The organism is Azospirillum sp. UENF 312511 (assembly GCF_058780635.1).
Genome location: NZ_JBSNCG010000002.1, coordinates 283,735 through 396,738, shown reverse-complemented (window position 1 = coordinate 396,738; position 113,004 = coordinate 283,735). Strand labels below are relative to the sequence as shown.

Below are 113,004 nucleotides of genomic sequence, written 5' to 3'. Positions count from 1 at the left end.
GTGTGCATGGCGGCACCCTCCCTTCACGATGGCAATGCGGCGTGACGGCATGGTCCTGCGATCGGCCGACCATGGCGCACCGGCGTTTGCGGGTTGGTGGGGAGCCCTTGCGGGTTCCCGCCGGGGCGCCCACCGAATATAGGTGTGCCGCCCTTTTGTCCAGCCCGGCGGGCCGGCTCGGGACCTCCAGCCCTGCGCGCAATTGCTTGCGTAGGCTTCACAATTCGTGCACCCATAATGCGCGCGGGGCTTTTCACCTCGCGCAGCCCGAGAAGAACCGACACCACCGGCCAGCGGATGTGACGATGGAGTACGCCTACACCGACATCGACGGTCAGGAGGGGATCATGCTGTCGGGGCGTTTCACCTACGACGACAGCCGCAAGTTCCACGACCTGCTGGCGGACTGGGACATCGGCGCGCGGCCCGACGTGCGGCTGGACCTGCGCTATCTGACCTTCCTCGACTCCGCGGCGATCGGCATGCTGTTCGTCCTCGCCAACCGCTGCCGCGACGCCAAGGGGGTGGTGACGGTGCACAACGCGCAGCCTTACATCGTGCAGACCATGCGGCGCGTCGCACTCGACCAGTATGTGGAGTTCCGCTGAGGGGGAATTGCCTGGAAAGGGCGGTCCCGATCGGGTGGCCCGAAAACGAAAAAGCCCGCTGTGGTCCGATGGACCGGCGGGCTTTTCGTTTGTTTGCCAAATCCCCCGTTTCGGGGGGATGGTGCGGTCGAGAAGACTCGAACTTCCACGGCATCTCTGCCACAGCGACCTCAACGCTGCGCGTCTACCAATTCCGCCACGACCGCACAAGGCTGGTAGAACCGACGTCGGGATCACTCCCGTCATCGGGTGGAGCGGGGGAATAGCAGATCCCCGATGACCGATCAAGCGGCGTCTCGCGTTTTTGCCAAAGAAAGTTCATAACGTCGGCATGACCGACCTCACCGCCCCCGTTCCGCCGTTCGCCGATGCCCGTGACGATGCCGTTCCCGCCGCCCCGGCGCGGGCGGTGGAGTGGCGCATCAGCGACACGCCCGTCCCCTACCCCGACGCGCTGGCCGAGATGGAGGCGCGCGTCGAAGCCATCCGCGCCGGCACCGCGCCGGAGCTGGTCTGGCTGCTGGAGCACCCGCCCCTCTACACCGCCGGAACCAGCGCGCGGGAGGAGGACCTGCTGGAGCCGGGCCGCTTTCCCGTCTATCAGGCCGGGCGCGGCGGGCAGTTCACCTACCACGGGCCGGGGCAGCGCGTGGCCTATGTGATGCTCGACCTGAAGACGCGCGGCGCCGACATCCGCGCCTTCGTCCAGGATCTGGAGGAGTGGCTGATCCGCACGCTGGCCGCCTTCAACATCCGTGGCGAACGGCGGGAGGGTCGTGTCGGCATCTGGGTGGACAAGGGGCCTTACGGCGGCGCCCCCGGCCAGGAGGACAAGATCGCCGCCATCGGCGTGCGGGTGCGCCGCTGGGTCAGCTTCCACGGTGTCGCCCTGAACGTCGAGCCGGACCTGTCGCACTTTGCCGGCATCGTCCCCTGCGGCATCAGCGAGCATGGCGTGACCTCCATCGTGGCGCTCGGCCATCTCGTCGCCATGGAGGATGTGGACGCCGCCCTGATCGCCAGCTTCGCGGAGGTCTTCGGCGGCGCGGCCGCAGAGGAGTGACCTCTACCGCTTCGGCGGCGCCCCGCCGGCCTGCGCGTCGTTGAGGACGCGCAGATCCTCGTTGGTGATCGACACGATGGTGCAGCCGGTGCTGTCGCCGTTGCGGAACAGATAGATCAGCTTGCGGTTTGCCTGCTTCTTCGGGTCGTGCAGGTTCAGGCCGTGGCCGAAGGCGACGCCCAGGACCTCGCCTTTGAAAATGGCGCGGTAGCGCATGGGCATTTGCTCCCGGAACTGACGGGAGGCGCAGGACTTGCTCAGTTCCTTCTCGAAGGTCCCGGCGTGCCGCCAGTCCTGGGTGGAACGGATCGTGACCCATTGCGGCGGCAACGGGAACTGGACCACCGGCGGCGACAGCGGCAGGTTATAGCCGCCGGGCGGCACCGGCGGCATGTGCCCCGGCTCCGTCCGGTCGAGCGGCCCCTTGGCCCAGGCGGCTCCGGTTGCCAGCACGCTGAGGAGCAGGAGGCTCAGAGTGGCGCGGTGCAGAAGCGCAGATTTTGGCCTTTTGCCGCTCATGCCGATCCGATTGCCCCCTCCCTAACCCTCCCCCGCTTCGCAGGGGAGGGGACTGCCGCCGCTCCGCGAATATCTCCCTCCCCTGCGAAGCGGGGGAGGGCCGGGGTGGGGGCAAGGCGATCCGCTCCCCCATCCACACCCGACAGCCTAGCCCCGCATGGCTAACAGAACGCTAACCATCCCCAGCCGTCACTGCGTCGGACGTTGCTCGAACACGCCCGGACCGGGATCGCGGGCCGGCTCGACGGCGATGTCGCTGACGATGGCGGCGGAGGGGCCGCGGCGGCAGGCCTCCAGCATCCGGTCGACGGCGCCCGCCGGGCCGGCGAACAGCGCCTCCACCGTGCCGTCGCCGCGGTTGCGCACCCAGCCGGCCAACCCCAGCCGATTGGCCGTGTCCACGGTCCAGCCGCGGTACCACACACCCTGCACCTTGCCATGAACGCGGGCCAGCACGGCCTTGCGGGTTTCCTCGTCCGCCATCCCCATCCCCGGTGTCGTTTCCCTACGGTCGGGACAATAGGACAGGAGCCGGTTCCGGAAAACCCGGCGGTGCCCCAGCGCCCTCCCCTCCTCCAATGAACAATGCCGCCAACCATTCGTCGGCGTATCATCCGTGCATGGCGGGGCGCGGGATCTCCTGTGACCGCCGGGCCGCGACAGCGAAGGCCGCGACCGGGCACGGGCGGGCTCGCACCCCCTGAACGAACGGTTCGGGAGGAACGGACATGACCATCCGAAACCCTGCGGAATGGGGAGCGGCCCATTTCAAGTCCTGGTCCCACGGCTTGGCCGAAGCGGGCCACGCCATCGCCCCGCCGGCGCGGGAACGGGCGGCGCTGGAGCCCACGGTGCGGCGCATCCGCGGCGACGACCTGCGCGACGCCCTGCGGAAGGGGCTCCATGATTTCATGGCCTGCCGGACCGACGTCCTCTTCATCGCCCTGATCTACCCGCTGGTCGGGCTGCTGCTGGCCGAACTTCTGCTCCACGGAAACGCGCTGCACCTGCTGTTCCCGCTGGCCTCCGGCTTCGTGCTGATCGGCCCCTTCGCCGCGGTCGGCCTCTACGAGATGAGCCGCCGGCGCGAGCGGGGCGACCCCGTGTCCTGGGCGGACGCCTTCGGCGTGGCACGCTCCCCGGCCTTCGGGGCGATCCTGGCGATGGGAGCGATCCTGACGGCGGTGTTCCTGCTGTGGCTGGTGGCGGCGCAGCTCATCTACATGGCGACCCTCGCCCCGCTGGCGCCGGAAGGCTGGAATGCCTTCGTCCAAGCGCTGTTCACCACCCGCGCCGGCTGGGCGATGATCGTGCTGGGAATGGGTGTCGGCTTCCTGTTCGCCGTTCTGGTGCTGGCGATCAGCGTGGTCAGCTTCCCGCTCCTCATGGACCGCCGGGTTGGCGTGGCGACGGCCATCCGCACCTCCGTCCGCGCCACGCTGAGGAATCCCGAGCCCATGGCGCTCTGGGGTTTGATCGTGGCCGGTGGCCTGCTTCTCGGCTCGCTGCCCGCCTTCGTCGGGCTGGTGATCGTCATGCCGGTGCTCGGCCACGCCACTTGGCACCTCTACCGGCGCCTGATTCCGGAATGAAGCGGTTGGGCTAACCGCAGGCCGGCACCTGCAGGGCAGGAAGCCCGTTCCACAGGATGGCGACCAGCGAGCCCGCGGCGGCGAGCCCGGTGAACAGGCGGATGAAGCGGCGCGGGTCCTCGCTGGCCCGCCGGCCCGGCGCGGCGCCCCACAGCGCCGCCGCCAGCACGCCCGCGGCCAGCAGCAGCGCGACCACCGTGGCGCCGAGGATCAGCACCACCGCGACGGGGTGGCCGTACCACTCCACCCCGTCCCACTCGCGCGCGCAGATCAGCCCGTTGATGCCGTAGACCGCCGCGAAATGGGCCGCCCAGATCAGGAAGGCCGACATCATCCCGGTGAAGGTCGCGGTGAACGCCGTCCTTTCCATGGTCCACCTCACACGGCCAGACGCGGAAACAGATGCACCAGCAGGAGGGACACGATCCCCTGCCCGCAGGTGTAGAGCCACACCAGCATCACATTGTCGAAGGTGACCCGGCGCCGCGCATGCAGCCGCCCGGCGAAGGAGCGCGCCAGCGTGAAGCCGGTCATCAGAACCAGGATCACGACGTGGAAGACCTGCCAGGAGGCCAGCATGTAGACGATGGCGCCATAGGCGCTCTCCGACGCCACGAGCCCGCTGCCGATGCGGTTGTAGGGCTCGGCCACCCCGGCGGCCAGCATCAGCAGGAGACCAACAAGCAGGGCGCCCCGCATCGTCCAGGAGCGGTTGTGGGCCACGGCGCGGCTCGCCAGCAGCATCGCGCCCGCCGCCACGATCCAGAGCGCCGCCTCGCCAAACAGCCACCCCAGCCCCGGCAGGGCGTCGGTGCCCACCGGCCAGACGTCTGGGCTGACCGTCCACAGGAAGACGTAGGTGAAGCACAGGCAGGCGAAGGCCGTCCCGTCGACCAGCAGCAGGACCGCCGTCCCCCACCAGGAATGGTTCTCCGATCCCTGAAGATAGACCGGCACGCGCCAGCCGCCGCCAACGTCCTGCGGCGGATGGTCGGCCCCCTTGTCCAGGCCCCACACCCACCAGAAGACCGAGGCGATGGCCAGCACCCCCGGCACCAGCGACACCCAGTAGAGTTGCACCGCCAGACAGATGAAATGGGCGGCGGTGAACAGCCCGGCCAGGAAGTGGCTCCAGTGCGGGCCGGGCATCGGCATGAGATATTGGGGCCGGGCCTCGATCGGGCTGGTCACGATGGTCTCGCGCCGGCGGGTCGGCGCGCCGGGCAGGTAGTGGGCGCCCTCCTGCACCTCGCGCGACAGGTTCGGGTTGTCCCACAGCGGGTAGAGCGAGCGGACATGCGGGATGCTGCGCGTCGCGTAGTCGTCGTTCGGAATCCACTCCAGCGTCCCTGCCTTCCACGGATTCTCTGGCGCCGGGCGGCCCCGGCCGAAGGCGTCGCGCGCCATGTCGATCAGCACCAGCAGGACGCCGAAGGCCATCACGAAGGCCCCGACGGTGGAGATCATGTTCAGGACGTTCCAGCCCAGATCCCCCGGGTAGGTGTAGACGCGGCGCGGCATGCCCATCAGGCCGCTGATATGCATGGGGAAGAAGGCGACGTTGAAGCCGATGAACATCATCCAGAAGGCCCAGCGCCCCAGCCGCTCCGACAGCATGGTGCCCTTCATCGTCGGCCACCAGTGATACAGCCCGGCGAAGACCGGGAAGACCATGCCGCCGATCAGCACGTAATGCAGGTGGGCCACCACGAAGTAGCTGTCATGGGCCTGCCAGTCGAAGGGGATGACCGCCACCATCACGCCGGTCAGGCCGCCGGCCACGAAGATGAACAGGAAGCCCAGCAGGAACCACGTCGCCACCGTCCATTGCAGCCGCCCCTTGCCCAGCGTGGCGATCCAGGCGAAGACCTGGATGCCGGCGGGCACCGACACGGCCATGCTGGCGGCGGAGAAGAAGCTGAGGCTCAGCGGCGGGATGCCGGTGGCGAACATGTGATGCACCCACAGGCCGAAGCTGAAGAAGCCCGTGCCGACCAGCGCCACCACCACCCAGTCATGGCCGACCAGCGGCCGCTGCGCCAGCGCCGGCACCATCATCGACACCAGCCCCGCCGCCGGCAGGAAGATGATGTAGACCTCCGGATGGCCGAAGAACCAGAACAGGTGCTGCCAGAGCAGCGGGTCGCCCCCCCGCTCCGCGATGAAGAAGGGCCAGTCGAAGGCGCGCTCGATCTCCAGAAGCGCGGTCGCGATGATCACCGCCGGGAAGGCGAAGACGATCATCCCGGCCATGACCAGCATCGACCAGCAATAGACCGGGATCTTGTCCAGCGTCATGCCGGGCGGACGGGTGCGCAGGATGCCGACGATGATCTCGATGGCCCCGGCGATGGCCGAAATCTCGATGAAGCCGATCCCGAGCAGCCAGAAGTCGGCGTTGATGCCCGGCGAGAACTTCATGCTGGTCAGCGGCGGGTACATGAACCAGCCGCCGTCCGGCGCCACCTCGAAGATCAGCGAGCAGAAGAAGGCCAGCCCGCCGAACAGATAGGCCCAGAAGGCGAAGGCCGACAGCCGCGGAAAGGGCAGGTCGCGCGCCGCCAGCATGGAGGGCAGCAGGAAGACGCCGATGGCCTCGACGATGGGCACGGCGAACAGGAACATCATGCCCGTGCCGTGCACGGTGAAGAACTGGTTGTAGAGGCTGTGCCCCAGCACGTCGTTCTCCGGCACGGCGAGCTGTGTCCGCATGACCAGCGCCAGCGTGCCCGAGATGACGAAGAACAGCAGCGCCGTGGCGATGTACATCACCCCGATGATGTTGTTGTTCACCTCCTTCAGCAGGCCGAGGCCAGAGGTCGGCTTCCAGGCGCGTTTCAGCGCCTCCAGTTCCTCCTTCGGGCGCGGCAGGCGGTTGGGCAGGGCGGCATCGTCGAGCGGCGGGGTCATTTCAGGCTCTCCAGCCAGACGGCGATGGCGTGCAGATCGTCGCCGCCCAGGATCGGGAAGGACGGCATGCGGTTTTCCGGCTTGATGTGCTGCGCCCCGGCGATCCAGCCGGCCAGGGCCTCCGGCGTGTTGGGCAGCGTCCCGGCGGCCAGCGCGCCGCGCCCGCCGACATGGGTCAGGTCCGGCCCGGCCGCCCCGTTGGCCGGCGTGCCGCGCACCGTGTGGCAGGACCCGCAGCCGGCGCGCAGGAAGGCGTCGCGTCCGGCGGCCTGCTGCGGCCCGTCGGGTTCGGCGGCGGGGCGGCGCTCGGCGGCCAGCCATTCCTCGAAGCGCTCGGGCGGCTCCACCACCACGTCGAAGGCCATCAGCGCGTGCTGGGCGCCGCAGTACTCGGCGCACTGGCCGCGGTAGGTGCCGGGCCGCTCCCCGACCAGGATCAGCCGGTTCTCGTGGCCGGGGATCATGTCCATCTTGCCGCCCAGGCTGGGCACCCAGAAGCTGTGGATGACGTCCGCCGCGGTCACCACCACCTCCACCGGGCGCCCGGCCGGGATGACGAGGCGGTTGGCGCTGCGCAGGACCTCACCGCCCTCCCCGGCCCCTTCTAAACTCACGTCGGGGTAGCGGACCTCCCACCACCACATGTAGCCGGTGACCTCGACGCGCAGCGGCTCCACCCCACCGGTGTCCGACAGTTGCCGGGCCACGGCGAACTCGTAGACCTGAAGCGCGGTCAGCGTGACGATGGGAAAGACGAGGCCGCCGCCGATGATCCAGGCGCGGCTTCCGGGAAAGCGCTCCGGCCGGGCGATGACGGCGTACCCCGCCAGCGCCATGACGAAAAGGAAGATGACCCCGCCCCCGGCGACCAGAATCAGCGTCAGGTCGAGGATCGCCTCGGCGTTGCGCCCGGCGGGGTGGAGCGCGGATTGCGGACCCCGCTCGCAAGCCGCCAAGAGCCCCATTCCGCCAGCCAGGGCCGCCCCCTGCCACTTCCGTCTGCGTCCCTCGCTGCGGCCAGACCTGCGGTCCATGCACCCCCCTCGCGGCGTTGGCCCGCGGCGGCGGGCGGCGTCGTTGCACGGCTAAACTCACGGCAAGGCCGCAGGTTCCGCCGGAACTTCGGTCGGCGGGGGAGCATTCATTCGGGGACGAACACTCACAACCGGCGGAGCGTCCCATCCATGCGCAGAGTTCTGACGATCATCGGGCTGGTTCTGGGCGCCCAAGCGGTGGGGGGCTTCCTGTTCGCCTGGTCGGGGCTCTACAGCATCGCCGCCAGCAAGGAGCACTGGCCGCCGGTCCACTGGTTCTTCAGCATGGCGATGCGCAGCTCCATCGAGACGCACGCCGCCTTCGTCGGCGATCCGCCCAACCTCGACGACCTGGCGCTGATCCGGCGCGGCGCCGGCCATTACGAGGACGGCTGCGCCCCATGCCACGGCGCGCCCGACGTCGGACGCAATCCGATCTCACGCCATATGCTGCCCACCCCGCCCTTCCTGCCGGGCCATGCCGGGGACTGGACGGACAAGCAGCTCTACTGGATCACCTACAACGGCATCAAATACGCCGGCATGCCCGCCTGGCCGGCGCAGGCGCGCGACGACGAGCCGTGGGCGGTGGCCGCCTTCCTGCGCCGGCTCGACGGCATGAGCGCCGAGGAATACCGCCGTCTGGCCTTCGGGGAGACGCAACCGGACGGCGACCGCTCGGCGCTGAGCGATCTGGCGATGCTGGACGGCTCCGCCCGCGAGGTGCTGGACAATTGCGCCCGCTGCCACGGCTATGACGGCGCCGGGGGCGGCCCCGGGGACAGCGCCGCCGCCTTCCCCCGCCTGTCCGGCCAGAACGCCGAGTATCTCTTCCACGCACTGAAGGCCTACGCCGAGGGCGGGCGGCACAGCGGCATCATGCAGCCGGTGGCCGCCGGGCTGGACGATTCGATCCTGCGAACCCTGGCCGACCATTATGCGGGGCAGACGGCGCCCTACCCGCCCCCGCCCGCCGACGCCGATCCGGCCCTGCTGGAACTGGGCGCCCGGCTGGCCGAGTCCGGCGACCGGGGCACCGGCGTGCCGGCCTGCTCCGGCTGCCACGGCGAGGATCGCGACCCGCGCTACCCCCGCCTCGACGGGCAGCACGCGAGCTACATCGCCGACCAGCTCCGCCTCTGGCAGAGGGACGCCCACGGCGACACGCCGCTGTCCAGGATCATGGGCGCCGCGGTGCGCAACCTGACGGAAGAGCAGATCCGCGCCCTGTCGCTGCACTACGCGCAGAGCCGACCGCGGGAGACGGCGAGCGAGAGCGGCCGGCGCTGAGGCCCGGCCGTCATGGCAACCATCATGGCAACCATCATGGCAACCATCATGGCAGCGGCGACTAATTAACAAAAATTGATGGCTGTATGCTCATTTTCACAAAATCAATTCACTTTCCGCCTTGACCGAATGCCCACTTACATTGTAGATAAAAAGCCGGACGCCCAAGGGGGGCGCCCCGCGGCAATTTGATCGCCAGCTTGCGCCGCGTCACCAAACGCTAAAGCGCCACGATACCGGTCGTGGAACTCTGGAAGGAGTGACCGGAATGACCATGATGACCACCCCCTCCCCAGCCGATCGGACCGGCACCGTGACGGGTCTGTGTTGCCGAATGCGCAACGCCTCGTGTCGCCGCTGACCTCAGCGCGCCAAGCCGTCCCGTCCAGCATCCGATCCGCATGAAACCCGCGCGCCACAGCGCCGCGGGCCGAGGGAGAACACCGTCATGAGCACGTCCAACGCCTACGCCATCGAGGTCCAGGGCCGGTCCGCCGGCATCGTCGTCGCCGGCCAGGGCGGCTTCACCTTCTTCGTGTCCGACTGGTCCTTCAAGGACCTCGACCGCCAGACCTTCCGCAACGTCGGACAGGCCGAGCGCGCCGCCAAACAGTTGGCGGCCCGGCGCTCCGGAGTGCGGCGGCGCTGATCGCGCGCCCACATTTCACACCGACCCCGCGCCCGATCCCAATATTCCACACCGCCGATAAAGGACCCGTTCCGTGAAAGCCTTTCTGACGTCCATTGTCACCGCCGCCCTTCTCACCGTTTCCACCGGCGCCGGCGCCGCGGCCCTCAAGCTCGGCGTGTCCGCCGGTCCCTATGGCGAGATCCTGGAATACACGGCAAAGATCGCCGCCAAGGAAGGCTTGAAGGCGGAGGTGATCGAGTTCACCGACTGGAACATGCCCAACGCGGCGCTGCAGTCCGGCGACATCGACGCCAACAACTTCCAGCACCAGCCCTTCCTGGACAACCAGATCAAGCAGCGCGGCTACGACATCGTGCCGGTCGCCAAGAGCATCGTCGTGCCCATGGGCATCTACGCGAAGAAGGTGCAATCGCTGGCCGACCTGAAGGAGGGGGCCAGCGTCTCCATCCCCAACGACCCGACCAACGGCGCCCGCGCGCTGTTCCTGCTGGCCAAGGCCGGGGTGATCGGGCTGAAGGACGGGGCGGGCTTGAACACCTCCATCGCCGACATCGCGTCCAACCCGAAGAAGATCAAGCTGGTGGAGTTGGACGCGGCCCAGCTTCCGCGCTCGCTCGACGACGTGGACGCCTCGGTCATCACGCTGAACTACGCGGTCCTGGCCGGGCTGACCCCGAAGACCGCCCTGGTTCTGGAGGACGACCAGTCGAAATGGCACCTCGTCTGGGCCGTCCGCAAGGATCGCGCCGAGGACCCGGCGATCAAGCGCTTCATCGAACTGTATCGCTCCGCCGAGGTGCGGGACTTCATCAACACGCGCTTCAACGGCACCATCATCCCGACCTGGTGAGCGTCGCCGGTTGTCATAGCCCTCTCCCCTCCGGGGAGAGGGTGGCCCGGAGGGCCGGTGAGGGGGTTGTGCTTTTGCCGGACGTGGCGCCACGCGCAACCCCCTCACCCTAACCCTCTCCCCTGAGGGGAGAGGGGAACTCGAAAGCGATTCTTTCCAGGAAGCTCCGTCATGACCGGCCCGTTCAGCCGCACCGCCTCGATCTTCGACCGCGGTCTCGCCCCCGACCCCGCGAACCACGTCCCGCTCAGCCCGCTCAGCTTCCTGAAACGCGCGGCGAAGGTCTATCCGGACAAGCCGGCCATCCGCCACGGCCGCCGCACCATCACCTACGCGCAGTTCCACGACAGGGTACGGCGCTTCGCCGGGGCGCTGCTGCGGGCCGGGGTGGGTCGGGGCGACACGGTGTCGGTGCTGGCGCCCAACGTCCCGGCGCTGCTGGAGGCGCACTACGCGGTACCGCTGGCCGGCGCAGTCCTGAACGCGCTGAACACCCGGCTGGATGCCGCGGCCATCGCCTTCATCCTGGACCACAGTGAAACGGTGTTGCTGATCGTCGACCGCGAGCTGTCGCCGGTCGCCAAGGCGGCGCTCGCCCGGACGGAGCGCCCCGTCACGCTGGTGGAGATCGCCGACGAGCAGGCGCCCGACGCGCCGTCGCTGGGTGCCGTGGAGTATGAGGACTTCCTCGCCGCTGCCGACCCCGCCCCCTGGCGCGGGCCGGACGACGAGTGGCAAGCCATCGCGCTGAACTACACCAGCGGCACCACCGGCAACCCCAAGGGCGTCGTCTACCACCACCGCGGCGCCTATCTGAACGCGCTGGGCAACGCCTTCACCCTGAACGTCCGGCTCGAGAGCGTCTTCCTGTGGACGCTGCCGATGTTCCACTGCAACGGCTGGACCTACAGCTGGGCGGTCACCGCCGCGGGCGGCACCCATGTCTGCCTGCGGCGTGTGGAGCCGGCGGCGATCTTCGACGCCATCGCGGAGTTGGGCGTCACCCATCTGTGCGGCGCGCCGATCGTGCTGAACATGCTGATCCACGCCCCGGCACCGGTACGGCGACCCGCCCCCCGCCGGGTGATCGTGGGCACCGGCGGCGCCGCTCCGCCGTCCGCCGTGCTTGCCGGCATGACGGCGCTGGGTTTCGAGGTGGTGCACATGTACGGGCTGACCGAATGCTACGGCCCGGCCACCGTCTGCGCCCCGCAGGAGGGCTGGGAGGATCTCGACGCCGACGGGCTGGCCCTGCAGTTCGCGCGGCAGGGGGTGAACCACGTCGCGGTGGAGGACGCCACCGTGCTCGACCGCGAGACCGGCCGGCCGGTGCCCGCCGACGCGCAGACCATCGGCGAGATCGCGCTGCGCGGCAACACGGTGATGAAGGGCTATCTGAAGAACCCCGCGGCGACGAAGGAGGCGCTGAAGGACGGCTGGTTCCGCACCGGGGACCTGGGCGTGCTGCATCCCGACGGCTATATCGAGGTGAAGGACCGCAGCAAGGACATCATCATATCGGGCGGCGAGAACATCTCGTCCCTGGAGGTGGAGGAAGCGTTGTACCGGCACCCCGCCGTTCTGGAGGCCGCCGTGGTCGCCCGCCCCGACGATCGTTGGGGCGAGAGCCCCTGCGCCTTCGTGACGGTGAAGCCCGGCAGCGAACGCCCCTCTGAGTCCGAGATAATTCAATGGTGCCGGGACCGCATTGCGCACTACAAGGTGCCGCGCACCGTTGTGTTCAGCGACCTGCCGAAGACATCGACCGGTAAAATCCAGAAGACCGTCCTGCGCGACGCGGCCCGCGATCTGGGCGCGCGTCGGGAGGCCAAGAGCGTATGATAACCTTCGAACAGCTTCAGAAAACCTACCCGTCCCGCGGCACCGGGCAGCCGGTCCAGGCGCTCGCCGACATCGACCTGACCATCGGGCGCGGCGAGATCTACGGAATCATCGGGCGTTCGGGCGCCGGCAAATCCACGCTGCTGCGCACCGTGAACCTGCTGGAGAAGCCGACATCGGGCCGTGTGCTGGTCGACGGGGTGGACGTCACCGCCCTGTCGCCGCGCGATCTGCGCGAAGCGCGGCACAGCATCGGCATGATCTTCCAGCACTTCAACCTGCTGTCCTCGCGCACGGTGTTCGACAACGTCGCCCTGCCGCTGGAGCTGGCCGGGGTGGCGAAGGCGCAGATCCGCGCGACGGTGGAGCCGCTGCTCGACCTCGTCGGCCTCACCGACAAGCGCGACCGCTACCCGGCGGAGCTGTCGGGCGGGCAGAAGCAGCGCGTCGGCATCGCCCGCGCGCTGGCCAGCAAGCCCAAGGTGCTGCTGTCGGACGAGGCGACCTCCGCGCTGGACCCGGAGACGACGACCCAGATCCTCCACCTGCTGGCTGACATCAACAAGCGGCTGGGCCTGACCATCGTCCTGATCACCCACGAGATCGCCGTCATCAAGGAGATCTGCCACAAGGTGGCGGTGATGGAGAACGGGCGGATCATCGAGCAGGGGCCGGTCTTCGACATCTTCGCGCACCCCAAGCACGAGACGACGAAAACCTTCGTCGATCCGGTGATCAACCGCGGCATCCCGGACAGTCTGCGCGCCCGCCTGTCGGCGACGCCGGTGCCGGGGTCGAACATGGTGCTGCGCATCACCTTCACGGGCGAGCGCGCGACCTCCCCGGTGATCAGCGCGATCAGCCGCAAGATGAACCTGGACCTGAACATCTGGCACGGCCAGATCGACGAGATCCAGGGCGCGCCCTTCGGAACGCTGGTGGTGGAGGCCATCGGCAACCCGCAGTCCATCGAGGCGGCCATCAGCCTCCTCAACGTCAACAAGCTCGGTGTCGAGGTGCTCGGTCATGCTGTCCCCGGAAATCTACGCGCTGCTGTTTAAGGCGCTTCTCGACACGCTCTACATGGTGGCGGTGTCGGGCCTTCTGGGCACGGCGCTGGGCCTTCCGCTGGGCGTGCTCCTGGCCGTCACCGGCCGGGGGGAGCTGTTGCAGAATCTCACCTTCAACCGGGTCGCCGGCGTGCTGGTGAACATGACGCGCTCCACCCCCTTCATCATCCTGGTGGTGGCGATCATCCCCTTCACCCGCCTGATCGCCGGCACCTCCATCGGCACCGCCGCGGCCATCGTGCCGCTGACGGTCGCCGCCGTGCCCTTCATCGCCCGAATCGTCGAGGGCGCCGTGCGCGAGGTCGACCGCGGCCTGATCGAGGCGGCGCAGTCCATGGGCGCCACGCCCTTCCAGATCATCCGCAAGGTCCTGCTGCCGGAGGCGATGCCCGCCATCGCGCTGGGCCTGACCCTGTCGGTGGTCAGCCTGATCGGCTATTCGGCCATGGTCGGCGCCGTTGGCGGCGGCGGCCTGGGCGACCTCGGCATCCGCTACGGCTACCAGCGCTTCCTGCCGGAGGTCATGCTGGCCGTGGTCATCGTGCTGATCGTGCTGGTGCAGATCGTTCAATCGACGGGCGACTGGATCGCCCGCCGCGTCAACAAACGCAACCTGAAGTCCTGAGGAGTTGGAGATGTTCCGTACCCGTGTGCTCGGCGCGGCCTTTGGTCTGGTGGCCGGCATCGCGACCCTGGCGACCGCCGTTAGCGCGTCGGCCGAAGCCCTGAAGATCGGCGTCACCCCCGGCCCGCACGGCCAGATCCTCGAGAAGGTCAAGCCGCTGGCCGCCAAGGAAGGCCTCGACCTGACGGTTCTGGAGTTCTCCGACTACGTCATCCCGAACCAGGCGCTGGCCCAGGGCGACCTGAACGCCAACTCCTTCCAGCACCAGCCCTACCTGGACAACCAGGTGAAGGACCGCGGCTACGAGCTGGTCAGCGTCGCCAAGACGGTGATCTTCCCGATGGGCGTCTACTCGAAGAAGGTGAAGAGCCTGGACGAGCTGCCCGACGGCGCCAAGGTCTCCATCCCCAACGACCCGACCAACGGCGGCCGCGCCCTGCTGCTGCTCCAGGCCAAGGGCCTGCTGAAGGTGAAGGAGAGCGCCGGCCTGAAGGCCTCGCCGCTCGACATCGCCGAGAACCCGAAGAAGCTCCAGATCCTGGAACTCGACGCCGCGCAGCTCCCACGCTCGCTGGACGACGTGACCGTGGCGGTCATCAACACCAACTTCGCCATGGAATCCGGCCTGGACCCGAACAAGGACGCCATCGCCCGCGAGGCCAGCGAGAGCCCCTACGCCAACGTCATCGCCGTCCGCAAGGCCGACCAAGACAAGCCGTGGGTCGCCACGCTGGTGAAGGTGTACCAGAGCGACGAGGTGAAGCAGTTCATCCTCGACCGCTTCAAGGGTGCCGTGGTCCCGGCCTGGTAACCCGCCGCCGGACCGGAAAGGCCCTTCCTCCAGCCGGGGGAAGGGCTTTTTCTTTGGCCGTGACGCCACGATGGCCCGATCCAAGGAAATCCCCGCAGGGCGCTTCAAGGACAACAATGGTTAGTCTCACTGATTTTCCGCTAAACGGAATAAATCGCGCATTCCTCTGACGGTCGGGATGAAGCGGGACCTATGGTTCTGCGCCCACGGAGCACAGGCCGCAAAGACGGCCCGCGGGCGGATCAACCTTGGGAGGAACCGATGTCCAAACGCTTTTCCCTGCTGCTGTCCACCGCGGCGGTCCTGACCATGCTCGGCACCCTGCCGGCCTACGCCGCCGACCCCGCCCTGGAAGCCAACGTCCGCAAGACGGTGAGCCCGCAGACCCAGACCTGGCTCGCCGATCCGGCGGTGGTCGACGCCGTCAAGGCCCAGAACGCGCAGAACAAGGGCCTCGACCAGGCCAAGATCGACGCCATGGACAACGACTGGAAGGCGGCGGCCAAGGCCAAGTCCGCCAACCCGACCTATGACAAGATCGCCGCCAACGCCGTGACCAAGCGCCTGAAGGAGGTGACGGACAAGAGCAACGGCCGGATCGTGGAAATCCTGCTGATGGACAACCGCGGCCTGAACGTGGCCCAGACCGGCGGCACCTCCGACTATTGGCAGGGCGACGAGCCGAAGTGGCAGAAGGTCTACAGCGGCGGCTCCGACCTCTACATGACCGACCCGGAGAAGGACGCCGAGACGAACGCCATGCTGACCGAGGTCAGCGTTCCCGTGCTCGACCCGGCCAGCAAGGAGAAGATCGGCGTGGCGATGATCGTGCTCGACACCAACAAGCTCGGCAACTGACAGGGCGCGGCTTCCCGCCGGCCCGCTCCAATCGGACAGCGGCCGGCCGGGGAGCCACTCTACCGGGCGTTCTCAACCAGGAAGCGCTGGAAGGCGTCCACATCCAGCGGGCGGCTGATCAGGAAGCCCTGGATGCGCGTGCAGCGCTGGCGGCGCAGCATGTCCGCCTGCTCCTCCGTCTCCACCCCCTCGGCGATGGTGTCGAAGCCCAAGCTGTCGGCCAGATTCACGATGGTGTTGACGATGGCCGGGTCGGTGGCCGACTGCACGATGTCGCGGACGAAGCTGCGGTCGATCTTCAGCGTGTTGATCGGGAACCGCTTCAAATAGGCCAGGGAGGAATAGCCGGTCCCGAAATCGTCGATGGACAGGCGGATGCCGATCCCCTTCAGCCCGTGCAGGATGGTCACCGCCTTCTCGATGTCGCCGATCATGGCGCCCTCGGTCAGCTCCAGCTCCAGCCGCTCCGGCGGGACGCCGCTGCGCTCCACCACGTCGCGCACGAAATTCACCAGACGCGCGTCCTGGAACTGGCGCGGCGACAGGTTGACCGACACCGACGCGATGTCCAGCCCGGCGGCTAGCCAGCCGGCCAGCCGGCCGCAGGCCTCCCTCAGGGTCCAGGCGCCGATTTCCCAGATCAGGCCGGTCTCCTCGGCCAGCGGGATGAACTCCGCCGGGCTGACGAGGCCGCGCACCGGATGGTGCCAGCGGATCAGCGCCTCCGCCCCGATCACCCGGTGGAAGCCGCGCTGCGGCATGTCGACCTTGGGCTGGAAATGCAGCGCAAACTCCTCGCCGGTCGCGGCGGCGCGGCGCAGGTCGCTTTCCAGCCCCAACGTGAAGCCGGTGCGCTCCCGCATGCCCGCCTCGTAGAAGACGAACTTGCATTCCGGGTTGCGCTTGGCGTGGTACATGGCGAGGTCGGCGTTGCGCAGGAGCTGGTCCGCCGTCTCGCCGTCGTCGGGGAAGAAGGCGACGCCGATCGAGGCGCCGCAGAAGAGTTCCTGGTTGTGGACGGCGAAGGGCTCGCCCATCGAATAGAGCACCTTCTCGACCAGCCGGGCGCCGGAGGCGCGGTCCATCGCGTCGGGCGCCACGATCAGGAACTCGTCGCCGCCCAGCCGGCCCACCGTGTCGGACACGCGGGTGCAGTTGCGCAGGCGCTTGGCCACCAGCTTCAGCAGGTCGTCGCCGGCGTGGTGGCCCAGCGTGTCGTTCACCTGCTTGAAGCGGTTGAGGTCGAGGAAGGCCACGGCGACCTTGGTGCGCATGCGCTGGGCGCGCGCGATGGCCTCCTCCAGCCGCTCGCAGACCAGCCAGCGGTTGGGCAGGTCGGTCAGCCGGTCGAAGCTGGCCTGGTAGCGGATCTGGTGTTCCTGATACTTGCGCTGGCTGATGTCGGCGAGCGTCAGCACGTAATGCTCCAGCGCACCGCCCGGCGCGCGCACCGCCGTGACCGACAACGAGGCCGCGAAGGCGTCGCCGGAATGGCGGAAGCTGGTCACCTCGCCCTGCCAGCGCCCTTCCGTGCGGGCGGTGCGCCAGATGTCGTCGATGAAGGCGCGCTCGTGCGAGCCGGGAGCGAAGATCACCAGCGGGCGGTGGAGAAGCGCCTCCCGCTGGAAGTCGGTCATCACCTCGTAGGCCGGGTTGACCGCCTGTACCGACAGGTCGGGGTCCACGATCAGGATGCCGTCGGCCACGCTGTCGAAGACGGTGGCGAGCAGGCGGATCTTCTCCTCATGCTGCTTGCGCTCGGTGATGTCCTGGACGGTGCCTTCGTAGTAGCGGATGCGGCCCTGCGGATCGCGCACGCAGCGCGCGTTCTCCGAGATCCAGATGATCGAGCCGTCGTTGCGGAAGACCCGCGCCTCGAAGCTCTGCACCACGTCGCGCTCGGCCATCAGGCGGGCGAAGGCCTCACGCTTGCCGGGGTCGACGTAGAGCTGGCCGGCGATGTCCGTCAGGTTGTCGATCAGGTCGGCCGGCGACCGGTAGCCGTAGATCCGCGCCAGCGCCGGATTGACCCGCAGATAACGCCCGTCCACCGTGGTCTGGTAAATACCTTCGACCGCGTTCTCGAAAATACTTCTGTATTGCTCTTCCGTCTCTTGGCTCATGGACCGGGCCTCATCTGGCGCGAGAGCGTTGGCCTCAGGAAAAAGCATGCGAAGGACCTGAGCGGGCAATTGCGATGGACGCCTCTTTTGCGCCGCAAAAAAGTAGAAGGCGGATCGCGACGCGCGTCAAGGCGGTTCGTTTTATATTTTTCACAATTGCAATAAAAGAGGCATATGACCCATCCCGCCCGGACGTTGCATCGCCACAGCGTCGGGTGGCGGAAAGGCCACAGAAAAGGCCACAAAATTGGGCTGAACCACCGGTTCGAACCGCCGGCAAACAAAAAGGGCCGGATCGCTCCGGCCCTTGCTGTGCGCGGGATTTCCGCCCTGTAAGAGGCGCCGCCGGGCTCAGTGCCCGTGCGTGCCCGTCTTGGCGCCTTCCTTCAGGACGAAGTGACGCGAGCAGTAGGGGCATTCGACCTTCCCCTCGGCGCTCAGCGTCAGATAGACCAGCGGGTGGCCGAGCGCGCCGCCGCCACCGTCGCACCCGACGGTCAGGGTCTCGACTTCGATCGTTTCAACTGGCTGCATGGCAGACATCCTCCACTTTGACACACGCGCGCGTTAACGCCATCGTTAAGATGCCCACCGAATGAGGCACGCGCGCGGGGTCGGATCATACCCAACGCGCCGGACGGATCAAGTGATTGGACAGTGATCGCCCCCGGGGGTTCGGACTCGGGGCACGACCGGAAAGGCCCTTTCGATTCCATGGTTGCGCACGCCCCGCTGAACGCCGCCACCTTGCCCACCCACGCCGTCCCCGCCTACGCCGTGGAGGTGCGCGGCCTCACCAAGACCTATCAGGCGGCCGGCAAGGCCGGCCCGAAACAAGCTCTTAAGGGCATCGACCTGGCGATTCCGCGCGGGGCGGTGTTCGGGCTGCTGGGGCCGAACGGGGCGGGCAAGTCGACGCTCATCAACATCATGGCCGGGCTGGTCAACAAGACCGGCGGCACGGTGTCGATCTGGGGAACCGACATCGACGCCCATCCGCGCCAGGCGCGGGCGTCGATCGGCGTGGTCCCCCAGGAACTGAACATGGACCCTTTTTTCACCCCGCGGGAAATGCTGGAGCTTCAGGCCGGCCTCTACGGCGTGCCCAAGGCCGAGCGCCGGACCGAGGAACTGCTGGAAGCCGTGGGGCTGCGCGACAAGGCCGACGCCTACGCCCGGTCGCTGTCGGGCGGCATGAAGCGGCGGCTGATGGTGGCGAAGGCGATGGTCCACACCCCGCCCGTCCTGGTGCTGGACGAGCCGACCGCCGGCGTGGACGTGGAACTGCGCATCCAACTGTGGGAGCATGTGCGCAAGCTGAACCGCGAGGGCTCGACGGTGCTGCTGACCACCCACTATCTGGAGGAGGCGCAGGAGCTGTGCGACTCCATCGCCATCATCAACCATGGCACGGTGGTGGCCTGCGAGCCGACCGCGACGCTGCTCCGCCGAGTGGACGCCAAGGCGCTGACCGTTCTGGTCGACCGCGACCTGGACGCCGTGCCGGCGGAACTGTCCGCCTTCACCGCCGAACTGGCCGAGCCGCGGCGCCTGATCGTCCGCTACCAGCCGAGCCGCCAGAGGGTGGACGGCATCCTCGCCGCCCTGGCCGGGGCGGGGCTGGGGGTCGTCGATCTCAGCACCGAGGAATCGGACCTGGAGGACATCTTCCTGCAGTTGACCGGCGGCGCGCACGCCCGGAAGGAGATCGCGCACGATGCGGCGTAGGGCGGCCGGCCGGATGGCGAAACTGATCGTCGGGATCGGCCTTCTGCTGTCCGGCTGCACCGCGGCCTATCAGCCGATGGGTTTGCCCGTGACCCAGCCGGCCCTGACCGACAGCGCCCTGATCGCCGCCGATGGCTTCGAACTGCCGCTGCGGCGCTGGCTGCCCGAGGGCGGGGCGCCGCGGGCGGTGGTCCTGGCCCTGCACGGCTACAACGACTACTCCAACGCCTTCGACGGGGCCGGTCGCGGCCTCGCCGCGCGGGGGATCGCCGTCTACGCCTACGACCAGCGCGGGTTCGGCGCCACGCGGAACACCGGCATCTGGCCGGGGACCGACACGCTGGTTGCCGATCTGAAGGCAGCCGTCTCGCAAATCCACGCCCGCCATCCCGGCCTGCCGGTTTATCTGATGGGCGAGAGCATGGGTGGCGCGGTGGTGCTGACGGCGATGACCGGCCCGAATCCGCCCACGGTGAACGGCACCATCCTGGTCGCCCCCGCTGTCTGGGGCCGCGACGCGATGGGCTTCTTCCCAAGGGCGCTGCTCTGGCTCAGCTACAACACGGTCCCGGGGATGGTGGTGCACCCGCCGAAGGATCTGAAGATCCAGGCGTCGGACAACATCGAGATGCTGCGCGCGCTGGGCCGCGACCCTCTGGTCATCAAGGGCTCGCGGGTCGATGCGCTGGACGGGCTGACCGACCTGATGGGCACGGCCCTGGCCGCCTGCGGCCATCTGTCGGTGCCGTCCCTGGTGCTTTACGGCGCCCACGAGGAGGTGCTGCCGAAGACCCCGGTCAACCGCGCGGTCGAGGATTTCGAGTCCGGTGGGCGGCATGTGGTGGCGGTGTATCCCGACGGCTGGCACATGCTGCTGCGCGACCTGAAGGGTCAGGTGGTGGTCAACGACATCGCCGCCTGGATCGAGAACCCCAAGCAGCCCCTGGCGAGCGGCGCCGACCGCAACCGCAGCCTCCTGGCCGCGAAATAAGCACGGATGGGCGGCCCCGGCGGGGTGTGAAAAAATGTCGAAAGGAGTGTTTGCACTCGGTCAGGCTTTTCGCTATGGTGCGCCTCCGCTGATGATGGACCCGTAGCTCAGCTGGATAGAGCGCTGCCCTCCGAAGGCAGAGGCCGATGGTTCGAATCCATTCGGGTCCGCCAGCGATTTCAAAGGCTTAGCCGCAATGCGCGCTAGGCCTTTTTTCGTTGTGTCAGCAGCGTGTCAGGCGCGGAAGAAGCCTCGGCAGGAATCCTCACATCGGCTGAAATGGCATCGTCAGCGTCACCCAGGTGCCGGCATGCCGCCTGTCGTAATTCAGCTGCGCTCCCAGGCTGGTCGCCATCGCCTGGACAATCCGCGTGCCCAGGCCGGTTCCCTGCGGAGCGTCGTCACGGGAGAAGCCGACACCGTCATCCTCCACGCTCACCGACAGATGCCCGTCGGCGGCGGTCGCCCGGACACGGATGCTACCGATCCGGCCGTCCGGGTAAGCGTATTTGCAGGCGTTCGTGACCAACTCGGTCACGATCACCGCCAGGGACACGGCCTTGTCGGTCGGCACCGACACCGCATCGGCAACGACGCTGAAGCGGTCCGGGTGTCGGGTCGCCATCGCGCTGTGCATTCCGGCGAGCAGCGTTTCCAGATACAGGTCGATCCGGACCGAGCGCACGTCGTCGGAGGTGTAGAGGCTTCGATGTATACCGGCGATCGCGATGATGCGCGCCTGCGTCTCGCCCAGCGCGGCGCGGGCCTCGGGGTCGGACAGGCCGGATTTCTGCATCTGTATGAAGGCTCCAACCAGAGCCAGGCTGTTGGCGACGCGGTGGTTGACCTCCCGCAGGAGCAATTCCGCGCGGTCCCGCGCGGCACGCACCTCCCGCTCCGCAAGCTCCCTTTCCCGGCGCAGATGCGCCTTTTCCAGGGACTGCTCGATGGCCGCCGCCAGCAGATCGAAGAATTCTTCCCCGGCTTCCTTGGGGACGTAATCGTCCGCGCCGGCCTTCAGCGCCGCGACGGCCACCCGCGTGTCCCCCGCACCCGTGACGTAGACGACCGGCGGCGCATCGTCGCGCGACAGCAGGATGGGCAGGATGTCCAGCCCGGTCACCCCGGGCATCTCGTGATCCAGCCCAACCACCGCGATGCCGCCCAACTCCAGCCGGCTCAACCCCTCCTGGCCGTCCTTTGCGCACTCCACGATGTAACCGCGCCGCTCGAGCTTCCGTTGCACCAGCCGCGCCATGGCGACGTCATCGTCGATGTAGAGGAAGCGGACGGCCGGGTCGGTCATGCCACCGCCTCGGGAATTTGCATGACCGAAAAAAGCAGTTCCAGTTTCCGGATCGCGGCGGCGAAGCTTTCGTAATTCACCGGCTTGGTGATGTAGACGTTGGCCCCGAGATCGTAGCAGCGCTGGATTTCCTGCCGGTCGTCGGTCGTGGTCAACACCACGACGGGGAAGCGCTTCGTGCAGGGGTTGGCCTTGAGTCTCGCCAGGATATCGATGCCCGTCATGTCCGGAAGGTTCAAATCCAGGAGGATGAGAAGCGCCCGCCCCATGCTTGCCTGCCCGGTTCCGTCCGGACCGAACAGATAGGCGAGCGCGCTGGTGCCGTCGGTAAAGGAGACGATGTCGTTGGTCGCGCCGGAGCGACGGATGTTCTTCTCGATCAGCCGGGCATGTCCCTCGTCGTCCTCGATCAGGACGATGCACGCCGACTGAGTGTCATGCGTCATGGGCGTGCTTCTCCGAAAGCTGGGTCAGGCTTCTGGGAAGGCTTATGCGAAAGACGCTGCCCTGTCCAGGCACCGATTCGACGGCAACCTCGCCTTGCAAGCGCCGGATGAGCGTCCGGACATAGGCCAGCCCGATCCCCTCTCCGGGGCGATCCTGCACGCCGGAGCGGCGGAACAGCTCGAAGATCCGTTCGTGGTCCTGCGGCGGGATTCCGCGCCCATTGTCCACGACGTCGAAGACCAGACGACCGTCCTCGACCCGCCCACGGATGGCGATCCGTCCCGTCCTCGCCGGATCGAGATACTTGATCGCGTTGTCGAGCAGGTTTCCGAACACCTGCTCCAGCGCGAGCCGGTCCGACACCAGGACCGGCAGGTGCCCCTCGATGTCGATGGTGCAGTGCTGTTCGCCGGCTTGGTGGCGAAAGCTGGCGACCACGCTTTCCAGCAGAGCCCGCATGGCGACGGGTTCCGGGTTCAGCGTCCGGCCGCCCTGGCGCGACAGGGCGAGAATGGCGTTGATCAGCCGGTCCATCTTCGACGTCGATGCGCGGATGAAGCCGATGGCCTCGGGCATGTCCTCGGCCACCGCCCGTCGCGCCTCCGACGCCACGGCGTCATCGCCGTCCGCCGGCTGGCGGTCGAGATGGGCACGCACGCTTGCCAGTCCCGCCTCGAATTCGCCGGTGAAGCCCATCACGTTCACCAGCGGGGCACGTAGGTCGTGGCTGACGATGTAGGCGAAGCGCTGGATTTCGTCGTTGGCCCGTTGCAGTTCCTTCGTCCGCTCCGACACGCGCTGCTCCAGGCTGTCGTTGAGCGCCTGGATCGCGCTCTGCGCCCGCATGAGGTCCTGCGCGTAGCGGAACGCGATCCAAACGGCGCCGCCGACAACCAGCACGATGAACAGGCCGCCCAGGTTGGCCACCCAACCCGACGCTCTGGCCTGCCCGATCAGGGTGGACAGCTGGGTGTCGAGTTGGGCGTCGGCGGGGGTGATGAGATCGGCGAGGGAGCGCCGGGCATCGTCCATCAGCATCATGCCGCGACCGGTGCGCACGACGGCCAGAGCCTCGTCCCGGCGGCCGGCCTCCATCAGCGCGATGGTCTGCGCCAACTCCTCCCGTTTGTCGGCGGCAAGGACGGCGAGGCGGCCCACGATGCGCAACGCGTCGGTGTTTCCGCCGGCAAGGTCATGCAGCCGGGCAATCGTGGTGTCGACCGCGGTGGTGGCGGTCTCGTAGGGCTTGAGATACTGACGGTCTTCGGTGAGAAGATAGCCCCGCTGGCCGATCTCGGCGTCCTGCAACTGGCTGAGGAGCGTCCCGGCGGCGACCCGTAGCGAGGTCATCCGGCTGACGGACCCCGAAAACTGCCGCGTGCTGTCCGCCAGCCATCCCGACGTCGCGACGATCCCCAGCAGCGCCAACGCGGCGGCAATCAGCATCAGAAGGGCGCGCCGGGTGACGGTGGTGCTGAAGGTGTGCATCGCAGACGACCGACCCCTGCGGGGATGAGGTATTGCCCCTATAGCAAGTCAACGCATGCTTGGCAATTTGAGCCGCACCATCAGGTTGTCGATCGGCCAGGTTGTCGATCGGCTGTTACAAGACCCGCGAGGGCAGAGTCCTTTGGCGACAGGTCTCAGGCCGGCTCCCGGACGGCGGGGGCATGGTCGCGAGCGCCCTCCATCGGCTCCGCAGCGGATCGGCGCTCCTCCCCTGCTCCCATCAGATACGCGGCCGTGACCCCCGTCACCCCTCCCCACACCACATGGGCGGCCAGCATCAGGCTGTTGCGGGCGGGCGGATGACGGGTCGCGGGGGTCAGGATGCGCATCGCCGGAATCCATCCCAGATAGCTGGCGCCCCAGACCGCAAGGCCGTAGCCGGCCCCTGTCAGCGCCGCCGGCCCGCCGATCCGACGCGCGACCGCCGGATACAGCGCTCCGGCGGCGGCGCCGTAGCCATAATGCAGGGCGAGCGTCAGGTCACGGCGCTGCGGTTCGTCCATCGTGTCCATCACGCCAGTCGGGCCGACGACGCGGTCCGTGATCAGACGCGGCGGCAAGGGGTAACGGTCCTTCTCGGGCAAAGCGCGGAACATCGCGCGCATGGCCGCCGTCATGGCGACGGTGCCGGCCAGCCCGGCGATGGCTCCGGCGACAGAGTGGTTCATGGGAAATGGACCAGAGGTTGTTGTGTGGAGCCTGCAATCAACAGGACCCCGCCTTTCAAGGTTCCTGGCGAGGCTTCGGGGGCGGCGGGGAAACCTCTTGCCCGGCCAAGCGTTGAACGGGCCAGGGCGTGGCATCGGAATCCGTGGCGTCAGAATCAAGGTGCAGCATATGCGTCGCTTCCTGCGGGACAACGGGTTGTCGGTCGCCTTGTTCGGGCTGTTCCTCGTCTCGATCGTCGGGCAGGTGCTGGCCGGGTGGCGCGCCCTGGCGGAGGAGCTTCGCCTCCACGCCCAGCCACCCGTCGGCTTCCTCGATTACCTGACCACCGGCCATTTCCTGTCGGCGACCTTCGAGAACTGGGAGAGCGAGTTTCTCCAGATGTCGGTCTATGTGCTGCTGACCGCCATCCTGGTCCAGAAGGGCTCCTCGGAATCCAAGAAGCCGGGAGAGGCCAACCCGGAGGACGAGGCGCCCGAGCGGCGGCGCGGCGATCCCGACGCGCCCTGGCCGGTGCACCGGGGCGGGCTGCTGCTGCGGCTCTACTCCCACTCGCTCAGCATCGCTTTGGTGACGCTGTTCGTGATGTCCTTCATCCTGCATCTGGCGGGCAGCACGCGGCGCTCGAACGAAGAGGCGGCGTGGCACCACCAGCCCATCCGGACCATGGGGGAAACCCTCGCCGATCCGGAATTCTGGTACGAGAGCTTCCAGAACTGGCAGAGCGAGTTCCTGTCCATGGGGGTTCTGGTCGTGCTTGGCATCTACCTGCGCGAGCGCGGCTCCCCCGAATCCAAGCCGGTCGCCGCACCAAACAGCGAAACCGGCGACTGAGAGTCCGGCCCTCCGCGGCCGGCCGTCGGCGGCGTCGGGCGCGCTCGACTCTCGGGCCGCCTTCGGCCATGGTAACGCCCCAAAGGGAAGAGGCCGCATCATGTCCGACGAAAAGACCACCGACACGCTCCAGACCGCCACCGAAGCCCCCGCGCCCGTTGGGGACGGCAGCGGCCTGTATCTGGTGGACGGGTCGGGCTTCATCTTCCGGGCCTTCCACGCCCTGCCGATGCTGAACCGCCCGGACGGCACGCCGGTGAACGCGGTGCTGGGCTTCTCCAACATGCTGCTGAAGCTGCTGGCCGACCTGAAGGCGTCCGCCGTGGCGGTGGTCTTCGATTCGAAGCGGCTGAACTTCCGCAACGAGTTCTATCCCGAATACAAGGCCCACCGCCCCGAGCCGCCGGAGGAGCTGAAGCCCCAGTTCGCCCTGATCCGCGAGGCGACGGAGGCCTTCTGCCTGCCCTGCCTGGAGTTGGAGGGCTACGAGGCCGACGACCTGATCGCCACCTACGCGCGGCTGGCCAACGAGGCCGGGCGCGAGGTCACCATCGTGTCGTCCGACAAGGACATGATGCAGCTCGTCCGCCCCGGCGTGCGCATGCTCGACCCGCTGAAGAACAAGCCCATCGGCCCCGACGAGGTGTTCGAGAAGTTCGGCGTCGCCCCCGACCGGGTGGTGGACGTCCAGGCGCTGGCCGGGGACAGCGTGGACAACGTGCCGGGCGTGCCGGGCATCGGCGTGAAGACCGCCGCCCAGCTCATCACCGAGTACGGCGACCTGGAATCGCTGCTGGCCCGCGCCGGCGAGATCAAGCAGCCGGCCCGCCGCCAGAAGCTGATCGACTTCGCGGAGCAGGCGCGGATCTCCCGCCGCCTCGTCCTGCTGGACGACCACGCCCCGCCGCCGAAGCCGCTGGAGGAGCTGCGCGTCCGCGAGCCCGACCACCAGAAGCTCATCGACTTCCTGCGCGCCCAGGGCTTCCGCACCATCGTCAGCCGCGTCGAGGCGGAGATGCGCAAGGACGGCACCATCGCCGACGGCGCGGTCCCCTCCTCCGCCACGCCGTCCGCCGGCCCGGCCAAGGCCGCCGCTTCCACCGGCACCGCCCCGGCGGCGGAGGCCGCCGCGCCGCGTAGCCGCCCCGCCCCGCCGACCGACGTCGAGCAGCGCTACGAGCTGGTGCAGGACCTCGACGCCCTGACCGTCTGGCTGGAGCGCGCCCGCACCACCGGCGTCCTGGCCGTGGACACCGAGACCAACTCGCTGACTCCCGCCACGGCAACGCTGGTCGGCATCTCGCTGGCGACCGAGCTGGGGCTGGCCTGCTACATCCCCCTGGCGCATCAGGCCCCCAACGCCGCGGCCAGCGGGGAGCTGTCCTTCGAGACGCCGGAACCGCCGAAGCAAATCCCGGCGGAGGACGCGCTGAAGGCCCTGAAAGATGTGCTGGAGGACCCGGCCATCCTGAAGATCGGGCACAATTTCAAGTTCGACCACCAGCTCTTCGCCCGCCACGGCGTGCGCGTGTCGCCGGTCGACGACAGCATGCTGATCTCCTACGTGCTGGAAGGCGGCGCCCACGGCCACGGCATGGACGAGCTGGCGGAGCTGCACCTCGCCCACACGACCATCCCCTACAAGGAGGTCTGCGGCACCGGGAAGAACCAGATCACCTTCGACCGCGTGCCGCTGGACAAGGCGCTGGCCTACGCCGCGGAGGACGCCGACATCACGCTGCGCCTGTGGCGGGTGCTGAAGCCGCGGCTGGTCGACGAGCGGATGGTCACCGTCTACGAGACGCTGGAACGCCCGCTGGTCCCGGTGATCGCCGACATGGAATCCTGCGGCATCCGCGTGGACCGGGCCGCGCTCGCCCGCCTCTCCCAGGACCTCGCCGTCCGCATGGCGGAGATCGAGAAGGAGGTGCACGGGCACGCCGGGCGCAGCTTCAACATCGGCTCGCCCAAGCAGCTCGGCGAGATCCTGTTCGACGAGATGAAGCTCGGCACCGGCAAGAAGGGCAAGACCGGCGCCTATTCCACCGATTCCAGCGTGCTGGAGGAACTGGCGGAGCAGGGCCACGTCATCGCCCAGCGCGTGCTCGACTGGCGGCAGCTCGCCAAGCTGAAGAACACCTACACCGACGCGCTCCAGGCCCAGATCGTCGAGGGATCGGAGCGGGTGCACACCGCCTTCGCCATGGCGGCGACCAACACCGGCCGCCTGTCCTCGACCGACCCGAACCTGCAGAACATCCCGGTCCGCACCGAGGAGGGGCGCAAGATCCGCCGCGCCTTCGTCGCCGCTCCCGGCCACAAGCTGATCTCCATCGACTATTCGCAGATCGAGCTGCGGCTGGTGGCGGAGATGGCCGACATCGCGGCGCTGAAGCAGGCCTTCCAAGACGGCATCGACATTCACGCGGCGACCGCCAGCCAGGTCTTCGGCGTGCCGCTGGACCAGATGACCTCGGAGATCCGGCGCAAGGCCAAGGCGATCAACTTCGGCATCATCTACGGCATTTCCGGCTTCGGGCTGGGCCGCCAGCTCGGCATCGCGCCGGGCGAGGCCAACGCCTTCATCAAGGCCTATTTCGAGCGCTTCCACGAGTTGAAGGTGTGGATGGAGGCGACCAAAGCCTTCGCCCGCCAGAACGGCCATGTGGTGACTCTGTTCGGGCGGCGCTGTTACATCCCCGGCATCCACGACAAGAACGCCGCCCGCCGCGCCTTCGCGGAACGGCAGGCGATCAACGCGCCGATCCAGGGCACCGCCGCCGACATCATGAAGCGCGCCATGGCCCGCGTGCCCGGCGCCCTGACGGAGGCCGGCTTCGACGAGGTCCGCATGCTGCTCCAGGTGCACGACGAACTGCTGTTCGAGGCGCCGGAGGATCAGGCCGAACGTGCCGCCGCCCTGGTGCGGCAGGTCATGGAGGGGGCCGCGACGCTCGGCGTGCCGCTGGTGGCGGAGGCCGGCATCGGCGGCAACTGGGACGAGGCACACTGAGATGTCCAGCAAGGAAACCAGCGCCAAGGAACCCGTCGACCCCGAATTCGAGGCGCTGATCCGCTACATCCAGGAAAGCCGCGGCCTCGATTTCCGCGGCTACAAGCGCACCAGCCTGCAACGGCGCATCCGCCGCCGGATGGAGGAGGCCGGCTGCGAGGATTTCGCCGCCTATCACGGCCTGCTGGAAGCCGACCCGCAGGAATTCATCCATCTTCTGAACACCGTGCTGATCAACGTGACCTCCTTCTTCCGCGACACCGACTCCTGGGACGTGCTGCGGAAGGACGTCGTCCCGCAGATCCTGGCGCAGCGTTCCGACCGCGATCCCATCCGCATCTGGAGCGCCGGCTGCGCCTCGGGGGAGGAGCCCTATTCCCTCGCCATGCTGCTCGCCGAGGCGTTGGGCAAGGACGCCTTCATCAACCGGGTGAAGATCTATGCCACCGATCTGGACGACGCGGCGCTGAACACCGCCCGCCACGCCATCTACTCGCCGCGTGACGTGGAAAGCGTGCCGCCCCCGTTGCTGGAGCGGTATTTCGAGCGCACCAACAACCACTACGTCTTCCAGCGCGAGCTGCGCAAATGCGTGATCTTCGGGCGGCACAATCTGGTGACCGACGCCCCGATCTCGCGCATCGACCTGCTGGTCTGCCGCAACCTGCTGATCTATCTGGAAAGCGACACCCAGAACATCGTGCTGCCGCGCCTCCACTACGCGCTGACCAGCGATGGCGTCCTGTTCCTCGGCAAGGCGGAGACCCAGCTCGCCCGCTCCAAGATGTTCGAGCCGGTGAACCTGAAGAGCCGCATCTTCCGCAAGGTGCCGCAGGAATGGCGGCGCAGCCTGGGCGGCAGCCTGACCATCGCGCCGGAGCACAACAATCACCGGCAGAGCTTCCAGAGCCGGCTGATGGAAGGCATCGTGGACAGCAGCGCCACCGCCTATCTGTCGGTCAACGGCGACGGCATCCTCGTCTTCGCCAACGCCATGGCCCGGCGCCTTCTCGACGTGGGCGAGATCGACATCGGCCGCCCGTTCCAGGACCTGTCGATCTCCTACCGCCCGGCGGAGCTGCGCTCGCGCATCGAGGAGGTGCAGAAGACCGGGCGCGTGGTGCGCATCGAGCATCAGGAATTCGCCCGCCCGCCGGGCGAGCCGATGCGCCTGACCATCGAAATCTCCCTGCTCTACGGGCGCGACGGCAAGCCCTTCGCCACGCTGCTCGGCTTCACCGACACCAGCCGGCATTTCCAGGTGCAGCAGGAGTTGGAAGCCGCCCAGGAGAGCCTGGAGACGACGATCGAGGAGCTGCAAAGCTCCAACGAGGAGCTGGAGACGACCAACGAGGAACTCCAGTCCACCAACGAGGAGTTGGAAACCACCAACGAGGAACTCCAGTCCACCAACGAGGAGCTGGAGACCATGAACGAGGAGCTGCGCTCCGCGAACGAGGAGTTGGAGGTCGCCAACGAGGAGCTGCGCCGCCAGGGCGAGGAGTTGGGGGAGTTCCGCCGCTACTCGGAATCGGTTCTGCGCAGCATGGACGTGGGCATCATCGTTCTGGACCAGGATTTGCGCGTGCGCTCCTGGAACCGCTGGGGCGAGAACATGTGGGGCCTGCGCGCCGAGGAGGTGCAGGACGAGGAGTTCCTCGACCTCGACATCGGCCTGCCGGTGCAGCGGCTCCGCCTCGACTTGGAGAGGGTCCTGCACAGCGAGGCGCCGCAGACGCCCGTCATGCTGAACGCCGTGGACCGGCGCGGCCGCGCGGTGACCTGCCGGGTCCGGCTCTCCCCGCTGCTGTACGAGGCGCGGGAGGCCCGCGGCGTCGTCCTGATCATCGAGGACGTGACCGAACAGACCCGGACCGAGGCCTTCGCCGGCTATCTCGGGCGGATCATCGGCGAATCCCTGAACGAGGTCTATTTCCTCGACCCGTCCAGCTTCCATTTCCTGCTGGTGAACCGCGGCGCCGAGACCAAGCTCGGCTACAAGCTGGAGCATCTGAAGCAGCTGGCCGTCCACGACCTGATGCCCGAGGTGCCGGCGGAGCGGTTCCGGGCGCTCGTGGCGCCTCTTCTCTCGGGCGACAAGGAGGAGGTGGTCTTCGAGACGGTGATGCAGGGCAGCCAGCGCGGCCCCCATCCGGTCGAGGTCTGCCTTCAGCATTTCGGCGGGGAACAGCCGCCGATCCTCGTCGCCATCGTGCACGACACCACCGAACGCCAGCATCTCGGCGCGGGGGGCGGCGAGAAGGTGGAGATGGAGTAAGGGGCCGCGCATAAAGGGAGAGTCAGAACCGGTCGGGCGCGCCGCCGTTTACGGGGGAAATGGGTGGGCGAATCCACTCCTCGCCCAGGAAGCGGATCAGCACCTCCGCACGCTCGTGCGCTTCGCGCCCGGCTTCCTCCCACCGCTTGGCCGACAGCGCCTGCCCCATGCCCTGCGCCGTCTCCGCAAGGCGCCGGCACAGGGCGGCGCGTTCGTTCAAGGCCCGCAACGCCACCTCGAACGCCTGCTCCATCCTGTGGAGCTGCGCCTCCTCCATGCTGTCGGCGCCGTAGCGGTGGCCGATGTGGCAAGTGAAGTAGGGCAGCGTGTCCACCTTGGTCTCCCGGAGCGCCCCTCCGCAATCCGGGCAGGTCAGGGCGGCCGGCCTGTTCAAATTGTACATGCCTTCCATAGGCGCCTCCTTGGATGCCGCGGGCGGTGCGGCGTCCGCATTGCGTTCCGCGGCCAGCCGGCCGAGCAGCGCACCCATGGCCGCCGCCGGCACGCAGTGATCGACCGCGACGTGGTCGAGCGCGCTGCGCGGCATGCCGGGATACCGCGCGTCCGTGGGGTCCTGCACCATGGCGACGCCGCCCCGCCGCTTGATTTCGGCAAGGCCCGCCGTGCCGTCGTTCAACGCCCCCGACAGCACCACGCCGATGACCGCCGGCCCGCAGGCCCGCGCGGCGGACCGGAACAGCGGATCGACGGCGGGCCGGGTGCCATTCTCGCGCGGTCCGCGCAACAGGCGCAGGCACCGGGGCGCTTCCACCACCAGATGGCAATCCGGCGGCGCCACATGGATGCGGCCGGCGCGGAGCGGCTCCCGGTCGATGGCGTGGCTGGCCGGAAGTGGTCCGGCCCGGTCGAGGATCAATGGCGCCGCGCTGGGCCGGTCGCCGATGTGCAGGACGATGCACACCGCCGCCGGCAGATCGGGCGGCAGGTCCCGGACCAGGGCTTCCAGCGCCTCCAGCCCGCCCGCCGACGCACCGATCACGATCAGGGGGCCATCCGTCATGGGGTCCCAGCCTTTGCCCGTTCCGCATCGGCTGGAGTTCGTCCCATCAATCCTCTCCTTCCTCGGCCAAGCTGCCCGCCAATTCCTGCCCCTGTTTCGACAGCACCTCCTTCAGCATCGCCACGGTCCGCTCGGCCTCCTGCGCCGACCGGGTCCAGTTGGCCTCGACGGTGGGGTGTCCATGCTCGCGGGCGCGCCCGGCCAGGCGCCGGAACATAATGGCACGATCCTGATGGGTGCGCAGGGCGACCCAGATGGCCTGCTCGATCGACTCCCGATGCGACTCGGCCAGCGCCGCGGGGCCGTAGGCGTGGCCGACCTTGCAGCGGAAGCGCAGCAATGGCCCGTCCTCGATCTCCACCAGATTGCCGCCGCAATCGGGGCAGCTCAGCGTGCTCGGCTTGCCGACGGAGGCGGTGAGTTCCGGCACCGCGTCGAACTCGTTCTCCGGGACGCGCGCCTCCATCGCGATGTCGTCGGGAACCGGCACCGGGGGGCCGCAAGGTTCGGCCAGCCGGCGGGCCAGCAGCGCCGGCAGGTCGGACAGCGGGGCGCAGGCGTCCACGGAGACGTTCCGCATGGCGTTGCGCGGCATGTCCGGCCATTCGGCGTCGTCCGGGTCCTGCACCATCGCCAGCCCGCCGCAGCGCTTCACGGCGCGCAGCCCGGCGGTTCCGTCGTCCAGCGTGCCGGTCAGGATCAGCCCCACCGCCCGCACGCCGTAGGCGACCGCCACCGACCGGAACAGCGGATCGATGGACGGCCGGCAGCGGTTCTCCCGCGCACCGCGGCGCACCAGCGCGCAGCCGTTCCTGACGAGCAGATGGTGATCGGGCGGGGCGACGTGGATCCAGCCCTCCCGCACCGGCTCCCCATCCTCGGGATGGAAGGCGGGAAGCCAGCCGGCGCGCGACAGCAGAACCGGCAGCACGCTGTGCGTCGCGCCGATGTGCTGAACGACGAAGACCGTGGCCGTCACGTCGCGCGGCATCCCCGCGAACAGCCTCCGCAAGGCGGTGATACCGCCGGCAGAGGCCCCGATGGCCAGGATATCCCTCTTATCCATGATTAGGGAACAACAGTTTTTGCATGCGTTGTGACAACAGCGTGTTGACCGAGAAATTCCGGCTTTGGTCCTATAACTTTTTCATGCGCGCCGTGTTGTGCGGTCTGTGCAATCATTCGTTCCCAGCGAGGGGGAAGCTTGGACAGATCAGCATCCATCCGCGCGGGGGACGAGACGCGCGAGTCCGAGCGCGACGTGTTGCTCCAGCGCATCGCAGAGCTGGACCGGAGCCTGGAACAGGCCCTGGTGACCGCGGGGGACGCGCAGGAGGAAGCCCGCCTTCTCGCGGCCGACCGGATTCAGATCGAAGAGGAGATCACCGCGCAGCGGCATGAGATCGCCGCGTTGCGCGAACGCCTCATCGCGTCGGAAACCCGCCGGGCGGAGCTGCTCGACGCCCTGGCCGATTCCGACCAGCGCTTGAACACGCTCCGTCGGGACGAAAACCATCTGTCGGAAGAACTCCAGACCTCCTACGAGGAGCTTCAGGTTCTCACCGAGGAGTTGGAGGAGGCCAACGCCGCTCTGGAACAGCGGGTCGAGGAGCGCACGGCCCAGCTCACCGAGAGCGAGCGGCGGTTCCGCACCCTGTTCGAGGCGATGGACGAGGGGTTCCTCCTCGCCGATGTCCTGTTCGACGGCGACCGGCCGGTGGACGTCCTCTATCTGGAGATGAATCCCGCGGCGCGGCGCATGACCGGGGAGGATTTCGTCGGGCGGCGGCTGCGCGAGATCAGCCCGGCCTTCGAGGACCACTGGTACGAGGTGTTCGGCCGCGCGGCGCGGGACGGGGAATCGACGCGGACGGAGCTGTACGCCGGGCCGCTGGAGAAATGGATCAACTTCTACGTCTTCAAGGTCGGTGACCCCGAACAGCGTCGCATCGCCGTGATCTTCCGCGACGTGACCGAGCGCAAGCGGACGCAGGAGCAGCTCAAGCAAGCGAAGGAGACGGCGGAGGCGGCGAACCGGGCCAAGACCAAGTTCCTCGCCGCGGCCAGCCACGACCTGCGCCAGCCGATCCAGGCGGCGGCCCTCTACGCCCATGTCCTGCTCGGGTCGGTCGGCTCTGACCCGATCGCCCAGGAATCGCTCAACCGGCTGAAGGCGTCCATCGACAGCCTGAACGGCATGCTGAGCGGCCTGCTCGACCTGTCCCGGCTGGAGGCCGGCGTCATCGAGGTGTCGGTCAGCGACTTCTCGCCCACGGCCCTGATGACCCGTCTGGCCGAGGAGTTCCGCGGCGTGGCCGAGGCCTCGTCCATCGACCTGCGCTGCCGGCCCAGCCGCCTTGCGGTGTGCACCGACCCGCATCTGCTGGAACGGCTGCTGCGCAACCTGCTGTCCAACGCCATCGCGCACGGCCACTCGAAGGAAACGGGCGCCAAGGGGCGCGTGCTGGTGGGCTGCCGCCGCCGGGCGGACGGGGTGGAGTTCCAGGTGTGGGACAACGGGCCGGGCATCCCCGAGGACGCCCGCGAGGCCATCTTCGAGGAGTTCCGCCAGCTCAACAACCCGGAGCGCAACGCCACCCAGGGCTTCGGGCTGGGACTGTCCATCGTGTCGCGCATCGCCCGCCTGCTGGGAACGGAGGTGACGCTGCGCTCCTGGGTCGGGGTGGGCTCGGTCTTCTCGGTGACGGTGCCCTACGCCCTCAAGCCGGAGGCCGGCGCCGTGGTGGTCCCGGTCGCCAACCGGGAGCCGCGGCTGAAAGGGCGCACGGTGCTGCTGGTGGAGGACGACGAGCAGGTTCGCCGCAGCATGACCATGATGCTGAAACGCTGGGGGCTGCGGGTGGTCGCCGTGTCCTCGGCGGGGGAACTGGCCGCGGCGCTGCCCGGCCTGCGGCGCCCCCATGTGGTGCTGACCGACTACCGCCTGCCGGGCGGCGATTCCGGACGCTCGGTGGTCGAGCTGGTGCGCCAGCGTTGGCCGGTGCCGGGCATCATCATCACCGGCGACACCGCCCCGGAGCGGTTGCGCGAGGCGATGTCGCTCGGCTGCCGCCTGCTGCACAAGCCGGTGCTGCCCGCCGATCTGGCCGGGGCGCTGGGCGAGGTTTTGCCCTCCTGATTTTGCCCTCCTGGGGTTGCGCGCCGGTGCGGGGGTGCGACCAATGGTCCCTTGTTCCTTCGGCTTAGTCCGATTAGCCTAACCCCTTGCTCGGATAAAGGGGTTCGCCCGGAACATGCCGGCTTTGTTTGGAAGCATCGGACGCAGGTTGGGCCGCGCCGCCGTGATGGCGGGCGGGGTCGCTTTGCTTCTGCAGCTTCTCGGCTGGGCCTTCCTGATTCCGGTGGCCAACGCCGCGACCGGCGAAACGGTCATGATCTGCACGCCGCAGGGCATGGCCTCCATCGCCCTCCCCGACGGCCCTCCTCCTGAATCCCTGCTTCCGGACGGCAAGCCCACGCTGTCCATGGGCGAGGACTGCCCGGTCTGCGGGCTGGTCGCCGGCCTCACCGCGCCGCCGCCGCTTCTGACGGTGGTGCTGCCGGTCTCCGTCGTCGCCCACAGCTCCATCGGGCTGCCCGGCCAGCACATCGCCGCCGGCTGGTTCCTGTCGCGGCTGAAAGCCCGAGCACCTCCGGCTCTCGTCTGACCATCCTCGGCACGCGCCCTGTGATCGCCGCGCCCGGCTGTTGAGCCCGGCGGCGCGGCCCTCCCGGCCGTGCCCACCCCATCCCTCACGCCAGCCTTCGCACCGCGACCCGCCGGTCCCGATCCCCTGCGCCGATCGTCGCGCGGATCGACGGCCGGGCGGAACGGCACGGCTGCGTCGATCTTCCCTCGTCCGATTCGAGAACGAGCGCCTTATGATTCGCCTGTCCACCGCCGCCTCCGCGGCGAACGCCCCCCGCTTGTCCAACCGCCTCCTCGCCTCCACCGCCCTTCTGACGGCGGTCCTCGCCGCGCTGAGCGCGCTGCCGGCCCAGGCACAAACCCCGCAGGCACAGATTCCACAGGCCCTGCCCGCCGTCCCGGTCGAGACGGAAACGGCACCCGCCGCCACGGCACCGGAGAAGGGCCTGTCCCGGCCGCTCGGCGCCGGCACGCTCGACGCCGCCGAGATCGCCAGCCGCAAGCTCGCCAGCCCGGACACCGCGGCGCTTCTGCGCAGCCTGCCGGGCGTATCGCTCTACAGCGCGGGCGGCTTCTCCAGCCTGCCGGCGCTGAACGGTCTGGCCGACGACCGCGTGCGCGTCCAGGTCGACGGCATGCCGATGACCGCCGCCTGCGCCAACCACATGAACGCGCCGCTGTCCTACGCCGACCCCGCCGTCATCGGCGCCATCGAGGCCATCGCCGGCGTCACCCCGGTCAGCAAGGGCGGCGACAGCGTCGCCGGCACCGTCTCGGTGACCAGCAAGCCCCCCGTCTACGCCCAGCCCGGCGAGCCCATCCACGGCGAGGGCAGCCTATCCACCGTCTACCGCTCGAACGGCAACGGCACCACCCTGTCCGGCACCGCCACCGCGGCGACCGAGCGTTTCAGCCTGCGCTACACCGGCGCCTGGAGCCGGGCGGACGACTATGAGAACGGCAACGGGGACAAGGTCCGCTCCACCCTCTACAACGTGCAGAACCACGCGCTGTCGGCCAGCGCGCGCAAGGACGGGCACGAGATCACCCTGTCCGGCGGCTACCAGTATTCGCCCTATTCCGGCTTCGCGAACCAGCGCATGGACATGACGCTGAACCGCGGCACCACCCTGAACGGCCGTTACAAAGGCGAATTCGACTGGGGCACGCTGGACGGCCGGGCCTTCTGGCAGCGCACCGTCCACGCCATGAACTTCCTGCACGACAAGGGCGGCGCCGACCGCGGCGGCATGCCGATGAACACGGACTCGCACGAGATGGGCTACGCCGTCTCGGCGGAGATGCCGCTGTCGGCGCAGGACACGCTGCGCGTCGGCAACGAACTGGTCCGCTACCGCATCGACGACTGGTGGCCGCCGGTCGCCGGGGCGGCGATGATGTCGCCGCTGACCTTCGTGAACCTGAACGACGCGCGGCGCGACCGGCTGGGCACCTTCGCCGAATGGGAGAAGCGCTGGACCCCGGCCTGGACCTCGCTGCTCGGCGTGCGCAACGACGTGGTGTGGATGGAGAACGGACCGGTCCAGCCCTACTCCTGGGCCAACCCGATCAGCATGGGCATGGGTATGGGCATGGCGAATCCCGACGCGGCGGCGGGCACGGCCTTCAACCGGGGTGATCGCTCCAAGACGGACGTGAACGTCGACGCCACGGCGCTGCTCCGCTTCGCGCCGTCCGCGTCGGAACGCTACGAGCTGGGCTTCGCCCGCAAGACCCGCTCGCCCAACCTGTACGAGCGGTTCGCCTGGGGCACCGGGGGCATGTCCTCCACGATGATCGGATGGTACGGCGACGCCAACGGCTATGTCGGCAACCCGGACCTGAAGCCGGAGACCGCCTACACGGTCGGCGCCACCGCCGCTTGGCAGGACGCCGAGGCCAAGCGCTGGTCGGTCAAGGTCACGCCCTATTATTCGCACGTCGAGAATTTCATCGACGCCGACCGCATCGGCACCCTGTCGAACGGCTTCGTCCAGCTGCGCTTCGCCAACCACACCGCGGAGCTGTACGGCATCAACGCCGAGGGCCGCAGCATCGTCCACCAGGACGAGCGGCTGGGCGAGTTCACGGTGGGCGCCGTGGTCAGCTACGTCCGCGGCCGCAATCTCGACACCGGACACGACCTCTATCACATCATGCCGCTGAACGGGACGATCGACCTCGGCCACCGGCTGGGCGACTGGAGCAGCGTCCTGGAGTTCCAGATGGTCGGGCGCAAGTCTTTGGTCGATTCCGGGCGGAACGAGCCAGAAACTCCCAGCTACGCCCTGGTCAACCTGCGCACCAGCTACGTCTGGGGCAACCTGCGCGCCGACGTCGGGATCGAGAACCTGTTCGACGCCCACTATTACCTGCCGCTGGGCGGCGTCGATTACGGCGATTTCCGCGCCAGCGGCAACCGCCAGCCGATCGGCGCGCTGGCCGGCATGGGGCGGTCCTTCAACCTCGGCCTGACCATGGCCTTCTGATGATGGAGGCTGGTTGACGAGGCATTCCCGCCTTGCGCGCGATCCGCCTGCATGAGCGTCCCCAGCCGGCCCGCCGGCCGCTGGGGGCGCTCGCCCTGTCCGGGACGCTGCACGCCGGCGTCCTGGCTGTCCTCCTGTCCGCCGCCGGAGCGGCCCCCGGCACGGTCGCGGAGGAGACCGGCGCCGTCAGCCTCAACGACACCATCACCCCGGTGATCGAGGTGATGCTGGTGGCGTCCGAGGCGGACAGCGGCCCGCCGCCGACAGCGGAGCCCGAACCCGAACGCGAGCCGGAAAGCGAGCCGCAGCAGGACACCGCTCCGGAACCGGTCTCGGAACCCGAGCCGGAGGTAGCGCCGGAACCGGTGTCCCCGGCGCTGGAGCCGACCCCGGAACCCGCACCGGAACCGCCCCCTCCCCCGCCGCCCAAGCCGCTGCCGAAGCCGAAGCCGCCCGTCAAGGCGGCGCCGAAACCGCAGACGGCGCCCGGCCCAAGCCCATCACCGACGCCGCCGGCCGAAACCGGAACCGGCCGCAATGCGGCGGCGGTCGAGCCAGTCTCGGCGAGCCGGGGCGCGGTGGTGGACTACGGGGCGCAGGTCTGGGCCTGGATCGGACGGCACAAGCCGGAGAAGGTGGTCGGCGGCGGGCAGGCCACCGTCAAGCTGACCCTCGGCACGGCGGGCGAGGTGCTCGACGCCTCCATCTTGACGTCGAGCGGCGACGAGGCGCTGGACCGGGCGGCCCTGGCCGCGGTGCGCAAGGCGTCTCCCTTCCCCACCCCGCCGCCCGGCCTGACGGCGGAGGACCGCGTGTTCTCCGTGCCCTTCCTGTTCCGGCCGCGGTGACTCCCGCACGCCGGAAGCGGCGCTCAACCCTGCCCACCCCCACTTCCCGTTTGCGCTTTGCGGCTCCACGTAGGATAAAGCGCCCCAATTCCCGAGATTTCCGACGGCGAGCACCCCCATGGGCTTCAATTGCGGCATCGTCGGCCTGCCGAACGTCGGCAAGTCGACCCTGTTCAACGCGCTGACCGCCACCCAGGCGGCCGAGGCGGCGAACTTCCCCTTCTGCACCAAGGAGCCGAACGTCGGCCGCGTCGGCGTGCCCGACCCGCGGCTGGACAAGCTGGCGGCCATCGCCAAGTCGCAGAAGATCATCCCGACCCAGCTCGAATTCGTCGACATCGCCGGCCTGATCCGCGGCGCCTCGAAGGGTGAAGGGCTGGGCAACCAGTTCCTCGCCAACATCCGCGAGGTGGACGCCATCGTCCACGTCCTGCGCTGCTTCGAGGACGACGACGTCACCCATGTGGAAGGCAACGTCGATCCCCTGCGCGACGCCGAGGTGGTCGAGACGGAGCTGATGCTCGCCGACATGGAAAGCCTGGAGCGCCAGCTCACCAGCCTCCAGAAGAAGGCCAAGGGCGGCGACAAGGACTCCAAGATCAAGGCCGATCTGATGGAGCGCGCGCTGAAGGTCCTCCAGGACGGCAAGCCGGCCCGCGTCGTCGAGGTCAGCGAGGAGGAGAAGCCGGTCTTCAAGCAGTTCATGCTGCTGACCGCCAAGCCGGTCCTCTACGTCTGCAACGTCGAGGAGGCCTCCGCGGCCACCGGCAACAGCCTGACCGCCAAGGTTGCCGAGAAGGCCAAGGCCGAGAACGCCGGCATGGTCGTCATCTCCGCCGCCATCGAGGCGGAGGTCGCCCAGCTTTCCGACGCCGCCGAGAAGCAGGAGTTCCTGGAATCCCTCGGCCTGGAGGAGACCGGTCTCAACAAGCTGATCCGCGCCGGCTTCCAGCTTCTCGACCTCATCACCTTCTTCACCGTCGGCCCGAAGGAGGCCCGCGCCTGGACCGTGCGCCGCGGCGCCAAGGCCCCGGAAGCGGCGGGCGTCATCCACACCGATTTCGAGCGCGGCTTCATCCGGGCCGAGACCATCGACTTCGACAGCTACGTCACGCTGGGCGGCGAGCAGGGCGCCAAGGACAACGGCAAGATGCGCCAGGAAGGCAAGGAGTACGTCGTCAACGACGGCGACATCTTCCATTTCCGCTTCAACGTCTGATTGGAATTCCGTTAACCCCTTCCCCTCTGCGAGGGGGAAGGGGTTAACGACCCCCAATCTTATCACCGTTGAGAAATCCGTTAACTCTTTCGTAAAACTGGAAAAACCGCTTAAATACCCCTGAGATATGGTTAACAAGCCTCGCTTCGGCTGTTAAGCCCACTGGAATGGGCGACAACCGAGGGCTGGACCGGAGGGGATATGGCGGTGAACCAGAACGCGACCATCGCGCCGGGTGCCATCGCGCCGGGTGCCGGCACCTTCTCCGACCGCGTGCGCAACGCCATCCGGCATGGCGAGTTGCGCTTGGCCTTCCAGCCGCAGGCCGACACCCACAGCGGGCGGCTGACCGGGTTCGAGGCGCTGTCGCGCTGGCGGCTCGACGACGGCACAGTGATCCCCCCTGACGTCTTCATCCCGATGGCGGAAACCAGCGACGCCATCAACATCCTGGGCGAATGGACGGTGCGCCGCGCCTGCGAGACCGCCGCAGGCTGGATGCAGGACGGCGTCGCCGATGTGCCGGTGGCGGTGAACCTGTCGGCGCGGCAATTGGAAGACCCCGGCTTCGCCCGCACCGTTCTGGGCATCCTCGCCGAAACCGGCCTGCCCGCCGCCAACCTGAAGCTGGAACTCACCGAAACCGCCCTGTTCGAGCACAGCGAGTCCTCGCGCGAGGTGTTGACGCAGTTGCGCGGCGCCGGGGTGCGGCTGGTGCTGGACGATTTCGGGACGGGCTATTCCTCGCTGTCCCTGTTGCGCCGCGTGCCGGTCGAGGCGCTGAAGATCGACAAGCACTTCACCCAGGCGATGGTGCAGGACCGCGACGCCGCCGCCATCGTGCGCGCCATCATCGACCTCGCCCACGCGCTGGGGATGCAGGCGATCGCCGAGGGGGTGGAGACCAACGACGAGCTTCTCTACCTGCGCGCCTACCGCTGCGACCGCATTCAGGGCTATCTGCTGGCCAAGCCCCTGGACACGGCGCAGGTCCCCGACTTCATCCGGCGGCTCGCCGCGATGCCGACAGGCGGATGACCCGCTCCGTCTCGTCCCACTCGGTCAGTTCCGCGGCCTCGTCGATGGTGGCCCAGCGCGCCTCCAGGGCGTCGTCGGCGCAGACCGCCTCGCCCTCCGGGCTCTCCGCCGCCACCTCGACGATGGTGTAGTGGTACTGGACAGCCCCGGCGTCGTCGAGCGTCATGGCGTCCACCACCGTGACCACCTCCGTCGGCACGACGTGCAGGCCGGTTTCCTCCAGCACCTCGCGCACCGCCGTTTCGAACACCGTCTCGCCCACCGACTGGGCGCCGCCGGGCAGGCTCCACTGCCCCATCCGCGGCGGGCGGCCCCGGCGGATCAGCAGGACCCGGTCGCCGCGCCACACCACGGCGCCCACCCCCACCCAGGGACGGTCGGGGTATTCGCGGCCGGAACGGTCGGCGGGGGGTGTGCTGGACATGGCTGCTCCTCGTTGCGCTTGACCCGACGCTAACCCAGGGGGACAGTCGGATACCAGTGGCCAAGAGGCCGAACGAACCGCCGCCCCGGACGCCGCCATGAAGCTCAACGAGATCCGCACCTTCGTCGCCGTGGCCGAGGCCCAGTCGGTGCAGGAGGCCGCGCACCGGCTGGGGCTGACCCAGTCCGCCGTCTCCCGCCTGATCCAGCGGCTGGAGGCGGAGCTTGGCGTGTCGCTGTTCGACCGCCAGACCAAGCCGCTGGCCCTGACCCGCGACGGCGAGATGGCGCTGGCCCACGCGCACCGGGTGCTGAAGGCGACGGACGAGCTGTCGGACGCCTTCGCCGGGGCCGCTCAGCCCCAGGGGCTGCTGCGGCTGGGGGTGGCCCATGTGCTGACGGCCATCGCCGCGCACCATCCGCTGGACCGGCTGCGCGCCGCCTTCCCGGGCCTGACCGTCCGCCTGCATTCGGACTGGAGCACGCCGCTGGTCGAGCAGGTGCGCAACGGCACGCTGGACGGCGCGCTGGTGCTGACCCACGACGCCCAGACGCCGCCCGACGACCTGGACGCCGTCTGCATCTCGCGTGAGCCCGTGCGGGTCGTCGCGTCGGCCGAGCTGGCCGGGCAGCGGGATTGGACGCTGCCGGCGATGAACGCCGTGGGTTGGGTGCTCCAGCCCGACGGCTGCCAGTACCGGACCGCCATGGGCCGGGCGATGGCCCAGCACGGCCCGGCGCTGAACGTCACGGTGGAGGGGTTCGACCAGTCGCTGCTGCTGTCGCTGGTCGCCCGCGGTGTCGGATTCGGGCTGGCCCCGCTGCGGCTGATCGCCCCGACCCTGCACGCCGCCCAGGTGCGGCCGCTGGAGTGTCCGGACTTTGCGCTGACCGTCGCGGTGTGGCTGCTGCGCGGCCGCTTCACCGGGCGCATCGGTCCCGTCTTCGACGTGCTGGAGGACAGTTTGCTGGACCTGCTGCCCCCGGCGGAAGAGGCGCCTTTGCCCCTGCCCTGCCATTCCGCGGCCGAATAACCTTCTTTCCCATTGTGAATTTGATGCACGCCCGGCGCACGCTTATCGTGTGACCCTGATGAGACGCGGGCCAGCGTTGCCGCACCGGCCACAGCCCGCGCCGAGGGAGGATAACTTGGACACCAGCAACCGGGCGGGCGGGGCGCCTTCGCCCCGCTCCTGGCGGACGCCGGGATTCGTCGTCGCCTGCGGCTGCCTGATCGCCATGCTGGCGTTCGGCCCGCGGTCCAGCATGGGCCTGTTCACCGCACCGCTGTCGGAGGCGCACGGCTGGGGCCGCGACGTCTTCGCCCTGTCGATCGCCATCCAGAATCTGGTCTGGGGCATCGGCACCCCCTTCGCCGGCGCGCTGTGCGACCGCTACGGCCCGGCGCTGGTGCTGGGGATCAGCGGCGTTCTCTACGCGCTCGGCCTGGCTCTGATGCCCTACGCCGACACGCCGCTGATGCTGCATCTCAGCTCCGGCCTGCTGATCGGTCTGGGGCTGGCCGGGGCGTCCTTCGGCATCGTCATCGCCGGCTTCAGCCGCATCGTCCCGCCGGAGAAGCGGAGCTGGTCGATGGGCGTCGCCACCGCCGCCGGCTCGATGGGCCAGTTCCTGTTCGCCCCCACCGGCCAAGCCTTCATCGCCGCCTACGGCTGGCAGACGGCGCTGATCCTGTTCGGCGCCTCGATGCTGGTGATTCCGGTGCTCGCCTCCTCCTTCGCTGGGGCGGGCGGGTCGAAGAGCGCGCAGGCCGTCACCGGGGCCGACATCGGCTTCGCCGCGACGATCCGTCAGGCCTTCAAGCATCGCAGCTACGTCCTGCTGGTCACCGGCTTCTTCGTCTGCGGCTTCCAGCTCGCCTTCATCACCACGCACCTGCCGCCCTACCTGACCGCCGCCGGGATCAGCCCCGGCCTCGCCTCCTGGGCGATGGCGCTGATCGGGCTGTTCAACGTGGTCGGCTCCTACATGTCGGGCGTGCTGGGCGGCAAGATGAGCAAGCGCCTGCTGCTGTGCGCCAACTACACGCTGCGCGGCCTGTGCACGGCGCTCTTCATCCTGCTGCCGGTCACCCCGGTTTCGGTGATCCTCTACGCCGCGGCGATGGGCCTGCTCTGGCTGTCCACCGTGCCGCCGACCTCCGGCCTCGTCGTTCTGATGTTCGGCACGCGCTATCTCGGCATGCTCTACGGCTTCGCCTTCCTCAGCCATCAGGTGGGCGGCTTCCTCGGCGTGTGGCTGGGCGGTGTGCTGTACGAGCGCGTCGGCTCCTACGACGTGGTGTGGTGGGCCAGCGTGGCCCTGGCCTTTGCCGCCGCGGTGGTGAACTGGCCGATCGCCGAGAAGCCCGCCCCCGCCCTGGCGGCGGAAGCGAAGGCCTGACGGCCATGACGAACCCGGCGCCCGCCTCCTCTCCTGGTATCGGCCATGGCTTCGCGCTGGCGCTCGGCGCGCTGGCGCTGGTCGTCTGGGCGGTGGTGACGGGGGTGGCGCTGACCCAGGCGGCGCTCAACGAGGAGGACGGCGGCACGGTGCTCGCCGTCTTCCCGCCGGGCACCCCGACCGCCGAGGCCTTCACCGCGGTGGTCCGCGCCGGCGGCCAGCCGGTGCGCCAGACCTGGATCCCCTTCGCCTGGGTCGCCCGCAGCGACGGCCGCGGCTTCGTTGGGCGTCTGAAGGAAGAGGGGGCGGTCACCGCCTACGGCGAGCTGTCGGTCGGCCCGGCGCTGGGCGGCTGCGCGGTGGTCTCGCTGGACGACAAGCGCCCGGTCGGCTTCCAGTTCAAGTGACGTCACAAACCCGTCATCAAGCGGTAACGGGACCGCAGTTCGGCTATTGACAACCCCCGCAAGGAAGAGCAGGCTACCTCTCAGAGCAACACTGGTTGAGGTGAAGACGCGGTGGACACCGCATCAAGTTGGCCCAAAAGCCAGCTTCTCATCACAGCAAATGTTCCCGTAGCCAGGAGGGTGTGATCATCATGAGTCCACCTGCGCTTACTTGAGGAAGCCGACCTGTTCGGCCACACATTTCTGAACATTGCCGTTGAGACGGCTCAACCATTGCGGATGTCCTGGCACAACCGCTGAAACCCCCGCCCCCCGCGCGGGGGTTTCGCTTTTTCGGCCCTCCATGCCACGCGCCATATCCTCGGCGATCCATCTTTTTTGACGGCCCCAAGAAAAACCCCTCCCCCGGGGGCGGGAGAGGGGTGAAGGCGTCGTGTCGCTTCAAACAGGCCCGAGGGCCTGGGAGTCAATGCACTGGCCGGTCAGTACATGTGCTGACCGCCGTTGATCGACAGGGTCGAGCCGGTGATGAAGCCGGCGTCGTCGCCGACCAGGAACAGCACGCCGCGGGCGATCTCCTCGGCCTTGCCGAGACGGCCGACCGGGATGCGGGCGACGATCTTCTCCAGCACGTTGGGCGGCACCGCGCGCACCATGTCGGTGTCGATGTAGCCCGGCGCGATGGCGTTGACGGTGACGCCCTTGGCCGCACCCTCCTGGGCCAGCGCCTTGGTGAAGCCGTGGATGCCCGACTTGGCGGCGGCGTAGTTCACCTGACCGTACTGGCCGGCCTGGCCGTTCACCGAGCCGATGTTGACGATGCGGCCGAAGCCTCGCTCGCGCATGCCGTCGATGACGTTGCGGCAGAGGTTGAAGCAGGAGGTGAGGTTCGTCGCGATGACGTCGTTCCACTGCTGCGGGGTCATGCGGTGGATCACGCCGTCGCGGGTGATGCCCGCGTTGTTCACCACCACGTCCACCGGCCCGAGTTCGGCGGTGATCTTCGCGATGCCATCCTTCACGGCGTCGAAGTCCGACACATCGAACTTGTAGACCGCGATGCCCGTGCGGGCGGAGAATTCCTTCGCCTTCTCATCGTTGCCGGCGTAGTTGGCGGCGACGACATAGCCGGCGTCCTTCAACGCGACGGAGATGGCTTCGCCGATACCGCGCGTTCCGCCCGTGACGACTGCAACTCGAGCCATTGGCTCCTCCCCCAAAGCTTGGTGTTGGATTCTTTATCGGTTTCTGTAGGCACACATACGAAACGGGCCGCACCCCGGAGGGAACGGCCCGCTTTTCATCAGCCCCGCTCGACGGTGAGGGCGATGCCCATGCCACCGCCGATGCACAAGGTGGCGAGGCCCTTCTTGGCGTCGCGCTTCTGCATCTCATAGAGCAGGGTGGTCAGGACGCGGGCGCCGGACGCGCCGACCGGGTGGCCGAGCGCGATGGCGCCGCCGTTGACGTTGACCTTGGAGGTGTCCCAGCCAAGGTCCTTGTTGACGGCCAGGGCCTGCGCGGCGAAGGCCTCGTTCGCCTCGATCAGGTCCAGGTCCTCATGCTTCCAGCCGGCCTTCTCCAGCGCGAGGCGGGAGGCCGGGATCGGGCCGGTGCCCATGATCGCCGGATCGACGCCGGCGGTCGCCCAGGAGACGATGCGGGCCAGCGGGGTCAGGCCGCGGCGGGCGGCGTTCTCGGCGGTCATCAGGACCAGCGCGGCGGCGCCGTCGTTGATGCCCGACGCGTTGCCCGCGGTCACCGTGCCCTCCTTGGAGAAGGCCGGGCGCAGCTTGGCCAGCGATTCCGCGGTGGTGCCGTGCTTCGGATACTCGTCGTCGGCGACGATGATGTCGCCCTTGCGGCCCTTGATGGTGACCGGGATGATCTCGTCCTTGAAGCGGCCCGACTTCTGGGCGGCCTCGGCCTTCTGCTGCGAGGCGGCGGCGAAGACGTCCTGCTCCTCGCGGGTCAGCTGCCACTTCTGGGCGACGTTCTCGGCCGTCGTGCCCATGTGGTAGCCCTTGAAGGCGTCCATCAGGCCGTCCTTCAGCATGGTGTCGAGCATCTCGGCGGCGCCCATCTTCACGCCGTTGCGCAGATGCATGACGTGCGGGGCCTGGCTCATGCTCTCCTGGCCGCCGACGACCATGACCTCGGCGTCGCCGTTGCGGATCGCCTGATAGCCGAGCGCCACCGAGCGCAGGCCCGAGCCGCAGAGTTGGTTGATGCCGAAGGCGGTGGCGGAGGCCGGGATGCCGGCATTGACGGCGGCCTGGCGGGCCGGGTTCTGGCCCTGACCGGCGGTCAGGATCTGGCCCAGGATGACCTCGGTCACCTCCGCGGCGTCGGTCTTGGCGCGGCTGAGCGCTTCGCGGATGGCGATCTCACCCAGGTAATGGGCCGGCACGCTGCTGAGCGCCCCGTTGAAGCTTCCGATGGGAGTACGCGCTGCGCTGGCGATCACAACCTCGGTCATGTTGACGCTCCTCAGATTTTGTCAGTTTTATTATCGTGTCAGTGGGCCGCACGGAGTGGGAAAAACCTTATGCGCGGATTTCCCACAATGCAAGACACCTGACTGGCTGCGGTTATCCTGCCGCACTAAGCCATTCGGCCAGGGGCCGCCAAACGCCTGTTTCGGCACCGGCGCTGACCACCATGCCAATATGACCGAGCGGCGGCCTGATCATTTGCGCGCTGTCGATTGATCTTGCCAAGGCCACCGCGGAGGACGGCGGAACGATGCGGTCGCGCTCCGGGATCAGCGCCAGGACCGGCATGCGCAACCGCGCCGGCTCCACCGGCAGGCCGGCGACCAGCCACTCGCCGCGCGCCGTGTCGTTGCGCCCGTACCAGCCGGCCAGCGTGTCGCGCGCCACCCCGGCGACCAGCGGCACCCCGTCGTTCAGCCAGTCCTCCAGCGACACGAAGGCGAGCGCGGCGCGGCTGTCCGGCTCCATGCGGGCGAACTGCGAGAACTTCTTCAGCGCCAGCAGCGGGTCGAGTTGGGCGAACAGCCCCTGGAGAACGTCCACCGGCAGTTCCCCCCAGGCGTCGAGCAGCGGGCCGAAGGGCTGGAAAAAGCTCGCGGCGCGGCGGGCCATGCCCGCGTCCTCGGCGTGGAAGTCCCAGGGCGTGGCGAGCAGGCCGAGCGCCGCAACCTCCTTGGGGCGGCGCTGCGCCAGCGCGGTGGCGAGCAGCCCGCCCATGCAATAGCCGACCACCGGAACCGGCCGGCCCACCGCCTCCACCACCGCGGCGAGCGCGCGCTCCAGCCGCCCGGCGATGTAGTCGGTCAGGCTGTAGCGCCGCTCCAGCGGGCCGGGCGTGCCCCAGTCGATCAGGAAGGGGCGCAGCCCCTGCGCGGCCAGCCAGCGCATCAGGCTTTTGCGCGCCGACAGGTCGAGGATGTAATGGCGGTTGACCAGCGACGGCACGAACAGCACCGGCGCGCCGGTCGCCGGGCCGAGGGCGCCGTAGTCGAGCAGGCGGGAGGCTCCTTCCGTCCACAGCACGGGCGGGTCGGGAAGGTCGCGCCGGTAGGGGTGGTGGCGGTAGCGCTCGATCCCCGTCAAGGCGAGGGAGAGCTGGCGGCGGACCTCGCGGTCAACCGCTTGGGCGAACGCGTCCCCGTCGGTTGCGGCGATCCGTCGGCGCAGGTCCTCCGCCCGCTCCCGCAGATGCGGCTTCCATGGCAGCGAGCCGTTCCTCAAGTGCGGCAATGCGGCGGAGGAACTGAGCAGTGTCGCCGCCACCGTCGCCAGATGCAGCGCCAGGGGCCGCGGCCCCAGCCGTGCGGTGGGGTGCGGGGGGATCGTGGCGTTGTCCCCGGTCACGCGGCTCTCCCTCGCAGGACGGGTGAGATGGGGCCGGCTGGGATGAGGCCGGCATCGGATTCCAGCCGGTGCCCGGCGGGCTGGTGTAGGCGAAACCGCCGGGCCCCAGGACGAAGGGCGCCATCGCCGCAGCACCCTGCGCCATCATCTGGAACAGGCGGGCGGCGGCATCGGCCATCTCGGGATCGGCGGCGCAGGCCGCCCATTGTTCCTGCCACAGGTCGAGGTACCGTTGCGCGAGCGTTTCCAGGGACGGGGTGTCGGATTCGGACAATTCGGCCATGGCCGGGAGTATATGAGGGAGGCGGTGCCCTTGACCAGAGCCGCGAAGGACCGATCGAAAATGCCGCAAATCCCGAATTATCGGGGCGGCGCCCATCTGGGGTCGCAGCGCTGCGGCACAGCACTGGACAGGGTGCATTCCTTCGAGTAGTCCTTATATCTGGAACATTCTCGCCGCACGACCCTTCTTGAAAGAAACAGCGATGGCCGACAAGGAAGACCAGAAGTCCGCGACGATCACGATCAAGAAGTACGCCAACCGGCGGCTCTACAACACGGCGACCAGCAGCTACGTGACGCTCGACCATCTCTGTCAGATGGTCAAGGACGGGCTCGACTTTGTGGTCTATGACGCGAAGACCGGGGAGGACATTACCCGCTCGGTGCTGACGCAGATCATCGTGGAGGAGGAGAGCAAGGGCCAGAACCTGCTGCCGATCAGCTTCCTGCGCCAGCTCATCGGCTTCTACGGCGACAACATGCAGTGGATGGTGCCGCGCTACCTCGAATATTCGATGCAGTCCTTCTCGCGCAACCAGGAGCAGATGCGCGACTATTTCCAGAACACGCTGGGCGGGATGTTCCCCTTCGGCCGGCTGGAAGAGGTCGGCAAGCAGAACATGGCGATGTTCGAACGGGCCATGCGCATGTTCTCGCCCTTCGGCGGCGCCGAGGACGGGCAGCCTGGCGAGCAGCCCGCCGCCCCGCCCCGCCCGGCGGCCCCCGGCCCGTCCGCCGTTCCGCCCAACGGCGCGGCCGCGGCGGCCAGCCACACCTATGAAGAGCTTCAGAAGCAGATCGACGACCTGCAGAAGCAGATCGCCAGCATCGCCAAGCCGGCCCGCCCGGCAAAGCCCGAAGGGAAGTGAGCGGCGGCGCCGCCAATCGCATCGACGGCCATCGCGTTCACGGCGTTGCAGCGCAGGGCGGGGAAAGTTCCCCGCCCTTTTCTGTTTTTTCGGCACCAGTGGCCCGCCCGGCTGTTTGTCCAACGGAACGGTCCAGAGGAGGAACGCCATGAAGACCGAGCTGCAGATGTCGATGGAACTGGAGGTTGTGGACGCCCAGGACGCCCAACGGTTCGAAGAAAAGCTGCGCGGCTGGCTGCGCCACCAGAGTCAGGTGGTGTCGGTGTCGGCCAACCACAGCGGCGTCGGCAACGACGTCGCGTGGCGGGACGCCCGCCGGGCGGCGTTCGGCTCGCCGTTGCCCAATCCCTTTGCGCCGGGCCGCGGCCGCTGAGGACTGCCGGTTGATCGCTGCCGAAGCGCCCGCCCTGCGCCTCGTTGGAACAGGGCGGGCTCCTTCCACCCCGTGAACGGGCATCAGCCGCGGAAGATGTGCGGCACCATCGCCGCGTCGGAGCCGACCCGCGGGTCCGCCGATTCACGAACCGACATGCCCAGGCACTTGTCCCCGATGATCCAGCAGTGCAGGAGCGCGTGGACGCCCTCCTCCTCGAAGATCGGCGGGGTTTCCAGCCAGACCCGCCCTCCCGGATGCTCGGCGCTGCCGGTGTCCGAAATGGTGCGTCCGTGCGCCGTCATGCGCTGGGCCGCGTCGTCGAGCCCGAACAGGCTGCGCTCGGTCACCGCGTCGCAGCCGGCCAGCTCCTCGGGGTCGAGCGCGGCGCGGCACAGGTTCGGGTGGCGCGGGTAGAGCGACCACAGCGTCGCCAGCAGCCCGTGGTTCGACATCGGCCAGCACCACAGCGGCGACAGCATGCTCATGCCGCCCATCCGCAGCTTCTGCAGGAAGGCGTCGTCGGCCAGCCCCTGCCAGGGGTAGATCTTGGCCAGCCAGGAGGCCGCCCGCCCCTCGTCGTCGACGAAGCGCTGGCCGTCCCAGCCCAGGCTCTGCAGCGGCAGCAGATGCGTGGCGATCCCGGCCTCCGCCGCGGTGGCGGCCAGATAGACCAGCTCGCTCTCGCGCATCGGGTCGGGGGTGGCGCAAGCGAGATGGACGAGGCCGCGGCCCGGCATGCCCGCCGCCAGCTCCTCCCAGCGCTCCACCAGCCCCTCGTGCAGGCCGTTGAACTGGTTGGCGTCGCCCATCAGGGCCTCGCGCCAGTTGCGCTGGATGATCGAGGCGGCGAACAGCCCCTCCGGCGTGTCGTAGTTGCAGGCCAGCAGCTTGACCGAATCGCGCCCGTCATAGGCCAGCGTCAGCCGCCCGATCAGCGCGCCGGCCCGTTCGTTCAGCCGCCCCGCGGCCCAATAGTCGTTCCAGGAGGCCTCCAGCAGCCGCCCCACGCCGCCACGGACCCCCAGCCGGGCCAGCGCCCGCCCATCCACCGTCGCGCGCAGCGCCTCGCGCAGCATGGTGTGCAACTCGTCGGCGACGCTTTCGATCAGGTCGATCTGATGGGCGGAGAACTCGTACCGCACATCCTCGCGCCAGAAGGCGCCGGCGCTCATGGCACGGACGCCGTAGGGGTATTTGCGGAGCCCCGGACGCCAATCCGCACGGGGTTTCATGACTGCTCTGCGCATCGTGTGCTTACCGGGCCGCCGGATTCAATCCATGGTTTTGCCCCGCTGCGGCGCGCCGCTTGCGGCCGTCCGGGATTCGGTGGGGGCGGATCATTGCGGCGCAAACGCGCCAACACAAGCGCCTTGCGCGCCTGCCCCTCCGTTTTTCCACGCTTCCCCTCGCGGATCCCACAGGGCGGGTGGGGACGCCCGTCACCAAGCGCGGTCGGCAAGCCAGGCCGCGATGGCGCTCTCCATCGCCTCGGCGGTCGGATCGCCGTGCTCCGGCCCGGTTCCGACCATGGGAAGCCGGGCCGCCACGGCGATGTCCTCCGCCGGCGCGCCGGTTCCGACGAACAGGTCGCAGCGCCGCAGCAGGGCGCACAGCCCGTCGAAACCCAGCCGCCCCGCCGCGTTCAGGCAGGCGCTTCCGGTTTCCCCGGCGATGCGCGCCGCGGCCCCCCGGGCGGCCTCATCGCCGACCAGGATCAGGGCGGTGTCGCCCCGCGCGGCAAGCCGGCGGCACAGCTCCGACAGGCTGCCGGTGCCGACGGACGCGGAGAGGCCGACCGCGCAACGCCAGCGCGCCGGAACGCCCTCGGCCAGAAGCGCGGCGGCGGCGCGCTCGCCGGCGGGGGAGGTCCAGACCTCCGTGGCGGGGTCCGGCTCCCCGGTGGTCAGCGCCCCCAGCAGGCCGGCGGGAGTCGCCGCGACGTGGGTCAGGAAGGCGTCGGCGTAATAGCCGCGCACCGGCCGACCGACCCTGCAACCAAGGCGGAGCGGCGCCCCCGTGTCCTGCATCAGACGGTTGGCGAAGCTGGCATCCTCGCCCCGGTGGGGATTGATCGTGAGGTCGAAGGCGCCGCTGAACTGCTGGCCGATCTCCTGGCGCACCGCGGTCACCAGCGCGTCGTCGGGCGCCCGCCCCTTCAGCGGTGGGAGGGTGACGCGCTGGTTGACGTAGGGGCAGAGGGCAAACGCCGCCTCCGCATCCGGCGTCGCGAAAACGGTGATCCGGGCCAGCGGCAAGGCCCGCCGCAGCTCCCGCAGGACGCCGGACGCCCCCAGCACGCCCCCCACCCCGTCCGGCAGGAACACGCCGACGCTGCGGATCAGGTCGGTCGGGAAGGGCGGCGGTTCACCGGGGACGAGCGTGCGGCGGCGAACGGCGGGACCGGAGTTCCGCAGCAGCGCCACCGCCGGGGCCGTGGAGGCGCCCCGCGCCGGCGGCACGAAGCCCCAGGTTCCCTCGGCATCCGGGCGCGCCAGCGGCTCCACCATGGCATGCTCAGCCCGCGAGACGGTCGCCGCGTCGGTCACCCAGGGGAAGAAATCGCGCAGCGGGAGGGTGCCGTTGCCGACCGCTCGGCCCGCCGCCTGCAGGGCATCCCACCGACCGACCGCGCCGTCGTAGCCGTAATAGATTTCCTTGAACGCGACCTGCTCCCGCGTCGCGTAGGCGAAATGCTGGAAAACCAGCCCGCCCGCCGCCGTCTCCTCGTGCAGGAAGGGGTTGGCCGCGCCGAGTTCGAGGTCCGACCCGTCGGGCTGCGGGCGCATCAGCCGGGGCGGAACGTGCGAGTGCCAGAAATCCCCCGGCCGGTACCGCCAGGTGCGCAGCCATTCGTAGGCGCGGTAATTGCCGTACTGGTCCAGCCGGTCGAGGACCAGGGACGGGCCGACGAAGAAGTGGCAGAGGTAGAGAGCCGCCGTGCGCGACGGCGAATCGAGGAACATCCGGCGCGCACGGGTGATCTGCTCCGCCGTCCACAGTTCGTCCGCGTCGACCTGCCAGAGCAGGCAGTCCTCCGTCATGGCGGCCAGCGGCGCGGTCACCATTTCCACCTTGCCTTGCCAGAACATGCCGGGCGGCTTGCGGTAGACCGACACGCGCCCGGGCTCCTCCGCGGCGATGCGGTCGAGATACTGCGACGTCCCGTCGCTGCTGCGGCCGTCGCGGTGAAGATCCTGCGGAACGCGCCCACCCCGCTGCGCGCACCAGGAGGAGTCGCGGACCTGCTCCGCCACCCCTTCCACGACGTGCCAATGCCAGGGGAAGGGCAGTTGGCGGAACACCTCCAAGTGGTAACGGATGAAGGGATCGCCGTTCAGCACGATGGTCAGGAAATGAACCGGTAGCATGCCCGCAACCCCGTCCTTCGCCCGTTGATCCGGCCTCGCGCAGTCCGCCGGACCTTGTCGGTTCCGTGGGAGCGGTGTCAAGGAAGCCGTGCGACTCCCCCGATGGGTCGCCATCCCCCTCTTGACGGCGGGGGACCCCGCCCCTACCCTGGCGCCGGTTATGGTTCCCCGCGCCCTCCGGTCGCGGGGCTAAGAGGGAAGCCGGTGCGCCGCCCCGCAGGGGGAGACACGGCAAATCCGGCGCTGCCCCCGCAACTGTGAGCGGTGAGCGGCCTCGTCCTTTCCGTGTCACTGGCGCCGCCTGCGGGAACGGGCGCCGGGAAGGCCGGACGATGCCGCCTTGACCCGCAAGCCAGGAGACCTGCCGTAACCGAACGTACGTCCTCGGGCGGGGTGCCCCGGTGGTCGCTTGCCGATGTCCGGCCCGACGGCCGCCCGTCTTCCGCAAGCCGTCCCTCCGGTGCGCCCATCCAAGGGGACCAAGGGGGTTGCGATGCCGGTGCCTGCCAGCAACGACGCCCCTCCCAACGCATGGCAGACTCGGAAAGGGCATAGAGCATGCACATCGAACCCGGCGTCGTGGACGGCGCCAAGATCGCTCTCAGCTACGCGACGGCCGCCGGCGGCTTCGCGATGGCCGGCAAGCTGGCGCGCGACGACGTCCGCAACAACGGCGGGGTCGCGCCGCTGGTGCTGCGCAGCCTGATCGCCACCGCGCTGGTCTTCAGCTTCTTCGAGGTGTTCCCGCACCACCCCGTGGGCGTGTCGGAGGTTCACCTGATCCTCGGTTCGACGCTGCTCCTGCTGTTCGGCGCCGGTGCGGCCTCCATCGGCCTCGCCGCCGGCCTGCTGATCCAGGGCCTGTTCTTCGCGCCGTTCGACCTGCCGCAGTACGGCATGAACGTCACCACGCTGCTGGTCCCGCTGTGGGGCATCAGCCTGCTGGCGAAGCGGATCGTTCCCGACGCCACCCCCTATGTCGACCTGAAGTACTCGCAGGCGCTGGCCCTTTCCACCGCCTACCAGGGCGGCATCGTCGCCTGGGTGGCCTTCTGGGCCTTCTACGGCCACGGCTTCACCGCCGAGACCATGACGGAAGTCGCCTCCTTCGGCGCCGCCTACATGACCGTCATCATCGTCGAGCCGCTGGCCGACCTCGCCGTGCTGGCCGTCGCCAAGGCGCTGCGCCGCCAGAGCCAGGGCCCGCTGTTCAACATCCGCCTGCACCAGGGCGCCTGACCGGCGCCTCGGACCGGATGGTTCGCAGGAAGGGCGGCGGGGACATCCCCGCCGCCCTTTTCCGTTTCAGGTCAGCGGACCGGTCAGATCACCAGCTCGCCCTTGCGGATCGCCGCGTAGCGGCGGTTCACCGCGCCCCAGTCGACGACGTTCCACCAAGCCGCCAGATAGTCGGCGCGGCGGTTCTGGTACTTCAGGTAATAGGCGTGCTCCCATACATCGTTGCCCATCAGCACGGGCACGCCCTCCATGGCCGGCGAATCCTGGTTCGGGCGGGCGGCGATGGCAAGCTTGCCCGACGACGGGTCGGCGGTGACGAAGACCCAGCCGCTGCCGAACTGCCCGGCGCCCGCCGTGTTGAACCGCGCCTTGAAATCGTCGAAGCCGCCGAAGTCGCGCGTGATGGCAGCCCCCACCTCACCGTCCGGGGCGCCGCCGGCGTTCGGTCCCATGATGCTCCAGAACATGCTGTGGTTCGCGTGACCGCCGCCGTTGTTGCGCACCGCGGTGCGGATGCTTTCCGGCAGTTCCGGCACACGCTTCAGCAGGTCGGCCAGCGGCATCGCCTGAAGGTCGCCGTGGTTGGCGAGCGCCTTGTTGAGGTTGTCGACGTAAGCCTGATGGTGCTTGTCGTGATGCACGCTCATGGTCGTCGCGTCGATGTGCGGCTCCAGCGCGGCGGGCGCGTAGGGCAGCGGCGGCAGCGTGAATCCCTTGCCGCCCGGAGTTTGGCCAGCCGGAGTTTGGCCCCCTGTTGTTTGGGCCAGGACGAAGCGCGGCGCCACGGCCAGCACCAGCGCGGCGGCTCCGGCGGAGAGCAGCAATTGGCGGCGATCCAGGCGAACGGACATGAGACCTCCCATTGTGTGTTTCGTGCCGAACAGCGGGGAAGCGACAGCCTCAGTGCGCCTCGCGCCTCACTCAACAGGGCAATGGGCGTACTCACTCGGTACCGGCGTACGGAGCGCCGCCCGTTTCCTACAAGCGGGCCTTTCCAGCCGGCCCGGCGGACGCCGAGCGGGCCATTCCCATCGCCACGCTCCGCCAGCGCCCCAGATGGAATCGGGAGGGTGCGGCCGCCGGCTTCCGGATCGGAGTCACCGGAGCCGTCCCCGCCGCCTCATGGATGTTGCGGGCGCGGCGCTCCCGCAGAAGCAGGCGCATCACCTCCTCCTCCGTGACGGGGCGCCCGGCCCTGGCCGAGGCGAGGCTGGCGGTGTCCTGGAGCGCGGCGACCTGCGCCAGCGTGCCGGTCAGCCCCTTGGCCGCGGCGGTGTCCAGCGCTTCGCGATGAATGGCGAGGATGAACGGCTTCAGCCCGCGGTCGGGCGTTCCGTGCGGCGGTGTCGGCATGGCGGACGGGCTCCGGGGATTCGTTCGATTGGGTAAGCCATCATCCAACCGATAACGCCGCCGCGGCAAAGGCCCCTATGGATTAGCCCTGCCGGTTGCCGAACCGGCGGCGCGCGTCACAGCGTGATCAGGCCGTAGGCCAGCGCGGTGGAAACCGCCTGGATGGTGGTGGCCGCGTTGAGTTTGCGTCGGGCGGATTCGATCTGCTTCTCCACCGTCTTCACATGCGTGCCGAGCCGGTGGGCGATCTGCTGCGGGCGCAGGCCGACGGCCAACCACAGCAAGCACTCGCGCTCGCGGGGGGCCAGCGGGAGGGCGTCGCGCACACACCCTTCGCGCAGGCGGACGTCGAAGGCGTGGACGATGCCGGAAATCGCCCGGCTGTTCTCCCACCAGATTCGGTCGAACCCGGCCCAGGACAGGTGCGCCGCGCACAGGCCAAGCGCGCTGACTCCCAACCCGTTGTTGAAGCGCATGGGAAGCGTGACGCCCGTGGTCATACCGAAGGCCCAATCGATGTCGAGCGAGCGTTTGCCCGCCGGGCTGATCCCGTCCAAGCGGGAGGTGTCGCTCCACAGCAGGGGGGCGGTTTCCACCCTGGCCGCCCGCACGAACTCGTCGCACCAGTACAGCCCGCCGGACATCTTGGCGTCCATGTAGGCGCCGCCGAAGCTGGTCAGCATGATGTCGTGCGTGCGCCCGGTGTCGGCGAACGCTTCGGCGCCGTACACCAGGGCGGTGACGCCGAAGCCCGCCAGATGGCGGTGCAGCCGCGCCCATAGATCGTCCACGTCGGCCGCCTGCTGGAAGTCCTCGGCAGCCTCCCCCTGCAGACGGCTGGGCATGTCGTGAGCGGGGATCATGGCCGGCTTCCCATGCGGCGGAAACTCCAGAGCATCGTGCTCAGGTAAACGAGGAACAGCAGAAAGCTGCTTTCCATCAGCCCTTGCGGAGGGTGCCAGTCCATGGCCATGCCGTGCAGAAGCGGCCCGACCAGCGCACCGAAGGCGTACAACGTGCCGAAGGCGACGTTGGCGGCGGCGAGGTCGACGCCCCGGAAGCGGTCGGCCAGCATGGCCAGCGCCACGGTGTACAGGCTGCCGGCCGCGCCACCCCAGACGAGCATGGCGGCCATCAGCGCTTGCGGCACGTCCAGCGTGGCCGGCAGGATCAGGGGGACCGCCAGCCCGGCGACCCCGCAGGCGGCCAGCACCCCGGGCTTGCCGACGCGATCGGCGAGCGCACCGACCGGGATCGGGAACAGCAGCGCGCCGATCAGGAAGGCGCTGACCGTCCCCGCCGCCCAGTCCTCCGACAGGCCGGCCGTCACCGCGTAGACCGGCATCAGCGTGTAGGGGACCGATTCGAACAGCCCGAAGATCAGCGCCGTCATCACGGCGACGGAAGCGCTCAGCTTGGCCAGCGAAATCCGGGGCGCCCCGGTGATCCGCGGCGGCGCGGCCTTCGCAACGGTCAGCATGACCAGCGCGACGCCGACCAGCGCCTGGATCAGCAGGATCGTCGGCCAGCCCTCGGTTCCCGTGAGCGGGACGAGAGCCGCTCCCACGGCGGCCCCGGCGCAGAACGCGCTGGCGTAAAGACCGACGTTGAACCCCCGCCGGTCGTCCGGCGAGGCGGCGCTGATCCAGTATTCGGTCAGGCGGAACACCATGCCCAGGCTGCCGCCGAACAGGAAGCGCAGCGCCATCCACACATCCTGGTCGGCCGACAGCACGAAGCCGAGCGGGGAGAGCATGGCGACCACCAGCAGGGCTCTCAACACCGCTCCCGGGTCGAAGCGGCGCAAAAGCGTCGGCATCAACGGCGTCGTCAGCAGCCATGCCAAGGCCGGCATGGCGGCGTTCAGCCCGATTGCGGTGGCCGAGGCGCCCATCCGGTGGAGCGAAAGATCGACGTAGGCGTAGGAGGCCCCGGCCGCGGCGGCGGCGGCGGCAACGGTGGCCGATAGAACGGTCATCTTCAGATGGGCGGTCACAGTCCCCGGTGCCCCCTGCGTCATGGTGCGGTGGCGTGTTCCTGCCCGAAGGCTCCGGCTCCAAGGGAACCAGAGCCGTCGGCATGGCGCCAAAGCTGTAGATTATGCACAAAAACGCATTGGGGGTAGGGGTATGCGTTCGAACCATGCGGGAAAGGCATGGTCGGCGGTCGAATTTCGCCATTTCAGATGCCGCGGCGCGCGACGTCCGCCGAAGCCGCTTTCCGGCGATATCATGGCGGATGACGTAAAAGGTGACGTCAGAAGTTGTTGAGGAAGTTCACCACATCCACCAGACGGGCGCCGTACTGGTTCAGCGCCCCGGAGGCCGTCGCCCAGCCACCCGACTGGAACTCGCCGCAGTTGTTTGCCAAGCGCCCTCCGGGGTACACGCTGACCTGCCAGCAGCCACGGTTGCATTGGAGCACGACGAGGCCATGTTCGCCGTTGCTGAATCGGACGTCGTGCTTCACCGGGTCGGTTGACTTGCCATCGCTGCATTTCCCGCCGTGATGGCTCGGCAAGGCGGTGGCGACGGTGGCGCCGCGCACCCGGCTGCTGTCCATGCCCTCCGCCATGGCCTTGCCCATGCCGACGCCGACATCCCCCAGCAGGCTGTTCGGCGCGGCCTTGCCGTCACGAAGATGCCGGGCCTGCGCCTGATCCTTCGCGCTTTCGGCCTTCTCCTCCAGAAGGATGCCCCCCGCCCAGGCAGGGACGATCCACATCACTCCGCACAACACAGCCGCAAAGACGCGCATCGTCCCCTCCATTGATCGCCCGTTACCTCAGACTGTCGATGTCGAGGGAGAAGGATGTTTTCGTCAGCGTCGTGCTGACGCCGGCGTCCTTGGGATCGACGCCCGCCAGCTTGCCCAGCAGGCTGAGGCTGGCCGAATGGAAACGGCCCGACGTCAGGACGCAGTCGTAGGTGATCGTGTCGCGGACCTTGAAACCATTGGCCGCATTCAGCGTGTAGGTGGCGGTCTTCCGGATCGGGTCGCCGGCTTCGGCGATCGGGTGAGGCTCGTATGTGCGGTTCAGGGTGTAGGAAAGGGTCAGCGTCACGGCGCGCGACGGGACGGCGCGTTTCGGCGAAATCTCGATCGTCTTGCCGATGTCCTTGCAGGCGCCGGTCGTGGACGTCATCAGGGATTTGTCCGACACCTCGCGCTGCGGGGATTCGCTGGAATTCACCACCCGGACGTTGAAATGGTCGGTGACGACGGCCTTGCGCACCGCATCCAGATCCGGGCTTTTCGGATGGCTGTCGATGAATTGCAGGAGGGCGTCCGGCGTCCCCGCCGCACGGGCCGCTTTGAGGTCATCCCGCCACGAGGAGAGTTTGTTCGAATTGTTGGTGACCTGGAACGTCGCGCCCTTGCCGCCGATGCTGTACTGGATGTCGTACGTCGTTCCCCCGTCGCTGAACACCGCGGTCCCTGCCGAGCTGCCGCGAATCGTCTCGATTTTCTTCAGGCTTCCAGTCTTCGCGAAATATTTGAGCGCCCCGTCCGGGTAGGAAAAATTGTGGTAGCTTACCGTTTTGTTGAATTCATTGGTGAGACCAAACAGCAAATGATATTTGCTGGCGACGTGCTCCTCGTAGGTCGATGTCCCGTAGATGTCTTTTCCATCGTAATACAGCGTGGTCACGTACGGAATGGTTGGGAGTTTGATTTCCGTCTTTCTGGTCGGGGAATCACCGGATGACGACTCCGCCTGAGCCTTTTGGCGCCTTTCCTCCTCAAGATCGACAAAGTTGATCTTGAGAAATTTTTCCTTGAATGTGTAGTTGTAATTGAAAACCGAACCGGCCGTCCTGAACCGGCCGGACCCTTCGTTCATCAAATGCTCGACCTTCTCCCACCCCTCCGAACCCGCCGCGAGGCTGACGCACTCGTTCGTATCCTTGCATCTTTTTTCCGGAGCACGGTGCCGGCCGCTGGTTCCTTTCGTGACATTGTAAATGTCATAAGCCACGAGATAGGGGATAATGCTTGAGTTGTCCGACACTTCGCCGATGATATAAATGTCGCTTCCTTTTGTGAAAAGGTAAGCGCCGCCAGACCGGTCGACGAACTTGTTGGTGAAGGTAAATTTCGCTTTATCGGCCGTGGCTTTTTCGTTCGCCGAATCCTTGGCGCCGCCACCCGACCGCGACGCAGCGCCATGCGCGGTACACCCCAGAAGGAGGCCGGCGCACGCCGCTGTTGCGGTCAGCATAGGGAACAATTTCATCAAGCCTTCTCCTGGATGAATGCCCCGGTCCAATTGGGGGATCTTCAACCTGGAGCTTTAGCAAGGCCTTCAAACAATCGGCAATTGGGGTATTTTCCCCACCTACCCGCCCCCCATCGCCTGGGGCTGGGAACGAGAGCCGTGAAATGGGAAAAGCCAGCAACCCGTCAAGGTTGCTGGCTTCATGATGGTGGAGCCAAGGAGGATCGAACTCCTGACCTCTACAATGCCATTGTAGCGCTCTCCCAGCTGAGCTATGGCCCCACTATAGTCTCAGACCAACACAAGAAGTGTTGGTGCGCTTGGAGGGACTCGAACCCCCACGGCCTTTCAGCCACTAGGACCTGAACCTAGCGCGTCTACCAATTCCGCCACAAGCGCTTTGTCTACTCTTGCACCCCGCATCTCTTGGGGTGACGCGGGAGCGCTGATATAGCCGTGCGGCCGGCGGGGCTCAAGCGAAATCGACATGGCCCCGTCACTTTTTTGCAAGACCGCGGGAGGGGGCGCCAAGCCCCCCGCCACTCCCCTACTCCGCCGCCCCGGCATGGCGCATCCGCCCGGCGTTGGCGGGGCCCGCCTCGCCCCCCATCCCGGCCAGCATCTCCGCCGCACCGCGGGCGATGTGCAGCGTGCGCTGCGGCAGCGGGAAGTCGATTCCCAGCTCGATGAAGCGCGCCTTCATGCGGCCGTTGAACTCCCGCCCGACGTTCCATTGCTGGATGGGCAGCGTCTTGATGCGCGCCTTGATGACCGCCGCGGACTCCTGGAAGGAATCGACGCCCAGAACCTCCAGCGGCTCCAGGATCAGCGGTGCGAAGCGCGGGTCCTTGCGCAGTTCGTCGCCGATGCCGTGCAGCACGGACACCACTCGGTCGGCGTTCTCGTGATAGGGAATCGCCACGTCGAACACGTAGTAGCTGAAGTCCTTCGTCATGTTCGACACGCTGGTGACCGCGCTGAAGGGGATGGTGTGCACCGTCCCGTCGAAGTCGCGCAGGCGGATGGTGCGGATGTTCATCCCCTCCACCAGACCGCCCTTGCCGCCGACATTGACCACGTCACCGACCGAGATGGTGTCCTCGAACAGGATGAACAGGCCGGTGATGACGTCCTTGACCAGCGTCTGCGCGCCGAAGCCGACGGCAAGGCCGACCACGCCGGCACCTGCCAGCAGCGGCCCGATGTTCAGCCCCAGCTCCGACAGGGTAATCAGCGTGACCAGCGTCAGCAGGACCACCAGCAGGGCGCTGCGCAGCAGCGGCAACAGGGTGCGCACCCGCGCGCTGCGCTGGATGGCCCGCCCGTTGCGGTCCGTCGTCGCCAGATGGCGCTCGATCAGCCCGTTGGTCACCTCCCACACGGCGAGCGCGATGGCGCCGACCAGCAGGAGCGACAGGCCCGACGCCACGATGCGCAGGCCGATGGCCGTTTGCAGCCAGCCCCAGACGTCCAGCCCCCAGGCGCTCAGAACCACCAGCCCGCCCAGCACGGCCACCGCCGCGTGCAGAAGCCGCGCCATTGGAGCGACGTAGCGGCGCAGCCGCCCCGCCGCCCAGGCCGAGTGTCCCCGACGGCGGTCCATGCGCTCCAGAATCGCCGCAGCGGCGCGGGTGATCCCCCGCCCGATCAGCCGCGCGACCCCGGCGACCACCAGCGTCACCGCCGTCGCCTGGACCACGAACAGCAGCCCGCCGCTGATCTCCAGCGCCCAGATGCCGAACAGGACGATGATGTAGAGGATGGCGATGGCATGCCAGACATCGGCCACGCGACGGCCGGCGGCGCGCAGCATCCGCCCCGCCCCGGCGGCGCGCCGTCCGGGCGGAACCGGCGACACCACGTCGGACAGCGGCTGTGCCGCCGCGATCCCGCCGCGCAGGCGCGCGGCCACCGCCTCCCGGCTTTGCAGCACCAGCACCGCCAGCATGACGGCGACGACCAGACCGACCAGGGTCACAAGCGCGCTGTAGCTCTGCGCTGGCAGGCCGAGCCGCCGAGCCGCCTCGGCCAGGAACATGCCGTAGAGCGTGGTGATGGCGATGGTCCGGCACCAGCGCAGCAACCGCAGGGCCGAGCCGTCGCTCATCGGGATCAGCCGCAGGTTGGGCGAGGCCGGCGCCAGCAGCGCCCGGACCACCAGAAGCACGATCTGCACGAAGATGCTGGCATTGAGGAAGGTGACGCCGAGAACCCGCACCACCGGCGGCGGGTCGAACAGCGCCAGCACGCCGAAGCCGGCGGCGGCGAAGGCCACGATGGGCGCCAGATCGAACAGCGACCGCACCAGCAGCAGCGGCACCTTGGCGAGTGCAGAATGGATGGGCCGCGCCGCCAGCATCGCCCGCGGGCGCCGCAGCGTGCGGATGGCGATCAGCCGGGCGCCCTGCCCGACGACTACCACCAGCACCAGTTCGGCGGCCAGCCAGCCCCAGGCGGCGCGCTGCGCCGGGTCGGACACCTGCCGCTCCAGCCAATGCAGCCCCTGCGGCGCGTTCAGCAGGGCGTCGCCGGCCAGCGCGGCCTCCTGCCCCAGCCCATCGAGCCGGTTCGACAGCAGGCTGAGCAGACGGGTGCCGATCCCGTCCGGCTCCGCCGGTGCTGTGGCGGCCTCCGCCTGCTCCAGGGCGCGGAGCTGGCCGAGCAGGGCGGCGCGGCGCTCCGGGTCCTCCAGCGTCTGGCGCAGGCGGGCGATCTCCTCCGGATCGGGCGCCGCCTCGGCCTGGGCCGGCGGGGCGGGCGTCGGGATCTGCGCCGACGCCGGGGTCGCGATTCCCCCCAGCGCGGCGGTCAGCAGGAGAAGGAGGGCGAGAAGGCCGCGCAAGGCGCGGAAGGCGCGGAAGCGGGCGGCGGAAAGCCGTGGGGCACGGTCGTCGGAAGTCATCGTCCTCTGGCGGTTCCGGTTGTCGGGAAAGACCTTTGGAGCGGTCCGGTTCACGGGTCCAACCCAGGCCAACAGCGCCGGGAGCGGTTTGTCTTGCAACGCAGCAAGCGCGACATTTTGTCCGGAGGACCGGCCACTCCGCCCTCCGCTCTTGCATGCTAATCTAATATACTAGTATATATCTGGGCGAAGACCGGAAGCGCCCATGCCCTGCCGCGGCGGGCCGCCCGATCCGGTGCCCCTTTCCCACCGGCCCTGGCCGGCGCCGCCCCCGATCCCATCCGGGGCCGCGAACACCAGCGGAGAACAGCATGTCCGTGAAGGTAGCGATCAACGGTTTTGGCCGCATCGGCCGTCTGGTTCTGCGGGCCATCTACGAGAGCGGCCGCAACGACGTGGAGGTCGTGGCGATCAACGACCTGGCCGACCTCAAGGCCAACGCCCACCTGCTGAAGTACGACAGCGTCCATGGCCGCTTCCCCGGCACCGTGGAGGTCAAGGACGGCGCCCTGATCGTCAACGGCCACTCGATCAAGGTCGTGCAGGAGCGTGACCCGGCCAAGCTGCCGTGGAAGGATCTGGGCATCCAGATCGCCATGGAATGCTCGGGCATCTTCACCAAGCGCGCCGACGCCGCCAAGCATCTGGAGGCGGGTGCCGAGAAGGTGCTGATCTCCGCCCCGGCCACCGACGAGGACATCACGGTGGTCTACGGCGTCAACCACGACCAGCTCAAGGCCGAGCACCGCATCGTCTCGAACGCCTCGTGCACGACGAACTGCCTGGCCCCGGTGGCCTTCGTGCTGAACAACCTGATCGGCATCGAGAAGGGCTTCATGACGACGATCCACTCCTACACGGGGGATCAGCGCATCGTCGACACCAACCACAAGGATCTGCACCGCGCCCGCGCCGCGGCGCTGAACATGATCCCGACCTCGACCGGGGCGGCCAAGGCGGTGGGCAAGGTGCTGCCCGAGCTGAAGGGCAAGCTGGACGGCACCGCCATGCGCGTGCCGACGCCCAACGTCTCGGTGGTCGACTTCAAGTTCACCGCCAAGCGCGCCACCACGGTGGAGGAGATCACCAAGGCGATTTCCGAGGCCGCCAACGGCCCGCTCAAGGGCATCCTGGGCGCCTACACCGAGGATCTCGTCTCCACCGACTTCAACCACGACCCGCACAGCTCGATCTTCGCGCTGAACGAGACCAAGGTCATCGACGGCACCTTCGTCCGCATCATGACCTGGTACGACAACGAGTGGGGCTTCTCCAACCGCATGAGCGACACCGCCGTCGCCATGGCCAACGCCAAGTAAGGGCGGAGCCGCATTGCCCCCACCCCGGCCCTCCCCCGCTAACGCAGGGGAGGGAGATTCCTGCGAAGCGGCGGCAGTCCCCTCCCCTGCGAAGCGAGGGAGGGTTAGGGTGGGGGCAATACGGCTCCCGTCCCCTCAAAAACTAAAATGCCAGTTTTCAAAACCCCGCTTTTTGAAAACTCCTTCTGAAGGAGCCGCGGCATGCCCCGGACCTCCGACCCGCCGACCGCGCGCATCGCCGCCCTGGAGCGCGACGCCGACGCCCTGCGGCGGGCCTTCCTGACCACGCCGGTCTTCGCCCTGGACGACCACGGCCTGCACGCGCGCTTCGAAGATTTTGGACGTACCGCCCTCGCCCTGTTCCGGGAAACCGCCCGATCGGCCGGTGGCGAACAGGCCGCCCAGCGCATCGAGGCCGCCTACCACCGCGTCCATGAGGCGCTGCAAGCCGTTGCCACGCTTGCGCTTTCCGACACGGAGCCGGGTTTCCCGGCGCACGGGAACGGCACCACCGAACCACCGCCGCAGGACGTGCGACAGAGTGTCATCCGACGGGGTACGCAGTTCTCCTGACTTGCCTCGCAGCGCTAATATACTAGTATCCACTCCATCGACGGCGCGATCCTCGTACAGGCCCGAAGGCCACCGGACCGGCGCCGCCCCGCAGGGGATGCGCGGCACGCTCCCCCTTCCTGCGCCGCAACCGGCAGCCACCACCCCGGACTTTCCATCGACGGCCCAGTCGGACCGCCCCAGGAGTACCGACTATGAACATCAAATCCAGGATCGACCGCATTCCCGGCGGGATGATGATCCTTCCCCTGTTCCTCGGCGCCTGCCTGAACACCTTCGCGCCGAACACGGGCAAGTTCTTCGGGTCCTTCACCAACGGCCTGATCACCGGCACCCTGCCGATCCTGTCCGTTTGGTTCTTCTGCATCGGCGCCAGCATCAGCCTGAAGGCCACCCCGCTGGTCCTGCGCAAGAGCGGCGTGCTCGTCACCGTCAAGATCCTCACCGCCGCCACCATGGGCATCGTCGCCTCCTGGTTCATCCCGCACGAGGGCGTCAGTTCGGGCTTCTTCACCGGCCTGTCGGTGCTGGCGATCATCGCCGCCATGAACGACACCAACGGCGGCATGTACATGGCGCTGATGCAGCAGTACGGCACCAAGGAGGAATCCGGGGCCTTCTGCCTGATGTGCCTGGAATCCGGCCCCTTCATGACGATGGCGACGCTGGGTCTGGCCGGTCTGGCCGCCTTCCCCTGGCAGACCATGGTCGGCGCCCTGCTGCCCTTCCTGATCGGCTTCGCGCTCGGCAACCTGGACCAGGACTTCCGCAAGTTCTTCGGTCAGGCCGTGCCGGTGATGGTGCCCTTCTTCGCCTTTGCACTCGGCAACAACCTGAACTTCGCGGTCATTCTGAACACCGGCCTGCTCGGCATCGTCCTCGGCCTCTCGGTCATCGCCATCACCGGCTTCACGCTGGTCGTCGCCGACATCCTGCTCGCCAAAGGCAACGGCACCGCCGGCATCGGCGCCGCCTCCACCGCCGGTGCGGCCGTGACCGTCCCGCCGATCATCGCCTCCATCGAGCCGAGCTTCGCCCCGAGCGCCCCGGCCGCCACCGCCCTGGTCGCCACCAGCGTCGTCGTCACCTCGCTTCTCACCCCGATCCTGACCGCTTGGTGGGCCCGCCGGTTCGGCGTCCTCTCCCCGCGCTATCTGGCCGCCCAGAAGGCCGCCCAAGAGAACACCGAAGCGCAGCCCCTGCCGGCCCAGCCCGCCCCCGCCGAGTGACGGCGACCGGCTGAGCGCCGCTCCATCCCGGACGAAAGCCGGAGATTGCGGACCCCGCGATTTCCGGCTTGCACCCCGGCACTGATATACTAATATGCTCTCTTAGGACCGGCCGAGCCGGCGCAACAGGTGCAGCCATGGACATGCCGACCACCCCGACGCCCGACGCCAGCAACGACCGCCCCGCCACTCAGCGGAGTGCGGTGAAGCCCTCCCGCGGGCCGGCGCGGGGCGCCTCCACCATGGCGGCGATCCACCGGTCGCTGCGCGCCGAGATCGTGGAGATGCGCCGCAATCCGGGCGAGCCCATCGTCGAGAAGCACATCGCCGAAGCCTTCGGCGTCAGCCGCACCCCAGTGCGCGAGGCGCTGCAGCGGCTGGCCGACGAGGGGCTGATCGAGATCTTCCCGCAGGTCGGCACCTTCGTCGCCCGCATCCCGGTGAACGCTCTGCCCGAGGCCATCGTCATCCGCACCTCGCTGGAGGGCACCGCCGTCCGCTACGCGGCGCAGCGCGCCACCGGCAGCCAGATCGCCGGCCTGCGCGCCAATCTGCTGCTCCAGCAGGAGACGGTAGAAGATGGCGACCTCAACGCCTTCCACGAGGCCGACGAGCGGTTCCACGCCCTGATCGCCGAGATCGCCGGCTATCCCGGCCTGTGGAGCATGGCGCAGCAGGTGAAGGTGCAGGTGGACCGCTACCGCCGCCTGACCCTGCCGGAGCCGGGACGCCTCACCCATGTGCTGGCCGAGCACGCGGCGATCGTGGACGCCATCGCCGACGCCGACCCGGCGCTGGCCGCCGACCGCATGGCCGTCCACCTCGACGGCCTGCTGACCTCGATCCCCCAGGCCCAGGGGGCGAACCCGTTCTTCTTCACTGGTCCCTGATCTGGCTCCTGATTTGGCCGCCACCGGCCCCGAAAAACACACACGAGGATACCGCCATGAAGATCACCGTCCGCCACGCGTCACACCAGGATGACGTCCGCACCTACGACACCACCAAGCTGCGCGACCATTTCCTCGTCCCGTCCATCTTCGAGGCGGACGACATCGTCCTCACCTACAGCCACATCGACCGCTTCGTGGTCGGCGGCGCCATGCCGGTGTCCGGCCCGCTGAAGCTGGAATCGGCCAAGGCCATCGGCTCGGCCAACTTCCTCGACCGGCGCGAGCTGGGCGCCGTCAACGTCGGTGGCCCGGGGCGCATCACGGTGGACGGCGCGGTGTTCGAGCTGGCCCCGCGCGACTGCCTCTACATCACTATGGGCAGCCTGGACGTCCGTTTCGAGAGCCTGGACCCGGCCAACCCGGCGAAGTTCTACCTGAACAGCGCCCCGGCCCACGCCCGCTTCGAGACGATGAAGATCTCCATCGCGCAGGCCAAGGCCGTGCACATGGGCGATCCGGCCCAGTCGAACGAGCGCACCATCTATCAGATGATCCACCCGGACGTCTGCCGCACCGCGCAGCTCGTGCTCGGCATGACCGTGCTGAAGCCGAACAACATGTGGAACACGATGCCGTGCCACACGCACGACCGCCGCTGCGAAGTCTATTTCTACTTCGACCTGCCGGAGCCGGCCCGCGTCTTCCACTTCATGGGCGAGCCCACCGAGACGCGCCACGTCGTCGTCGCCAACGAGCAGGCGGTGATCTCGCCGAGCTGGTCGATCCATTCCGGCGTCGGCACGCGCAACTACACCTTCATCTGGGCCATGGCCGGCGACAACCAGGACTTCACCGACATGGACTTCATCCCCATGGAAGACCTGCGCTGATCCCCGCAAGCCAAGAATAAGAACCCAAGAATAAGGAGCAGGACAATGGCTCAGGCACATCCCTTCGATCTCACCGGCAAGGTCGCCCTGGTGACCGGCGCCCACACCGGCATCGGCCAGGGCATCGCCCTGGCGCTGGCCCAGGCCGGCGCCGACATCGCAGCGGTGGATGTCATTCCCCTCGACGAGACCAAGGCTCTCGTCGAAGCCGAGGGCCGCCGCTTCCACGCCATGAAGGCCGACCTGACCAGCATTGCCCCGGTGCAGGCTCTGGTGGAGGAGGCGGTGGGCGCGCTCGGCGGGCTGGACATTCTGGTCAACAACGCCGGGATGATCCGCCGCGCCGACGCCGTGGACTTCACCGAGGCCGACTGGGACCTCGTGATGAACATCAACATCAAGACGGTCTTCTTCCTCTGCCAGGCCTTCGGTCGCTACGCCATCGGCCAGGGCCGCAAGGGCAAGATCATCAACATCGCCTCCATGCTGTCCTTCCAGGGCGGCATCCGGGTGCCCTCCTACACCGCCTCCAAGAGCGGCGTGGCCGGCATCACCCGCCTGCTCGCCAACGAATGGGCGGGCAAGGGCATAAACGTGAACGCCATCGCGCCGGGCTACGTCGCCACCAACAACACGGCGGCGATCCGCGCCGACGAGCAGCGCAGCGCGGAAATCCTGGGCCGCATTCCGGCGGGCCGCTGGAGCGTTCCCTCCGACATGGGCGGCCCGGCGGTGTTCCTGGCCTCCGACGCGTCGGACTACGTCCACGGCACGGTTCTGCCGGTGGACGGAGGCTGGCTCGCCCGCTGAGGCGGGGTGGTTCCGTTTGAGTGACGAAGCCGGGCGTCTGGAATGGCGCCCGGCTTTTTCGTGTGGTGGTTCGGGTTGGGCATTGCCCCCACCCCGGCCCTCCCCCGCTTCGCGGGAGAGGGTGCCTTTTGCGAAGCGGCGGCAGTCCCCTCCCCTGCGAAGCGGGGGAGGTAAGGGAGGGGGCAAAGGCAGCGCCGATACGTTTCCACGGGCGTTCCTCGGCGCTTCACGGCATAACGGAAGTCCCCAGGACCGCAACGCCACCCGCCATGCCGACGCCAAACGAAGCCCCCGTGACCGAAACGGAATGGTCGATCCGGACCGCGAAGGGAGCCCTCTACGCGAGAAGCTGGACTCCGGAAGCCGTCGACGCCGTGCCGATCATCCTCTTCCACGACTCCCTCGGTAGCGTGGACTTGTGGCGTGGTTTTCCGCAGCGGCTGGCGGCCGAGACGAACCGCCGCGTCATCGCCTACGACCGGCTCGGCTTCGGGCGTTCGGACGCCCATCCGGGGCAGCTCGCCCTGGATTTCGTCGCCACGGAGGCGCGGGACAGCATCCCGCCGCTCTGCGACCAGCTCGACGTGACGGAGTTCGTCGCCTGTGGCCACAGTGTCGGGGGCGGCATGGCCGTCGAGACGGCGGCGCGTTTTCCCGAGCGCTGCCGCGCCCTCGTGACCATCGCCGCACAAGCCTTCGTGGAAGAGAGAACCCTCGCCGGCATCCGCAACGCCAAGCGCGACTTCCAGGACCCCGCCAACGTCGCGCGTCTGGCGCGGTATCACGGAGACAAGGCGCGCTGGGTCCTGGACGCCTGGACGGAGACGTGGCTGTCGCCCGCTTTCGCCGACTGGACCCTGGACCGGGCCCTGGCGGCGGTGCGCTGCCCGGTTCTGGCCCTGCACGGCGACCGCGACGAGTACGGTTCCAGCGCCCACCCCGAACGCATCGCGGCCGGGCGGGGAGCCGCAAGGCTTCTCCCCGACACCGGCCATGTGCCGCACCGCGAACAGGAAGCGCTCGTCCTCGACGCGATCCGGAGTTTTCTGGACGGACTTTGAGGCGTCCGCTCAGGCCGCCAGGGGCGACAGCACCGCGCTGTGCGCAAGGATGCCCAGCGTGTGGCTGGCGATCATCCGCTCCTCGTCGGTGGGGATGACGAAGACCGGGACGCGGCTGTCGGCGGCCGAGATGCGCGTGGCGCGGGCGCGGTTCGCCGCCCCGTCGATGTGGACGCCGAGCCAGCCCAGCTTCTCCGCCACCCGCGCCCGCACCGGGGCGGAGTTCTCGCCGACGCCGGCGGTGAAGACCACCGCGTCCAGCCCGCCCATGGAGGCCGCCAGCCCCGCCGCCTGCTTGGCGACCTGGAAGCAGAACAGCTCCACCGCCTCCGCCGCCTGCGGGTTCTCGCTGTCCAGCAGAGCGCGCATGTCGTTGGAGACGCCGGAGACTCCGAGCAAGCCGGACTTGTGGTAGAGCAGCCGCTCCAGCTCGTCGGGTCCCATGCCCTTCTCGCGCATCAGATAGATCAGCACGCCGGGATCGAGGACGCCGGGCCGCGTGCCCATGGGCAGGCCGTCCAGCGCGGTGAAGCCCATGGTGGTGTCGACGCTGCGGCCCGCGCGCATGCCGCACAGGCTGGAGCCGCTGCCGAGATGGCAGACGACGACGCGGGCCTCGGCCAGCTCCGGCGCGATCTGCGGCAGGCGCTGGGCGATGTACTCGTAGGACAGGCCGTGGAAGCCGTAGCGGCGCACGCCCTCGTCGGTCAGCTCGCGCGGCAGGGCGAACATCTGGGCCTGCCAGGGCCGCGTGCTGTGGAAGGCGGTGTCGAAGCAAGCGACCTGCGGCAGCTCCGGATAGACCTCGGCCAGCGCGGTCATCGCCGCGATGTTGTGCGGCTGGTGCAGCGGGGCCAGCGGCACCAGGGCCTCCAGCTCCGCCAGCACCGCCGGGGTCAGCAGCACCGGCGCGTCGAAGCGGGTGCCGCCGTGCACGACCCGGTGGCCGGCGGCGACCAGCCGCACGTCGCGCAGTTCGTGCCGCATCCAGGTCAGCAGGAAGCCGAGCAGCCCGGCGCGATCGCCGGGGCCGACCTCGTCCAGGATGCCGTCGGCCAGGACGTGGCGGGCCGCGTCCTTGGCCTCGAAGCGGGGGGCGGTGCCGATGCCGGAGATCTGGCCGGTCAGGACGGCCTCCAGATCGTGCCTCCCGGCGCCGCAGAAGACCGAGAATTTCAGGCTGGAGGAGCCCGCGTTGATGACGAGACAGGCGTCACGGTGCGACATGGTGTGATCCTCACTCCGCAGCCAGGGGGGCAGCCAGGGGAGCGGCAACGGCGTTGAGCGCGAGGGCGGGACGGCGCGCGGCGGCCACCAGCGCCGCCACGGCGCAGGAGGCGAGGCGGGTGCGGACGTTGTCGGCGCGGCTGGTCAGGATGACCGGGACCCGCGCGCCGAGAACGATGCCCGCCGCGTCGGCGTTGGCGAGGAAGGAGAGCTGCTTGGCCAGCATGTTGCCGGCTTCCAAGTCGGGGACGAGCAGGATGTCGGCCTGCCCGGAGACGGGGGATTTGATGCCCTTGATGCGCGCGGCCTCGGCGCTGATGGCGTTGTCGAAGGCCAGCGGGCCGTCGAGGATGCCACCGGTGATCTGGCCGCGGTCGGCCATCTTGCAGAGTGCGGCGGCTTCCAGCGTGGTGGCGATCTTCGGGTTGAGCGTTTCCACCGCCGACAGGATGGCGACGCGCGGCGTCTCGACGCCCAGCACCTTGGCGAGATCGATGGCGTTCTGGACGATGTGGACCTTGTCCTCCAGCGTCGGGTAGATGTTGATCGCCGCGTCGGTGATGAGCAGCGCCCGCGGGTATGTGGGCACGTTCATCACGAAGACGTGGCTGATGCGGCGGCTGGTGCGCAGGCCGGTGTCCTTGCGGACGACCTCGGCCATCAGCTCGTCGGTGTGCAGGCTGCCCTTCATCACCGCCTCGGCCTCGCCGCTGCGAGCCAGCGCGACGGCCGCCGCGGCGGCGGCGTGGCTGTGCTCGACGTCGACCAGACGGTAGCGGGCGATGTCCAGCCCGTGGGCCGTGGCCAGCGCGCGGATCTTCGCCGCCGGGCCGATCAGGATGGGGTCGATCAGGCCGGCTTCCGCCGCCTCCACCGCGCCCTTCAGCGAACTTTCGTCGCAGGGATGGGCGACCGCCGTGGCGACCGGCTCCAGCCCGTCGCACTTGCGCAGCAGCGCGTCGTGCTTGTCGTGGCGGATCATCTGGATCTGCGGCAGCGCGTGGGCGGCGCGGCGGACCTTGCGGGTCGGCGCCACCACCTCCGCGGTGCCGGTCACCACGACCTCGCCATCCTGGTTGGTGCACAGGCAGTCGAAGACGACGATGTTCGTGTCGGCCTGCTTCTCACGAACGGTGACGGTGGCGGTGATGACGTCGCCCAGCCCGACCGGGCGACGGAAGCGCAGGTCCTGGCCGGCGTAGACGGTGCCGGCACCGGGCAGCCGGGTCCCCAGAACGCCGGAAATCAGCGCGCCGGACCACATGCCATGCCCGATCACCTTTTGAAAGCGGCTGTCGGCGGCGAATTTCGCGTCCAGATGAACCGGATCGATGTTGCCGGAGACGGTGGCGAACAGCTCGACGTCCATCACGGTCAGTTGCCGCGCGATGCTGGCGGACTGCCCGACCACGATCTCGTCGAAGGTGACGTTCTCGATCGGGGCCGCGTCAACAGGGGCCGCGGGGAGGTCGCCGCTGGTTTCACCATTGGCAGTCATTGCAGAACACTCCGGATAAGAGAAATAGGCATGATGCTGCCCGTTTCAGCCGATCCCTCCCGGCGCGCGCCTTGCTGAAGGGGGAAGCGCGTCTTGCCGTCTTCTTCTGTGAGCGTCTTTTTGTGTACTGATATATTAGCGGAAAAGGCGGTGCGGCGCAGCAAATCCGGCATCACCGGACACTTTGCCGCAGCCGCCTTCCGTTGGGCCGTTACGCCTTGAGGATGCCGCGCCCGGCGAAGCGGGATGCTGCGCCGAGCATCTCCTCGATGCGGATCAGCTGGTTGTACTTGGCCAGCCGGTCGGAGCGCGACAGCGAGCCGGTCTTGATCTGGCCGCAGTTGGTGGCGACCGCCAGATCGGCGATGGTGCTGTCCTCGGTCTCGCCCGAACGGTGCGACAGGACCGCCGTGTAGCCCGCCTTGTGCGCCATGTCGACGGCTTCCAGCGTCTCCGACAGCGTGCCGATCTGGTTGACCTTGACCAGGATCGAGTTGCCCACGCCCTTCTTGATGCCGTCGGCCAGACGCGCCGGGTTGGTCACGAACAGGTCGTCGCCGACCAGCTGCACCTTGCCGCCGATGGCGTCGGTCAGCGCCTTCCAGCCCTCCCAGTCGTCCTCGGCCATGCCGTCCTCGATCGAGATGATCGGGTAGCGGCCGACCAGATCGGCCCAGTAGGCCACCATCTGCTCCGACGCCAGCGACTTGCCCTCGCCGGCCAGCTCGTACTTGCCGTTCTTGAAGAACTCGGTCGAGGCGGCGTCGATGGCCAGCATGACGTCGTCGCCCGGCTTGTAGCCGGCGGCCTCGATGGCCTTCATCACGAAGCCCAGCGCGTCCTCGGTCGAGGCGAGGTTGGGGGCGAAGCCGCCCTCGTCGCCGACGTTGGTGTTGTGGCCGGCGTCCTTGAGCTTCTTCTTGAGCGCCTGGAAGATCTCCGCGCCCATGCGGATGGCCTCGGCGCCGGTCTCGGCGCCGACCGGCATGACCATGAACTCCTGGATGTCGATCGGGTTGTCGGCGTGGGCACCGCCGTTGATGATGTTCATCATCGGCACCGGCAGGAGGTTGGCGAAGGCGCCGCCGACGTAGCGGAACAGCGGCAGGGCGGCCTCTTCCGCGGACGCCTTGGCGACGGCGAGCGAGACGCCGAGGATGGCGTTGGCGCCGAGGCGGCCCTTGTTGGGGGTGCCGTCCAGCTCGATCATGGCGAGGTCGAGGGCGCGCTGGTTGGAGCCGTCGAGGCCGGCGATGGCGTCGAAGATCTCGCCGTTGACCGACTCCACGGCCTTCAGCACGCCCTTGCCGCCGTAGCGGGACTTGTCGCCATCGCGCAGCTCCACCGCCTCGTGCGCGCCGGTCGAGGCGCCCGACGGAACGGCGGCGCGGCCGAAGGCGCCGGATTCGAGCAGGACGTCCACCTCGACGGTCGGGTTCCCACGGCTGTCGAGGATCTCGCGGGCGTGGATTTCGGTAATGGCGCTCATGGGGGAGGATGGCCTTGTGTTGGGAGGGTGGATTCTTTGGGGAAGTGGTCGTGGCGGGCCCCCACCCTTCCCACGGCTCCGCCGTGGGCCCCTTCCCTCCCCCGCTGACGCAGGAGAGGGAGTTCATCCCCTCCCCTGCGAAGCGGGGGAGGGTCAGGGAGGGGGCAACACGTCGCGACTTAACAGCTCTGCTACGCCTCAATGCGCGCCATGGAAGGTGCGGCTGATGACGTCCATCTGCTGCTCGCGGGTCAGCTTGATGAAGTTCACCGCGTAGCCCGACACCCGGATGGTCAGCTGCGGGTACAGCTCCGGATGGTCCATGGCGTGCAGCAACGTCTCGCGGTCGAAGACGTTCACGTTGATGTGGTGGCCGCCCTGGCCGAAATAGCCGTCCAGCATGCCCACCAGATTGTCCACCCGCTCGCCCTCGGTCGGCCCCAGCGCGCCGGGAACGATGGTGAAGGTGTAGCTGATGCCGTCCTGGGCGTGGGCGTAGGGCAGCTTCGCCACCGACGCCATCGACGCGATGGCCCCCTTGCGGTCGCGCCCGTGCATCGGGTTGGCCCCCGGCGCGAAGGGCTGGCCGGCCTTGCGCCCGTCCGGCGTGTTGCCCGTCTTCTTGCCGTAGACCACGTTCGACGTGATCGTCAGCACCGACTGGGTGGGCACCGCGTCGCGGTAGGCCTTCTGCTTGCGCAGCAGACCCATGAAGGTCTCGACCAGCCACACCGCGATCCCGTCCACCCGGTCGTCGTTGTTGCCGAAGGCCGGATAGTCGCCCTCGATGACGAAGTCGGTGGCCAGCCCACGCTCGTCGCGGACCACCTTGACCGTGGCGTGCTTGATCGCCGACAGGCTGTCCGCGACCACGCTCAGGCCGGCGATGCCGCAGGCCATGGTGCGCAGCACGTCGCGGTCGTGCAGGGCCATCTCCAGCCGCTCGTACATGTACTTGTCATGCATGAAGTGGATGGCGTTGAGCGTGTTCATGTAGGCGCGGGCCAGCCATTCCATCATCGGCAGCAGGCGGGCGACCACCGTGTCGTGGTCGAGCACATCGCCGGTGATCGGCGCGAAGGCCGGGCCGACCTGCTCGCCGGACACCTCGTCGCGGCCGCCGTTGATGGCGTAGAGCAGCGTCTTGGCGAGGTTGGCGCGGGCGCCGAAGAACTGCATCTGCTTGCCGATGCGCATGGCCGAGACGCAGCAGGCGATGCCGTAGTCGTCGCCCCAGTAGGGCCGCATCAGGTCGTCGTTCTCGTACTGCACCGAGCAGGTCTTGATCGACGTCTCGGCGCAGAACTTTTTGAAGCCCTCCGGCAGGCTCTCCGACCACAGCACGGTCAGGTTCGGTTCCGGAGCGGGGCCGAGGTTGTTCAGGGTCTGGAGCATGCGGAAGCTGTTCTTGGTGACCAGCGTGCGCCCGTCGAGCGCCATGCCGCCGATGCACTCGGTCACCCAGGTCGGGTCGCCCGAGAACAGCTGATCGTATTCCGGCGTGCGCAGGAAGCGGACGATGCGCAGCTTGGTCACGAACTGGTCGATCAGTTCCTGCGCTTCCTCCTCGGTCAGCAAACCGTCGCGCAGGTCGCGCTCGACGTAGACGTCGAGGAAGCTGGAGACGCGGCCGAGCGACATGGCCGCCCCGTTGGCCTCCTTCACCGCGGCCAGATAGGCCAGATAGGTCCACTGCACCGCCTCGCGGGCGTTGGCGGCGGGGCGCGACACGTCGAAGCCGTAGGACTTGGCCATGGCGGCCAGCTCCTTCAGCGCCTTGATCTGCTCGGTGATCTCCTCGCGCAGGCGCAGCGTGTGCTCGTCGATGCGGTCGACTTCCAGGCTCTTGTACTGCGCCTTCTTGTCCTCGGTCAGGAAGGTCGCGCCGTAGAGGGCCAGCCGGCGGTAGTCGCCGATGATGCGCCCGCGCCCGTAGGCGTCCGGCAGGCCGGTGATGACGCCCGACTTGCGGCAGCGCAGCATCTCCTCGGTGTAGATGTCGAAGACGCCGTCGTTGTGCGACTTGCGCAAGCCGGGGAAGACCTCCTCCAGCTTGGGCGAGGGTTTGAAGCCGTAGGCCTCCAGCCCGTTCTTGACCATCCGCCAGCCGCCGAAGGGCATGATCGCGCGCTTCAACGGCTTGTCCGTCTGCAGCCCGACGACGAGTTCAAGCTCCCGGTCGATGTAGCCCGGGGCGTGGGCGGTGATCGAGCCGAAGACCTCCGTGTCGGCGTCGAGCACGCCGCCCTTGGCCGCGCGCTCCTCCTTCAACAGGGCGGTGACCTTGTTCCACAAAGCCTTGGTCCGTCCGGTCGGGCCGGTCAGGAAACGCGAGTCCCCGGCGTAGGGATGGACGTTGCGGACGATGAAGTCGCGGACGTTGACCTCTTGCTGCCAGACGCCCGGAACGAAGCGGCGCCAGGGGCGCTCGGCTTGCTGTTCCGGGGTCTCGACGAGTCCGTCTCTCAGCAGGGTGTCCATGATGTCTCCTCACGAAAAGGCGTCTGGGCGGCACGCGCCGCGTCGCTGATCGACCCTGGAGGCCCCCCAGTGGAGGGGTCGGAAGACCGCCGGGCCCCGGTCAGGGCGGAGCGGCGGTATGGCAACGGGCTGTGAAGCCGGCAGGGCCAAAAGTCGTTCTGTAGTTTTGCTACATAAACCGGAACCACGAGGCGCGCAAGGCAAAAGCGGTTGATTTTCCACGTTCTTTGATGAACTTACTGTGACGGAACGCCGCATCGTCGGCAATCCCGGTATGTGGGACAGCGCCGCCGATAGCACCTTTCTATCGGGTCATGTAGTTTTACTATCCGTGCTACAATGGCGGACGGACGGAACGAGGGAACAGGTCGATGCTGGCGAGGATCATGGCGGTGCGCGACGGGCTCCGCCCTTCGGAACGGAAGCTGGCGGACTGCGTGCTGGCCCAGCCGGGCGAGGTCATCACCCTGTCGATGGCCGACATGGCGGAACGGGCCGGGGTCAGCGAGCCGACCATCGCCCGCTTCTGCGGGGCGCTGGGCTGCAGCGGCTTCCGCGAGTTCAAGATCAAGCTGGCCCAGGACATCGCCGCCGGCATGCCCTTCATCGACCAGGAGGTCAGCCCGGACGACCGGGCGGCGGGCATCGCGGGAAAGGTGTTCGACCGCACCCTGGCGACGCTCATGCAGGTGCGCAACAACCTGTCGGCGGAATCGGTGGACCGCGCCGCCGACCTGCTGGCCGGAGCGCGGCGGATCGAGTTCTACGGCTCCGGCAACTCCGGCACGGTGGCGCAGGACATCCAGCGCCGCTTCTTCCGGCTGGGCATCCCCACCGTCGCCTACAGCGACGCCCACGTCTATTTCGTATCGGCCCTGTCGCTCTCCCCCGGCGACGCGGTGGTCGCCGTGTCGAGTTCGGGCGGCACCCGCGACATGCTGGAGGCCGTGCAGAACGCGCTGTCCGCCGGGGCCATGGTCGTCGCCATCACCCGCTCCGGCTCGCCGCTGGCGCAGCTCGCCACGGTCAGCCTGCTCGCCGACGTCGCGGAAGACTTCGACATCCACTCGCCCATGACGTCGCGCATCAGCCATCTGGTCCTCGGCGACATACTGTCGATTGCCGTGGCGCTGCGCAAAGGCGACGCCCTGCGGGAACGGCTGGAGCGCCACAAGCAGGCGCTCAGCCGCCATCCTCGGGAACAGTAAATACTAGTATATTAGTTTGAGGGCAAGGCGCTCCGCTGGGTGCCGCACGTCCTGTGCCGTTCTGCCGCAGCCACCCCACGCAAAAGGTACCCGCGCAGCAAAAAGCCCAGCCCCGTTTCCGGGACCGGGCTTTCCACTTCCAGCCGCAGCCGAACCGTCAGTCTCCGGCGGGCACCGGCTCGGCACCCTGCGGGGGATGGGCGCCGGCGCGCTTGCTGCCGAACAGACGGTAGACCGCGACGAAGAAGACCGGGACGAAGAGGATCGCCAGCACGGTGGCGGAGATCATGCCGCCCATCACGCCGACGCCGATGGCGTTCTGGCTTTCCGAGCCGGCGCCGCTGCTGGTCGCCAGCGGCAGCACGCCCAGCACGAAGGCCAGCGAGGTCATGATGATCGGGCGCAGGCGCTGGCGGCACGCCTCGATGGCGGCGTCCTTCAGCTCCATGCCCTCGTCGTACAGCGCCTTGGCGAACTCCACGATCAGGATGGCGTTCTTCGCCGACAGGCCGATGGTCGTCAGCAGGCCAACCTGGAAGTAGACGTCGCTGGGCAGACCGCGCAGCGTGGCGGCGAGCACGGCACCGATGACGCCCAGCGGCACCACCAGGATGACCGACACCGGCACCGACCAGCTCTCGTAGAGCGCGGCCAGGCAGAGGAAGACGATCAGCATGGACAGGGCGTAGAGCGCCGGGGCCTGCGACCCGCTCAACCGCTCCTCGTAGGACAGGCCGGTCCATTCATAGCCCACGCCCGGCGGCAGCTTGGCCATCATCGCCTCCATCTCCTGCATCGCCTCGCCGGAGCTGACGCCCGGCGCCGCGGAGCCCTGGATGTTGAGCGACGACATGCCGTTGTACCGCTCCAGCTTCGGCGAACCGTAGGTCCACTGCGCCGTGGTGAAGGCGGAGAACGGCACCATCTGCCCCATGCCGTTGCGCACGTACCAGCGGTCGACGTCGCTCGGCTGCATGCGGTAGGGGGCGTCCGCCTGGAGATAGACGCGCTTCACGCGCCCCTGGTCGATGAAGTCGTTGACGTAGGAGGAGCCCCAGGCCGCCGTCAGGGTCGTGTTGACGTCGTTCAGCGACAGGCCGAGCGCGCTGGCCTTCTCGCGGTCCACCGTCAGCTTGAACTGCGGCGTGTCCTCCAGACCGTTCGGGCGGACGCCGACCAGCTTGGCGTTCTGCGCCGCGAGGCCCAGAAGCTGGTTGCGCGCCTGCATCAGCCGGTCGTGGCCGACGCCACCCCGGTCCACAAGCTGCAGGTCGAAGCCGGTGGCGTTGCCGAGACCCGGAACCGAGGGCGGCATGAAGGCGAAGACCACCGCGTCCTTGGCCTTCGACAGGGCGCCCATGGCGCGCCCAGCGATGGCCGTCGGCTTGCGGTCGGCGGACTCGCGCTCGCTCCAGTCGCGCAGCCGGACGAAGGCCATGCCGGCGTTCTGGCCACGGCCCGCGAAGTTGAAGCCGGCAATGGTGAACAGGCCCTCGACGCTGTCCTTCTCCTGCTCCAGGAAATAGGTCTCGACCTGCTTGGTGGTCTCCATCGTGCGCTCGATGCTGGCGTTCGGCGGGGCCGACCACAGCACGAACATGGTCCCGCGGTCCTCCTGCGGCAGGAAGGAGGAGGGCATCTGGAGGAACAGGTAGGCCAGACCGCCGACGATCAGCGCGTAGGCGAGGCCGTAGCGCCCGAGCCGCGACACCGCCCCGCGCACGCCGCGCAGATAGACGCGGCTGCTGGCGTCGAAGCCGCGGTTGAACAGGCCGAAGAAGCCGCGCTTGGCATGGCCGTGGCCTTTCGCCACCGGCTTCAGGATGGTGGCGCAGAGCGCCGGGGTCAGCACCAGGGCGACCAGCACCGACAGTGCCATCGCCGACACGATGGTCAGCGAGAACTGGCGGTAGATGGCGCCGGCGGAGCCGCCGAAGAAGGCCATGGGGACGAACACGGCGGACAGCACCAGCGCGATGCCGATCAGCGCGCCGGTGATCTGGCCCATCGACTTGCGGGTCGCCTCGCGCGGGGGCAGCCCGTCCTCGCTCATCACGCGCTCGACGTTCTCCACCACCACGATGGCGTCGTCGACCAGCAGGCCGATGGCCAGCACCATGCCGAACATGGTCAGCGTGTTGATCGAGAAGCCGAACAGCGACAGCACGCCGAAGGTGCCGAGAAGCACCACGGGAACCGCGATGGTCGGGATCAGCGTCGCCCGGAAGTTCTGCAGGAACAGGTACATCACGGCGAAGACGAGGATGATCGCCTCGATCAGCGTCTTGACGACCTCGTGGATCGACAGCTCGACGAAGGGCGTCGTGTCGTAGGGGTAGATGACCTCCAGCCCTTCCGGGAAGAAGGCCGACAGCTCCGCGATGCGCGCCTTCACCGCCGCGGCGGTGTCCAGCGCGTTGGCCCCGGTCGCCAGCTTGACGCCCAGGCCAGCCGCCGGCTTGCCGTTGTAGCGGGCGGTGATCTCGTAGGTTTCCTGCCCGATCTCGATGCGCGCGACGTCGCGCAGCCGCACCTGGCCGCCGTCGGGGTTGACGCGCAGCAGGATGGCGCCGAACTCCTCCGGCGTCTGCATGCGCGACTGCGCCATGATGGTGGCGTTGATCCGCTGGCCGGGCACGGCGGGGGCGCCGCCGAGCTGGCCCGCCGACACCTGCGCGTTCTCCGCCTTGATGGCGTTGGTGACATCGATGGTGGTGAGCTGGTGGCTGTTCAGCGCGTCGGGGTCCAGCCAGATCCGCATGGCGTGCTGCGGACCGAACACGGTGATGTCGCCCACGCCCTCGACGCGGCTGATCGTGTCCTGGAGGTTGGAGGCCACATAGTCGGCGATGTCGCCCTGGCTCAGCCGTCCGTCGCTGGACACGAAGCCGGCGACCATCAGGAAGTCGTTGCCGGCCTTCGACACCTGGAGGCCGCGCTGCTGCACCTCCTGCGGCAGGAGCGGCGTGGCGAGCTGGAGCTTGTTCTGCACCTGGACCTGGGCGATGTCCGGGTTGGCCTCCGGCTCGAAGGTCAGGGTGATGGTGACGTTGCCCGACGAATCGCTGTTCGACGACATGTAGCGGAAGTGGTCGAGCCCGGTCATCTTCTGCTCGATGACCTGGGTGACCGTGTCCTCCAGCGTCTTCGCGGACGCGCCGGGGTAGCTGGCGGTGATGGACACCGTCGGCGGGGCGATCTTCGGGTATTGCTCGACGGGCAGGCCCAGGATCGCCAGACCGCCCGCCAGCATGATGACGATGGCGATGACCCAGGCGAAGACGGGCCGGTCGATGAAGTATTTCGACATGGATCGGTCCTCGGTCTCAGCGCGCCTGCGGTCCGGGCAGGGCCGCCACGGCGGCCTGGGCCGGCACCGGCTTGACCTCACCCCCCGGCTTCACCTTCTGCAGCCCCTCGACCACGATGCGCTCGCCCGCCTTCAGACCGTCGGAGACCAGCCAGGCGTTGTTGATCGCCCGCTCGGTCTTGATGGTGCGCGGGTTGACCTTGTTGTCGTCGCCGACCACCCAGACGCGGGCCGAACCGTCCGGACCGCGCTGGACCGCCTCCTGCGGCACGGCCAGCGCGTTCTGGGCGACGCCCTGCTCGACGCGGGCGCGCACGAACAGGCCGGGCAGCAGCTCCTGGTTCGGGTTCGGGAACACCGCGCGGAGCTGGACCGAGCTGGTGCCCGGATCGACCGACACGTCGGAGAACTGAAGCTCGCCGCGCTGGGGATAGGGGGCCTCCGCCGCGTGCAGGAACAGCGAGACGGGGATCTTGCCGGGCTCGGCCGGGCGGATGCGCCCGCTCTCCATGTCCTGGCGGAGCTGCATGAGCTGCGAGGCGGTCTGGGTCACGTCCACAAAGATCGGGTCGAGCTGCTGGACGGTGGCGAGCGCCGTCGCCTGGTTGGCGGTGACCAGCGCGCCTTCCGTCACGGCGGACTTGCCGATGCGGCCGGAGATGGGGGCGAAGACCTTGGTGTAGTCCAGATTGATGCGCGCCAGATTGTGGGCGGCCTTGGCGGCGGCGAGCTGCGCCTCGTTCTGCTTCAGCGAGGCCATGGCGTCGTCGTAGTCCTGCTTGCTGACGACGCTGTTCTTGACGAGGTCGTTGTAGCGGGCCGCCTTGTTGCGGGCGGCCTGCAGGTTGGCCTCCGCCTTCTGGATGTCGGCCTGGGCGACGGCGAGGTTGGCCTCGTAGGTGGCCGGGTCGATCTGGTAGAGCTGGTCGCCCGCCTTGACGTCACCCCCCTCGGTGAAGAAGCGCTTCAGCACGATGCCGCTGACCTGCGGGCGGATCTCCGCCACGCGGAAGGCCGCGGTGCGGCCCGGCAGCTCGGTGGTGACGGACAGGCTCTGCGGCTGGATGGTCGCCACCGCGACCTCCGCCGGACCGGGCGCCGGCTGGCCCCCGGCGGCGTGCTTCTTGTCCTGGCAGGCGCCCAGCACCACGGTCAGGGAGGCCGCCACGGCAAGAGACAGAAATGCGTTCCTGTTGAACATCCGTTCCTCGTGAAAACGCCGTGATGCGGCGATGAAATGTCCTAATGAGCCGGGAATCTCCCACGTTCCGCCCGGCTTTTTTCGGGACCGGCGGAAAAGGCCGGTGCGCGCGGACGGTGCGAAATGACCCCTTTATTCGTACTGTCTCATACAGTACACTGTACCGGACGATACATTCAGAATGACCGTTCGCGCAAGGGGGAACCGCAATGCCCGACAAGGGGGCATCCACACCGTTCCAGGGCGGAATCGCTGGAGGAGGAATCGCCAGCCTCGGCATCAACAGCTTCGACACGCCCGGCTGCGGCCCGCGCGGCCAGGCGCGTTGCCGGGCGCTGCTCGACGCGGCGGCGGCGCTGTTCGTGGAGAAGGGATTCGCGCTGACCTCGCTGTCCGACATCCTGCGGCAGGCCGGCGGGTCGCGCACCACGCTCTACGAGCATTTCGGCGACAAGGAGGGGCTGTTCCGCGCGGTGATGGAGCGGCACTGCGACCGCGTGCTGGAGGAGATGTCGGCGATGCGCGCCGCCGGCCCGGCGGCGATGGCCGAGGAGCTTGAAGAGAATCTGTACCGCGTCGGCCTGCACATCGCCGGCACGCTGACCATGCCGGAAACCACCGCCATCCTGCGCATCCTGGTGTCGGAAGGCGGGCGCATCCCCGACATCGCCCAGGCTTTCTTCCAGGTCGGCCCGGAGAAGACCATCGGCTGGCTCGCCGACTGCTTCCGTGAACTGTCCGAGGCGGGGCGCCTGCGCATCGACGATCCGGAGGGGGCCGCCCACGCCTTCATCGGCATGGTGGTCGGCGACCTGCTGACCAAGCGGCTGATCCTTCCGGACGAACCCGTCTCGATGGAGGAATTGGAGCGTTACGTCCGTCAGTCCGTGCGGTTGTTCCTCGCAGGGACGCGGCCCTGACCGTGGACGGTGATTGTGGGGAGAGCGGCGTATTGCCGTCTTGCCAGCGGGGGCGGCACGGGTCATAGCTCCCGCGACGATGCGCGCGCTGGCAGCGGCTGCCCCCACCCTAACCCTCCCCCGCTTCGCAGGGGAGGGGACATATTCTCCCTCCCCCGCCCAGCGGGGGAGGGCCGGGGTGGGGGCAAGGGCCGCCAGCGCCTAAGGAAAAAACCGATGGACCGGGGAAACGCCAGGGAATTGATCGACAAGGACACATCCACGATCGGCCCGCGCGGTCGGGCGCGCCGGCAGGCCCTGCTCGACGCGGCGGCGGCGCTGTTCGTCGAGAAGGGCTTCGAGAAGACCACGCTGACCGACATCATCGGCCGGGCCGGCGGCTCGCGCGCCACCCTCTACGAGCATTTCGGCGACAAGGAGGGGCTGTTCCGCGCGATGATGGAGGAGAACAGCGCCCGCATTCAGGAAGGGCTGGCCGCCATCCAGGCCGACGAGCGGGCCGCACCGGAGGACGGGCTGACCCGCTTCGCCCTGCACATCGTCGCGGCGCTGTTCGACGACCGCACCATGGCCATCGTCCGCGTGCTGGTGTCGGAGGGCGGACGCATCCCCGACATCGCCGAAGCCTTCTTCCGCATCGGCCCGGAAACCGCCCAGCGGCGGCTGGCCGACTATCTGGCGCGGCAGACCGCCGCCGGCGCCCTGTCCGTCGCGGAGCCGGAGGCCGCCGCCCGCGGCTTCATCGGCATGATCACCGGCAACATCCTGCTGCGCCGCCTGATCCTGCCGGAACAATCCTTCTCCAGGGAGGAGGTGGAGCGTTACGTCGGACGGGCCGTCGCCCTCTTCCTGACGGGCGCCCGCCCCATTGCGGAGCACTGACCTTGGGCTGAGGACGGCGCAGCCGGGCGCAGGAAAGCGTTAGGACCGAAGGACAGGCATTGCAACATACTGCGGTATGTTAGGGTTCACACGATCGCTTCCTTCATCCCATCGGCCCCCGGGCCGGGACGGTCGATCGTGTCCATGGTTCGCTGGCTTCTGCTGCTCGTCTTCACCCTGGCCCCGCTGATCGGGTTCGAGGTCTATTCCCACACCCGGCTGCGGGCGGAGCGGGAGGCCGAACTCGGTCAGGAGGCGTTGCGACTGCTCGACCTGATCCAGACCGAACAGCAGCGGATCGTCGACGACATCGAACACATCCTGGCCACGCTGGCGGAAGCGGACATCGCCGGCCCGGCCTGCCAGGAGACGATGGAGCGGTTGCGCCAGCGCCTGCCCAGCTACCTGACGCTGGGTTTCGCCGACCGGTCGGGGATCGTCCTGTGCTCCACCGACCGTCGGACCGTCGGGACCGGAAGCGCCGACCAGCCGCAGGTCCGGCAGGCCCTGTCCTCCGGCCTCTTCTCGGTGGGGGAGTATGTCGCCACCGAAGGACCGCACCACCGCGTCCTGCCCTTCGCCCTGCCCTACGCACGGGGCGGCGGTGAGAACGGCAAGGAGGGTGGGAGCGGACCGGCGGTCGTCACCGCCCTGCTCGACCTCGATTGGCTGCGCCAGTATCAGGCGCGCAAACCCCTGCCGCCGAACGTGACCGTCCTTCTGGCCGACCGCGCCGGCACCGTCCTCGTCCGCGTGCCGGACCTTCAGGGAATCGTCGGCCAGCCGCTTCCCGAGCGGCTCGGCCTGTACCTCAGCGGCGCGGAGACGGCGACGGCGCTGACCGAGGGGCTGGACGGGACGCCCCGCGTCACCGCCTACTCCCCACCCGGCGCCAACGGCAGCGGTCTCGCCATCGCCGTGGGGATCGACCGGGCCGCCGCGCTGCGCACCGTCGACGTGGCCACCCTGTGGTCGTGGTTCCCCTTCCTGCTCATCCTGCTGCTCACCCTGACCGGAACCGCCTGGGCCATCGGGCGCCTGACCCGCCAGCGCGAGACGGAGCGGTCGCTGCTGAAGGCGGTGCTGGAGCATCTGCGCGCCGGCGTGGTGGTGGCCGAGGCGCCAACCGGGCGGGTGATCCTGCACAACAGCGCGGCGGAATGGCTGATCGGCCAGCCCCTGGGCCGGATCGACCGCATCGAGGACTATCCCCGCCCCTTCACAGGCGGCCTTGTGGAGGCTTCTCCGGAGCTGCCGCTGGTCCGCGCCCTGCGCGACGGCGCGGTGGTGCGGCAGGAGGAACTGCGCCGCGACACCCCCGCTGGCCCGATCACCTGCTTGGCCGACGCCGAGCCGGTGCGCGACCCCGACGGCTGCATCACGCTGGCCGTCGTCACCCTGACCGACATCACCGAGCGCAAGGCCGGCGAGGAAGCCCTGCGGCGGAGCGAGACCCGCTTCCGCGAGCTGGTCGAGAACACCCCGGTGATGATGTGGATCAACCGGCCGGACGGCGGCCGGGAGTACTACAACGCCGCCTGGCGCTCCTACACCGGGCGCAGCCTGGAGCAGGGGGAACGCTGGTCCTACATCCACCCCGCCGACTACCCCCGGCTGCTCGACTGCCGCGAGCGCGGCATCGCTGCGGGCGAATCCTACGGCTTCGACGTGCGCATGCAACGCCACGACGGGGTTTACCGCTGGCACGTCTGCCGGATCAACCCGATGCGCCAGAACGACCAGATCATCGCCTGGGTCGGCACCGCGGTGGACGTGCACGACAGCCGCATGGCCCGCGAGGCGGCGGAGCAGGCCGACCGCTCCAAGAGCCGCTTCCTGGCCGCCGCCAGCCACGATCTGCGCCAGCCCATGCAGTCCATGTTCTTCTTCGCCGAGGCGCTGCACAGCCACGTCCATTCCCCGCGCGGGCGCGACGCCCTGGCGATGCTGGAGCGCGGGATGGAGACGCTGAAGGGCCTGCTCGACAGCCTGCTCGACGTCTCGCAGCTGGACGCCGGGGTGATCGAGCCGCGGATCGAGGACATTCCCGTCAAGCCGCTGCTCGACGACATCGGGTCCGCCTATGCCCCGGTCGCCGCCGCCAAGGGTCTGGATCTCCAGGTGGTGAACCACCATGACCTGACCGTGCGCAGCGACCGCAACCTGCTGGGGCGGATGGTCCGCAATCTGGTGGAGAACGCCATCCGCTACACCGAGCGCGGGGTGATCCGCCTGGAATGCCACCCCTTGGACGGTCACGCCGGCATCCAGGTGCGCGACACCGGGATCGGCATCTCCGGCGAGCAGATGTCCTGGATCTTCGAGGAGTTCTATCAGGTCGGCAACCCCGAGCGGGACCGCAACCAGGGGCTCGGCCTCGGCCTCGCCATCGTGCAGAAGCTGTCGGCCCTGCTCGGCCACCCGGTAGAGGTGCGCTCCGAACTCGGCAAGGGGTCGGTGTTCCGCATCTCCGTTCCCCTCGGCGATGCCACGGAAAGCCCGGCTCCGGCTCTTGCACCCCGCGAAACGGAGCGCGGACGGCTGGCCGTCCTGATCGACGACGACGCCATCGTCCTGATGGGGCTGCGCTCGATCTTCCAGGACTGGGGCTACGACACCATCGTCGCCTCATCCACCGAGGAGGCGCTGGACCGCCTGCGGGCGGCGGGTCGGCGGCCCGACGTGATGGTCGCCGACTACCGCCTGCGCGAGCACAAGGTGGGCACCGAGGCCATCCTGAAGATCCGCGAACTGGCCGGGGCGCCAGTCCCCGCCGTCCTGCTGACCGGCGATTCCGGCCCCGACGTGATGCAGGAGGCCGAACGGCACGGGATCGGCGTGATGTTCAAGCCGGTGACCGCCCGCCTGCTCCAAGAGGCCCTGACCCGCCAGACCGGCACCGCCGCCTGACGGTGCGGAGCGGGCCGAATCTCCCGACGACCAGTCCTCCCGACGACCAGCTACAGCCCCCGCACCGTCTGGAGCCCCCGCCGCACCTGCTCCGAATCGTACGGCTTGCGCAGGACCAGCACGTCGCGGAACTCCTCCGGGAAAATCGCGGACTCGCCGTAGCCGGTGGCGAACAGGAAGGGGATGCCCAGTTCGCGCAGCCGCTCCGCCACCGGGAAGGAGGTCTCGGTTCCCAGATTGACGTCGAGAAGCGCCATGCCCGGCGGGTCGTCGGCGATGGCGACCAGCGCCTGACGGACGCTCGCCACCGTCTCCACCCGCTCGGCGCCCAGCTTCAGCAGCATGTCCTCCGCGCTCATCGCGATGATCATGTTGTCTTCCAGAAGCAGCACCGTCCCGCCCAGCGGGATGTCTGCCGCCGCGCAGGGCGTCACCGCCGCTTCGATCACCGCCGCCGGGCGTTCCGGCGCCAGGCTGACATGGATGGCCGGTATGGTGAAGCGCGCCTTCAGACCGGCCAGGGCGTAGGTCATCGTCGCCTCGCCCTTCAGTTCGTGCGGGACCGAACGCTCGATGATGGTGGTGCCGAAGCCCTGTCGCGTCGGCGCCTGCACCGGCGGGCCGCCGCTTTCCTCCCAGCAGAGTTCCAATGCGTCCCGGTCGTCCAGGCTCCAATGGACCTTCACCCGCCCGCCGCTGTCGGCGAAGGCACCGTATTTGGCGGCGTTGGTCACCAGCTCGTGCATGATCAGCGCCATCACCGACAGGGCCGGCGGCGACAGCAGGACCTCCGGCCCCGACAGGATCACCCGGTCGGCCCGGCTGCCCAGATAGGCGTCGACCTCCGCCGCGATCAGGGGGCGCAGGGGGGAGGGTTTCCAGTTCTCCGCGGTCAGCTGGTCGTGCGCCCGCGCCAACGCCTGGATGCGACCGCCGACGATCTCCGCGAACTCCTCGACACGCGTGACCCCGGCCCGGCTCTGGACCAGCAGCGCGCGGACGAGGCTGAGGATGTTGCGCACGCGGTGGTTCAGCTCGGCGATCAGCAGCTCCTGCCGCTCGCGGGCCGTCCGGCGTTCCTCCTCCGCCTGGTCGGCCAGCCGCAGCACCACCTCCATCAGCGTGATCCGCAGGGAGTCGGCGATGCGCAGGTCGGCCTCCGTCCAGGGCTCCGACTGGCCGAGGACCGTCTCCTTCCACGCCTCGAAGCTCTTGCGCGGGGTCAGCCGCTGCCCGTTGGGACCGGCTTCCACCGGCTTGTCCGGGTTGCCGGCCCAGGTGACGGTGCGGACCGACTCCTTGCGGAAGAAGATGATGTAGTCGCGGGGCTTGCGCGATACCGGGATGGCCAGCATGCCGGCGGCGCGCTCGGCGAAGTCCACGCCGGGCTGGTGGACCTGCGCGATTTCGCTGGTGGCGAAGACGCGGCTGGCGTGCGCCCGGTTGAGCATGCGCACCAGCCCGAGCAACTCCTCCGGCGTCGGGGTGCTGCCGTCCACAAGGGTCTGGCCGCCCAGCACGATGGCGAAGCCGTCGCTGCGGATGTAGTGGCCGACCTCGCCGCGCAACCGCTCCAGATTCTCCATGGAGGAGGCGCCGTCCGCCATCACCGCCATGATGCGGGTGTGGAGCAGATGCGCCTTGGCCTCGTAGGCCTCCTCGCGGTCGCGCTCGACGCCCTCCAGAAGGAAGGAGAACATCTGTCCGTACAGCTCGGCCGCCGTGCGCCGCTCCAGCGACAGCCGCCGCGGCACCATGTTGTGGCAGGCGAACAGACCCCACAGCTTGCCGCGGCGCAGGATCGACACCGACATCGAGGCGGCGACGCCCATGTTGCGCAAATATTCGCAATGGATGGGCGACACGCTGCGCAGAACGCTCATCGACAGGTCGAGCGGTTCGCCCTCCGGTCCGAGGGGCGGCAGGATGGCCGCGGACGGGGCGTCCACGTCGTTGATGCAGCGCAGCCAGTTCCGTTCGTACAGCGCGCGGGCCTGCTTCGGGATGTCCGAGGCCGGGTAGCGCAGCCCCAGATAGGAGGGCATGCCGCGCACCGCGGATTCCGCGATCACCTCCCCCGCGCCGTCGCGGTCGAAGCGGTAGATCATCACCCGGTCGAAGCCGGTCAGCGACCGCAGCTGCCGCGCCGCCTCCCGGCAGCAGGAGTCGAAATCGGGGGTGCGCTGGAGCCGTCCGATCATCGCGCGGACCATGGAACCGACGTCCAGTTCGCTGTCCGGCTCGCTCGGCTCCGCCTCGACGATGATCGACTGGCCGGACAAATGGACCGCGATGTCCAGCGGCAGCGCGTTGGCCGACAGCTTCACCCGGAAGGCGCGCTCCACCGACCCGTTGATGAGGGAGAGCTGGAGCCGCCCGCGGATGGCGTGCAGCGCCTCCTCGTCCATCACCTCGCTCAGGGGAAGCCCCAGCAGAGCGTCGGGCTCCACCCCCAGCCACGCCCCGATGTTGGACGAGGCGTGCTTGACGATCCAATCCGTCGACAGCGCGATCAGGAATCCGCTCGGTTGGATGGACCCGACGAGATGGATCGGCTCCCGGTCGCAATTGCTCAAGTCTACGCCACCGTTCATAGCCACACCACCCGCGTCATTCGGTCACCATCGTCATTGTTCCGGCGTTCCTCAAATTTGTCCCATGCATCCGGGTGGGCCGATGATTTGCCGATCCCTTGGCTTATTCCATGCCAACACACCGAAGCGGTCTTAAAGCACGTCGTGTCGGTAAAATAATCCAAAATCGAAGGGGGTCCAATACCATCCCCCTCGGCAAAAAGCCCTACACGCCGGCCAATCCATTGGGCGGGTGTGCCTGCGGCATTTTGGCCGAAGGGCCGCCCCGCCCCGCGAAACAGGCTTGCCTTTCAATCTGATATACTAGTATTTTATTTTGCGAAGGACAGACGCGCAGCCCGGCCGGCCCAAGCCCGCCCGCGCCGCGAGCGCATCCCCAAGAACCGCACCGACCGCCGCGCGCCGCACCGTCACGCCGGCCCTGGCGCGGCGGTCTTACCGATGAGCGCCCGCGCGCCGCGCCCACCGTCCCCGCCCTCTTTTGCGGAGCCCGTTTCGATATGACCGCCACCTCCCCGATCCGCCGCTTCCGGCAGACGAAGATCGTCGCCACGCTGGGTCCGTCCTCCTCCTCCCCGAAAATGATCCGCTCGCTGTTCGAGGCAGGCGTCGACGTCTTCCGCCTCAATTTCAGCCACGGCTCCCACGACGACCACGGCGCCCGCGTGCGCGCCATCCGCGCCCTGGAGCGCGAGCTGGAGCGGCCGATCGCCATCATGGCCGACCTCCAGGGGCCGAAGCTGCGGCTCGGCCGCTTCGCCAACGGTGCGGTGGAACTGACGGTGGGCCAGCCCTTCCGCCTCGACCTCTCCACCGAACCGGGCGACGCGACCCGCGTCGGCATGCCCCATCCGGAAATCTTCGCCGCCCTGCGCCCCGGCACCGACCTGCTGCTGGACGACGGCAAGGTGCGGCTGCGCATCGCCGCTTGCAGCCCGGACCACGCCGACACCGTCGTGGTGGCTGGCACCAAGCTCTCCGACCGCAAGGGCGTGAACGTACCCGACGTGCTGCTGCCGCTGTCGCCGCTGACCGCGAAGGACCGCGCCGACCTCGTCTTCGCGCTCGACCAGGAGGTGGATTGGGTGGCGCTGTCCTTCGTGCAACGCCCCGAGGACGTGGCGGAGGCTCGCAAGCTGATCGCCGGACGCGCCGCCCTGATGTCCAAGCTGGAGAAGCCGCTGGCCATCCAGCATCTGGAGCGCATCGTCGAACTCTCGGACGGCGTCATGGTCGCCCGCGGCGACCTCGGCGTGGAGATGCCGCCGGAGGACGTGCCGAGCATCCAGAAGCGGATCATCCGCGAGGCGCGCAAGGCCGGCAAGCCGGTGATCGTCGCCACCCAGATGCTCGAGTCGATGATCGGCGCCCCGGCCCCGACCCGCGCCGAGGCGTCGGACGTCGCCACCGCCGTCTTCGACGGGGCCGACGCGGTGATGCTGTCGGCGGAAACCGCGTCGGGCTCCTACCCGGTGGAGGCGGTGTCGATGATGGACCGCATCGCCCGTCGGGTCGAGCACGACGACCTCTACCGTACGATGATGGACGCCCAGCACGCCGACCCGCAGGAGACGGCCGCCGACGCCATCACCGCGGCGGCGCGGCAGGTCGCCCACACCATCCACGCGGCGGCCATCGTCACCTACACCACAAGCGGCTCGACCACCCTGCGCGCCGCCCGCGAGCGGCCGGAGGTGCCGATCCTCTGCCTGACCGCGACCGTCGCCGCCTCGCGCCGTCTGGTGCTGGCCTACGGCGTGCACAGCGTGTTGACCGAGGACATCCAGAACTTCTCCGACATGGTGCACAAGGCGACCCGCATCGCCTACGCCCACGGTCTGGCGGAGGACGGGCAGCGGCTGGTCATCACCGCGGGCGTGCCCTTCGGCATGCCGGGCTCGACCAACATCCTGCGCATCGCCTGGGTGGAGCGCCCCGTTCTTCCGCCCATCCATTCGGGGGCCGGATACACGCAGTACGCGCAGGAGTCCCGGTTAGATCAATTGACCCCGGTCATGGCCGACGCCGGGGCCTGACATAGGATGGCACACAGCGCCGGTGTCGCAATGAAGCGGACACCGGCGCCCATTCACGAGGTGCCTCATGCTCAGCCCGATTACCCCCCAACCCGCGCACGCCGCCGGGACGGGCGCATCGGTCCGCGGCTGGGTCCATTCGGTGGAGACGGGCGGCACGGTCGATGGGCCGGGTTTGCGCTACGTCCTGTTCCTGGCCGGATGCCCGCTGCGCTGCCAGTACTGCCACAACCCCGACACCCGCCACATGCACGACGGGTCGCCGGCCCAGTCCTCGGACGTGCTGGCCGACATCGCCACCTACGCCGATTTCCTGCACCGCGCCCATGGCGGCCTGACCATCAGCGGCGGCGAGCCGCTGGTCCAGCCGGAATTCTGCGCGGCCATCTACCGCGGCGCCAAGCAGCTCGGCCTCCACACCGCGCTCGACACCTCGGGCTTCCTCGGCAGCCACGCCGACGACCATCTGCTGGCCGACGTCGATCTGGTGCTGCTGGACATCAAGGCGTTCAAGGAATCCACCTACCGCGCCGTCACCGGCGTGCCGCTGCGCCCGACCCTGGAATTCGCCGAGCGGCTGTCCGCGATGCGCAAGCCGGTCTGGCTGCGCTACGTGCTGGTCCCCGGCCTGACCGACCATCTCGACGAGATCGAGGGGCTGGCGGAGTTCGCCGCCGGCCTGGAGGTGGTGGAGCGGGTGGACATCCTGCCCTTCCACAAGATGGGCGAGTTCAAATGGAAGCAGCTCGGCCTGCCCTACGCGCTGGCCAACACCGAACCTCCCCCGCCGGAGCTGACCGAGCGGGTGCGCGGCATCTTCCGGACGCAGGGCCTGAAGGTCGTGTGAGACGCCGTCCGAGACGAGGAGCACCTTCATGGACACGCATTCCTTTCCGGAGGCGAACCCACACGCCTCACCGGCCATCTCCCCTGCCGCCGCCCCGCCCGCGTCCTCCCTCGACGCGCTGATGCCCGACGCCATCGCGCTCGCGGCGGAGAATCTGGGCGTCAAGAAGGCCAACTACGACGGTGCGACGCTGTTCGCCCTGGCCGTCCTGGCCGGCGCCTTCATCGCGCTGGGCGGCCTGTTCGCCACCGTCGCCATGTCGGGGGCGGAGGGCATGCTGCCCTACGGGGTGACCCGGCTGCTCGGCGGTCTGGTCTTCTCGCTGGGGCTGATCCTGGTCATCGTCGGCGGCGCGCAGCTCTTCACCGGCGACGCACTGATGGTCATGGCCTGGGCCAGCGGCCGGGTGAAGACCGGGCGGATGCTCCAGGTCTGGACCATGGTGTGGCTCGGCAACTTCGTCGGCGCCGCCGGCACGGCGCTGCTGGTCTTTCTGTCCGGGCAGTACGCCTTCGGCCACGGGGCGGTGGGCGCCTCGGCGCTCTACTTCGCCACGGCCAAGGCCGGGCTGCCCGCCGGGCAGGCCTTCTTCCTCGGCATCCTGTGCAACGTGCTGGTCTGCTTGGCGGTGTGGCTGGCGCTCGGCGCGCGCAGCGTGACCGACAAGATCATGGCGATCGTCTTCCCGGTCAGCGCCTTCGTCGCCGCGGGCTTCGAGCACTGCGTCGCCAACATGTATTTCGTGCCGCTGGGCCTGCTGATCGAATGGGGCGCCCCCGCCTCCTTCTGGGCCGATCTGGGCCGCGCTGCGCCGGTGATCCCGGTCGGGCAGTTCCTGCTGAACCTCGCCGCGGTGACGCTCGGCAACTGGTTCGGCGGAGCGGTGCTGGTCGGCGCCGTCTACTGGTTCATCTACCGCCGCCCGAGCCGCCGCACGGCGCATTGAGCGGCGTTGTTTGCCCCCACCCTGACCCTCCCCCGCTCCGCAGGGGAGGGGACCATTCTCCCTCCCCTGCGTCAGCGGGGGAGGGTCAGGGTGGGGGCAAGGTCAACCCATTCCTTCACCCCCCGGGGCACCCATGGCCCAGCCCATCCCCACCCATCTCCAGGCGCGCAGCGGCATCGTCTCCATGCTGCTGGCGGTGTTCCTCTATGCGGTGCTGAACGCGCTGGCGAAGCATCTCGCGGCGGACTACCCGCTGGCCGAGGTGACCTTCTTCCGCAACGCCTTCGCCCTGCTGCCCGCCACCGCCATGCTGGCCCGCGCCGGCGGCTGGCGCAGCCTGCGGACGGAGCATCTCGGCGGTCATTTCTGGCGGGCGGCGATCGGCCTGACCTCGATGGTTCTGCTGTTCCTGTCCTATCACCTGATGCCGATGGCCGACGCGGTGGCGCTGTCCTTCTCCGCCCCGCTGTTCCTGACCGCGCTGTCCGTGCCGGTGCTGGGGGAGCGGGTCGGCCCTTATCGCTGGGGGGCGGTGGCGGTGGGCTTCGCCGGGGTGCTGGTCATCGTGCAGCCGGGAAGCGGCATGCTGAACACCGGCGCGCTGGTCGGGCTGAGCGCCGCCGTCGCCTACGCCTTCGCCATGATGGCGATGCGGCAGCTGGGGCGGACGGAGGCGCCGGTCACCACCGTCTTCTACTTCACCGCCTTCTCCACGCTGCTCAGCGCCTTCGCCCTGCCCTTCGTCTGGACGATGCCGACGGCGGAGGGCTTCGCGCTGATGGCGGCGATGGGGCTGGTCGGCGGCGGCGCCCAGTACTTCGCCACCCGCGCCTACGCCCTGGCCCCGGCGGCGGTCATCAGCCCGTTCAACTACGCCGGAATCCTCTGGGCCTGCCTGTTCGGCTGGCTGTTCTGGGGCGACTGGCCGGGAACCCATGTGCTGGCCGGGGCCGCCATCGTCATCGCCAGCGGCCTGCTGATCCTGATCCGCGAGACGCGCCGCCGGGCGGAGGCGGGGACGTGCGACACTTCGCCCGGGGTGTCCCACACTTTGCCACTCAGCACCGGGCGCAAACACTAATATATTAGCTTTCACACCTTCACCGGGGCGCCGGCCCACGCCCGCGCGACCCGCCTGTCTGACGAGGTGGCTCATGCCATCGGACACACTCACCGCCGCCGCGCCGCGGCAGCGCCGGCTTGCCACGATCCGGCCCGCGCCGCGCTCCGCCTCTCCCATCTACCGCGACCTGCGGAACGACATCCTGGGGATGCGCCGACGACCCGGCGAGCCCATCGCCGAGGCGCGCATCGCCGCAGCCTACGGCGTCAGCCGCACCCCCGTGCACGAGGCGGTGCTGCGGCTGGCCGACGAGGGGCTGATTGACGTCTTCCCGCAGTCGGGCACCTATGTGTCCCTGATCCCGGTCGCCGCCCTGCCGGAAGCCGGGGTGATCCGCAAGGCGCTGGAGGAGGCCACCGTGCGGATGGCCGCCATCCGCGCCACCCCTGACGACATCGCCCAGCTGCGCGCGGCGCTGGAGGAGCAACGCGACCTCTGCGCCGCCTGCGACCGCGACGGCTTTCACGAGGCCGACGAGAGCTTCCACGCCCTGCTCGCCGAGATCGCCGGATTCCCCGGCTTCTGGGCGCTGGTGGAACAGGTGAAGGTGCAGGTCGACCGCTGCCGGCGCCTGACCCTTCCCGTCCCCGGCCAGATGGCCAAGGTCATCGCCGAACACGACGCCATCGTGGAGGCCATTGCCGTCCACGACCGCGAGGCCAGCGTCGAAGCGCTCGGCGCCCATCTCGACGGATTGCGCCTGGCCATCGACGATTTGCGCGCCGCCGCACCGCTTTATTTTACCGACGCGCCCACCGCCGCGGGACGTCAAACCCCGCCCCGGCTTTAATTCACACCCGGCTTGCGACATTTTGGCGTCACGCTTTCCGGCCTCCGTTTTGTGCTTGCCTCGAAAGCTGATATATTAATATAACTAGCGCGGCGGGATGTGGCACGGACGTGAACAACCGACGCCGCCCGCTCATCAGACAACACCAGGGCAGCCGCGCGGAAGAACACCGCGGCCGCTTCGGAACAAAGGACAAGAACCGCCCAGCTTCACCCCCGTCGGCACACGCCGATGGCGCCGGGATTTTGCGCCCTCATACCCTTCGGGGTTCTTTTTTGCCCTCGCCTTCGCAGCGCTGTTATTCGAAGCGCACAGCCGAACAGCCGGGGCTTCTTCCGAACTCTGCAATTTATTCGTTTGTCCATTTTCGGCGGGCCGACACCCCGCCTCCGCTCCAACAGGCACTTCTCCTAAGGCAGGAGTACGGTCCATGAAGAACACTTTCCGCCGCCTCGGCATGGCGCTGCTGGCCGCCTGCGCCGCGGGCGCGCTGCTCGCCGCCCCGGTCTCGGCCCGCGACTTCCGGTCGGCCGACATCCACCCCGGCGACTACCCGACCGTCGAGGCGGTCAAATACATGGGCAAGCTGCTGAGCGAGCGCAGCAACGGCAAGCTCGGCGTCAAGGTCTACCCGAACGGCGCGCTGGGCAACGAGCGCGACACGATCGAGCAGATCAAGATCGGCGGCCTCGACATGATGCGCATCAACGTGGCGCCGCTGAACAACGTGGTGCCGGAGTCGATGGTCGTCGCGCTGCCCTTCATCTTCCGCGACACCGACCACATGCACGCCGTTCTGGACGGCCCGATCGGCGACGAGATCCTGGCCGCCATGGAAAGCCAGGGGCTGATCGGTCTGGCCTTCTACGACAGCGGCTCGCGCTCGCTCTACTCCAAGAAACCGGTGTCATCGCTGGCCGACCTCAAGGGCATGAAGATCCGCGTCCAGCAGTCGGACCTGTTCGTGTCGATGATCGAGGCGCTGGGCGCCAACCCGACGCCGATGCCGATGGGCGAGGTCTACACCGGCCTGAAGACCGGCATCATCGACGCGGCGGAGAACAACTACCCGTCCTACGAATCCTCGCGCCACTTCGAGGCTGCCAAGTACTTCACCCGCACCGAGCACGCGATGGCGCCGGAAGTGCTGGTCTTCTCCAAGGTCACCTGGGACCGCCTGTCGAAGGACGACCAGGCCGCCATCCGCAAAGCCGCCAAGGACTCCGTCCCCTACATGCGCAAGCTGTGGACGGAGCGTGAAGAGGCCTCCCGCGCCATCGTCGAGAAGGCCGGCTCCCAGATCAGCGACGTGAAGAACAAGCAGGAATTCATCGACGCGATGAAGCCGGTGTTCGCCAAGTTCGCGAACACGCCGAAGCTGCAAGGCCTCGTCCAACGCATCCAGGACACGAAGTAGGCAGGACACGAAGTAAGGCACGCGGTCGCGGCGCCGGCCAAGTCCGGCCGGCGCCGCCCCCCGCGGGAAGGACGGCATCATGAGCATCGAACTTGAATTGGAAGAGGTCCGCCCCCTCGCCGCCCCACGCTTGTTGACGCGGGTGAACGCGCGTCTGGCGCGGTCGGGGATGTGCGTGGCGATGGTCGGCCTGATGGCCATCGTCTGTGTGGTGTTCTATCAGGTCTTCGGCCGCTACGTGCTGAACGACTCGCCGACCTGGGCGGAGAGCCTGGCCATCGTGCTGGTCCTCTACGTCACCCTCATCGGCGCCGCCGTCGGGGTCCGCGACGCCGGACACATCGGCCTGGAATCCTTCCTCGTCATGCTGCCCGACGCCATCCGCCGCAAGGTCGAGATCGTCATCTACGCCCTCGTCGGCGTCTTCGGCGCCTGCATGGCCTACAACGGCTGGGTCCTCGGCACCTCCGTCGCCGCCTACTACATCCCCAACCTGCACGTCTCCGAAGCCGTCCGCTACATCCCGCTCGTGCTCTCCGGCGTCCTGATCGTGCTTTTCGCCATCGAACACGTCGTCGCCATCATCCGCGGCGAGGAGGTCGCACCGTCATGGAACTGACCATCCTTTCCATCAGCTTCTTCGGCTTCCTCGTTCTGGGCATTCCGGTCGCCTTCGCCATCGGCCTGTCGGCGCTCTGCACCATCCTCTACGAAGGCCTCCCCGTCGCCGTCATCTTCCAGCAGATGATGTCCGGCATGAACGTCTTCTCCTTCCTCGCCATCCCCTTCTTCGTCTTCTCCGGCGAGCTGATGCTCCACGGCGGTGTGGCCGACAAGATCGTCGCCACCGCCAAGAACATGGTCGGCCACATCCGCGGCGGCCTGGGCATGTCCAACGTCGTCGCCTGCACGCTCTTCGGCGGCGTCGCCGGCTCCCCCGTCGCCGACGTCTCGGCCATGGGCGCGGTGATGATCCCGATGATGAAGCGCGAGGGCTACCACGCCGACTACGCCGTCAACGTCACCACCCACGCAGCCCTGGTCGGCGCGCTGATGCCGACCAGCCACAACATGATCATCTACGCGCTGGCCGCCGGCGGCAAAGCCTCCATCGGCGCGCTGATCGCCGCGGGCATCGTCCCCGCCCTGCTGCTGATGGTCTGCAACCTGGGTGCGGCCTACTACGTCGCCGTCAAGCGCGGCTATCCCCCCGGCACCTTCCCCGGCTGGTCGATCCTGGGCCGTTCCTTCGCCGCCGCCGCCCCGGGCCTGCTCATCGTCGTGATCATCCTGGCCGGCATCACGTCCGGCGTCTTCACCGCCACCGAGTCCGCCTCCATCGCGGTGATCTACGCGCTGCTGCTCACCACCTTCGTCTACCGCACGCTGACCTGGGACCATTTCCTGGCGGCCGCCGCCAAGACGGTCAAGACCACCGGCGTGGTCCTGCTGCTGATCGGCGTCTCGACGATGTTCCAGTACATCATGGGGCTGTATCAGGTGGCCGAGATCACCGGCGAGCTGATGGCCGGCATCTCGACCAACCCGCTGGTCATCTTCCTGCTGATCAACATCATCCTGTTCCTGCTCGGCACCTTCATGGACATGGCGAGCACGATCCTGATCTGCACGCCGATCTTCCTGCCCATCGCCATGCAGTACGGCATGGACCCGGTGCAGTTCGGCATCGTCATGCTGATCAACTGCGCGCTCGGCCTCAACACCCCGCCGGTCGGCACCACCCAGTTCATCGGCTGCGCCATCGGCGAGGTCTCCGTCGGCCAAGTCATGCGCTCCATCACTCCCTTCTATGGCGCGCTCTTCGTCACCCTCCTCCTCGTCACCTACGTCCCGACCTTCTCCCTCTGGCTCCCGCACATGCTCATGCGGTGACCGGGCGTCCCAACCGCCCCCGACTGCACACAATGGATACCGCGGGGCGCTCCGATCATCGGGCGCCCCGCCGCAATGGAGACGAATCATGATGACCGCCGAACTCTGGCCGCAACTCGTCGCTTTCGGGCAGGTGGTCGCCATCGACCTCGTTCTGGCCGGCGACAACGCCATCGTCGTCGGCATGGCCGCCGCCGCCGTCCCGGCGGAGCAGCGGCGCCGGGTCATCCTGTGGGGCATAAGCGCCGCCATCGTGCTGCGCATCATCTTCGCGCTGATGACCACGCAGCTTCTCGCCATCATCGGACTGACCCTGGCCGGCGGCGTGCTGCTGCTCTGGGTCTGCTGGAAGATGTTTCGCGAGCTGCGCTCCCAGGGCGCCGACGAGATCACGCCGGAGGAGGCGCTGGACGCCCCCGACGTCCTGCCCGGAACAGCCTCGATCACCGACAGCACGGCCGCCGCCGCCGCGGGCGCCGCGACCGTCGGCGCCGCCGTCTGGCAGATCGTGGTGGCCGACGTGTCGATGTCGCTTGACAATGTGCTGGCGGTGGCCGGTGCTGCCAAGGAGCATCCGACCGTGCTCGTGCTCGGCCTGCTGCTCTCGGTGGCGTTGATGGGCGCCGCCGCGAACGTAATTGCACGTGTTCTGCACAAACATCGCTGGATTGGTTGGATCGGTCTTGCGATCATCACTTATGTTGCGCTCGACATGGTCTGGCGGGGCTCGAACGAGGTTCTGGCCCACACGGCCTGGCTCGGCTGACGGGAAGACAGGGATAAGGCCTGCCGCGGACGGCGTGCGGCGGCGCCAACGAGAAGCAAGACCGCCGTTGGGGAAGAGATGACATGTCCAAACCGTTAGGAATTGCCCAGGATAAGGCGGTGCGCCCAAGCCGGCTGGGGGGCGTTCAGGGGCGCCTGTTCACCGGTGTCGGCGCCGTGATGTGCTGCACGCTGGTCGCCATCGGCGTGGCGCTGACCGGATACGCCGGCTTCGGCCGGACGCTGCAGGTCATCACAGCGGAGGCCGTGCCGTCCGCGCTCGGCGCCCTGCGGGCGGCCCAGCACGCGGGCCGCATCGACGCGCTGGCTCCGGCCTTCCGCTCCGTCACCAGCAAGGAGGAGAAGGCCGATCTCGCGGCGCGCATCGCCATGGAGCGGCACGACTTCGAACGCGAGCTGCGCGATCTGGCCGACCTGGAGCAGAACAGCGCCAACGCCGCGTCCCACGCCGGCAATCCGTCCGAAACCGCCGCCGCCAGCAGCGCCGCCCAGGCCCTGCTCGCCAATGTCACGCTGCTCGATCAGGCGGCGGACAAGCGGATCGGGCTGAGCGATCGCCGCTCCGAACTGCTGGAGCAGGTGGTCATCGCCACGCGGCGCCTGTCGCAGCTCGTGGCGCCCTGGAAGTCGATCCACGGCAGCGGCGTGGACATGCAGCGCGCCGCCTTCCGGGACGACACCCGCCCGGCGGAGGAGCGGCTGAAGGCCGGCGAGGAGTATCTCCAGACCGAGGAGCAGCTCGCCATCGTCCGCGGCATCGACGACGGCACCACCACCGTCCGCGGCCTGCTGACCGAAGCCGCCGCCAGCTTCGATGAAAACCGCCTGTCGATCATCGAGGCGCAGACGCGCATCCTCGTGACCACGATGACCGCCAACTCCGGACAGTTGCCCGAAGCCTCGCGCGAGGCGATGGCCGAGCCGCTGAAGGCGATCGAAACCCTCTCGATCGAGCCGAACGGGCTGATTCCCACCCGTCTGGCCGAGCTGGAAATCCTGAAGGCGCAGCGGGACCTGCTGACCAACAACCTGAGCCTGTCCGAAGCGCTGTCCATGGCGGTGGTCAACCTCGTGCACACGCAGGAGGGCGCCATCACCACCGCCGCCGAGGACAGCGAGAAGGCCCTGTCCAACGGCACGATCCTTCAGATCGGGGTCGGCGTGGTCAGCCTGCTGCTGTCGGCGCTGGTCATCCTGGTCTTCGTGCGCCGCATGGTGGTGCGCCGCCTGCTCACCCTTCAGGGCGGGATGGAGAAGATCGCCGCCGGCGACCTCGACGTGACGGTTCCGTCCGGCGGCCGCGACGAGATCTCCGCCATGGCCCGCACGGTCGAGGTCTTCCGCGAGAACGCCCTCGCCAAGCGCCGGCTGGAAGCCGAGCAGATCGAATCCGCCCGCCGCGCCGAGGAGGACCGCAAGCGCTCGCTGGAGGAGATCGCCAGCAGCTTCGAGGGGGCCGTCGGCAGCGTGGTCAGCCGCTTCGTGGCGGAATCCACCGAAATGGAGGAAAGCGCCCGCAGCATGTCGGCGACGGCGGAGGAGACCAACCGCCTCGCCACCAGCGTCGCCGCCGCGACCGAGCAGACCTCGGCCAACGTCGAGACGGTCGCCGCCGCGTCGGAGCAGCTCACCAGCTCCATCGAGGAGATCACCCGCCAGATCACCGAATCCACCAACATCGTCCGCGAGGCGATGACCCTGGCCGAGCGCGCCAACGGGCAGATCGGCGGTCTGGCGGACTCCGTGCAGAGCATCGGGCGCGTCGTCGATCTCATCAACGACATCGCCAGCCAGACCAACCTGCTGGCGCTCAACGCCACCATCGAGGCGGCCCGCGCCGGGGAAGCCGGCAAGGGCTTCGCCGTCGTCGCCAACGAGGTGAAGGCGCTGGCCGCCCAGACCGCCCGCGCCACCGGCGAGATCGCCGCCCAGGCCGCGGGCATCCAGAGCGCGACCGGCGAGGCCGTGCAGGAGATCCAGGCGGTCGTCCAGGTGGTCACCCGCGTCGGCACCATCGGCGCCACCGTCGCCGCGGCGGTGGAGCAGCAGAGCGCGGCCACCAAGGAGATCGCCCGCAACGTCCATCAGGCGGCGCTGGGCACCACCGAGGTGACGCAGACCATCGCCGGCGTCAACGCCGCCGCCGACCGCAGCGGCACCGCCGCCCGCACGCTCCTCGACAAGGCCCACGACCTCGCTGACGGCGCCAACGCGCTCAACCGCGAGCTGTCCGGCTTCCTCCAGCGCGTCCGCGCGAGCTGATAAGGACGCCCTTCCCCGCGGCAGTGCGCGGGGAAGGGCGTTTCTCCCTTACTCCGAGATCACGATCTGGCGTTCGCGCCCGCCTTTGCCGACGATCTTCAGCACGCGGCGGCCGCGCTCGTCGCGGCTGGATTCGTCCAGCACGACCCGCCCCAGCGCAGCGAGCAGGTGCAGAAGCTCACTGTTCGAGGCCACGCCGAAGCCTTTGCGAAGTTCCGCCAGCAGGACCTCGGTCTCATCGCGCGTCGTCACGGGTCCTGCCCTCCGGCTTTTGATTGCGGGCTTCAGCCTGCCGCAGGACGGCCGCCGCTGTCGAGTGCCCTGAAAGCGCAAGACAACAGCTTGACAGGCGGCTTGCCAGCGCGCCCTTCGGCCACTACGGTCACTGCCCGTATCGTCACCCCCGCGCCCGACGGCGCCGGCGGACCAGTCAGGAGAGGCAGCATGGCAAAGACAGGCAACGGGCGGAACGGCGCGGGCAAGCCGGCCTCCGGAACCTTCACGGGTACGCCGGCGGAGCGCCTGGTCCGCTATTGGCGCAACAGCGACCGCCGCTTCGACGAACTGCTCGACGAGACGCTGGACGCCGGTCGCCAAGCGGTGCTGGAAGCCGCGCTGGACAAGCTGCGCGAGGAGGAACAGCCGGAGTTCCTCGACGAGGTGGAGACCATCGCCGAATCCGTCCGCCGCACCGACGCCCAAGGCGACGACATGATCGCCACCCTCTTCTGGCTGGCCGTGGAGGTGTCCGGAGACCTGTCGCAGCCACCCGCCGTGGAAACCATCGAAGAGGCGCTGGATTCCACCGGCCTGCTGGAAACCGCCGCCGACACGCGCCTGCTGCCGGTCTGGCTGGAGCCGGAAGCGCTGGTCTATCTGGAGGCCGCCGACCGCCGCACCCTGCTGCGGCGCATGCTGGATTCGACCGACGCGGCGCTGCGCTTCGTCCGCGAGGGCGACCTGCTGGCCGATCCGGCGGACGCCGGCACGCGGCTGGTCGGCGTCGTCGGGCTGATCGAGGAGGAGGCGGAAGCCGTCGAGGCCGCCGGCGAGGATGCGGTTCCCGATTTCCTCGGGCTGGCCCGCATCGGCGAGGACGGCGAACCCGAACTCGACCCCGCCGAGGAGACCCGCATCCGCGAGGCGCTGACCCGTTTCACGGCGGCCATCCAGGGCGCCGACCCGCGCGTCCAGCGCTGCGAGCCGGCCGGTGGGCTGAACGACCTGCTCGACCTGATCGCCGAGGCCGATTGGACGGACAATGGCGAACTGGCGGAACTCGCCTCCTTCATCGACGTGGCGAGCGACGAGACGGCGGACGCCGTGGTAGACGCGGTGGTGACCAGCACCGCGCACGGCCTGTTCGTCCGCGCCTTCAACGCCGACGGGCGGCTGCTGGACGAGCGGGCCTTCACCCTGCAGGGCGACGAGGCCGCCCAGGCCGTCACCCTGCTCCAGCAGCGCTGCCGGAGCGTGACCAAGGAGTAAAAAGAGGCGGTTCCCGGGCGTCTTGTGACGGGACGCCCCTTCGCCACCCTGTTGTTCGGCGCGGAAATCGGGTACACCCCTATTGGCAACCCGGTTTCCTGTCCCCACCCCAGTCTTGGAGCTTCTTCGATGCGCGACCAGTCACTCTCCATCGCCGAGGCGGCGGCCTGGCTGAAGTGCTCGGAAGCCGAGGTGGAGGAACTTGTGCAGGCGGGCCGGCTGCGCGCCGACCGGATGGAGCCGGCGATCGACCGGATCTCGCTCAACACCGTCATCGTCCTGGCGGAGAGCCTGCCGGTCGAACGCCGCATCTTCGAGGTGCGCGAGGCCGCCGGGCGGATGGACTCCTCCGAATCCCGCGGCCACTACCCGTCCCGCCCTTCCGGCGGCATGGACCAGCGCCCGCCGGTGGTGGTGGAACGCCGCCCCTCGCGATCCTTCACCCCCCGCTGACGGCGGCAGCCAAAGCCAGGGCTTGAATCAGGCGCCGCCGGGCGGAGACCCCGACGGCGCCCGAGTTCTGTCAGCTCAGACCAGTTCGACGCGCAGCGCGGTCGGGCCGCCGTCGCCCGGCACGGCGACGAAACGCACGTCCTCGCCGTCGGCCACCACTTCCAGCCCGGACTGGCGCAGGATTGCGCGGTCGAAATAGACGCCGATGCCCGTCTCGTCGTCCCACGGGTCGATCAGGCCGGACTGGCTGTCCAGATTGTACCAGCGCACGGTGCCGTAGATCATCTCACCGGTGGGCACCGGCATCAGGGCCGGGGCCGACCGCTCGCGCCGCGGCTTGGGCTCGCGGATGGCCGCCGGGGCGGCGGGGCGCACGGCCTGGGGATCGCCGCCCTCCGGCTGGCGCTGGCGGCGCTGCTTCGGCGCGCGGGCCGGCTTGGCCTCCGCCGGGTCCGCGGGGGTGATGGAATGGATGGCCACGACCTGCGGCCCCTTCGGGGTCTCGGCGATGTCGCAGACGAGGCCGGTGCCCTCGGTCAGCGACACCTCGCCCAGCGAGGCGAGAACCCGGGAATGCAGAAACGCCTCACCGCTTCCGTCGGCGAAGCGGACGAAGCCGAAGCCCTTGTCGGCCTTGTACCATTTGACGACCGCCGTAACCTGCTGCTTTTGCTCTTCGCTCACTCTGGACACTCGATGCATGGAGGACAACCGGTCCAACAGTGACCGGATTTGTCGATCCGCGCAATGCGGCATCCGTTCGCCGCCCCCGCAATCGCACTTCGGTTCCACCCTTTCCCACGGGAAAGAGCCGCCCCCGGCCGCCGGCCCAACGGACCACCGCAGCAAAAGAGCGGAAAATTTTAAGTAAACGCACAAAAACGCTCTTTAAATCCGCTTTAAAAGCCGCCCTGTACTCTCCCCTCCGAAGTCCATCGCGGAGAATCCCGTGGCTCGCTTCCGGCCCAACCGATTTAGGATGAGGATCTCCCGATGAGCCTGTTCAGCGCCATGCGGTCCGGTGTGAGCGGCATGTCCGCGCAAAGCTCGCGGATGGCCGCCATTTCGGACAACATCAGCAACTCCGCCACCATCGGCTACAAGCGCGCCGCGGTCGACTTCTCGACGCTGATGACCTCCTCCGGCTCGACGAGCAACTACTCCGCGGGCGGCGTCCGCTCCAACGTGCATTATCAGGTGTTGAAGGACGGGACCATCCAGGGCACCCAGTCCGCCACCGACATGGCCATCGAGGGGCGCGGCTTCTTCGTCGTCGCCGACAACGCCGGCACCACCGGAACCTCGCCCGGCTACGCGCTGACCCGCGCCGGCAGTTTCCTGCCCGACGACCAGGGCTTCCTGCGCAACAGCGCCGGCCAGTATCTCCAGGCCTGGAAGCTGGGCCCGGACGGCAGCCTGCCCGCTGTGAACCGCAGCAGCTTCGACGGGCTGAGCGCCGTCTCCATCGCCGGGCTGGCCTATGGCGGCAGCAAGACGACGCAGATGAGCTTCGCCGGCAACCTGCCGGCCCAGGCCACGGACGGCACCAGCTTCGACACCTCCACCTCGCTCTACGACGGGCTCGGCAACCCGCTCGACGTCACGATGACCTGGACGAAGACGGCCAACCCGAACGAATGGACGCTGTCGGTCACGCCGCCCGCCGGCTACACCGCGACGCTGTCGACCAACACCGTCACCTTCAACACCACGGGCGCCAACGCCGGCCTGCCGGCGGGTGCCCTGCCGCAGATCACGCTGACCTCGCCGGCCAACCCGACGCCGGACACCGTCAACGTCACGGTCGGCAACCTGACGCAGCTCAACGGCGATTACGTGCCGCAGTTCATGGGCGACGGCGCCCGCGCCGGCCGCGTCAGCACCGTGGACATCGACAAGGCGGGCACGCTGTGGGCCGTCTACGACAACGGCGCCCGCCAGCCGCTCTATCAGGTGCCGGTCGCCGACGTGGTCAACCCCGGCGGGCTGGTTCCGCAGGACGGCAACACCTACACGCTGGGCATCGACAGCGGCACGATGACGCTGAGCAACGGCAACAGCGGCACCGCCGGCTCGGTCGCCGGCTACGCGCTGGAGCAGTCGAACGTCGACATCGCGGAGGAGCTGGTGTCGCTGATCGAGACGCAGCGCGCCTACTCCTCCAACGCCACGCTGGTGCGCACCGCCGACGAGATGGTGGACGAAACCACCCGCCTGAAGCGCTGACGGACGGGAAAGGGGATAGCCCGCCATGAGCCTCCAACTGGCCCTCAGCGCCGCCCTGTCCGGGCTGCGCGCGACCCAGCAGCAAGCCGCGCTGGTCTCGCACAACATCACCAACGCCACCACCGCGGGCTTCGTCCGCAAGGATCTGGCCGTCTCCACCGCGATCAGCGGCGGGCGCGGCCAGGGCGTGCGCGTCGATGGCGTGCTGCGCAGCGTGGACGAGTTCCTGATCCGCGACGCCCGGTTCGAGCAGAGCCGCTACACCGCGCAGGAAACCCGCGCCTCGGCGCTGGCCGACTACGCCACTGCGCTGGGCCAGCCGCAGAACGAGCGGTCCGTCTCCACCGCGCTGTCCAAGCTCCAGCAGTCCTTCAGCCAGCTCCGCAACCAGGCGGACAACGAGGCGGCGCGCACCGCCGTGGTGGATTCCGCGGAATCGCTGGTGCGCCGCCTGCACGATACCGCCGCCGCCGCGATCACCGTGCAGAACGACGCCAAGGCGCGGCTCCAGTCCTCCGTCGACGAGGTCAACCGCTCGCTCGTCCGCATCGGGGAGCTGAACAGCGCCATCGCCACCCAGAAGGCCAAGGGCGCCGAGACCGGCGACCTGATGGACGAGCGCGACCGGCTGCTCGATCAGGTGTCGAGCGAGATCGGCATCCGCACCCACACCCGCGAGAGCGGGGAGGTGGTGGTGATGACGCGCAACGGCCAGACGCTGCTCGACCGCGAGCTTCCCATGGGCTCCCAGCCGCTGCAGCTCGTCGGCGGCGATCTGGTGGCCGGCGGCAAGATCATCTCCGACAACCCGGACCAGGACATCCAGAGCGGGCGCATCATGGGCTACGTCCAGACCGCCCACCAGGACATGCCGCGGGCGCTGGCCCAGCTCGACGAGCTGGCGGCGGGCATCGTGCAGCAGTTCCAGGCGGCGGAGGCCGACCCCACCCAGCCCGGCCTGTTCACCGACGCCGGCGCCGCCTACGGCACGACGGAAGGGCTGGCCTCGCGCATCGCCGTCAACGGCAGCGTGCGAAGCAACCCCTGGATGGTGCAGAGCGGCGTCCAGGCGGGCGCTCCGCTGGCGTCGGGCGACACCACGCAGATCGACCGCTTCCTGAACGCCTTCTCCGCCACCCGCAGCTTCGCCGCGGCGGACCTGCCCTCCTCGGCCACGCTGGGCGACTACGCCACCGGCATGGTCTCGACCCAGCAGGGCTACCGCACCACCGCCGAGTCCGAGATGAAGACCCGCAAGATCAGCGCCGACGCGCTGCAATCGGCGCGTCTCAACCGCGACGGCGTGAACGTCGACGACGAAATGCAGAAGCTGCTGCTGATCGAGCAGAGCTACGGCGCCAGCGCCCAGGTGCTCCAGGCCGCCGGGCGGATGCTCGACACGCTGCTCCAGATCCGGAACTGACGCCATGCTCTACAACGCCGTCTCCACCCTCGGCCTTTCCAAGCGCCTGCAGACCGCCAACACCGAGCTTCAGCTCGAACGGCTGCGCAACAACGACGAGATCGCCAGCGGCAAGCATTTCGACGTCGCCAAGGCGTTGGGTGCGCGCACCGGGCAGGCCATCGCGCTGCGCAACCTGTATGACGAGACCGACCAGACCCTGAAATCCACCGCCCTGCTGCAAGGCCGGCTGGGCACCATGGACAGCGCGCTGACCAACATCCTGTCCGCCGGGCAGGACGTTCTGGCCGCCGCCTCGGTCGGGCTGGGCCAGCCCTCGCCCACCGGCAGCTCGCTCCAGGTGCGGGCCCGCGCCATGCTGGAGCAGGTGGTTGGCATGCTCAACGCCTCCTCCGGCAACGGCTACCTGTTCGGCGGGGTGGAGGTGAAGACCGCCCCCATGCGCGCCGTGCAGGGCGACGAGTCCGGCCTGCCCTCGCCCATCCAGATCGTGCAGGACACCATTGCCGCGGCCACCGGAGGCACGTCATCGCCGCAGACCCCGGCCGAGACCGCCGCCGCCGTGGCGGCTCTGGACGACCTGTTCGCGACACCGTCGGCCTCGCCGCTCGGCTTCGAGGGCGGGTTCTACCAGGGGGCGCCGTCGACCGCACCGCGCCTCAGCGCCCGGCTCGACCGCACGACCGAGATTCCCTACGGCATCCAGGGCAACGACCCGGCCATGCGGGACCTACTCCAGGGCCTCTACATGTTGGCCAGCGTCGACACCAGCCAGCTGCCGCTGGACGCCTACAAGCCCTACATGGAGGCCGCGGTCGCCAAGGTGTCGGGCGGCATCGAGGGGGTGCGCGACGCCACCGCGCAGCTCGGCATCCACCGCGCGCAGCTCGACGACATCGCGGCGATGAACACGACGCAGCTCCGCATCCTCAACGACCAGCTCGACGCGATGGAAAGCGTCGATCCGGCGGAGGCCAGCCTGCGCATGAACCAACTCGAAGTGCAGATCGAGGCGACTGCGGCGGCCACCGCCCGCATCGCCCGAATGAGCCTCACCAATTACCTGTAGGGCGGCACGGCCTCCCTGCGGGATGATGAAAGACGGTCTGATGAAGCATGGTCCGATCCGCCGAGCCCTCCGCGTGGCCGCGCTGGCCGCGGCCTGCCTGCTGGGCGCCGCCGCCGTGGCGGGCGACGGGCTGGCCCAGACGCGGGTAAAGGATCTCGTCACCTTCGACGGGGTGCGCCGCAACCAGCTCATCGGCTACGGCCTCGTGGTCGGGCTGAACGGCTCGGGCGACCGGCTGATCAACACGCCTTTCACCGAGCAGAGCCTGAAGGGCATGCTGGAGCGGCTGGGCATCAACACCCGCGACGAGGTGCTGCGCACCCGCAACGCCGCGGCGGTGATGGTCACGGCCTCGCTGCCGCCCTTCGCCCGCCAGGGCACGACCATCGACATCACCGTGTCGGCGCTGGGCGACGCCACCAGCCTGCTCGGCGGCACGCTGCTGGTCACGCCGCTGCTGGGCGCCGACGGGCAGGCCTACGCCGTGGCCCAGGGGTCGCTGTCGGTCAGCGGCTTCTCGGCCGGCGGGGTAGCCGCCAACGTGACCAAGGGCGTGCCGACCAGCGCCCGCATCGCCAACGGCGCCATCGTCGAGCGCGAACTGAAATTCGCGCTCGACGAAACGACCGGCGTGCGCATGGCGCTGCGCAACCCCGACTTCACCACCGCCAACCGCATCGCCGACGCGGTGGCGGTGCGGCTGGGCAGCAGCGCCGTCCATGTGCTGGACGCGACCACCGTCGATGTCCGCATTCCGCCCCGCTACACCGGCGCGGTCGCCCGGCTGATCGGCGATATCGAACAGCTCACCGTACGCCCGGACGGCATCGCGCGGGTGGTGGTGGACGAGCGCAGCGGCACCGTGGTCATCGGCGACGACGTGCGCATCAGCCGCGTCGCCATCACCCAGGGCAACCTGACCGTCCGCGTGGTTGAGACACCCCAGGTGTCGCAGCCGCAGCCCTTCTCCGACGGGCAGACGGTGGTGGTGCCGCGCACCGACGTGCAGGTGCAGGAGGGCAACGGGCGCCAGTTCGTGACCATTGGCGGCAACGTCAGCCTGCAGCAGCTCGTCAACGGGCTGAACGCGCTGGGCGTCGGGCCGCGCGACATGGTGGCCATCCTCCAGGCCATCAAGGCGGCGGGCGCCCTGCACGCCGACCTGGAAATCATCTGACACCTCCGGCCGGACGACGACGCGATGGACATCTCCCCCCTTTCCCCAACCACCCCCGCCGCGAAACCCGCCGCCCAAACCCGATCCGCCGAGAAGGCCGGGCAGGAGTTCGAGGCGCTGATGGTCGGGCAGATGCTGGAGTCCATGTTCGCCGGCATCGAGACCGGCAGCGCCTTCGGCGGCGGCCAGGGCGAGCGGACGTGGCGCAGCTTCATGCTCCAGGAATACGGCAAGGCCATCGCCGAGGCCGGCACGCTGGGGATCGGCCGCATGGTCGAGGCCGACGTGGCCCGCCTCTACGGCCAGACGAGCGAAGGAACCAAGGGATGAGCCGCCGTTTCAAGGACCTGATCCGCGAATTCGCCCCCGACACCAAGCCGGTCGAGGACGCCGCGCCCGCCGTCGCGCCGGAGCCCGAGATTCCCGCGCTGGCCGACGGGCCGACCGCCGTCGTCATGACGGAGTTCCTCGACACGGTGGCGGAGTTGAGCGTCCTGCTCGATGAGGAGACGGCGGCGCTCGCCGCCGGCGAGCTGGAAGGGCTGGAGGTCTACGCCCGGCGCAAGCAGGCGATGGCCGACCGGCTGGGCGGCATCATGACCCAGGCGCAGTCGGGCACGCTGCGGCTGAACGACGACCTGCGCGCGATGATCCTGGAGCGGGTGGAGCGGCTGGACCGCGCCATCAACGACAACGCGGCGGGGCTGGTCGCCATGCGCAAGGCCGTGCTGTCGATCAACCGCAGCCTTCTGGTGGCCCTGGAGAAGGCGGCCAGCGATGGCCTTTACGCCCCTTCCGGCCACGCCGTGCGCCCGGTCGAGCTGTCGGCGTCGGGCCTGAACGCGGAGCTGTAGAGCGGCCGAATTGTAGTTCCCTCTCCCGCCCCGGGAGAGGGTGGCGCCATAGGCGCCGGGTGAGGGTCGTCCAAGGATCAAGGGACCGATTCTCGGCGGCACCCTCACCCTTCCCACGCTTCCGCGTGGGCCCCTTCCCTCTCCCGGGGCGGGAGAGGGGATTGAAAGACGATGGCTTTGCGGAGGGTTCCGCCGCCGGATGCGGGCGGCTATAGTCCGGCGTCCGCTTGGCCGCACCCTCCTGAGGCTTCCGCATGCCCGCAACCGACCGCGCCGGCTCTCCGTCGCTCGCCGTCTTCACCCATGGCGAGCTGATCGGCGACGCGCTCATCAAGATTCCCTTCGTGCGCGCTCTGAGGGGCCTGTTCCCGGACCACCGGATCACCTGGATCACCACCGAGGGCTCCCATCTGGCGACCACGCTGCGCCCGATGATGGACGGGCTGATCGACGAGTTCCACGCCGACAGCGGGATCGGGCGCAGCCCGCTCGACCTGCTGAAGCGCATGCCCATCCGCGACCGCTTCTCCCTGGTGCTGGATACCCAGGCGCTGCCCTGGCGGACGCTGCTGGCGCGGCGGCTGAAGCACGACGTGTTCGTCTCGGCCTGCGCCGGCTACCGCCTGTCGGACCGCCGCCCGGCGCCCGGCTACGTGCGGCCGAAGCACGTGCTGGACCGCCTGTTCGACCTGCTGGAGGTGGCCGGCGGGCGGCGTCCCCCGCTGGACATGGCCGTCCCCATCCCAGCCGAGGCCGAGGCCGAGGCGCGTGCCGTCCTGCCCGACGGGCCGGGCTACGTCGCCATCGCGCCGGGAGCGGGCAAGCGGGTGAAATGCTGGCCGCTGGACCGTTTCGTGGAGCTGGCCCGCGCCCAGGCGGCGGGCGGGCGGGTGCCGGTCTTCATCCTCGGCCCGGCGGAGCTGGACTGGTTGCCCGAACTGCGCGCCGCCGTGCCGCAGGCGCTGTTCCCGCTCCAGGACGCCGAACTGGCCGAGCCGCGCTATTCCCCGGTGCGCACCATCGCGCTGACCCGGCGTTGCGCGGCGGCGGTCGCCAACGACAGCGGGACCAGCCATCTGTTCGGCCTCGCCGACGTGCCGCTGCTGACCCTCTACGGACCGACCACCGCGGAAAAGCTGCGCCCGAAGGTGACGCGGGGCGCCGTGCTGACGGCCTCGGCCTTCGGCGGGCACGAGATGGAGCGCATTCCCGCCGACGCCGCGATCAAGGAGGTCGAGACGCTGATTCGTTCGTGAGGAATGGTCGTCACATTCGGCCGTTTTAGCCCTCTCCCCTCCGGGGAGAGGGGGTTCCCGGTGGTCAGCGCTTCAAGCCTTCAGCGCTTCACGGCGGGCGTGATCTCCCCCGCCTCCTCCAGCCGCCGCAGGCAGGCGACCAGGGCGCGTTGGAAGTTGCGGCCCTCGGAAGGCAGGTTCACCCCTTGGCCGGTCGTCCAGAACTCCACGAAGGCGCAATCGGCCGCACGGTCCGCGGTCGGCCATTCGACGGTCACGCCCAGCCCAAGCTCCGCCGTGCGGCGGCGGCTGTCGGTGACCAGGATCTTCGCTTCCCAATGCATCCCGCCGCTGCCCGCCTCGGCGCGGCGGTGGCTCCACAGGCGCAGGTAATCGCGGAAGCTCTCGGAGGAGCGGTCGTGCTGGACGTAGGCGCTGCGGTCCACCACCGAAGGGGCGAGACGCAGCGCGTAGCGGGCCTGGGCGAGCGCCTGGGTCACTTCCGGGATCAGCCGGTCCATTTCCGCGAAGCTGCGCCGCACGTTGTCGGCCAGCGCGGTGGCCAGCGCCTCCCCCTTCAGCGCGCCGGAGGCGGCGCGGTCGGAGCGGTACATCTCGAACAGGTCGTCGCCGTCGCTCATTGCCGTGATGCGCCGCGGAAGGGAAGGATTTCTTTCGTCTACCGCCAAACCCGTTGAGAAGACATTAAGCGGACTTCCAATCCATTCGGCGTTCGCCCGATCAGGCCCGCCCGATCACGCCCGTTGCGCCGGCTGCGCGGCCCCGCCGTTCTTCAGACGCAGTACATACATCATCACCTCCGCCACCGCCTGGTAATGCTGGAGCGGAATCACCGCGTCGACCTCCGACGCGGCGTAGAGGGCGCGGGCCAGCGGCGGATTCTCGATCACTGGAACGCCGTTTTCCTCCGCCACCGCGCGGATGCGCAGCGCCACGAGGTCGGCCCCCTTGGCGAGGCAGACCGGCGCCGGCATCTTGGACCGGTCGTACTCCAAGGCCACCGCGAAGTGGGTCGGGTTGGCGATCACCACCGTGGCGCGCGGCACGTTCGCCATCATGCGGCGTTTCGAGCGGTCGCGCCGGATCTCGCGCAACTTCGCCTTCAGATGCGGGTCGCCCTCGGTCTGCTTGAACTCGTCCTTCAGCTCCTGGAAGGTCATGCGCAGGCGCCGCCGCCATTCCAGCCGGTTCCACAGCACGTCCACGGCGGCCATCACCACCGTCGCCAACAGAACGGCCAGCAGCAGCCGCAGGGTCAGGTCCCGCAGCAGGTCGGGAAGCGCCGCAACGTCCATGCCCACGATCCCCTCCGTCCAATCGATGTAGGGCGCCACGGCGAACCAGACGGCGCAGGCGATGATCGCCAGTTTCACGAGACTCTTCACGAATTCGACCAGCGCGTGGCGCGCGAAGATGCGGCGCCAGCCGCTGAGCGGCGACAGGTGCGACAGCTTGGGCCGGATGCGGTCGCTCGCCGCCAGCAGCGGCCCCTGACCCACCGCCGACACCACCGCCCCGCCGACCAGCAGGCCCAGCACCGGCAGCATCGCCACCGCCACCCCGCCGATCAGCCAGCGCAGGCTGTTCATCACGTCGTAGGGACCGCCGTCGAGCCGGATGTCGTTCGGATTCTCGATCAGCGGCAGCAGCACCTCGGCGATGCGCGAGGCGGCGAGCGGCCCGCCGGCCGCGGCGATCAGCCAGGCCGCCGCCATGGTGGCGGCCAGACCGACGTCGCGGGCGCGAGGGACGTCGCCCTTCTCCATCGCCTCGCGCAGCCGTTTCTCGGTCGGCTCCTCGGTTTTCTGTTCCTCGTCCTGGGTGTTGTCCGACATCGCCGCCCCCTCACCGCCCCCTTCTCATCGCCCGCCGAGCCAGCCGGCCATTGCGGCGAGCGCGA

Annotated in this window: 98 protein-coding genes, 4 tRNA genes and 1 riboswitch (2 of these 103 cut by a window edge); of the genes, 59 read left to right on the top strand and 43 right to left on the bottom strand. The window is 68.7% G+C overall.

Annotated features, from left to right (window positions below):
- Nucleotides 1–8, bottom strand: partial view of a magnesium transporter gene (gene mgtE / locus ACWPN7_RS10215; protein WP_103039699.1) — the 5' portion only. It extends 1,432 nt beyond the left edge of the window; only the first 8 of its 1,440 coding nucleotides appear in the window; the start codon lies at nucleotides 6–8; the stop codon falls past the left edge of the window.
- Between the two features lie 297 nt (nucleotides 9–305).
- Between mgtE and ACWPN7_RS10210 the strand changes: the two genes are divergently transcribed.
- Nucleotides 306–608 carry an STAS domain-containing protein gene (locus ACWPN7_RS10210; RefSeq protein ID WP_459197303.1) on the top strand — a complete coding sequence of 101 codons (303 nt, stop codon included), beginning with the start codon at nucleotides 306–308 and terminating at the stop codon, nucleotides 606–608.
- Nucleotides 609–727: 119 nt separating this feature from the next.
- Here the strand turns inward: ACWPN7_RS10210 and ACWPN7_RS10205 are convergent.
- A tRNA-Leu gene (locus tag ACWPN7_RS10205) sits at nucleotides 728–814 on the bottom strand.
- Between the two features lie 125 nt (nucleotides 815–939).
- Here ACWPN7_RS10205 and lipB point away from each other — a divergent pair.
- Nucleotides 940–1,671, top strand: coding sequence for a lipoyl(octanoyl) transferase LipB (gene lipB, locus ACWPN7_RS10200; RefSeq protein WP_040138051.1), 732 nt, complete (start codon nucleotides 940–942; stop codon nucleotides 1,669–1,671).
- Between the two features lie 3 nt (nucleotides 1,672–1,674).
- Here the strand turns inward: lipB and ACWPN7_RS10195 are convergent, their stop codons facing one another.
- Complete coding sequence (locus ACWPN7_RS10195) at nucleotides 1,675–2,190, bottom strand: hypothetical protein (RefSeq protein ID WP_459197302.1); 516 nt, start codon at nucleotides 2,188–2,190, stop codon at nucleotides 1,675–1,677.
- Nucleotides 2,191–2,379: 189 nt separating this feature from the next.
- Nucleotides 2,380–2,673: an acylphosphatase gene (locus tag ACWPN7_RS10190; RefSeq protein WP_040138391.1), complete on the bottom strand. Its 294-nt coding sequence runs from the start codon at nucleotides 2,671–2,673 to the stop codon at nucleotides 2,380–2,382.
- A gap of 245 nt (nucleotides 2,674–2,918) precedes the next feature.
- Here ACWPN7_RS10190 and ACWPN7_RS10185 point away from each other — a divergent pair, with 245 nt between their 5' ends.
- Nucleotides 2,919–3,782: a DUF2189 domain-containing protein gene (locus ACWPN7_RS10185; RefSeq protein ID WP_103039696.1), complete on the top strand. Its 864-nt coding sequence runs from the start codon at nucleotides 2,919–2,921 to the stop codon at nucleotides 3,780–3,782.
- 10 nt (nucleotides 3,783–3,792) lie between these two features.
- Here ACWPN7_RS10185 and ACWPN7_RS10180 read toward each other — a convergent pair whose 3' ends face one another.
- The 3 genes from ACWPN7_RS10180 to coxB are packed head-to-tail and all read right to left on the bottom strand — an operon-like array spanning nucleotide 3,793 to nucleotide 7,657.
- Entirely contained in the window at nucleotides 3,793–4,152 is a 360-nt protein-coding gene (locus ACWPN7_RS10180; RefSeq protein ID WP_081863449.1) for a hypothetical protein, read from the bottom strand.
- Between the two features lie 8 nt (nucleotides 4,153–4,160).
- Nucleotides 4,161–6,692 carry a cytochrome c oxidase subunit I gene (gene ctaD, locus ACWPN7_RS10175; protein WP_040138048.1) on the bottom strand — a complete coding sequence of 844 codons (2,532 nt, stop codon included), beginning with the start codon at nucleotides 6,690–6,692 and terminating at the stop codon, nucleotides 4,161–4,163.
- Nucleotides 6,689–7,657, bottom strand: coding sequence for a cytochrome c oxidase subunit II (gene coxB / locus ACWPN7_RS10170; RefSeq protein ID WP_247874999.1), 969 nt, complete (start codon nucleotides 7,655–7,657; stop codon nucleotides 6,689–6,691). The genes ctaD and coxB overlap by 4 nt, the downstream gene beginning before the upstream one ends.
- A 219-nt stretch (nucleotides 7,658–7,876) precedes the next feature.
- Between coxB and ACWPN7_RS10165 the strand changes: the two genes are divergently transcribed.
- The 8 genes from ACWPN7_RS10165 to ACWPN7_RS10130 all read left to right on the top strand — a co-directional run bounded on the left by ACWPN7_RS10165 (nucleotide 7,877) and on the right by ACWPN7_RS10130 (nucleotide 15,724).
- On the top strand, nucleotides 7,877–9,016 hold the full coding sequence (locus ACWPN7_RS10165) for a c-type cytochrome (protein WP_459197301.1): 1,140 nt from the start codon (nucleotides 7,877–7,879) through the stop codon (nucleotides 9,014–9,016).
- Between the two features lie 448 nt (nucleotides 9,017–9,464).
- Nucleotides 9,465–9,665 carry a hypothetical protein gene (locus tag ACWPN7_RS10160; RefSeq protein ID WP_040138044.1) on the top strand — a complete coding sequence of 67 codons (201 nt, stop codon included), beginning with the start codon at nucleotides 9,465–9,467 and terminating at the stop codon, nucleotides 9,663–9,665.
- Nucleotides 9,666–9,738: 73 nt separating this feature from the next.
- Entirely contained in the window at nucleotides 9,739–10,518 is a 780-nt protein-coding gene (locus ACWPN7_RS10155) for a MetQ/NlpA family ABC transporter substrate-binding protein (RefSeq protein WP_014198187.1), read from the top strand.
- A 171-nt stretch (nucleotides 10,519–10,689) separates the two neighbouring features.
- Nucleotides 10,690–12,360 (top strand): acyl-CoA synthetase, encoded by a 1,671-nt coding sequence (locus tag ACWPN7_RS10150; protein WP_459197300.1) that lies wholly within the window; start codon nucleotides 10,690–10,692, stop codon nucleotides 12,358–12,360.
- Complete coding sequence (locus ACWPN7_RS10145) at nucleotides 12,357–13,421, top strand: methionine ABC transporter ATP-binding protein (RefSeq protein WP_103039690.1); 1,065 nt, start codon at nucleotides 12,357–12,359, stop codon at nucleotides 13,419–13,421. Before ACWPN7_RS10150 ends, ACWPN7_RS10145 begins: the two co-directional genes overlap by 4 nt.
- Nucleotides 13,387–14,055, top strand: coding sequence for a methionine ABC transporter permease (locus tag ACWPN7_RS10140; RefSeq protein ID WP_103039689.1), 669 nt, complete (start codon nucleotides 13,387–13,389; stop codon nucleotides 14,053–14,055). The genes ACWPN7_RS10145 and ACWPN7_RS10140 overlap by 35 nt, the downstream gene beginning before the upstream one ends.
- Before the next feature lie 10 nt (nucleotides 14,056–14,065).
- The gene (locus tag ACWPN7_RS10135) at nucleotides 14,066–14,866 is read left to right on the top strand and encodes a MetQ/NlpA family ABC transporter substrate-binding protein (protein WP_051658757.1); all 801 of its coding nucleotides are present in this window, start codon (nucleotides 14,066–14,068) and stop codon (nucleotides 14,864–14,866) included.
- Between the two features lie 261 nt (nucleotides 14,867–15,127).
- The gene (locus ACWPN7_RS10130; RefSeq protein WP_040138038.1) at nucleotides 15,128–15,724 is read left to right on the top strand and encodes a PDC sensor domain-containing protein; all 597 of its coding nucleotides are present in this window, start codon (nucleotides 15,128–15,130) and stop codon (nucleotides 15,722–15,724) included.
- A 59-nt stretch (nucleotides 15,725–15,783) separates the two neighbouring features.
- On the opposite strand, the gene ACWPN7_RS10125 is transcribed toward ACWPN7_RS10130, so the two are convergent.
- Complete coding sequence (locus ACWPN7_RS10125; RefSeq protein ID WP_040138037.1) at nucleotides 15,784–17,847, bottom strand: putative bifunctional diguanylate cyclase/phosphodiesterase; 2,064 nt, start codon at nucleotides 17,845–17,847, stop codon at nucleotides 15,784–15,786.
- Nucleotides 17,848–18,198: 351 nt separating this feature from the next.
- The gene (locus ACWPN7_RS10120) at nucleotides 18,199–18,390 is read right to left on the bottom strand and encodes a zinc-finger domain-containing protein (RefSeq protein ID WP_081863448.1); all 192 of its coding nucleotides are present in this window, start codon (nucleotides 18,388–18,390) and stop codon (nucleotides 18,199–18,201) included.
- Between the two features lie 171 nt (nucleotides 18,391–18,561).
- Between ACWPN7_RS10120 and ACWPN7_RS10115 the strand changes: the two genes are divergently transcribed.
- From ACWPN7_RS10115 to ACWPN7_RS10105, 3 genes are all read left to right on the top strand, one after another.
- Nucleotides 18,562–19,575 carry an ABC transporter ATP-binding protein gene (locus ACWPN7_RS10115; protein ID WP_040138035.1) on the top strand — a complete coding sequence of 338 codons (1,014 nt, stop codon included), beginning with the start codon at nucleotides 18,562–18,564 and terminating at the stop codon, nucleotides 19,573–19,575.
- Nucleotides 19,576–19,588: 13 nt separating this feature from the next.
- Entirely contained in the window at nucleotides 19,589–20,566 is a 978-nt protein-coding gene (locus tag ACWPN7_RS10110; protein ID WP_149649398.1) for an alpha/beta fold hydrolase, read from the top strand.
- Nucleotides 20,567–20,662: 96 nt separating this feature from the next.
- Nucleotides 20,663–20,739: transfer RNA gene (locus ACWPN7_RS10105), tRNA-Arg, on the top strand.
- Nucleotides 20,740–20,831: 92 nt separating this feature from the next.
- Here ACWPN7_RS10105 and ACWPN7_RS10100 read toward each other — a convergent pair.
- The 4 genes from ACWPN7_RS10100 to ACWPN7_RS10085 form a co-directional block, all read right to left on the bottom strand.
- A complete protein-coding gene (locus tag ACWPN7_RS10100; protein ID WP_200474568.1) occupies nucleotides 20,832–21,872 on the bottom strand; it encodes a sensor histidine kinase in 1,041 nt (346 codons plus the stop codon).
- Nucleotides 21,869–22,318 carry a response regulator gene (locus tag ACWPN7_RS10095; RefSeq protein ID WP_040138031.1) on the bottom strand — a complete coding sequence of 150 codons (450 nt, stop codon included), beginning with the start codon at nucleotides 22,316–22,318 and terminating at the stop codon, nucleotides 21,869–21,871. Before ACWPN7_RS10095 ends, ACWPN7_RS10100 begins: the two co-directional genes overlap by 4 nt.
- A complete protein-coding gene (locus ACWPN7_RS10090) occupies nucleotides 22,308–23,807 on the bottom strand; it encodes a sensor histidine kinase (RefSeq protein WP_459197299.1) in 1,500 nt (499 codons plus the stop codon). Before ACWPN7_RS10090 ends, ACWPN7_RS10095 begins: the two co-directional genes overlap by 11 nt.
- Before the next feature lie 155 nt (nucleotides 23,808–23,962).
- The gene (locus ACWPN7_RS10085; protein ID WP_492273266.1) at nucleotides 23,963–24,496 is read right to left on the bottom strand and encodes a hypothetical protein; all 534 of its coding nucleotides are present in this window, start codon (nucleotides 24,494–24,496) and stop codon (nucleotides 23,963–23,965) included.
- Between the two features lie 169 nt (nucleotides 24,497–24,665).
- Here ACWPN7_RS10085 and ACWPN7_RS10080 point away from each other — a divergent pair, with 169 nt between their 5' ends.
- The 3 genes from ACWPN7_RS10080 (at nucleotide 24,666) to ACWPN7_RS10070 (ending at nucleotide 30,619) form a co-directional block, all read left to right on the top strand.
- Nucleotides 24,666–25,328, top strand: a complete 663-nt coding sequence (locus ACWPN7_RS10080; protein ID WP_349620818.1) for a DUF6766 family protein — start codon at nucleotides 24,666–24,668, stop codon at nucleotides 25,326–25,328.
- Nucleotides 25,329–25,428: 100 nt separating this feature from the next.
- Nucleotides 25,429–28,341, top strand: coding sequence for a DNA polymerase I (polA, locus tag ACWPN7_RS10075; RefSeq protein ID WP_459197297.1), 2,913 nt, complete (start codon nucleotides 25,429–25,431; stop codon nucleotides 28,339–28,341).
- Nucleotide 28,342: 1 nt separating this feature from the next.
- Complete coding sequence (locus ACWPN7_RS10070) at nucleotides 28,343–30,619, top strand: CheR family methyltransferase (RefSeq protein WP_492273265.1); 2,277 nt, start codon at nucleotides 28,343–28,345, stop codon at nucleotides 30,617–30,619.
- Between the two features lie 22 nt (nucleotides 30,620–30,641).
- Here the strand turns inward: ACWPN7_RS10070 and ACWPN7_RS10065 are convergent, their stop codons facing one another.
- Nucleotides 30,642–31,640: a chemotaxis protein CheB gene (locus ACWPN7_RS10065; protein ID WP_459197296.1), complete on the bottom strand. Its 999-nt coding sequence runs from the start codon at nucleotides 31,638–31,640 to the stop codon at nucleotides 30,642–30,644.
- Nucleotides 31,641–31,686: 46 nt separating this feature from the next.
- Complete coding sequence (locus ACWPN7_RS10060; RefSeq protein ID WP_200776276.1) at nucleotides 31,687–32,706, bottom strand: chemotaxis protein CheB; 1,020 nt, start codon at nucleotides 32,704–32,706, stop codon at nucleotides 31,687–31,689.
- A gap of 138 nt (nucleotides 32,707–32,844) precedes the next feature.
- Between ACWPN7_RS10060 and ACWPN7_RS10055 the strand changes: the two genes are divergently transcribed.
- The 6 genes from ACWPN7_RS10055 to ACWPN7_RS10030 all read left to right on the top strand — a co-directional run bounded on the left by ACWPN7_RS10055 (nucleotide 32,845) and on the right by ACWPN7_RS10030 (nucleotide 40,883).
- The gene (locus ACWPN7_RS10055; protein WP_492273264.1) at nucleotides 32,845–34,779 is read left to right on the top strand and encodes an ATP-binding response regulator; all 1,935 of its coding nucleotides are present in this window, start codon (nucleotides 32,845–32,847) and stop codon (nucleotides 34,777–34,779) included.
- 148 nt (nucleotides 34,780–34,927) lie between these two features.
- Entirely contained in the window at nucleotides 34,928–35,308 is a 381-nt protein-coding gene (locus ACWPN7_RS10050; protein ID WP_051658753.1) for a DUF2946 family protein, read from the top strand.
- A gap of 214 nt (nucleotides 35,309–35,522) precedes the next feature.
- The gene (locus ACWPN7_RS10045; protein WP_492273263.1) at nucleotides 35,523–37,778 is read left to right on the top strand and encodes a TonB-dependent receptor; all 2,256 of its coding nucleotides are present in this window, start codon (nucleotides 35,523–35,525) and stop codon (nucleotides 37,776–37,778) included.
- Between the two features lie 32 nt (nucleotides 37,779–37,810).
- Nucleotides 37,811–38,626 (top strand): energy transducer TonB family protein, encoded by an 816-nt coding sequence (locus ACWPN7_RS10040; protein ID WP_459197293.1) that lies wholly within the window; start codon nucleotides 37,811–37,813, stop codon nucleotides 38,624–38,626.
- 118 nt (nucleotides 38,627–38,744) lie between these two features.
- Entirely contained in the window at nucleotides 38,745–39,845 is a 1,101-nt protein-coding gene (gene ychF, locus ACWPN7_RS10035) for a redox-regulated ATPase YchF (protein WP_014199815.1), read from the top strand.
- A 201-nt stretch (nucleotides 39,846–40,046) separates the two neighbouring features.
- On the top strand, nucleotides 40,047–40,883 hold the full coding sequence (locus tag ACWPN7_RS10030) for a putative bifunctional diguanylate cyclase/phosphodiesterase (RefSeq protein ID WP_459197292.1): 837 nt from the start codon (nucleotides 40,047–40,049) through the stop codon (nucleotides 40,881–40,883).
- On the opposite strand, the gene ACWPN7_RS10025 is transcribed toward ACWPN7_RS10030, so the two are convergent.
- A complete protein-coding gene (locus ACWPN7_RS10025) occupies nucleotides 40,846–41,307 on the bottom strand; it encodes an NUDIX hydrolase (RefSeq protein WP_449229041.1) in 462 nt (153 codons plus the stop codon). The two genes, ACWPN7_RS10030 and ACWPN7_RS10025, sit on opposite strands and share 38 nt — an antisense overlap.
- Before the next feature lie 97 nt (nucleotides 41,308–41,404).
- Here ACWPN7_RS10025 and ACWPN7_RS10020 point away from each other — a divergent pair, with 97 nt between their 5' ends.
- The 3 genes from ACWPN7_RS10020 to ACWPN7_RS10010 all read left to right on the top strand — a co-directional run bounded on the left by ACWPN7_RS10020 (nucleotide 41,405) and on the right by ACWPN7_RS10010 (nucleotide 44,116).
- On the top strand, nucleotides 41,405–42,340 hold the full coding sequence (locus ACWPN7_RS10020; protein ID WP_137117896.1) for a LysR family transcriptional regulator: 936 nt from the start codon (nucleotides 41,405–41,407) through the stop codon (nucleotides 42,338–42,340).
- A gap of 115 nt (nucleotides 42,341–42,455) precedes the next feature.
- Entirely contained in the window at nucleotides 42,456–43,709 is a 1,254-nt protein-coding gene (locus ACWPN7_RS10015; RefSeq protein ID WP_459197291.1) for an MFS transporter, read from the top strand.
- 5 nt (nucleotides 43,710–43,714) lie between these two features.
- A complete protein-coding gene (locus ACWPN7_RS10010; protein WP_459197290.1) occupies nucleotides 43,715–44,116 on the top strand; it encodes a hypothetical protein in 402 nt (133 codons plus the stop codon).
- A 482-nt stretch (nucleotides 44,117–44,598) separates the two neighbouring features.
- Here the strand turns inward: ACWPN7_RS10010 and phbB are convergent, their stop codons facing one another.
- From phbB to ACWPN7_RS09995, 3 genes are all read right to left on the bottom strand, one after another.
- Nucleotides 44,599–45,321 (bottom strand): acetoacetyl-CoA reductase, encoded by a 723-nt coding sequence (gene phbB / locus ACWPN7_RS10005; RefSeq protein ID WP_040138004.1) that lies wholly within the window; start codon nucleotides 45,319–45,321, stop codon nucleotides 44,599–44,601.
- 98 nt (nucleotides 45,322–45,419) lie between these two features.
- Nucleotides 45,420–46,595, bottom strand: coding sequence for an acetyl-CoA C-acetyltransferase (locus ACWPN7_RS10000; protein ID WP_040138003.1), 1,176 nt, complete (start codon nucleotides 46,593–46,595; stop codon nucleotides 45,420–45,422).
- Nucleotides 46,596–46,707: 112 nt separating this feature from the next.
- Complete coding sequence (locus ACWPN7_RS09995) at nucleotides 46,708–47,955, bottom strand: alpha/beta fold hydrolase (RefSeq protein ID WP_459197289.1); 1,248 nt, start codon at nucleotides 47,953–47,955, stop codon at nucleotides 46,708–46,710.
- Between the two features lie 485 nt (nucleotides 47,956–48,440).
- Here ACWPN7_RS09995 and phaR point away from each other — a divergent pair, with 485 nt between their 5' ends.
- Both phaR and ACWPN7_RS09985 read left to right on the top strand, forming a co-directional pair.
- Nucleotides 48,441–49,106, top strand: a complete 666-nt coding sequence (phaR, locus tag ACWPN7_RS09990; protein ID WP_040137999.1) for a polyhydroxyalkanoate synthesis repressor PhaR — start codon at nucleotides 48,441–48,443, stop codon at nucleotides 49,104–49,106.
- A 148-nt stretch (nucleotides 49,107–49,254) separates the two neighbouring features.
- Nucleotides 49,255–49,479 carry a hypothetical protein gene (locus tag ACWPN7_RS09985; protein ID WP_459197288.1) on the top strand — a complete coding sequence of 75 codons (225 nt, stop codon included), beginning with the start codon at nucleotides 49,255–49,257 and terminating at the stop codon, nucleotides 49,477–49,479.
- A gap of 83 nt (nucleotides 49,480–49,562) precedes the next feature.
- On the opposite strand, the gene ACWPN7_RS09980 is transcribed toward ACWPN7_RS09985, so the two are convergent.
- The gene (locus ACWPN7_RS09980; protein ID WP_459197287.1) at nucleotides 49,563–50,714 is read right to left on the bottom strand and encodes a glutathionylspermidine synthase family protein; all 1,152 of its coding nucleotides are present in this window, start codon (nucleotides 50,712–50,714) and stop codon (nucleotides 49,563–49,565) included.
- Between the two features lie 207 nt (nucleotides 50,715–50,921).
- Nucleotides 50,922–52,850 (bottom strand): hypothetical protein, encoded by a 1,929-nt coding sequence (locus tag ACWPN7_RS09975; RefSeq protein WP_459197286.1) that lies wholly within the window; start codon nucleotides 52,848–52,850, stop codon nucleotides 50,922–50,924.
- Nucleotides 52,851–52,994: 144 nt separating this feature from the next.
- Nucleotides 52,995–53,233: riboswitch (cobalamin riboswitch) on the top strand.
- A gap of 175 nt (nucleotides 53,234–53,408) precedes the next feature.
- Between ACWPN7_RS09975 and ACWPN7_RS09970 the strand changes: the two genes are divergently transcribed.
- Nucleotides 53,409–54,089, top strand: coding sequence for an energy-coupling factor ABC transporter permease (locus ACWPN7_RS09970; RefSeq protein ID WP_040137994.1), 681 nt, complete (start codon nucleotides 53,409–53,411; stop codon nucleotides 54,087–54,089).
- Nucleotides 54,090–54,172: 83 nt separating this feature from the next.
- On the opposite strand, the gene ACWPN7_RS09965 is transcribed toward ACWPN7_RS09970, so the two are convergent.
- The 9 genes from ACWPN7_RS09965 to ACWPN7_RS09925 form a co-directional block, all read right to left on the bottom strand.
- On the bottom strand, nucleotides 54,173–54,940 hold the full coding sequence (locus ACWPN7_RS09965; RefSeq protein WP_149649387.1) for a superoxide dismutase: 768 nt from the start codon (nucleotides 54,938–54,940) through the stop codon (nucleotides 54,173–54,175).
- A gap of 127 nt (nucleotides 54,941–55,067) precedes the next feature.
- Nucleotides 55,068–55,442 carry a hypothetical protein gene (locus ACWPN7_RS09960; RefSeq protein ID WP_459197285.1) on the bottom strand — a complete coding sequence of 125 codons (375 nt, stop codon included), beginning with the start codon at nucleotides 55,440–55,442 and terminating at the stop codon, nucleotides 55,068–55,070.
- A gap of 116 nt (nucleotides 55,443–55,558) precedes the next feature.
- A complete protein-coding gene (locus ACWPN7_RS09955; RefSeq protein ID WP_201044731.1) occupies nucleotides 55,559–56,305 on the bottom strand; it encodes a helix-turn-helix transcriptional regulator in 747 nt (248 codons plus the stop codon).
- Nucleotides 56,302–57,462 carry an MFS transporter gene (locus ACWPN7_RS09950; RefSeq protein ID WP_103039679.1) on the bottom strand — a complete coding sequence of 387 codons (1,161 nt, stop codon included), beginning with the start codon at nucleotides 57,460–57,462 and terminating at the stop codon, nucleotides 56,302–56,304. Before ACWPN7_RS09950 ends, ACWPN7_RS09955 begins: the two co-directional genes overlap by 4 nt.
- 236 nt (nucleotides 57,463–57,698) lie before the next feature.
- Nucleotides 57,699–58,199, bottom strand: coding sequence for a hypothetical protein (locus ACWPN7_RS09945; protein ID WP_146041815.1), 501 nt, complete (start codon nucleotides 58,197–58,199; stop codon nucleotides 57,699–57,701).
- A gap of 22 nt (nucleotides 58,200–58,221) precedes the next feature.
- Nucleotides 58,222–59,679: a hypothetical protein gene (locus tag ACWPN7_RS09940; protein ID WP_459197284.1), complete on the bottom strand. Its 1,458-nt coding sequence runs from the start codon at nucleotides 59,677–59,679 to the stop codon at nucleotides 58,222–58,224.
- Nucleotides 59,680–59,867: 188 nt separating this feature from the next.
- A tRNA-Ala gene (locus tag ACWPN7_RS09935) sits at nucleotides 59,868–59,943 on the bottom strand.
- Between the two features lie 30 nt (nucleotides 59,944–59,973).
- Nucleotides 59,974–60,060 (bottom strand) — tRNA-Leu (locus ACWPN7_RS09930).
- Nucleotides 60,061–60,208: 148 nt separating this feature from the next.
- Entirely contained in the window at nucleotides 60,209–62,563 is a 2,355-nt protein-coding gene (locus ACWPN7_RS09925) for a mechanosensitive ion channel domain-containing protein (RefSeq protein ID WP_459197283.1), read from the bottom strand.
- A 311-nt stretch (nucleotides 62,564–62,874) separates the two neighbouring features.
- Between ACWPN7_RS09925 and gap the strand changes: the two genes are divergently transcribed.
- The 7 genes from gap (at nucleotide 62,875) to ACWPN7_RS09890 (ending at nucleotide 69,338) form a co-directional block, all read left to right on the top strand.
- A complete protein-coding gene (gap, locus tag ACWPN7_RS09920) occupies nucleotides 62,875–63,882 on the top strand; it encodes a type I glyceraldehyde-3-phosphate dehydrogenase (RefSeq protein WP_349622012.1) in 1,008 nt (335 codons plus the stop codon).
- Between the two features lie 201 nt (nucleotides 63,883–64,083).
- Nucleotides 64,084–64,455: a hypothetical protein gene (locus ACWPN7_RS09915; RefSeq protein WP_459197282.1), complete on the top strand. Its 372-nt coding sequence runs from the start codon at nucleotides 64,084–64,086 to the stop codon at nucleotides 64,453–64,455.
- Nucleotides 64,456–64,649: 194 nt separating this feature from the next.
- Entirely contained in the window at nucleotides 64,650–65,684 is a 1,035-nt protein-coding gene (gene kdgT / locus ACWPN7_RS09910) for a 2-keto-3-deoxygluconate transporter (RefSeq protein WP_103041801.1), read from the top strand.
- Nucleotides 65,685–65,821: 137 nt separating this feature from the next.
- Nucleotides 65,822–66,574: a GntR family transcriptional regulator gene (locus tag ACWPN7_RS09905; RefSeq protein WP_014199720.1), complete on the top strand. Its 753-nt coding sequence runs from the start codon at nucleotides 65,822–65,824 to the stop codon at nucleotides 66,572–66,574.
- A gap of 56 nt (nucleotides 66,575–66,630) precedes the next feature.
- Nucleotides 66,631–67,467, top strand: a complete 837-nt coding sequence (kduI, locus tag ACWPN7_RS09900; RefSeq protein ID WP_459197281.1) for a 5-dehydro-4-deoxy-D-glucuronate isomerase — start codon at nucleotides 66,631–66,633, stop codon at nucleotides 67,465–67,467.
- Nucleotides 67,468–67,512: 45 nt separating this feature from the next.
- Nucleotides 67,513–68,277 (top strand): 2-dehydro-3-deoxy-D-gluconate 5-dehydrogenase KduD, encoded by a 765-nt coding sequence (kduD, locus tag ACWPN7_RS09895; protein WP_349622009.1) that lies wholly within the window; start codon nucleotides 67,513–67,515, stop codon nucleotides 68,275–68,277.
- A 293-nt stretch (nucleotides 68,278–68,570) separates the two neighbouring features.
- Nucleotides 68,571–69,338, top strand: a complete 768-nt coding sequence (locus tag ACWPN7_RS09890; RefSeq protein WP_459197280.1) for an alpha/beta fold hydrolase — start codon at nucleotides 68,571–68,573, stop codon at nucleotides 69,336–69,338.
- A gap of 9 nt (nucleotides 69,339–69,347) precedes the next feature.
- On the opposite strand, the gene ACWPN7_RS09885 is transcribed toward ACWPN7_RS09890, so the two are convergent.
- From ACWPN7_RS09885 to pflB, 5 genes are all read right to left on the bottom strand, one after another.
- A complete protein-coding gene (locus ACWPN7_RS09885) occupies nucleotides 69,348–70,565 on the bottom strand; it encodes an acetate/propionate family kinase (protein ID WP_459197279.1) in 1,218 nt (405 codons plus the stop codon).
- Nucleotides 70,566–70,575: 10 nt separating this feature from the next.
- A complete protein-coding gene (locus ACWPN7_RS09880; protein WP_459197278.1) occupies nucleotides 70,576–72,063 on the bottom strand; it encodes a bifunctional enoyl-CoA hydratase/phosphate acetyltransferase in 1,488 nt (495 codons plus the stop codon).
- The gene (locus ACWPN7_RS09875; RefSeq protein WP_160174882.1) at nucleotides 72,060–72,236 is read right to left on the bottom strand and encodes a hypothetical protein; all 177 of its coding nucleotides are present in this window, start codon (nucleotides 72,234–72,236) and stop codon (nucleotides 72,060–72,062) included. The genes ACWPN7_RS09880 and ACWPN7_RS09875 overlap by 4 nt, the downstream gene beginning before the upstream one ends.
- A 38-nt stretch (nucleotides 72,237–72,274) precedes the next feature.
- Complete coding sequence (eno, locus tag ACWPN7_RS09870) at nucleotides 72,275–73,552, bottom strand: phosphopyruvate hydratase (RefSeq protein WP_459197277.1); 1,278 nt, start codon at nucleotides 73,550–73,552, stop codon at nucleotides 72,275–72,277.
- 198 nt (nucleotides 73,553–73,750) lie between these two features.
- Nucleotides 73,751–76,033 (bottom strand): formate C-acetyltransferase, encoded by a 2,283-nt coding sequence (pflB, locus tag ACWPN7_RS09865; RefSeq protein ID WP_459197276.1) that lies wholly within the window; start codon nucleotides 76,031–76,033, stop codon nucleotides 73,751–73,753.
- Between the two features lie 371 nt (nucleotides 76,034–76,404).
- Between pflB and ACWPN7_RS09860 the strand changes: the two genes are divergently transcribed.
- Entirely contained in the window at nucleotides 76,405–77,241 is an 837-nt protein-coding gene (locus tag ACWPN7_RS09860) for a MurR/RpiR family transcriptional regulator (protein ID WP_149649375.1), read from the top strand.
- A gap of 157 nt (nucleotides 77,242–77,398) precedes the next feature.
- Here the strand turns inward: ACWPN7_RS09860 and ACWPN7_RS09855 are convergent, their stop codons facing one another.
- Nucleotides 77,399–80,551 (bottom strand): efflux RND transporter permease subunit, encoded by a 3,153-nt coding sequence (locus ACWPN7_RS09855; RefSeq protein ID WP_149649374.1) that lies wholly within the window; start codon nucleotides 80,549–80,551, stop codon nucleotides 77,399–77,401.
- Between the two features lie 16 nt (nucleotides 80,552–80,567).
- The gene (locus tag ACWPN7_RS09850; protein ID WP_040137970.1) at nucleotides 80,568–81,752 is read right to left on the bottom strand and encodes an efflux RND transporter periplasmic adaptor subunit; all 1,185 of its coding nucleotides are present in this window, start codon (nucleotides 81,750–81,752) and stop codon (nucleotides 80,568–80,570) included.
- Between the two features lie 209 nt (nucleotides 81,753–81,961).
- Between ACWPN7_RS09850 and ACWPN7_RS09845 the strand changes: the two genes are divergently transcribed.
- The 3 genes from ACWPN7_RS09845 (at nucleotide 81,962) to ACWPN7_RS09835 (ending at nucleotide 86,464) form a co-directional block, all read left to right on the top strand.
- Nucleotides 81,962–82,672 (top strand): TetR/AcrR family transcriptional regulator, encoded by a 711-nt coding sequence (locus ACWPN7_RS09845; RefSeq protein WP_040137968.1) that lies wholly within the window; start codon nucleotides 81,962–81,964, stop codon nucleotides 82,670–82,672.
- Between the two features lie 216 nt (nucleotides 82,673–82,888).
- Nucleotides 82,889–83,554, top strand: coding sequence for a TetR/AcrR family transcriptional regulator (locus tag ACWPN7_RS09840; RefSeq protein ID WP_459197275.1), 666 nt, complete (start codon nucleotides 82,889–82,891; stop codon nucleotides 83,552–83,554).
- 144 nt (nucleotides 83,555–83,698) lie between these two features.
- Nucleotides 83,699–86,464: a hybrid sensor histidine kinase/response regulator gene (locus tag ACWPN7_RS09835; RefSeq protein WP_459197351.1), complete on the top strand. Its 2,766-nt coding sequence runs from the start codon at nucleotides 83,699–83,701 to the stop codon at nucleotides 86,462–86,464.
- Nucleotides 86,465–86,514: 50 nt separating this feature from the next.
- Here ACWPN7_RS09835 and ACWPN7_RS09830 read toward each other — a convergent pair whose 3' ends face one another.
- Nucleotides 86,515–89,040 (bottom strand): HWE histidine kinase domain-containing protein, encoded by a 2,526-nt coding sequence (locus tag ACWPN7_RS09830; protein WP_459197274.1) that lies wholly within the window; start codon nucleotides 89,038–89,040, stop codon nucleotides 86,515–86,517.
- A gap of 518 nt (nucleotides 89,041–89,558) precedes the next feature.
- Here ACWPN7_RS09830 and pyk point away from each other — a divergent pair.
- The 10 genes from pyk to ACWPN7_RS09780 all read left to right on the top strand — a co-directional run bounded on the left by pyk (nucleotide 89,559) and on the right by ACWPN7_RS09780 (nucleotide 101,158).
- Nucleotides 89,559–91,094, top strand: a complete 1,536-nt coding sequence (gene pyk / locus ACWPN7_RS09825) for a pyruvate kinase (RefSeq protein ID WP_459197273.1) — start codon at nucleotides 89,559–89,561, stop codon at nucleotides 91,092–91,094.
- 67 nt (nucleotides 91,095–91,161) lie between these two features.
- Nucleotides 91,162–91,941 carry a pyruvate formate-lyase-activating protein gene (pflA, locus tag ACWPN7_RS09820; protein ID WP_459197272.1) on the top strand — a complete coding sequence of 260 codons (780 nt, stop codon included), beginning with the start codon at nucleotides 91,162–91,164 and terminating at the stop codon, nucleotides 91,939–91,941.
- A gap of 28 nt (nucleotides 91,942–91,969) precedes the next feature.
- Complete coding sequence (locus ACWPN7_RS09815; protein WP_051658747.1) at nucleotides 91,970–92,887, top strand: formate/nitrite transporter family protein; 918 nt, start codon at nucleotides 91,970–91,972, stop codon at nucleotides 92,885–92,887.
- Nucleotides 92,888–93,020: 133 nt separating this feature from the next.
- Nucleotides 93,021–93,968, top strand: a complete 948-nt coding sequence (locus ACWPN7_RS09810) for a DMT family transporter (protein ID WP_459197271.1) — start codon at nucleotides 93,021–93,023, stop codon at nucleotides 93,966–93,968.
- Between the two features lie 73 nt (nucleotides 93,969–94,041).
- Complete coding sequence (locus ACWPN7_RS09805; protein WP_456522662.1) at nucleotides 94,042–94,800, top strand: GntR family transcriptional regulator; 759 nt, start codon at nucleotides 94,042–94,044, stop codon at nucleotides 94,798–94,800.
- A 430-nt stretch (nucleotides 94,801–95,230) separates the two neighbouring features.
- Nucleotides 95,231–96,217: a TRAP transporter substrate-binding protein gene (locus tag ACWPN7_RS09800; protein ID WP_014199696.1), complete on the top strand. Its 987-nt coding sequence runs from the start codon at nucleotides 95,231–95,233 to the stop codon at nucleotides 96,215–96,217.
- A gap of 79 nt (nucleotides 96,218–96,296) precedes the next feature.
- The gene (locus ACWPN7_RS09795; protein WP_149649365.1) at nucleotides 96,297–96,836 is read left to right on the top strand and encodes a TRAP transporter small permease; all 540 of its coding nucleotides are present in this window, start codon (nucleotides 96,297–96,299) and stop codon (nucleotides 96,834–96,836) included.
- Nucleotides 96,827–98,110: a TRAP transporter large permease gene (locus tag ACWPN7_RS09790; RefSeq protein ID WP_040137958.1), complete on the top strand. Its 1,284-nt coding sequence runs from the start codon at nucleotides 96,827–96,829 to the stop codon at nucleotides 98,108–98,110. The genes ACWPN7_RS09795 and ACWPN7_RS09790 overlap by 10 nt, the downstream gene beginning before the upstream one ends.
- Nucleotides 98,111–98,198: 88 nt before the next feature.
- Nucleotides 98,199–98,876, top strand: coding sequence for a TerC family protein (locus ACWPN7_RS09785; RefSeq protein ID WP_149649364.1), 678 nt, complete (start codon nucleotides 98,199–98,201; stop codon nucleotides 98,874–98,876).
- An 83-nt stretch (nucleotides 98,877–98,959) separates the two neighbouring features.
- Entirely contained in the window at nucleotides 98,960–101,158 is a 2,199-nt protein-coding gene (locus tag ACWPN7_RS09780) for a methyl-accepting chemotaxis protein (RefSeq protein ID WP_459197269.1), read from the top strand.
- Nucleotides 101,159–101,206: 48 nt separating this feature from the next.
- Here ACWPN7_RS09780 and ACWPN7_RS09775 read toward each other — a convergent pair whose 3' ends face one another.
- Nucleotides 101,207–101,410 carry a hypothetical protein gene (locus ACWPN7_RS09775; protein WP_014199687.1) on the bottom strand — a complete coding sequence of 68 codons (204 nt, stop codon included), beginning with the start codon at nucleotides 101,408–101,410 and terminating at the stop codon, nucleotides 101,207–101,209.
- 192 nt (nucleotides 101,411–101,602) lie between these two features.
- Between ACWPN7_RS09775 and ACWPN7_RS09770 the strand changes: the two genes are divergently transcribed.
- Nucleotides 101,603–102,646 carry a hypothetical protein gene (locus ACWPN7_RS09770; RefSeq protein WP_349621901.1) on the top strand — a complete coding sequence of 348 codons (1,044 nt, stop codon included), beginning with the start codon at nucleotides 101,603–101,605 and terminating at the stop codon, nucleotides 102,644–102,646.
- A 129-nt stretch (nucleotides 102,647–102,775) separates the two neighbouring features.
- A complete protein-coding gene (locus ACWPN7_RS09765; RefSeq protein ID WP_014199685.1) occupies nucleotides 102,776–103,099 on the top strand; it encodes a hypothetical protein in 324 nt (107 codons plus the stop codon).
- A 75-nt stretch (nucleotides 103,100–103,174) separates the two neighbouring features.
- Here ACWPN7_RS09765 and ACWPN7_RS09760 read toward each other — a convergent pair whose 3' ends face one another.
- The gene (locus tag ACWPN7_RS09760; RefSeq protein WP_040137955.1) at nucleotides 103,175–103,783 is read right to left on the bottom strand and encodes a cold-shock protein; all 609 of its coding nucleotides are present in this window, start codon (nucleotides 103,781–103,783) and stop codon (nucleotides 103,175–103,177) included.
- A 309-nt stretch (nucleotides 103,784–104,092) separates the two neighbouring features.
- Here ACWPN7_RS09760 and ACWPN7_RS09755 point away from each other — a divergent pair, with 309 nt between their 5' ends.
- The 7 genes from ACWPN7_RS09755 (at nucleotide 104,093) to ACWPN7_RS09725 (ending at nucleotide 111,104) form a co-directional block, all read left to right on the top strand.
- Nucleotides 104,093–105,325, top strand: a complete 1,233-nt coding sequence (locus ACWPN7_RS09755; protein WP_040137954.1) for a flagellar hook protein FlgE — start codon at nucleotides 104,093–104,095, stop codon at nucleotides 105,323–105,325.
- 25 nt (nucleotides 105,326–105,350) lie between these two features.
- Entirely contained in the window at nucleotides 105,351–106,748 is a 1,398-nt protein-coding gene (flgK, locus tag ACWPN7_RS09750; RefSeq protein ID WP_459197268.1) for a flagellar hook-associated protein FlgK, read from the top strand.
- 4 nt (nucleotides 106,749–106,752) lie between these two features.
- Nucleotides 106,753–107,817 (top strand): flagellin, encoded by a 1,065-nt coding sequence (locus ACWPN7_RS09745; protein WP_040137952.1) that lies wholly within the window; start codon nucleotides 106,753–106,755, stop codon nucleotides 107,815–107,817.
- Nucleotides 107,818–107,857: 40 nt separating this feature from the next.
- Nucleotides 107,858–108,994: a flagellar basal body P-ring protein FlgI gene (locus ACWPN7_RS09740; RefSeq protein ID WP_186466593.1), complete on the top strand. Its 1,137-nt coding sequence runs from the start codon at nucleotides 107,858–107,860 to the stop codon at nucleotides 108,992–108,994.
- A gap of 24 nt (nucleotides 108,995–109,018) precedes the next feature.
- Nucleotides 109,019–109,324: a rod-binding protein gene (locus tag ACWPN7_RS09735; protein WP_456523110.1), complete on the top strand. Its 306-nt coding sequence runs from the start codon at nucleotides 109,019–109,021 to the stop codon at nucleotides 109,322–109,324.
- Entirely contained in the window at nucleotides 109,321–109,848 is a 528-nt protein-coding gene (locus tag ACWPN7_RS09730; RefSeq protein ID WP_459197267.1) for a flagellar protein FlgN, read from the top strand. Before ACWPN7_RS09735 ends, ACWPN7_RS09730 begins: the two co-directional genes overlap by 4 nt.
- A gap of 254 nt (nucleotides 109,849–110,102) precedes the next feature.
- Entirely contained in the window at nucleotides 110,103–111,104 is a 1,002-nt protein-coding gene (locus ACWPN7_RS09725) for a glycosyltransferase family 9 protein (protein WP_459197266.1), read from the top strand.
- Between the two features lie 80 nt (nucleotides 111,105–111,184).
- On the opposite strand, the gene ACWPN7_RS09720 is transcribed toward ACWPN7_RS09725, so the two are convergent.
- From ACWPN7_RS09720 to ACWPN7_RS09710, 3 genes are all read right to left on the bottom strand, one after another.
- The gene (locus ACWPN7_RS09720) at nucleotides 111,185–111,724 is read right to left on the bottom strand and encodes a hypothetical protein (protein WP_459197265.1); all 540 of its coding nucleotides are present in this window, start codon (nucleotides 111,722–111,724) and stop codon (nucleotides 111,185–111,187) included.
- Nucleotides 111,725–111,838: 114 nt separating this feature from the next.
- Nucleotides 111,839–112,939, bottom strand: a complete 1,101-nt coding sequence (gene flhB, locus ACWPN7_RS09715) for a flagellar biosynthesis protein FlhB (RefSeq protein WP_040137947.1) — start codon at nucleotides 112,937–112,939, stop codon at nucleotides 111,839–111,841.
- Nucleotides 112,940–112,949: 10 nt separating this feature from the next.
- A protein-coding gene (locus ACWPN7_RS09710; RefSeq protein WP_492273262.1) for a flagellar biosynthetic protein FliR crosses the window boundary here: on the bottom strand, nucleotides 112,950–113,004 show its 3' portion. 719 nt of this gene lie beyond the right edge of the window; only the last 55 of its 774 coding nucleotides appear in the window; its start codon lies beyond the right edge, outside the window — the gene reads right to left on this strand; its stop codon occupies nucleotides 112,950–112,952.

Bases quoted from the DNA above. Each gene is read 5' to 3' on its own strand.
- ACWPN7_RS10210 (WP_459197303.1), top strand. From the start codon at position 306: ATGGAGTACGCCTACACCGACATCGACGGTCAGGAGGGGATCATGCTG.
- lipB (WP_040138051.1), top strand. From the start codon at position 940: ATGACCGACCTCACCGCCCCCGTTCCGCCGTTCGCCGATGCCCGTGAC.
- ACWPN7_RS10195 (WP_459197302.1), bottom strand. From the start codon at position 2,190: ATGAGCGGCAAAAGGCCAAAATCTGCGCTTCTGCACCGCGCCACTCTG.
- ACWPN7_RS10190 (WP_040138391.1), bottom strand. From the start codon at position 2,673: ATGGCGGACGAGGAAACCCGCAAGGCCGTGCTGGCCCGCGTTCATGGC.
- ACWPN7_RS10185 (WP_103039696.1), top strand. From the start codon at position 2,919: ATGACCATCCGAAACCCTGCGGAATGGGGAGCGGCCCATTTCAAGTCC.
- ACWPN7_RS10180 (WP_081863449.1), bottom strand. From the start codon at position 4,152: ATGGAAAGGACGGCGTTCACCGCGACCTTCACCGGGATGATGTCGGCC.
- ctaD (WP_040138048.1), bottom strand. From the start codon at position 6,692: ATGACCCCGCCGCTCGACGATGCCGCCCTGCCCAACCGCCTGCCGCGC.
- coxB (WP_247874999.1), bottom strand. From the start codon at position 7,657: ATGGGGCTCTTGGCGGCTTGCGAGCGGGGTCCGCAATCCGCGCTCCAC.
- ACWPN7_RS10165 (WP_459197301.1), top strand. From the start codon at position 7,877: ATGCGCAGAGTTCTGACGATCATCGGGCTGGTTCTGGGCGCCCAAGCG.
- ACWPN7_RS10160 (WP_040138044.1), top strand. From the start codon at position 9,465: ATGAGCACGTCCAACGCCTACGCCATCGAGGTCCAGGGCCGGTCCGCC.
- ACWPN7_RS10150 (WP_459197300.1), top strand. From the start codon at position 10,690: ATGACCGGCCCGTTCAGCCGCACCGCCTCGATCTTCGACCGCGGTCTC.
- ACWPN7_RS10145 (WP_103039690.1), top strand. From the start codon at position 12,357: ATGATAACCTTCGAACAGCTTCAGAAAACCTACCCGTCCCGCGGCACC.
- ACWPN7_RS10140 (WP_103039689.1), top strand. From the start codon at position 13,387: ATGCTGTCCCCGGAAATCTACGCGCTGCTGTTTAAGGCGCTTCTCGAC.
- ACWPN7_RS10135 (WP_051658757.1), top strand. From the start codon at position 14,066: ATGTTCCGTACCCGTGTGCTCGGCGCGGCCTTTGGTCTGGTGGCCGGC.
- ACWPN7_RS10130 (WP_040138038.1), top strand. From the start codon at position 15,128: ATGTCCAAACGCTTTTCCCTGCTGCTGTCCACCGCGGCGGTCCTGACC.
- ACWPN7_RS10125 (WP_040138037.1), bottom strand. From the start codon at position 17,847: ATGAGCCAAGAGACGGAAGAGCAATACAGAAGTATTTTCGAGAACGCG.
- ACWPN7_RS10120 (WP_081863448.1), bottom strand. From the start codon at position 18,390: ATGTCTGCCATGCAGCCAGTTGAAACGATCGAAGTCGAGACCCTGACC.
- ACWPN7_RS10115 (WP_040138035.1), top strand. From the start codon at position 18,562: ATGGTTGCGCACGCCCCGCTGAACGCCGCCACCTTGCCCACCCACGCC.
- ACWPN7_RS10110 (WP_149649398.1), top strand. From the start codon at position 19,589: ATGGCGAAACTGATCGTCGGGATCGGCCTTCTGCTGTCCGGCTGCACC.
- ACWPN7_RS10100 (WP_200474568.1), bottom strand. From the start codon at position 21,872: ATGACCGACCCGGCCGTCCGCTTCCTCTACATCGACGATGACGTCGCC.
- ACWPN7_RS10095 (WP_040138031.1), bottom strand. From the start codon at position 22,318: ATGACGCATGACACTCAGTCGGCGTGCATCGTCCTGATCGAGGACGAC.
- ACWPN7_RS10090 (WP_459197299.1), bottom strand. From the start codon at position 23,807: ATGCACACCTTCAGCACCACCGTCACCCGGCGCGCCCTTCTGATGCTG.
- ACWPN7_RS10085 (WP_492273266.1), bottom strand. From the start codon at position 24,496: ATGAACCACTCTGTCGCCGGAGCCATCGCCGGGCTGGCCGGCACCGTC.
- ACWPN7_RS10080 (WP_349620818.1), top strand. From the start codon at position 24,666: ATGCGTCGCTTCCTGCGGGACAACGGGTTGTCGGTCGCCTTGTTCGGG.
- polA (WP_459197297.1), top strand. From the start codon at position 25,429: ATGTCCGACGAAAAGACCACCGACACGCTCCAGACCGCCACCGAAGCC.
- ACWPN7_RS10070 (WP_492273265.1), top strand. From the start codon at position 28,343: ATGTCCAGCAAGGAAACCAGCGCCAAGGAACCCGTCGACCCCGAATTC.
- ACWPN7_RS10065 (WP_459197296.1), bottom strand. From the start codon at position 31,640: ATGACGGATGGCCCCCTGATCGTGATCGGTGCGTCGGCGGGCGGGCTG.
- ACWPN7_RS10060 (WP_200776276.1), bottom strand. From the start codon at position 32,706: ATGGATAAGAGGGATATCCTGGCCATCGGGGCCTCTGCCGGCGGTATC.
- ACWPN7_RS10045 (WP_492273263.1), top strand. From the start codon at position 35,523: ATGATTCGCCTGTCCACCGCCGCCTCCGCGGCGAACGCCCCCCGCTTG.
- ychF (WP_014199815.1), top strand. From the start codon at position 38,745: ATGGGCTTCAATTGCGGCATCGTCGGCCTGCCGAACGTCGGCAAGTCG.
- ACWPN7_RS10030 (WP_459197292.1), top strand. From the start codon at position 40,047: ATGGCGGTGAACCAGAACGCGACCATCGCGCCGGGTGCCATCGCGCCG.
- ACWPN7_RS10025 (WP_449229041.1), bottom strand. From the start codon at position 41,307: ATGTCCAGCACACCCCCCGCCGACCGTTCCGGCCGCGAATACCCCGAC.
- ACWPN7_RS10020 (WP_137117896.1), top strand. From the start codon at position 41,405: ATGAAGCTCAACGAGATCCGCACCTTCGTCGCCGTGGCCGAGGCCCAG.
- ACWPN7_RS10010 (WP_459197290.1), top strand. From the start codon at position 43,715: ATGACGAACCCGGCGCCCGCCTCCTCTCCTGGTATCGGCCATGGCTTC.
- phbB (WP_040138004.1), bottom strand. From the start codon at position 45,321: ATGGCTCGAGTTGCAGTCGTCACGGGCGGAACGCGCGGTATCGGCGAA.
- ACWPN7_RS10000 (WP_040138003.1), bottom strand. From the start codon at position 46,595: ATGACCGAGGTTGTGATCGCCAGCGCAGCGCGTACTCCCATCGGAAGC.
- phaR (WP_040137999.1), top strand. From the start codon at position 48,441: ATGGCCGACAAGGAAGACCAGAAGTCCGCGACGATCACGATCAAGAAG.
- ACWPN7_RS09985 (WP_459197288.1), top strand. From the start codon at position 49,255: ATGAAGACCGAGCTGCAGATGTCGATGGAACTGGAGGTTGTGGACGCC.
- ACWPN7_RS09980 (WP_459197287.1), bottom strand. From the start codon at position 50,714: ATGAAACCCCGTGCGGATTGGCGTCCGGGGCTCCGCAAATACCCCTAC.
- ACWPN7_RS09975 (WP_459197286.1), bottom strand. From the start codon at position 52,850: ATGCTACCGGTTCATTTCCTGACCATCGTGCTGAACGGCGATCCCTTC.
- ACWPN7_RS09970 (WP_040137994.1), top strand. From the start codon at position 53,409: ATGCACATCGAACCCGGCGTCGTGGACGGCGCCAAGATCGCTCTCAGC.
- ACWPN7_RS09965 (WP_149649387.1), bottom strand. From the start codon at position 54,940: ATGTCCGTTCGCCTGGATCGCCGCCAATTGCTGCTCTCCGCCGGAGCC.
- ACWPN7_RS09960 (WP_459197285.1), bottom strand. From the start codon at position 55,442: ATGCCGACACCGCCGCACGGAACGCCCGACCGCGGGCTGAAGCCGTTC.
- ACWPN7_RS09955 (WP_201044731.1), bottom strand. From the start codon at position 56,305: ATGATCCCCGCTCACGACATGCCCAGCCGTCTGCAGGGGGAGGCTGCC.
- ACWPN7_RS09950 (WP_103039679.1), bottom strand. From the start codon at position 57,462: ATGACGCAGGGGGCACCGGGGACTGTGACCGCCCATCTGAAGATGACC.
- ACWPN7_RS09945 (WP_146041815.1), bottom strand. From the start codon at position 58,199: ATGCGCGTCTTTGCGGCTGTGTTGTGCGGAGTGATGTGGATCGTCCCT.
- ACWPN7_RS09940 (WP_459197284.1), bottom strand. From the start codon at position 59,679: ATGAAATTGTTCCCTATGCTGACCGCAACAGCGGCGTGCGCCGGCCTC.
- ACWPN7_RS09925 (WP_459197283.1), bottom strand. From the start codon at position 62,563: ATGACTTCCGACGACCGTGCCCCACGGCTTTCCGCCGCCCGCTTCCGC.
- gap (WP_349622012.1), top strand. From the start codon at position 62,875: ATGTCCGTGAAGGTAGCGATCAACGGTTTTGGCCGCATCGGCCGTCTG.
- ACWPN7_RS09915 (WP_459197282.1), top strand. From the start codon at position 64,084: ATGCCCCGGACCTCCGACCCGCCGACCGCGCGCATCGCCGCCCTGGAG.
- kdgT (WP_103041801.1), top strand. From the start codon at position 64,650: ATGAACATCAAATCCAGGATCGACCGCATTCCCGGCGGGATGATGATC.
- ACWPN7_RS09905 (WP_014199720.1), top strand. From the start codon at position 65,822: ATGGACATGCCGACCACCCCGACGCCCGACGCCAGCAACGACCGCCCC.
- kduI (WP_459197281.1), top strand. From the start codon at position 66,631: ATGAAGATCACCGTCCGCCACGCGTCACACCAGGATGACGTCCGCACC.
- kduD (WP_349622009.1), top strand. From the start codon at position 67,513: ATGGCTCAGGCACATCCCTTCGATCTCACCGGCAAGGTCGCCCTGGTG.
- ACWPN7_RS09885 (WP_459197279.1), bottom strand. From the start codon at position 70,565: ATGTCGCACCGTGACGCCTGTCTCGTCATCAACGCGGGCTCCTCCAGC.
- ACWPN7_RS09880 (WP_459197278.1), bottom strand. From the start codon at position 72,063: ATGACTGCCAATGGTGAAACCAGCGGCGACCTCCCCGCGGCCCCTGTT.
- ACWPN7_RS09875 (WP_160174882.1), bottom strand. From the start codon at position 72,236: ATGCCGGATTTGCTGCGCCGCACCGCCTTTTCCGCTAATATATCAGTA.
- eno (WP_459197277.1), bottom strand. From the start codon at position 73,552: ATGAGCGCCATTACCGAAATCCACGCCCGCGAGATCCTCGACAGCCGT.
- pflB (WP_459197276.1), bottom strand. From the start codon at position 76,033: ATGGACACCCTGCTGAGAGACGGACTCGTCGAGACCCCGGAACAGCAA.
- ACWPN7_RS09860 (WP_149649375.1), top strand. From the start codon at position 76,405: ATGCTGGCGAGGATCATGGCGGTGCGCGACGGGCTCCGCCCTTCGGAA.
- ACWPN7_RS09855 (WP_149649374.1), bottom strand. From the start codon at position 80,551: ATGTCGAAATACTTCATCGACCGGCCCGTCTTCGCCTGGGTCATCGCC.
- ACWPN7_RS09850 (WP_040137970.1), bottom strand. From the start codon at position 81,752: ATGTTCAACAGGAACGCATTTCTGTCTCTTGCCGTGGCGGCCTCCCTG.
- ACWPN7_RS09845 (WP_040137968.1), top strand. From the start codon at position 81,962: ATGCCCGACAAGGGGGCATCCACACCGTTCCAGGGCGGAATCGCTGGA.
- ACWPN7_RS09840 (WP_459197275.1), top strand. From the start codon at position 82,889: ATGGACCGGGGAAACGCCAGGGAATTGATCGACAAGGACACATCCACG.
- ACWPN7_RS09835 (WP_459197351.1), top strand. From the start codon at position 83,699: ATGGTTCGCTGGCTTCTGCTGCTCGTCTTCACCCTGGCCCCGCTGATC.
- pyk (WP_459197273.1), top strand. From the start codon at position 89,559: ATGACCGCCACCTCCCCGATCCGCCGCTTCCGGCAGACGAAGATCGTC.
- pflA (WP_459197272.1), top strand. From the start codon at position 91,162: ATGCTCAGCCCGATTACCCCCCAACCCGCGCACGCCGCCGGGACGGGC.
- ACWPN7_RS09815 (WP_051658747.1), top strand. From the start codon at position 91,970: ATGGACACGCATTCCTTTCCGGAGGCGAACCCACACGCCTCACCGGCC.
- ACWPN7_RS09810 (WP_459197271.1), top strand. From the start codon at position 93,021: ATGGCCCAGCCCATCCCCACCCATCTCCAGGCGCGCAGCGGCATCGTC.
- ACWPN7_RS09805 (WP_456522662.1), top strand. From the start codon at position 94,042: ATGCCATCGGACACACTCACCGCCGCCGCGCCGCGGCAGCGCCGGCTT.
- ACWPN7_RS09800 (WP_014199696.1), top strand. From the start codon at position 95,231: ATGAAGAACACTTTCCGCCGCCTCGGCATGGCGCTGCTGGCCGCCTGC.
- ACWPN7_RS09795 (WP_149649365.1), top strand. From the start codon at position 96,297: ATGAGCATCGAACTTGAATTGGAAGAGGTCCGCCCCCTCGCCGCCCCA.
- ACWPN7_RS09790 (WP_040137958.1), top strand. From the start codon at position 96,827: ATGGAACTGACCATCCTTTCCATCAGCTTCTTCGGCTTCCTCGTTCTG.
- ACWPN7_RS09785 (WP_149649364.1), top strand. From the start codon at position 98,199: ATGATGACCGCCGAACTCTGGCCGCAACTCGTCGCTTTCGGGCAGGTG.
- ACWPN7_RS09780 (WP_459197269.1), top strand. From the start codon at position 98,960: ATGTCCAAACCGTTAGGAATTGCCCAGGATAAGGCGGTGCGCCCAAGC.
- ACWPN7_RS09770 (WP_349621901.1), top strand. From the start codon at position 101,603: ATGGCAAAGACAGGCAACGGGCGGAACGGCGCGGGCAAGCCGGCCTCC.
- ACWPN7_RS09765 (WP_014199685.1), top strand. From the start codon at position 102,776: ATGCGCGACCAGTCACTCTCCATCGCCGAGGCGGCGGCCTGGCTGAAG.
- ACWPN7_RS09755 (WP_040137954.1), top strand. From the start codon at position 104,093: ATGAGCCTGTTCAGCGCCATGCGGTCCGGTGTGAGCGGCATGTCCGCG.
- flgK (WP_459197268.1), top strand. From the start codon at position 105,351: ATGAGCCTCCAACTGGCCCTCAGCGCCGCCCTGTCCGGGCTGCGCGCG.
- ACWPN7_RS09745 (WP_040137952.1), top strand. From the start codon at position 106,753: ATGCTCTACAACGCCGTCTCCACCCTCGGCCTTTCCAAGCGCCTGCAG.
- ACWPN7_RS09740 (WP_186466593.1), top strand. From the start codon at position 107,858: ATGAAGCATGGTCCGATCCGCCGAGCCCTCCGCGTGGCCGCGCTGGCC.
- ACWPN7_RS09735 (WP_456523110.1), top strand. From the start codon at position 109,019: ATGGACATCTCCCCCCTTTCCCCAACCACCCCCGCCGCGAAACCCGCC.
- ACWPN7_RS09730 (WP_459197267.1), top strand. From the start codon at position 109,321: ATGAGCCGCCGTTTCAAGGACCTGATCCGCGAATTCGCCCCCGACACC.
- ACWPN7_RS09725 (WP_459197266.1), top strand. From the start codon at position 110,103: ATGCCCGCAACCGACCGCGCCGGCTCTCCGTCGCTCGCCGTCTTCACC.
- ACWPN7_RS09720 (WP_459197265.1), bottom strand. From the start codon at position 111,724: ATGAGCGACGGCGACGACCTGTTCGAGATGTACCGCTCCGACCGCGCC.
- flhB (WP_040137947.1), bottom strand. From the start codon at position 112,939: ATGTCGGACAACACCCAGGACGAGGAACAGAAAACCGAGGAGCCGACC.